The sequence below is a fragment of the Bacillus testis genome, from assembly GCF_001243895.1.
GTDB lineage: Bacteria > Bacillota > Bacilli > Bacillales > DSM-1321 > Bacillus_AD > Bacillus_AD testis.
Genome location: NZ_LN851186.1, coordinates 2,503,910 through 2,619,252, shown reverse-complemented (window position 1 = coordinate 2,619,252; position 115,343 = coordinate 2,503,910). Strand labels below are relative to the sequence as shown.

103 protein-coding genes and 4 pseudogenes (2 of these 107 running past the window's edge) are annotated in these 115,343 nt (G+C 42.7%); 84 read left to right on the top strand and 23 right to left on the bottom strand.

The features are described from left to right. From BN1765_RS13175 to BN1765_RS13160, 4 genes and pseudogenes are all read left to right on the top strand, one after another. Positions 1 to 219 carry the final stretch of an S-layer homology domain-containing protein gene (locus tag BN1765_RS13175; RefSeq protein ID WP_050615563.1) on the top strand. 393 nt of this gene lie to the left of the window's left edge, so 219 of the gene's 612 nt are visible here — the last part of the coding sequence; the start codon falls outside the window, past its left edge; the stop codon is at positions 217 to 219. Positions 220 to 1,347: 1,128 nt separating this feature from the next. Then, positions 1,348 to 1,695, top strand: a pseudogene (locus tag BN1765_RS19595) (hypothetical protein). Positions 1,696 to 2,059: 364 nt separating this feature from the next. Further along, a complete protein-coding gene (locus tag BN1765_RS13170) occupies positions 2,060 to 2,692 on the top strand; it encodes a type 1 glutamine amidotransferase family protein (protein WP_050615562.1) in 633 nt (210 codons plus the stop codon). Between the two features lie 505 nt (positions 2,693 to 3,197). Further along, positions 3,198 to 4,321 (top strand): IS3 family transposase gene (locus BN1765_RS13160; protein WP_147554195.1). Its coding sequence is split into 2 segments (ribosomal slippage): positions 3,198 to 3,444 and positions 3,444 to 4,321, totalling 1,125 coding nucleotides; the frame shifts between segments, so codons are not numbered across the junction. Here BN1765_RS13160 and BN1765_RS20795 read toward each other — a convergent pair. Beyond that, on the bottom strand, positions 4,318 to 4,521 hold the full coding sequence (locus BN1765_RS20795; RefSeq protein ID WP_050615560.1) for a DUF3951 domain-containing protein: 204 nt from the start codon (positions 4,519 to 4,521) through the stop codon (positions 4,318 to 4,320). The two genes, BN1765_RS13160 and BN1765_RS20795, sit on opposite strands and share 4 nt — an antisense overlap. Positions 4,522 to 4,600: 79 nt before the next feature. Here BN1765_RS20795 and BN1765_RS13150 point away from each other — a divergent pair, with 79 nt between their 5' ends. From BN1765_RS13150 to BN1765_RS20485, 8 genes and pseudogenes are all read left to right on the top strand, one after another. Then, entirely contained in the window at positions 4,601 to 5,173 is a 573-nt protein-coding gene (locus tag BN1765_RS13150) for a GNAT family N-acetyltransferase (protein WP_082195473.1), read from the top strand. A gap of 323 nt (positions 5,174 to 5,496) precedes the next feature. Next, positions 5,497 to 9,096 carry an AAA family ATPase gene (locus BN1765_RS13145; RefSeq protein WP_050615559.1) on the top strand — a complete coding sequence of 1,200 codons (3,600 nt, stop codon included), beginning with the start codon at positions 5,497 to 5,499 and terminating at the stop codon, positions 9,094 to 9,096. After that, positions 9,093 to 9,530, top strand: a complete 438-nt coding sequence (locus BN1765_RS13140; RefSeq protein ID WP_050615558.1) for a hypothetical protein — start codon at positions 9,093 to 9,095, stop codon at positions 9,528 to 9,530. The genes BN1765_RS13145 and BN1765_RS13140 overlap by 4 nt, the downstream gene beginning before the upstream one ends. 9 nt (positions 9,531 to 9,539) lie before the next feature. After that, positions 9,540 to 10,139 (top strand): hypothetical protein, encoded by a 600-nt coding sequence (locus BN1765_RS13135; RefSeq protein WP_075050808.1) that lies wholly within the window; start codon positions 9,540 to 9,542, stop codon positions 10,137 to 10,139. A 337-nt stretch (positions 10,140 to 10,476) separates the two neighbouring features. Beyond that, on the top strand, positions 10,477 to 11,043 hold the full coding sequence (locus BN1765_RS13130) for a dihydrofolate reductase family protein (RefSeq protein WP_050615556.1): 567 nt from the start codon (positions 10,477 to 10,479) through the stop codon (positions 11,041 to 11,043). A gap of 209 nt (positions 11,044 to 11,252) precedes the next feature. Next, positions 11,253 to 11,961: pseudogene (locus tag BN1765_RS13125) on the top strand (class I SAM-dependent DNA methyltransferase). Positions 11,962 to 12,122: 161 nt separating this feature from the next. Further along, positions 12,123 to 12,599, top strand: coding sequence for a DinB family protein (locus BN1765_RS13120; RefSeq protein ID WP_050615555.1), 477 nt, complete (start codon positions 12,123 to 12,125; stop codon positions 12,597 to 12,599). A 34-nt stretch (positions 12,600 to 12,633) separates the two neighbouring features. Further along, entirely contained in the window at positions 12,634 to 12,978 is a 345-nt protein-coding gene (locus tag BN1765_RS20485; RefSeq protein ID WP_222705399.1) for a hypothetical protein, read from the top strand. Positions 12,979 to 13,067: 89 nt separating this feature from the next. On the opposite strand, the gene BN1765_RS13110 is transcribed toward BN1765_RS20485, so the two are convergent. Then, positions 13,068 to 13,607: a TetR/AcrR family transcriptional regulator gene (locus BN1765_RS13110; protein WP_050615554.1), complete on the bottom strand. Its 540-nt coding sequence runs from the start codon at positions 13,605 to 13,607 to the stop codon at positions 13,068 to 13,070. 152 nt (positions 13,608 to 13,759) lie between these two features. Between BN1765_RS13110 and BN1765_RS13105 the strand changes: the two genes are divergently transcribed. From BN1765_RS13105 to BN1765_RS13095, 3 genes are all read left to right on the top strand, one after another. Further along, complete coding sequence (locus BN1765_RS13105; RefSeq protein WP_050615553.1) at positions 13,760 to 15,523, top strand: ABC transporter ATP-binding protein; 1,764 nt, start codon at positions 13,760 to 13,762, stop codon at positions 15,521 to 15,523. Positions 15,524 to 15,539: 16 nt separating this feature from the next. Continuing rightward, positions 15,540 to 17,339, top strand: coding sequence for an ABC transporter ATP-binding protein (locus tag BN1765_RS13100; protein WP_230199587.1), 1,800 nt, complete (start codon positions 15,540 to 15,542; stop codon positions 17,337 to 17,339). Positions 17,340 to 17,775: 436 nt separating this feature from the next. Beyond that, positions 17,776 to 18,624: a MerR family transcriptional regulator gene (locus BN1765_RS13095; protein ID WP_069203031.1), complete on the top strand. Its 849-nt coding sequence runs from the start codon at positions 17,776 to 17,778 to the stop codon at positions 18,622 to 18,624. On the opposite strand, the gene BN1765_RS13090 is transcribed toward BN1765_RS13095, so the two are convergent. Further along, positions 18,577 to 19,700, bottom strand: a protein-coding gene (locus tag BN1765_RS13090) for an IS3 family transposase (protein ID WP_147554130.1) whose coding sequence is annotated in 2 segments (ribosomal slippage) — positions 18,577 to 19,454 and positions 19,454 to 19,700 — 1,125 coding nt in all. Because the reading frame shifts where the segments join, the coding sequence is not laid out codon by codon here. The genes BN1765_RS13095 and BN1765_RS13090 overlap by 48 nt on opposite strands. Positions 19,701 to 20,103: 403 nt before the next feature. On the opposite strand from BN1765_RS13090, the gene norA reads away from it, so the two are divergent. Beyond that, on the top strand, positions 20,104 to 21,306 hold the full coding sequence (gene norA, locus BN1765_RS13080) for a multidrug efflux MFS transporter NorA (protein ID WP_050615551.1): 1,203 nt from the start codon (positions 20,104 to 20,106) through the stop codon (positions 21,304 to 21,306). A 36-nt stretch (positions 21,307 to 21,342) separates the two neighbouring features. Here norA and BN1765_RS13075 read toward each other — a convergent pair whose 3' ends face one another. Continuing rightward, positions 21,343 to 21,861 carry a hypothetical protein gene (locus BN1765_RS13075; protein WP_050615550.1) on the bottom strand — a complete coding sequence of 173 codons (519 nt, stop codon included), beginning with the start codon at positions 21,859 to 21,861 and terminating at the stop codon, positions 21,343 to 21,345. Positions 21,862 to 21,871: 10 nt separating this feature from the next. Continuing rightward, positions 21,872 to 23,341, bottom strand: a complete 1,470-nt coding sequence (locus tag BN1765_RS13070; RefSeq protein WP_050615549.1) for an FAD-binding oxidoreductase — start codon at positions 23,339 to 23,341, stop codon at positions 21,872 to 21,874. 281 nt (positions 23,342 to 23,622) lie between these two features. On the opposite strand from BN1765_RS13070, the gene BN1765_RS13065 reads away from it, so the two are divergent. From BN1765_RS13065 to BN1765_RS13040, 7 genes are all read left to right on the top strand, one after another. Beyond that, on the top strand, positions 23,623 to 24,348 hold the full coding sequence (locus tag BN1765_RS13065) for an ABC transporter ATP-binding protein (protein WP_050615548.1): 726 nt from the start codon (positions 23,623 to 23,625) through the stop codon (positions 24,346 to 24,348). Then, on the top strand, positions 24,348 to 25,412 hold the full coding sequence (locus BN1765_RS13060) for an ABC transporter permease (RefSeq protein ID WP_050615547.1): 1,065 nt from the start codon (positions 24,348 to 24,350) through the stop codon (positions 25,410 to 25,412). The genes BN1765_RS13065 and BN1765_RS13060 overlap by 1 nt, the downstream gene beginning before the upstream one ends. 65 nt (positions 25,413 to 25,477) lie before the next feature. After that, positions 25,478 to 25,645 carry a TetR family transcriptional regulator gene (locus BN1765_RS20785; RefSeq protein ID WP_082195472.1) on the top strand — a complete coding sequence of 56 codons (168 nt, stop codon included), beginning with the start codon at positions 25,478 to 25,480 and terminating at the stop codon, positions 25,643 to 25,645. 238 nt (positions 25,646 to 25,883) lie between these two features. After that, entirely contained in the window at positions 25,884 to 26,213 is a 330-nt protein-coding gene (locus BN1765_RS13055; RefSeq protein WP_050615546.1) for a hypothetical protein, read from the top strand. Between the two features lie 246 nt (positions 26,214 to 26,459). After that, positions 26,460 to 27,287: an alpha/beta fold hydrolase gene (locus BN1765_RS13050; RefSeq protein WP_050615545.1), complete on the top strand. Its 828-nt coding sequence runs from the start codon at positions 26,460 to 26,462 to the stop codon at positions 27,285 to 27,287. A gap of 157 nt (positions 27,288 to 27,444) precedes the next feature. Beyond that, a complete protein-coding gene (locus BN1765_RS13045) occupies positions 27,445 to 27,825 on the top strand; it encodes a nuclear transport factor 2 family protein (RefSeq protein ID WP_050616771.1) in 381 nt (126 codons plus the stop codon). A gap of 106 nt (positions 27,826 to 27,931) precedes the next feature. Further along, on the top strand, positions 27,932 to 28,666 hold the full coding sequence (locus tag BN1765_RS13040) for a polysaccharide deacetylase family protein (RefSeq protein WP_050615544.1): 735 nt from the start codon (positions 27,932 to 27,934) through the stop codon (positions 28,664 to 28,666). 48 nt (positions 28,667 to 28,714) lie between these two features. Here BN1765_RS13040 and BN1765_RS13035 read toward each other — a convergent pair whose 3' ends face one another. Both BN1765_RS13035 and BN1765_RS13030 read right to left on the bottom strand, forming a co-directional pair. Next, positions 28,715 to 29,038, bottom strand: a complete 324-nt coding sequence (locus BN1765_RS13035; RefSeq protein ID WP_050616770.1) for a PepSY domain-containing protein — start codon at positions 29,036 to 29,038, stop codon at positions 28,715 to 28,717. A 31-nt stretch (positions 29,039 to 29,069) separates the two neighbouring features. After that, positions 29,070 to 29,537, bottom strand: coding sequence for a putative periplasmic lipoprotein (locus BN1765_RS13030; RefSeq protein WP_050615543.1), 468 nt, complete (start codon positions 29,535 to 29,537; stop codon positions 29,070 to 29,072). A gap of 153 nt (positions 29,538 to 29,690) precedes the next feature. Between BN1765_RS13030 and BN1765_RS13025 the strand changes: the two genes are divergently transcribed. From BN1765_RS13025 to BN1765_RS13005, 5 genes are all read left to right on the top strand, one after another. Then, entirely contained in the window at positions 29,691 to 30,365 is a 675-nt protein-coding gene (locus tag BN1765_RS13025) for a response regulator transcription factor (RefSeq protein ID WP_050615542.1), read from the top strand. Beyond that, entirely contained in the window at positions 30,362 to 31,717 is a 1,356-nt protein-coding gene (locus BN1765_RS13020; protein WP_050615541.1) for a sensor histidine kinase, read from the top strand. The genes BN1765_RS13025 and BN1765_RS13020 overlap by 4 nt, the downstream gene beginning before the upstream one ends. 723 nt (positions 31,718 to 32,440) lie before the next feature. Continuing rightward, a complete protein-coding gene (locus BN1765_RS13010) occupies positions 32,441 to 32,908 on the top strand; it encodes a hypothetical protein (protein WP_050615539.1) in 468 nt (155 codons plus the stop codon). After that, positions 32,893 to 33,174 (top strand): hypothetical protein, encoded by a 282-nt coding sequence (locus BN1765_RS20105; protein ID WP_154666091.1) that lies wholly within the window; start codon positions 32,893 to 32,895, stop codon positions 33,172 to 33,174. Before BN1765_RS13010 ends, BN1765_RS20105 begins: the two co-directional genes overlap by 16 nt. Before the next feature lie 209 nt (positions 33,175 to 33,383). After that, a complete protein-coding gene (locus tag BN1765_RS13005; protein WP_050615538.1) occupies positions 33,384 to 33,860 on the top strand; it encodes a hypothetical protein in 477 nt (158 codons plus the stop codon). A 179-nt stretch (positions 33,861 to 34,039) separates the two neighbouring features. Here the strand turns inward: BN1765_RS13005 and BN1765_RS13000 are convergent, their stop codons facing one another. Continuing rightward, entirely contained in the window at positions 34,040 to 34,711 is a 672-nt protein-coding gene (locus tag BN1765_RS13000; RefSeq protein ID WP_050615537.1) for a hypothetical protein, read from the bottom strand. A 141-nt stretch (positions 34,712 to 34,852) separates the two neighbouring features. Here BN1765_RS13000 and BN1765_RS12995 point away from each other — a divergent pair, with 141 nt between their 5' ends. The 16 genes from BN1765_RS12995 (at position 34,853) to BN1765_RS12920 (ending at position 58,222) form a co-directional block, all read left to right on the top strand. Next, entirely contained in the window at positions 34,853 to 37,336 is a 2,484-nt protein-coding gene (locus tag BN1765_RS12995; RefSeq protein WP_050615536.1) for an AAA family ATPase, read from the top strand. Continuing rightward, positions 37,333 to 38,610 (top strand): McrC family protein, encoded by a 1,278-nt coding sequence (locus BN1765_RS12990; protein WP_050615535.1) that lies wholly within the window; start codon positions 37,333 to 37,335, stop codon positions 38,608 to 38,610. Before BN1765_RS12995 ends, BN1765_RS12990 begins: the two co-directional genes overlap by 4 nt. Before the next feature lie 334 nt (positions 38,611 to 38,944). Further along, positions 38,945 to 40,882 (top strand): hypothetical protein, encoded by a 1,938-nt coding sequence (locus BN1765_RS12985; protein WP_069203030.1) that lies wholly within the window; start codon positions 38,945 to 38,947, stop codon positions 40,880 to 40,882. Further along, on the top strand, positions 40,869 to 41,714 hold the full coding sequence (locus BN1765_RS12980; protein ID WP_050615534.1) for a hypothetical protein: 846 nt from the start codon (positions 40,869 to 40,871) through the stop codon (positions 41,712 to 41,714). Before BN1765_RS12985 ends, BN1765_RS12980 begins: the two co-directional genes overlap by 14 nt. 2 nt (positions 41,715 to 41,716) lie before the next feature. Then, positions 41,717 to 42,490, top strand: a complete 774-nt coding sequence (locus BN1765_RS20475) for a DUF6339 family protein (protein WP_230199529.1) — start codon at positions 41,717 to 41,719, stop codon at positions 42,488 to 42,490. A 66-nt stretch (positions 42,491 to 42,556) separates the two neighbouring features. Continuing rightward, positions 42,557 to 44,377: a GmrSD restriction endonuclease domain-containing protein gene (locus BN1765_RS12970; RefSeq protein WP_050615533.1), complete on the top strand. Its 1,821-nt coding sequence runs from the start codon at positions 42,557 to 42,559 to the stop codon at positions 44,375 to 44,377. Positions 44,378 to 44,605: 228 nt separating this feature from the next. Beyond that, complete coding sequence (locus BN1765_RS20470; protein WP_050615532.1) at positions 44,606 to 44,851, top strand: hypothetical protein; 246 nt, start codon at positions 44,606 to 44,608, stop codon at positions 44,849 to 44,851. A gap of 661 nt (positions 44,852 to 45,512) precedes the next feature. Next, a complete protein-coding gene (locus tag BN1765_RS12960; RefSeq protein ID WP_050615531.1) occupies positions 45,513 to 47,588 on the top strand; it encodes an McrB family protein in 2,076 nt (691 codons plus the stop codon). Beyond that, positions 47,560 to 50,010, top strand: a complete 2,451-nt coding sequence (locus BN1765_RS12955; RefSeq protein ID WP_050615530.1) for a restriction endonuclease-like protein — start codon at positions 47,560 to 47,562, stop codon at positions 50,008 to 50,010. The genes BN1765_RS12960 and BN1765_RS12955 overlap by 29 nt, the downstream gene beginning before the upstream one ends. Positions 50,011 to 50,297: 287 nt before the next feature. Continuing rightward, the gene (locus BN1765_RS12950; RefSeq protein WP_050615529.1) at positions 50,298 to 50,690 is read left to right on the top strand and encodes a hypothetical protein; all 393 of its coding nucleotides are present in this window, start codon (positions 50,298 to 50,300) and stop codon (positions 50,688 to 50,690) included. A gap of 199 nt (positions 50,691 to 50,889) precedes the next feature. After that, positions 50,890 to 52,206, top strand: a complete 1,317-nt coding sequence (locus tag BN1765_RS12945) for a DUF2399 domain-containing protein (RefSeq protein ID WP_050615528.1) — start codon at positions 50,890 to 50,892, stop codon at positions 52,204 to 52,206. Further along, on the top strand, positions 52,182 to 53,600 hold the full coding sequence (locus BN1765_RS12940) for a hypothetical protein (protein ID WP_050615527.1): 1,419 nt from the start codon (positions 52,182 to 52,184) through the stop codon (positions 53,598 to 53,600). The genes BN1765_RS12945 and BN1765_RS12940 overlap by 25 nt, the downstream gene beginning before the upstream one ends. After that, the gene (locus BN1765_RS12935) at positions 53,560 to 54,255 is read left to right on the top strand and encodes a hypothetical protein (RefSeq protein ID WP_050615526.1); all 696 of its coding nucleotides are present in this window, start codon (positions 53,560 to 53,562) and stop codon (positions 54,253 to 54,255) included. Before BN1765_RS12940 ends, BN1765_RS12935 begins: the two co-directional genes overlap by 41 nt. Further along, positions 54,236 to 57,430, top strand: coding sequence for an AAA family ATPase (locus BN1765_RS12930; RefSeq protein WP_050615525.1), 3,195 nt, complete (start codon positions 54,236 to 54,238; stop codon positions 57,428 to 57,430). Before BN1765_RS12935 ends, BN1765_RS12930 begins: the two co-directional genes overlap by 20 nt. Before the next feature lie 153 nt (positions 57,431 to 57,583). After that, the gene (locus BN1765_RS12925; protein WP_050615524.1) at positions 57,584 to 57,910 is read left to right on the top strand and encodes a hypothetical protein; all 327 of its coding nucleotides are present in this window, start codon (positions 57,584 to 57,586) and stop codon (positions 57,908 to 57,910) included. A gap of 123 nt (positions 57,911 to 58,033) precedes the next feature. Next, complete coding sequence (locus BN1765_RS12920; protein ID WP_050615523.1) at positions 58,034 to 58,222, top strand: hypothetical protein; 189 nt, start codon at positions 58,034 to 58,036, stop codon at positions 58,220 to 58,222. A 177-nt stretch (positions 58,223 to 58,399) separates the two neighbouring features. Here the strand turns inward: BN1765_RS12920 and BN1765_RS20285 are convergent, their stop codons facing one another. Both BN1765_RS20285 and BN1765_RS12910 read right to left on the bottom strand, forming a co-directional pair. Then, positions 58,400 to 59,623: an anthrax toxin lethal factor-related metalloendopeptidase gene (locus BN1765_RS20285; RefSeq protein WP_069203029.1), complete on the bottom strand. Its 1,224-nt coding sequence runs from the start codon at positions 59,621 to 59,623 to the stop codon at positions 58,400 to 58,402. 410 nt (positions 59,624 to 60,033) lie between these two features. After that, entirely contained in the window at positions 60,034 to 60,795 is a 762-nt protein-coding gene (locus BN1765_RS12910) for a glucose 1-dehydrogenase (protein ID WP_050615522.1), read from the bottom strand. 469 nt (positions 60,796 to 61,264) lie between these two features. On the opposite strand from BN1765_RS12910, the gene BN1765_RS20780 reads away from it, so the two are divergent. Then, positions 61,265 to 61,504 (top strand): maltose acetyltransferase domain-containing protein, encoded by a 240-nt coding sequence (locus tag BN1765_RS20780; RefSeq protein WP_050615521.1) that lies wholly within the window; start codon positions 61,265 to 61,267, stop codon positions 61,502 to 61,504. On the opposite strand, the gene BN1765_RS12900 is transcribed toward BN1765_RS20780, so the two are convergent. Beyond that, entirely contained in the window at positions 61,501 to 63,195 is a 1,695-nt protein-coding gene (locus BN1765_RS12900) for a sigma-54 interaction domain-containing protein (protein WP_050615520.1), read from the bottom strand. The genes BN1765_RS20780 and BN1765_RS12900 overlap by 4 nt on opposite strands. A 201-nt stretch (positions 63,196 to 63,396) precedes the next feature. Between BN1765_RS12900 and BN1765_RS12895 the strand changes: the two genes are divergently transcribed. The 6 genes and pseudogenes from BN1765_RS12895 to BN1765_RS12875 all read left to right on the top strand — a co-directional run bounded on the left by BN1765_RS12895 (position 63,397) and on the right by BN1765_RS12875 (position 68,843). Beyond that, the gene (locus tag BN1765_RS12895; RefSeq protein ID WP_050615519.1) at positions 63,397 to 64,461 is read left to right on the top strand and encodes a M24 family metallopeptidase; all 1,065 of its coding nucleotides are present in this window, start codon (positions 63,397 to 63,399) and stop codon (positions 64,459 to 64,461) included. A 68-nt stretch (positions 64,462 to 64,529) separates the two neighbouring features. Continuing rightward, a complete protein-coding gene (gene opp3b / locus BN1765_RS12890; RefSeq protein ID WP_050615518.1) occupies positions 64,530 to 65,456 on the top strand; it encodes an oligopeptide ABC transporter permease in 927 nt (308 codons plus the stop codon). Further along, positions 65,453 to 66,472, top strand: coding sequence for an oligopeptide ABC transporter permease (gene opp3C, locus BN1765_RS12885; RefSeq protein ID WP_050615517.1), 1,020 nt, complete (start codon positions 65,453 to 65,455; stop codon positions 66,470 to 66,472). The genes opp3b and opp3C overlap by 4 nt, the downstream gene beginning before the upstream one ends. A 19-nt stretch (positions 66,473 to 66,491) precedes the next feature. Next, positions 66,492 to 67,433, top strand: a pseudogene (locus BN1765_RS20775) (ABC transporter ATP-binding protein); the annotation flags it as partial. A 12-nt stretch (positions 67,434 to 67,445) separates the two neighbouring features. After that, a pseudogene (locus tag BN1765_RS20770) lies at positions 67,446 to 68,337 on the top strand (ABC transporter ATP-binding protein); the annotation flags it as partial. A 134-nt stretch (positions 68,338 to 68,471) separates the two neighbouring features. After that, positions 68,472 to 68,843: a DUF3899 domain-containing protein gene (locus BN1765_RS12875; protein WP_050615515.1), complete on the top strand. Its 372-nt coding sequence runs from the start codon at positions 68,472 to 68,474 to the stop codon at positions 68,841 to 68,843. A 128-nt stretch (positions 68,844 to 68,971) separates the two neighbouring features. Here the strand turns inward: BN1765_RS12875 and BN1765_RS12870 are convergent, their stop codons facing one another. Both BN1765_RS12870 and BN1765_RS12865 read right to left on the bottom strand, forming a co-directional pair. Continuing rightward, complete coding sequence (locus tag BN1765_RS12870; protein ID WP_315969832.1) at positions 68,972 to 70,627, bottom strand: peptide ABC transporter substrate-binding protein; 1,656 nt, start codon at positions 70,625 to 70,627, stop codon at positions 68,972 to 68,974. A gap of 721 nt (positions 70,628 to 71,348) precedes the next feature. After that, positions 71,349 to 73,004 (bottom strand): peptide ABC transporter substrate-binding protein, encoded by a 1,656-nt coding sequence (locus BN1765_RS12865; protein ID WP_050615514.1) that lies wholly within the window; start codon positions 73,002 to 73,004, stop codon positions 71,349 to 71,351. Positions 73,005 to 73,432: 428 nt separating this feature from the next. Between BN1765_RS12865 and BN1765_RS12860 the strand changes: the two genes are divergently transcribed. Then, a complete protein-coding gene (locus BN1765_RS12860; protein ID WP_082195471.1) occupies positions 73,433 to 73,666 on the top strand; it encodes a hypothetical protein in 234 nt (77 codons plus the stop codon). 248 nt (positions 73,667 to 73,914) lie between these two features. Here BN1765_RS12860 and BN1765_RS12855 read toward each other — a convergent pair whose 3' ends face one another. The 3 genes from BN1765_RS12855 to BN1765_RS12845 form a co-directional block, all read right to left on the bottom strand. Further along, a complete protein-coding gene (locus BN1765_RS12855; protein ID WP_050615513.1) occupies positions 73,915 to 75,177 on the bottom strand; it encodes a PTS ascorbate transporter subunit IIC in 1,263 nt (420 codons plus the stop codon). 116 nt (positions 75,178 to 75,293) lie between these two features. After that, positions 75,294 to 75,563 (bottom strand): PTS sugar transporter subunit IIB, encoded by a 270-nt coding sequence (locus BN1765_RS12850; protein ID WP_050615512.1) that lies wholly within the window; start codon positions 75,561 to 75,563, stop codon positions 75,294 to 75,296. 3 nt (positions 75,564 to 75,566) lie between these two features. Beyond that, positions 75,567 to 77,681 (bottom strand): BglG family transcription antiterminator, encoded by a 2,115-nt coding sequence (locus BN1765_RS12845; protein WP_050615511.1) that lies wholly within the window; start codon positions 77,679 to 77,681, stop codon positions 75,567 to 75,569. 338 nt (positions 77,682 to 78,019) lie between these two features. Between BN1765_RS12845 and BN1765_RS12840 the strand changes: the two genes are divergently transcribed. Continuing rightward, a complete protein-coding gene (locus tag BN1765_RS12840) occupies positions 78,020 to 79,336 on the top strand; it encodes a short-chain fatty acid transporter (protein ID WP_050615510.1) in 1,317 nt (438 codons plus the stop codon). A 134-nt stretch (positions 79,337 to 79,470) separates the two neighbouring features. Here the strand turns inward: BN1765_RS12840 and BN1765_RS20095 are convergent, their stop codons facing one another. Next, the gene (locus tag BN1765_RS20095) at positions 79,471 to 79,644 is read right to left on the bottom strand and encodes a hypothetical protein (protein WP_154666090.1); all 174 of its coding nucleotides are present in this window, start codon (positions 79,642 to 79,644) and stop codon (positions 79,471 to 79,473) included. A gap of 221 nt (positions 79,645 to 79,865) precedes the next feature. On the opposite strand from BN1765_RS20095, the gene BN1765_RS12835 reads away from it, so the two are divergent. From BN1765_RS12835 to BN1765_RS12810, 6 genes are read left to right on the top strand one after another with little or no spacing between them, the layout of a single operon-like run. Beyond that, positions 79,866 to 81,443, top strand: coding sequence for an ABC transporter substrate-binding protein (locus BN1765_RS12835; protein WP_050615509.1), 1,578 nt, complete (start codon positions 79,866 to 79,868; stop codon positions 81,441 to 81,443). Next, positions 81,443 to 82,429: an ABC transporter permease gene (locus BN1765_RS12830; protein ID WP_050615508.1), complete on the top strand. Its 987-nt coding sequence runs from the start codon at positions 81,443 to 81,445 to the stop codon at positions 82,427 to 82,429. Before BN1765_RS12835 ends, BN1765_RS12830 begins: the two co-directional genes overlap by 1 nt. Then, positions 82,413 to 83,912: an ATP-binding cassette domain-containing protein gene (locus tag BN1765_RS12825; protein ID WP_050615507.1), complete on the top strand. Its 1,500-nt coding sequence runs from the start codon at positions 82,413 to 82,415 to the stop codon at positions 83,910 to 83,912. The genes BN1765_RS12830 and BN1765_RS12825 overlap by 17 nt, the downstream gene beginning before the upstream one ends. Then, the gene (locus BN1765_RS12820; protein WP_050615506.1) at positions 83,905 to 84,636 is read left to right on the top strand and encodes an ATP-binding cassette domain-containing protein; all 732 of its coding nucleotides are present in this window, start codon (positions 83,905 to 83,907) and stop codon (positions 84,634 to 84,636) included. The genes BN1765_RS12825 and BN1765_RS12820 overlap by 8 nt, the downstream gene beginning before the upstream one ends. 34 nt (positions 84,637 to 84,670) lie before the next feature. After that, the gene (locus BN1765_RS12815) at positions 84,671 to 85,306 is read left to right on the top strand and encodes a hypothetical protein (RefSeq protein WP_050615505.1); all 636 of its coding nucleotides are present in this window, start codon (positions 84,671 to 84,673) and stop codon (positions 85,304 to 85,306) included. Then, positions 85,303 to 85,908: a hypothetical protein gene (locus BN1765_RS12810; RefSeq protein ID WP_050615504.1), complete on the top strand. Its 606-nt coding sequence runs from the start codon at positions 85,303 to 85,305 to the stop codon at positions 85,906 to 85,908. The genes BN1765_RS12815 and BN1765_RS12810 overlap by 4 nt, the downstream gene beginning before the upstream one ends. A gap of 249 nt (positions 85,909 to 86,157) precedes the next feature. Here the strand turns inward: BN1765_RS12810 and BN1765_RS12805 are convergent, their stop codons facing one another. Continuing rightward, positions 86,158 to 87,018: a pentapeptide repeat-containing protein gene (locus BN1765_RS12805; protein ID WP_230199527.1), complete on the bottom strand. Its 861-nt coding sequence runs from the start codon at positions 87,016 to 87,018 to the stop codon at positions 86,158 to 86,160. Positions 87,019 to 87,415: 397 nt separating this feature from the next. On the opposite strand from BN1765_RS12805, the gene BN1765_RS12800 reads away from it, so the two are divergent. From BN1765_RS12800 to BN1765_RS12770, 7 genes are all read left to right on the top strand, one after another. Continuing rightward, positions 87,416 to 87,799, top strand: coding sequence for a VOC family protein (locus tag BN1765_RS12800; protein ID WP_050615503.1), 384 nt, complete (start codon positions 87,416 to 87,418; stop codon positions 87,797 to 87,799). A 199-nt stretch (positions 87,800 to 87,998) separates the two neighbouring features. Further along, positions 87,999 to 88,409 carry a GNAT family N-acetyltransferase gene (locus BN1765_RS12795; protein WP_050615502.1) on the top strand — a complete coding sequence of 137 codons (411 nt, stop codon included), beginning with the start codon at positions 87,999 to 88,001 and terminating at the stop codon, positions 88,407 to 88,409. A gap of 171 nt (positions 88,410 to 88,580) precedes the next feature. After that, positions 88,581 to 89,030 carry a GNAT family N-acetyltransferase gene (locus BN1765_RS12790; RefSeq protein ID WP_050615501.1) on the top strand — a complete coding sequence of 150 codons (450 nt, stop codon included), beginning with the start codon at positions 88,581 to 88,583 and terminating at the stop codon, positions 89,028 to 89,030. A gap of 212 nt (positions 89,031 to 89,242) precedes the next feature. Further along, complete coding sequence (locus tag BN1765_RS12785; RefSeq protein WP_230199585.1) at positions 89,243 to 89,599, top strand: DUF4181 domain-containing protein; 357 nt, start codon at positions 89,243 to 89,245, stop codon at positions 89,597 to 89,599. A 132-nt stretch (positions 89,600 to 89,731) separates the two neighbouring features. Continuing rightward, entirely contained in the window at positions 89,732 to 90,397 is a 666-nt protein-coding gene (locus tag BN1765_RS12780) for an HAD family hydrolase (RefSeq protein ID WP_050616766.1), read from the top strand. 175 nt (positions 90,398 to 90,572) lie between these two features. Continuing rightward, entirely contained in the window at positions 90,573 to 91,004 is a 432-nt protein-coding gene (locus BN1765_RS12775; protein WP_222705398.1) for an NUDIX hydrolase, read from the top strand. A 107-nt stretch (positions 91,005 to 91,111) separates the two neighbouring features. Continuing rightward, entirely contained in the window at positions 91,112 to 91,684 is a 573-nt protein-coding gene (locus BN1765_RS12770) for a histidine phosphatase family protein (RefSeq protein ID WP_050615498.1), read from the top strand. A 169-nt stretch (positions 91,685 to 91,853) separates the two neighbouring features. On the opposite strand, the gene BN1765_RS20090 is transcribed toward BN1765_RS12770, so the two are convergent. Both BN1765_RS20090 and BN1765_RS12765 read right to left on the bottom strand, forming a co-directional pair. After that, the gene (locus BN1765_RS20090) at positions 91,854 to 92,018 is read right to left on the bottom strand and encodes a hypothetical protein (RefSeq protein WP_154666089.1); all 165 of its coding nucleotides are present in this window, start codon (positions 92,016 to 92,018) and stop codon (positions 91,854 to 91,856) included. 26 nt (positions 92,019 to 92,044) lie between these two features. Beyond that, on the bottom strand, positions 92,045 to 92,635 hold the full coding sequence (locus BN1765_RS12765) for a hypothetical protein (protein WP_050615497.1): 591 nt from the start codon (positions 92,633 to 92,635) through the stop codon (positions 92,045 to 92,047). Between the two features lie 388 nt (positions 92,636 to 93,023). On the opposite strand from BN1765_RS12765, the gene BN1765_RS12760 reads away from it, so the two are divergent. The 11 genes from BN1765_RS12760 to BN1765_RS12710 all read left to right on the top strand — a co-directional run bounded on the left by BN1765_RS12760 (position 93,024) and on the right by BN1765_RS12710 (position 105,223). Then, the gene (locus BN1765_RS12760; protein ID WP_050615496.1) at positions 93,024 to 93,722 is read left to right on the top strand and encodes a tyrosine-type recombinase/integrase; all 699 of its coding nucleotides are present in this window, start codon (positions 93,024 to 93,026) and stop codon (positions 93,720 to 93,722) included. Between the two features lie 320 nt (positions 93,723 to 94,042). Beyond that, a complete protein-coding gene (locus BN1765_RS12755; protein ID WP_050615495.1) occupies positions 94,043 to 95,446 on the top strand; it encodes a carbon starvation CstA family protein in 1,404 nt (467 codons plus the stop codon). Positions 95,447 to 95,787: 341 nt separating this feature from the next. Next, the gene (locus BN1765_RS12750; RefSeq protein WP_050615494.1) at positions 95,788 to 97,242 is read left to right on the top strand and encodes a protein adenylyltransferase SelO; all 1,455 of its coding nucleotides are present in this window, start codon (positions 95,788 to 95,790) and stop codon (positions 97,240 to 97,242) included. 296 nt (positions 97,243 to 97,538) lie between these two features. After that, positions 97,539 to 98,816: an ammonium transporter gene (locus tag BN1765_RS12745; RefSeq protein ID WP_050615493.1), complete on the top strand. Its 1,278-nt coding sequence runs from the start codon at positions 97,539 to 97,541 to the stop codon at positions 98,814 to 98,816. Between the two features lie 84 nt (positions 98,817 to 98,900). Then, complete coding sequence (locus tag BN1765_RS12740) at positions 98,901 to 99,884, top strand: DUF294 nucleotidyltransferase-like domain-containing protein (protein ID WP_050615492.1); 984 nt, start codon at positions 98,901 to 98,903, stop codon at positions 99,882 to 99,884. Then, entirely contained in the window at positions 99,874 to 100,593 is a 720-nt protein-coding gene (locus BN1765_RS12735; protein ID WP_050615491.1) for an exonuclease domain-containing protein, read from the top strand. Before BN1765_RS12740 ends, BN1765_RS12735 begins: the two co-directional genes overlap by 11 nt. Positions 100,594 to 101,035: 442 nt before the next feature. Beyond that, positions 101,036 to 101,611, top strand: coding sequence for a DsbA family oxidoreductase (locus BN1765_RS12730; RefSeq protein WP_050615490.1), 576 nt, complete (start codon positions 101,036 to 101,038; stop codon positions 101,609 to 101,611). Between the two features lie 70 nt (positions 101,612 to 101,681). Further along, positions 101,682 to 102,515: a transporter substrate-binding domain-containing protein gene (locus BN1765_RS12725; protein WP_069203028.1), complete on the top strand. Its 834-nt coding sequence runs from the start codon at positions 101,682 to 101,684 to the stop codon at positions 102,513 to 102,515. 78 nt (positions 102,516 to 102,593) lie between these two features. Continuing rightward, entirely contained in the window at positions 102,594 to 103,274 is a 681-nt protein-coding gene (locus tag BN1765_RS12720; RefSeq protein ID WP_050615489.1) for an amino acid ABC transporter permease, read from the top strand. 11 nt (positions 103,275 to 103,285) lie between these two features. After that, a complete protein-coding gene (locus BN1765_RS12715; protein ID WP_050615488.1) occupies positions 103,286 to 104,026 on the top strand; it encodes an amino acid ABC transporter ATP-binding protein in 741 nt (246 codons plus the stop codon). Positions 104,027 to 104,074: 48 nt separating this feature from the next. Then, positions 104,075 to 105,223 (top strand): amidohydrolase, encoded by a 1,149-nt coding sequence (locus BN1765_RS12710; RefSeq protein WP_050616764.1) that lies wholly within the window; start codon positions 104,075 to 104,077, stop codon positions 105,221 to 105,223. 75 nt (positions 105,224 to 105,298) lie between these two features. On the opposite strand, the gene BN1765_RS12705 is transcribed toward BN1765_RS12710, so the two are convergent. Beyond that, positions 105,299 to 106,201, bottom strand: a complete 903-nt coding sequence (locus BN1765_RS12705) for a 3-hydroxyacyl-CoA dehydrogenase (protein WP_050615487.1) — start codon at positions 106,199 to 106,201, stop codon at positions 105,299 to 105,301. Positions 106,202 to 106,609: 408 nt separating this feature from the next. Between BN1765_RS12705 and BN1765_RS12700 the strand changes: the two genes are divergently transcribed. The 5 genes from BN1765_RS12700 (at position 106,610) to BN1765_RS12680 (ending at position 111,795) form a co-directional block, all read left to right on the top strand. Continuing rightward, positions 106,610 to 107,698, top strand: a complete 1,089-nt coding sequence (locus BN1765_RS12700; RefSeq protein WP_050615486.1) for an ABC transporter ATP-binding protein — start codon at positions 106,610 to 106,612, stop codon at positions 107,696 to 107,698. Next, positions 107,695 to 108,600, top strand: coding sequence for a carbohydrate ABC transporter permease (locus BN1765_RS12695; RefSeq protein WP_050615485.1), 906 nt, complete (start codon positions 107,695 to 107,697; stop codon positions 108,598 to 108,600). Before BN1765_RS12700 ends, BN1765_RS12695 begins: the two co-directional genes overlap by 4 nt. Then, a complete protein-coding gene (locus BN1765_RS12690) occupies positions 108,597 to 109,409 on the top strand; it encodes a carbohydrate ABC transporter permease (protein WP_050615484.1) in 813 nt (270 codons plus the stop codon). Before BN1765_RS12695 ends, BN1765_RS12690 begins: the two co-directional genes overlap by 4 nt. 386 nt (positions 109,410 to 109,795) lie before the next feature. Beyond that, entirely contained in the window at positions 109,796 to 111,088 is a 1,293-nt protein-coding gene (locus BN1765_RS12685; protein ID WP_390621200.1) for an ABC transporter substrate-binding protein, read from the top strand. Further along, positions 111,088 to 111,795, top strand: a complete 708-nt coding sequence (locus BN1765_RS12680; protein ID WP_050615482.1) for a glycerophosphodiester phosphodiesterase family protein — start codon at positions 111,088 to 111,090, stop codon at positions 111,793 to 111,795. The genes BN1765_RS12685 and BN1765_RS12680 overlap by 1 nt, the downstream gene beginning before the upstream one ends. Positions 111,796 to 112,170: 375 nt before the next feature. Here BN1765_RS12680 and BN1765_RS12675 read toward each other — a convergent pair whose 3' ends face one another. Beyond that, complete coding sequence (locus tag BN1765_RS12675) at positions 112,171 to 112,365, bottom strand: YbdD/YjiX family protein (RefSeq protein ID WP_050615481.1); 195 nt, start codon at positions 112,363 to 112,365, stop codon at positions 112,171 to 112,173. A 4-nt stretch (positions 112,366 to 112,369) separates the two neighbouring features. Next, positions 112,370 to 114,445: a carbon starvation CstA family protein gene (locus BN1765_RS12670; protein ID WP_050615480.1), complete on the bottom strand. Its 2,076-nt coding sequence runs from the start codon at positions 114,443 to 114,445 to the stop codon at positions 112,370 to 112,372. Between the two features lie 246 nt (positions 114,446 to 114,691). Between BN1765_RS12670 and BN1765_RS12665 the strand changes: the two genes are divergently transcribed. Both BN1765_RS12665 and BN1765_RS12660 read left to right on the top strand, forming a co-directional pair. Further along, a complete protein-coding gene (locus BN1765_RS12665) occupies positions 114,692 to 115,222 on the top strand; it encodes a PH domain-containing protein (RefSeq protein WP_050615479.1) in 531 nt (176 codons plus the stop codon). Beyond that, on the top strand, positions 115,203 to 115,343 hold the beginning of the coding sequence (locus tag BN1765_RS12660) for a PH domain-containing protein (protein WP_050615478.1). Its footprint extends 1,299 nt past the window's final position; only the first 141 of its 1,440 coding nucleotides appear in the window; it begins with the start codon at positions 115,203 to 115,205; its stop codon lies beyond the right edge, outside the window. The genes BN1765_RS12665 and BN1765_RS12660 overlap by 20 nt, the downstream gene beginning before the upstream one ends.

Below are 115,343 nucleotides of genomic sequence, written 5' to 3'. Positions count from 1 at the left end.
GCAGTATGGATCCAAAAAGGATTTGAACTAACTGGCCAAAACGATCTTGCATTTACAGATGTAGCAAGCCGTTATAAAGACGCGGTATCCGCATTAGTAAGCAATAAGATCACAAGCGGTGTTTCCGCAACACAATTCGGTACAAACAATCCGGCCAAACGTGGAGATTATGCGATTTTCCTGCATAGAGCTAGTCAATTGACTCCTGAACAAAAATAAACGAAACGTTACTTTATAAGTCGAGAATAGGCGAAATAAGTGGAGAATCTTCAAGAAGAAATCTCTAACTGTTGTCTTAGAATTGTTAGGCGCAATTCCTAACCTTGTTGAATAGTCGAGAAAAACAAGTGCCTAATCCTCCTGCATCCAGTGATGTTCTAACAGACAGAAGGGATGAAGTCAGGTGAAGACGTAGGATGTTACATCCGCGGGGCTCCTTAAAAGATTGCTATGGCCAGGCGACGAATCCATGCCGGAAGCAGAATGGGCTAGTAGATACTATGAAATGCTAGGAGTTTAGTATTTATCCTTGCATCTTACATGATGCAATGGAGATCAGCATAATTGACTATTAAACTGATCTTTCCCATATCTGAATAGTGGAGGCCTAAGGCAGTCAAAAGAAGGGATCTGGACAACGGAACGTTTGAAGTCTTACTGGAAGAGGCGTGTTAGCGCCATAGAAGCCAGATAAGATGGCGGCGGGTTCGTAGTAGTGGTGACCATCTGCCGTTTGCATTCCTATGGCAACATAGGAAGAGGATAAAACAGATGCGAGCGAAGGAACCCAGTCAGTAGGAATAATCTAATAGACAATCTATTTTTCCCCAAAAAATAGTCGTGTTATTTCAATCATTACATACATAAACTTTCAATTTCATAATCCCATTAACCAACTGATCCATCGGCTCCACCTTTCATTTATAACTGTGGCGCGTGGGTATATTCGTGTTTCTTCTTATTATAATGCTTCTGTTCACCGATTTTTTTAAACGAAAGCCCCTATCCATATTTCATTTTTTCTTTGTGCTTCCGTCATTACTTCTATTTATAGGCGTGATTTCATCTGTAAACGCATCTACTATAAAAGCAGGCCGTTTATCATACCACATGCGAAATCGTGTGAATTTCCGTTTGTTTTGTCCCTCTGCTTGCAGCCAATAAACCTTTACGCTTTCTATTTTTATAGGTTCTGCATATGATCCTATTGTTCGCTGGAAGGGGCTCAAATCCAAAAAACTTGTCTTTAATGATGTTCTTTCTTATGTATAGATTTCGCTAAGTTTATTGAGGGAGGTAGTGAAAGAAGGATATTAGCATAATATACCGAATAATTAATATTATATAATGACAGACATTCGATATCTGAAAGGTTGTGTATATTTGAAACCTGAAACAACTACATCAAAAAAATATAATATGGTTAGTTATATTTCTCTTATTATAGGGATTATTTGCTTTTTCATTGTCTTTGTTACACCGACAAGAATAGCAAATGTTGGATATGCAGTTGGAGACTAAATAACAGCGTTTCTGACTGTTTCAGGTATCATATTATCTATAAAGGGTATGGTGAAGAACACGGAGAAAAAAGGAATCTTAGTTATATCTTTAATCCTATCCTCATCTTTCTTTATATTCTGGATCATAATGTTGATTTTATTGTTTGCAGGTCAAATCGAATTTGCTCCTTAATGTCAATTTTTTCTTTCTGACAAACAGAGATTATAGCATAAGCGGGGCTGTCGTTTAGACGGTTTTTTCTTATTGTGTGCTAAAGTGGCAACATTCCTGTAACGAATGAACTGATTAATTATGCTAATATCAACCCAGTTTGTGAACGGATGTACTTAAACAAACTGGACTTTAATGAATGAAGGAACTGTGATCGCAGTTCCTTTTCTTATGCTGCTAAGTGGCAGTTTAGTTGAATAAGAAATAGACTTTTGGTTAAATATGGTATATAATTATTTTTAAGGGAACGTATGTTCTTTCGGGCGGGATTGCTTTTGGTGTGTAAAAAAATAAACTATAAAATTTATGATTGGAGTGTTATTGGATGCAAACAAAAAAAGTTTTTCTATATGTATTTAATACAATGTCGGACTGGGAATATGGATATTTAATTGCTGAACTAAACTCAGGAAGATATTTCAAAAAAGATTTAGTACCTTTAAAAGTAATTACAGTAGGAGCTAATAAAGAAATGATTACTACTATGGGAGGACTGAGCATAAAACCAGATATTTCCCTTGATGAATGTACTCTTGAGAGTAAAGATCTTTTAATTTTACCAGGAGGGACTACTTGGAATGAAGAAATTCATCAACCTATCTTGGAAAGAATTGGCCAAGCTTTAAAGCTCGGCACTATTGTTGCTGCAATTTGTGGTGCAATTGAGGCCCTTGCGAATATGGGATACTTAGATACTAGAAAGCATACAAGTAATAATTTAGAATACACTAAAATGGTATGTCCTAACTATAAAGGAGAAAAGTTCTATGAGGTGGAATCTGCGGTATCTGATGCGAATTTAGTTACTGCATCAGGAATAGCTCCTCTGGAATTTGCGATGGAAGTACTGAAAAAATTAGATGTATTTGCATCAGATACATTACATTCTTGGTATAACCTAAATAAGACTCATAAACCTGAATACTTCTTCCAGTTAATGAGCTCAATGAATAAATGAGTTAAAATATCAAATGGCATTTTATGAGAAATAATCTCCATACTTTGCATGATGTCAAAGTATCATTTTTACACATAATCAAAGTTTTTAGATAAGTTAACAGAGGTTGTTGATCATTGTAAACTAAAGTCAGGCTAGCGCCATAAGAAGAATCACGAAGTAGAAAAAATGTGGGGTAATTAGAAATGAAAAAAGACATTACCCCTCGGTCTTGTCATTGTTTTCTTTCTCTTCATATTGGATAGGCAACACTTAACTGGACAAAAAAATTAAGGTGTGGCGGACAAAATCCTCATTTTGAGTATAGCTTCCCTATAAGATGGAAAAAGCTGTACTAGTCACTTTATATGGAGGTTCTGGCATGGTAGCCTGACGTGGCTTGCCAGTTTGATAAACTGGCAGTCTGGCTTTTCAGCCATGCCAGTAGAGGCTCCATGTCAAGTGACGGGGTGAACACTCTATTTAACAAGTCTGCCATTACCTATTTAGTTAAGGAGCATTGTATATGACCAGATCGAGACGAACATTTACCGAAGATTTCAAGAAACAAATTGTATTACTATATGAGAATGGAAAACCACGAAAAGAGATTATCACTGAATATGAGCTAACCCCGTCTGCCCTAGATAAGTGGGTGAAGCAAAGCAGAACGGCTGGTTCCTTTAAGGAAGCAGACAATCGTACACCTGAACAAACTGAATTAATGAAGATACGCAAAGAACTGAAACAGCTACAAATGGAAAATGACATTTTAAAGCAAGCCGCGCTGATCATGGGACGAAAGTAAAAGTGATTCGAAATAACCGTCACAAATACTCGGTATCAGCAATGTGCATCGTCCTACACATTTCCCGTTCTTCTTATTACTACGAAGCCAAAATACAGGATAATCAGCAGGAAGAGCGTATTCGGTCACTGATCATTGAAATCTTTCAGAAAAGCCGCCAGAACTATGGAGCGCGCAAGATTAAGATCGAATTAAAAAAGCAAGGCCATTGTGTGTCCCGCCGCCGAATCGGACGGATTATGAAGGAAGAAGGATTGATATCGTCTTATACATTAGCCCAGTTTAAACCCCATAAAGCAAGCTGTAATGAGGAAAAAGTGAGCAACGAGTTAGACAGGTCCTTTCATCAAAAAGAAGAACTGGCTGTCGTTGTCAGTGACCTGACGTATGTACGTGTCAAGGATTCCTGGAACTATATCTGCTTATTGATTGATTTATATAACCGTGAGTTGATTGGACACAGTGTAGGACCGAAAAAAGATGCCAAACTGGTGAGTAAAGCACTGTCTACTGTGCAACATGATCTGCGATTGATCACCTTATTTCATACAGACCGAGGCAGCGAATTCAAAAATAAGCATTTGGATGAAACGCTTGAAACTTTTGAAATTAAGCGGTCATTAAGTATGAAAGGATGTCCCTATGATAACGCAGTGGCAGAAGCGACTTACAAAATCTTAAAAACAGAGTTTGTGAGAGGACGAACATTTGAAACACTCGAACAGTTACGTTCTGAACTATATGATTATGTCCATTGGTTTAACCATTTCAGAATTCACGAAACATTGGGATATTTAAGTCCCGTTCAGTTTAAAGAAACACACCTTAAAAAAAGTGTCTAGTTTAGTGTTACCATTCCATATTGAATTTGATGCTTGGTATCCTGTATTTGATTATCTTGTTGTCTAACACCACTTTTAGTCCCCATTGTGGTTTCATCATAAGGTGTGTATCTATTTGAAGGCATTGATTTCTTTTTAATCATACGATAACAAATATAGCCTATCACAGAAATGACGAACAAAGTATAAACATAAGCCATTTTTATCACCCTTAAATAGTATACTTACTACTTTATTCTATTGAAGTCCATCATATTCCTCTATCCATGGAGGGATTTAATGAGGATTAATGAAAAGGAATTTTATGTTCGTAATTTGCGTTATATTATAAGGTTAGCAAACGAGAATGATGCGAAAAACTTGTCTGAAGTAAGGGTGCAAATAGATGGGGAAACAGAAAATATGGATAGAGAAAAAGGTGAAGCATACATAGATGAATTAGGTTTTAAACAACTAATCAAAGAAGATACAGAAACATCCAATAATCTTTTTTGGGTTTGTGAAACAAATGGAAAAATTGTTGGTTTTTCAAGGTGTCAGGGAAATGTATTGAAAAGAATGGCTCATAAAGTTGAGTATGGCATTTGTGTACTAATAGATTTCTGGGGATATAGCATAGGGACAAATTTGTTAAAAGAAACAATAAGATGGTCTGATACAAACCAAATTAAGAAAAAGAAACAGGAAAATCGGTTAAATCAATCAAAGCAAAATGGCAAAAGGATTTGCAGGAGTTCAAAAAACTGCGACAATTGTATTTGTTGTATAAATAAGTGTAAGAGCCGCCAAAAGTATGGTCAGCTATACTTTTGGCGGCTTTTTCGTACGGAATTTGCAATTGAAGGAACATGAAAGCCATTCTCGCGAAGGGAGCTCTTCCTGATGCAAATAATTGGGCAAAAGAGGTTCTGAACTATATGGACTCTGAAGAAAGCAGTCCCACTAAAAAACACTATGGAAGGAGTGTACTGATGTTCGTTGCCTTTTAGTGGCTAGGTCTGTTGTAGAGGAAGCAGTACCCTGTTTTTATTATGTCTTATTCAGAGTGAACCAAATAAGAGCGAAGTATTGCTGATTTGAAAACTCAAATAAGTGTAGTATATTATGATAAAATAGTAAATTAGTACTTATGTTTTTTTAACTTTTCCGAATAGAAGATGAGACAGGGTGATGATATGAGCTTTCAAAAGTGGCTACGGATTATTTTTCCCGAAGTCCAGTTATATGATTTTGTAAAAGCACAGGGTTTTAAAGGGAATCAATCAAAGCAAACAGCAACATTGCAGACAAAACATCCGAAAGGAGCTGTTTCTTCTGCGGCCGGGCCTCAGATCCCCGGTTCCGGACACCAGCATCTTCCGCAAACATCCGGTGCTATGCAGGAAGTGTTTCAAGATGCGAAAAAAGGCATTAAAAGTGTGGGGCTCCACCAAACGAATGAAGAGTTGGATGCTATTTTTGACTCTATTAAGATTGAACTGAATGAAAATGTTTTCTCCCAGCAAAGATATATCGATGATTTGCTCGTCAGTTTCAAGACAGCTTTTTTAGCGAGGGAAAAAGGTACGGTGCAGAATACCATTCTCTTGGCAGGACCTGCCGGCACAGGAAAAACAAGAAGCCTTACCATTTTGATCGGTACATTATATAAGAAGAAATTGATTCCTTATAAACGGGCCTCCATGATCGATTTAGCCCATTACGGTGAAAAAGATGTCCATACGAATTTCATCACTGATTGTTCAGCAGCCTTCAGTTATGGAATCGGTGCGGTTTGTTTCACGGGATTTGAACATGCACAATCCGAGATTTTACACTATGTTAAAAAACTCTTTAAAGATGGATATTTCAGGACGCCGCAAGGTATTGTCGTGAGTGCTTCAGATTATTTTTTACTGCTGTATAGCGATTGTGATACGCAAGAAATGAATTCGGACCGGAAAATTCCATTATCCATCGCTGAATCAATCCCGCCGGATTTGCTGAGGGGAATCCGGTCTTTTGCGATCACGGATGCACTGGATGCTGATACGCTGAGCAATATTCTTCAAACAAAGCTTTCTCAGGCTGCCGATAGACTGTCTGCCCAGGCTCAAATGACGATTCATTTCGAACCACAGGTGTTCATGGAACTGGCAAATCGGATCTTGCCAACAAAGCGATACGGTGAAGCCATCGAAGAACTGGTGGAGAAAGAATTTTTTACCGTGTTGTTGGATGCGCGTGCTAGGGGAAGGCTTTCAAGCGGTGATATCGTAGAGATTGGGATGGAACAGAATGATTTGCTGGCACATAGCGAGAAAGGGACCATTCTATTAAAATCAATTCCTCTTGTTCAAGAAGAAACATTGGAAGATGTTATGGAAGAATTGAATGGTTTAATAGGATTGGACTCTGTTAAAGAATTCATTCAAGAGTTGCTGAAGACTGTTCGGCTCCAGGAGAAACGCAAAGCTAAAGGGGATAAAACAACTCCTATGACACTGCATATGGTGTTTACGGGGAACCCTGGAACAGGGAAAACAACAGTTGCACGGATTATTTCCCGTGTTTTGAAAGCGATGGGCCTGCTTTCTCAGGGACAATTGGTTGAAGTGGCAAGACAGGATCTTGTCGGGGAATACGTGGGTTCCACTGCACCTAAGACGAATGAGAAAATCCAGCAAGGGGTGGGCGGTGTCCTGTTTATTGATGAGGCATATACACTTTCGCGCAACAAGCACGATAGTTTCGGCCAGGAAGCAATCGATACGTTGGTTAAGGGGATGGAAGACCACCGTGAGGATACAGTGGTCATTTTGGCCGGATATACCGATGAAATGGAAACATTCCTTAAGTCTAATCCCGGATTGCGTTCCAGATTCCCTGTGATTGTGGAATTTCCGGACTATTCACCGAAAGATATGCTGAAGATGGTGGTACTGCAAGCAAAGCAGCGTGATTATGAAATTGATGAAGCGGCATATGATGGATTGCTTGAACTTTTTGAAACAAAACAAATTCCAGGAAGAAATGACAGCGGAAATGGACGGCTTGTCCGGAACCTGCTCGAAGAAGCAATCCGAAAACAATCAGCGCGTATTGCAGAATCGGATTCGCCTGATATGAACAAATTGATTGCAAGCGATTTTGGAATCGGCAGCAAAGTGGCATTCAATTTAGAGGAAGCATTCTCTGGCATGATCGGATTGGATGATGTAAAGAACTTTGTGCTTACATTACAAAAACAATTACTGGCCAATCAGCGACGGAAAGAAGCCGGCATTCAAACAAAAGACGGGCAAACCTTAAACATGGTCTTTTCAGGAAATCCAGGGACCGGAAAAACGACAGTCGCCCGTTTACTCGCAGGTATGCTGAAATCCATGGGCATTTTGAAAAAAGGGCATCTCGTAGAGGTTGACCGGACACATCTGGTCGCAGAATACGCCGGACAAACTGCCGCCAAGACAACAGAGGTCGTAGAAAGCGCATTGGGAGGCGTGTTGTTTATTGATGAAGCCTACACATTAGTAGAAGAAGGCCAGGGCGGCTTCGGAAAAGAAGCAATTGACACATTAGTCCGCCTGATTGAAAATCACCGGGAGAACCTGGTTGTCATCGTAGCCGGTTATACAGATGAAATGAAACAGTTCATGAAAGCAAATCCCGGATTGTCTTCCCGCTTTCCATTGACGATTGAATTTCCGGATTATACAGCGGAACAACTGGCGAAAATAACAGAATTACAAGCCCAATCAAAAGGTTTCAGGCTGGATGATTCTGTATTGGCAGCCTTAAAGCCGTATTATGAGGAAAAACAAATCCCAGGTAAAAACGACAGCGGCAATGGCCGTTTAGTGCGCAATACAGTAGAAGAAGCAATCCGCAACCAATCGATTCGCATTGTGGAACATCCCGATTTGCCGGTTGAAAATCTGACCTTGTTAACACCGGAAGACTTCCGCTTAGAGCCTGTTGAAGAGGAAACAAATGCGCTTAATGAATTAGATACAGTAATCGGCCTGGATGAGGTTAAGAAGTTCGTCCGGACTTTATCAGCCCAAGTTGAAATTGAAAACATGCGCAAGCAGTTATCATTGCCGAGCCTCGGATCTCAATCGCTGCATATGATTTTCAAAGGGAATCCTGGAACTGGGAAGACGATGGTTGCCCGGATAATAGCGAAAAGATTGAAAGAATTAGGTGTAAGTAAGCTTGACCATGTCGTAGAAACCGACCGATCCGGTTTGGTGGCAGGCTATGTAGGACAGACGGCCTTAAAAACGAGAGAAGTGCTCGAAAATGCTCTCGGTGGTGTCCTGTTCATTGATGAAGCATATGCATTAGCCGGAAGCGGAAGCGATTTTGGACAAGAAGCCATTGATACGATTGTAAAATTCATGGATGATCATCGGGATAATATAATCGTTATTTTAGCAGGCTACAATGAGGATATGGAGAGATTCCTGGAAACAAATGCCGGTCTCCGTTCCCGTTTTCCGAACATTATCGAATTCCCTGATTACAGTGCAAAAGAACTCGTACAAATCAGTAACCAATTCTTAAAGAATAAAGGGTTTCATTTATCGAAAGATGTTGAAGATGCATTGAATGCCATATTCGAGTCCGCCATGAAAGTAGATCATGCGGGGAATGGGCGTCTGGCACGCAACGTCTGTGAAGCAGCAATCCGTGCCCATGCTTTGAGGGTCAGCCAAATAGATAAACCGGATGTAGAACAACTCACAACCATCCTTCCTGAAGATTTCGAGAAAGCAGGGAATCGACTATGAAAAAGTTATTTGCAATTGCAGGGACGATCATTTATTACCTAATCTATCCATTGGTACTGATTATGGTTATTATGGGTCCGATTATGGAGTTTGATGTATTGCGTGACGTATATAAGTATAACGCACCGAGATCCGCATTGGGATTGTGGTTGACTTGTTTCATTGGCTTTATGCTGTTTCTATCATTCAAGTATCCACGGCTCACATGGCTATACCGAAAATTTCCCGTACTCATCCCATTTTTACAAATGTGTTTGGTTATGTTAGCGGGGATCGAATTGGCTCTATTCTGTGCGAACCTATGGGCCGACAACCAAACCTTCAGTAAAGGTATCGCCATCACACTATCTGTTATTAGTATTGCAGGGGCGAGAGCTTATTTATCGTATTGGTATTACAAATATCCTATCAGCTATAAAGTACACAAATTGTAAAGGTGATGAATGATGGCAGAGAGAGAATTGAATAAAAAGAAGCAGACAGGCCCAATGAAACGTCTGGAAGCGGATGAACCGGAAGAAGAAACGGTAATCGTGCCGCACCAATCGAAGCTGAAAGCTTCCATCAAGTGGATATCCATTTTCTGCTTGGCGGCTGGAATTGTGACTGGTTTCATGGTAACTGATTCCGCAGAGGATGGAAAAGCTGAAGAAGTCGTTGCCAATCGGATCAGTACCTCTACAGGTGCTGGGGAGCAGTTATTTGAGGATGAATCATATGCGAACATTGAAGCAAGGGATTTTGAAGTCGCTAAGGCAGGACCAGACGGAGGAGAGGCGAGGATGCTTATCTGGGACTTTAATGCCGAAGATTTGGATGAAGTGTCCGTGTTAGTGGACGGCGTGCCTGTAAAAGAGAAAATCATCCTTACAAACAACGCTGCATCTATCAGCATCCCAGTCCCAAGTACCGTCACCATCACCGGTGTCAAGGATCATGGCGGCGGAATCTCCTATGCAGCCAAATTCCCCGGCAATAAGATGACCTTTTATAATATAGTGGGGATTGGCCAATCAAACACATATACGGTTTTGCCTAATTAAAAAACAGAATGGCAATCAGATGGATTAGTTGAATAGGAAGGTTCATGCACCAGATGTTACAAACAGGGCAAGGGTATGGCTACAGCTTATTAAGGTTGGGCCATGCCTGTTTTGTTTACCCATGGAATAAGACAATATTCTTACTGATTTAATTTTAGAGACGCTGAAAACCTTAATAAATTAACCTTATTTAAACGTATTTACATCAATAGAATCCGTCTGACTAAAGGGGCAAATTAGTTGAAAAGAAAAATTTAGGAATAATTCAAAATGTGAAAAGCTGAACTTTATTACTACAAAATTTTGAAAGTATTTATTGAATAAAGGAGGAGAAAGTATGTCGAATAGCATAAGACCAAGAAGAATAATTTTAGATTTAGCTGTTACTTTAGATGGCTTTATTGAAGGGAAAAACGGAGAAGTTGATTGGTGCATAATGGACTCTGAGATGGGGTTTATTAATTTTCTAAATCAAATTGACACTATTTTGTATGGAAGAAAAAGCTATGATCAATGGGGACAATACACTCCAAAAATTGAAGATACTGATACTGAAAAAGAAATGTGGGAATTAGTTCATAGTAAAGAGAAATATGTGTTTTCCAGAACGCAAAAAAGGACTGATCATAAAGCAATATTCATAAATGAAAATATTCCTGAAGAAGTAAATAAATTAAAGAATAAGCCTGGTAAAGACATCTGGTTATACGGTGGAGCAAGTCTTATTACAAATTTTATTAATTTAGGGCTTGTTGATGAATTTAGATTATCTGTTCACCCTGTTATTTTGGGCGAAGGAAAACCATTGTTTATTGATATAAAACAGAGGTTGAATTTGAAATTGATTAATACAAGAACTTTCTCCTCCGGCGTTGTTCAACTAATCTACCATTTGAACAAATAGATGCAGAAAGAAAAAATATGACCAAATAATAGATGGAGCATTGTTTTAGTCTTAGTTTGTGAAAAAATACTTAAAGTAACTGGGGCTAGAGCTGAAAATCAAGGCTGCTAATAAGCAGTCTTATTTTTGTTATGGCGCTAACAGACAAGATCTTGAAATAAATGTAAAATAAGTACATATATTAGGTGCGATTACATAAGGAGAAAATGATGGCTTTAGATAATTTCGAGGAATATGCTGACCCTATTTTATACGATAAAGAGAATGAATCATTTATATCAGAGATGCCATTTTTAATAAAATGGGCATCAAAAAAGCAAGGTACAATCATTGATCTTGCTTGTGGTACGGGTAGAGTAACTATTCCATTAGCGAAAAATGGATATAAACTTATAGGAGTAGATTTACATAAAGGAATGTTAAATGAAGCCCGAAAAAAGTCATTCAATCTTGATTTGCAAATAGATTGGATAGAGCAAGACTGTACTATGCTAGATTTAAACGTAAAGAGTAATATGATCTATTCTGTTGGAAATTCATTTCAGTACTTTCTTACAAACGAAGCTCAGGATCGATTACTATCTTCTGTAAACAAACATTTAGATATTGATGGGGTTTTTATTTTTGGTACTAGATTTCCGAGTGTTGAGGAATTACTACAACCACAAACAGAAGAATATTGGAGAACTTATACTGATCGTGATACTCAAGAAAAAGTTGATCTATATACTATTAGTGCTTATGACTCTTTAAAGCAAATTCAACATTATACGACGATTAGGAAATATAAAAACATAGATGACGTATTTCCAAAAGAAATGGAAAGAATTTTGCTCGTTAATGGTTTTGAAATCCTTCATCTTTACAGGGATTGGAGATAGTTATGAAATGATATATGTTTGTAAAAAAATTAGATAGCACTTAGAACAACTATAAAATACGAAAAGGGGGCGTTGATCTAAGAAGGATTAACGCTTTTTCTAAAGTCTTTATTGAAGAAATGGGCAGTTAGCGGAAGAAGGAAATAATTTACCCTAAGACGAAATATATTGTATTAAGCTAAATTTGGAGTGTTCAAAATGATTAAATTTCTTGAATATAACTGGCAAGTAAGGGATGAATGGTTTGACTGGTGTAATCAATTAACAATTAAAGAGTTGTTAAAAGACCGTAATGGTGGAGTAGGAAATATTTTATATACACTTTTCCATATAATTGACGTGGAATATAGTTGGATTCGTGGTATTCAAGGGAAAGAGGATGTAGTATTTCAGATTGATGATTATAATACACTTGAAAAGGTTAAATCTCTTTCAGATAAATTGCGGAATGAAATAGTTGAATTCTTTAAAGGAAATATAGATGACCTGAAGGAACAGAGTGTCAGTGTTCCTTGGGATGAAACAAAATACACTGTGAATGACATACTTCACCATATTATTGCACACGAAATTCATCATATCGGTCAACTTTCAGTTTGGTCGAGAGAATTGGAAATACAACCTATCTCTTCTAATTTTGTTGGAAGGGAGTTAAAATCTTTCCATTCTTATTGAACTATTTGGGACATATGTAATGGAGACAGTTGGAATGTACAAAGAACCCGTTTACCAATTTATAGGAATTAGTCTGGACGCAAAAAAGCCAATCCCTGAAGATACTGATACAAAAATATCCTTAGTAGCAGATACTGGCTATCTTGTCTCAGATAAAACGGATAATAAGTGTTTGGGCATGCATCAGTTTAAAATGAAAAAGAACGGCATGAAAATAAAGTTAGGTATTCTCTTCCCGGAAAATGCACCAAAAGAAATGGTTGACGGGCATAAGCATCATTTAGCTGTCGAGTTTTTGAATGTCATTACGTATGCCGGCCAAGAAAGAAATCTTAAAAGTAAATTGATTAATTTTGTTTTAAAACATAAAAAAATGTAAAAATAGTTCATCGAAACAACTTTTAAGAGCTTTATTACATAAATCTCTCCTATTAAAAACCATGTTCAATCGGCCGAACATGGTTTTTTTCATTCAGTCGGTGCAGGCACCGGCACAGGTAAGTGAAACAAGTCGCTGACGATTGCCGCCATTTCCTCAGGGCTTTCGTTGGCGCCACCCTTGATCCATTCAAACAGGATATTATGCATAGCTCCCAAAAAGAAACAACCTTCATATTTTTTCTTGGGGGTAGTAGTGAAGAGGGATATGGAAGTATTAAGATGTTCCAGCCAAACATAAGCAAGCTTTGCTTCATGAAGCCCAAGTAAAAAATCTCGATGCTTATGCCAATAACGGAAGCATGCCAGCACGCAGGCATACGTATCCTTCATCGGGTCGAGATGCTTATTCTCTTGTTTAAAACGATAGCCCAATTCATCCAAATAATGCATGATGACCTCTTCCTTCGAATTAAAGTTTCTATAATAGGTCACCCGTGATACTCCGGCCGTATTGGCGATATCGGTGATGGTGATATCCTCGTACTTTTTTTCCTTCATTAGTTTGAACAAAGCGATGGCGATACAGTCCTTTGCAAACACATTCACGGCATTTCTGGTCTTTTTCATGTAACAAAACCTCCTTATTTGTTACAGTTGACACTAAAACTATTGAGTTAAAAAATTATATCAATATAATGGATATGATTCAGTGTAACAAGTAATGGCTGAAGGAATCAACTGACAAAGTTAAACAAATAAGAAAAGGAGCTTCACCATAAATGGTCAAAATCTTTAAGTATATGAAGCCGTTCGAATGGCTGCTTATTTTCACCAGTTTACTATTCATCGTAGCCCAGGTATGGCTCGACTTGAAATTGCCGGATTATATGTCGGAAATCACGGGCTATGTACAGACGAAAGGAAGCTCGATGAGCCAAATTTGGGAATCCGGGGCCTTCATGCTCCTCTGCGCATTGGGAAGCTTGGCGGCATCGATCGTAGTCGGCTTCTTTGCGGCGCGCATCGCAGCTTCGTTTACGGCACGCTTGCGGTCGATGCTGTTCAATAAGGTAGAGTCGTTCTCCATGAAGGAAATCAACAAGTTTTCAACAGCGAGCTTAATCACTCGTTCAACTAACGATATCACGCAAATCCAAATGATTGTCACCATCGGGCTGCAAGTATTGATTAAAGCGCCGATTCTGGCAGTGTGGGCCATCGTTAAAATTTCGGGGAAAAGCTGGCAGTGGACGGCGACAACAGCCGGAGCCGTCGGCTTGCTGTTGCTGTTCATCCTGATTGTCGGATTGTTGGCATTGCCTAAATTCCGAGTCATCCAATCATTGACGGATAATCTGAACCGCGTGTCGCGCGAAAACTTGACAGGCCTGCGTGTCGTCCGGGCATACAATGCGGAAGACTACCAAAAGGCGAAGTTCGAGGAAGCAAATGATAATCTGACCAAAACATATTTATTCACGACCCGCGTCATGGCAAGTATGATGCCGTTCATGATGTTGATCATGAGCGGACTCAGCCTGGCGGTTTACTGGATCGGGGCTTACTTGATTGACCAAGCCAATATGATGGATCGCATCGGCCTGTTCAGTGATATGGTCGTCTTCTCTTCTTATGCGATGCAAATTGTGATGGCTTTCCTGATGATGACAGCGGTATTCATCATGATGCCGCGTGCCGCTGTGGCCGCTAACCGTATCAATGAAGTATTGGATACAGAGCTTTCCATTACCGATGGTTGTTCCCAAGACGAAGCGACAAAAGAAACAGGGACAGTCGAATTCCGTAATGTCAGCTTCAAATATCCGGATTCTTCCGAGTATGTGCTGCAGAATATCAGCTTTAAGGCCTCACAGGGCGAAACGGTCGCCTTCATTGGTGCGACCGGAAGCGGCAAGACGACACTCATCAACCTGATTCCGCGCTTTTATGACGCGACGGAAGGAGAGGTGCTCGTCGATGGCATCAATGTCAAACAGTATGCGCAAAAAAACCTGCACAATAAGCTCGGCTATGTGCCACAGCGTAATGTCCTGTTCAGCGGCAGCATCAAATCGAATGTGGCCTACGGCAGCAGCAAGACTGGACAAAACGATTCAGCGGCCGTGGAAAAAGCGGTGGCCATCGCCCAAGGATCAGAATTCGTTAGGAAGATGGACGGGGAATATGAAGCCCATGTCGCCCAAGGCGGATCGAACTTTTCGGGCGGGCAAAAACAGCGCCTGTCCATTGCACGGGCTATTTACCGCAAGCCGGAAATCTATCTTTTTGACGATTCATTCTCGGCGCTTGATTATAAAACAGACCGCGTGCTCCGTGCTGCGTTGAAGAAAGAGACAAGCACCGCGACCAATCTGATTGTCGCACAGCGCATCGGTACCATCATGGATGCCGATAAAATCATCGTATTAGATGAAGGAAAAATCGCCGGCTGCGGCACACATGAAGAATTATTGAAGACATGCCAAGTGTATCAGGAGATTGCTTATTCACAACTATCAAAGGAGGAGCTGAAAAATGCCTAAGAAGAACCACCACCAAATGCATGGCTCTTCCGCAAGCAAGGAGCAAAAAGGAAGTTTCGGGGAAACATGGGGCAAATTGATTGCCTACTGCAAACCGTATTTGCCTGTCATCATCCTCGCGTTCGCGCTCGCCATCACCGGCACGGTCTTCACGATCATCGGACCAGATAAGCTGAGCGAACTGACTGACCATGTCACAGCCGGCCTAGCCGGCTCCATCGACCTGGATGCCGTGTCGAAGATCGGTTTCCTGCTGGTGGCCTTATACGGATTCAGCGCTCTGTTTTCGTATCTTCAAGGTTTCATCATGGCGACTGTCACGCAAAAGGTCACCAAGAAACTCCGTACGGATATTTCAGAGAAAATTAACAAACTACCGCTGAAATATTTTGATACCCATAATTTCGGGGATGTACTTAGCCGTATCACGAACGACGTCGATATGATCGGCCAGACGATGAATCAAAGCATAGGGATGCTTGTCAGTTCGTCTGCGCTGTTTTTAGGATCCCTTGTCATGATGTTCAAGACGAATGTCATCATGACGTTGACGGCGATTGTATCCACCTTGATCGGATTCGGCTTAATGGGCCTCATCATCAAAAGATCGCAGAAGTACTTCCTGAGCCAACAACAGGAACTCGGGGCGATGAACGGCCATATCGAAGAAATCTATGCCGGCCACATGGTCGTGAAGGCTTACAATGGGGAAGAAGAAGCGAAGGAAACATTCAATGAAATCAATGAGCGGCTCCAAGAGAACGTCTGGAAAGCGCAGTTCCTTTCCGGGATGATGATGCCGATCATGACATTCATCGGCAACTTCGGCTATGTAGCGGTGTGCGTCGTCGGTGCGGCGTTGGCACTGAACGGACATATCTCATTCGGGGTCATCGTTGCCTTCATGATGTATATTCGCCTGTTCACACAACCGCTTGCGCAAATGGCGCAGGCAGCGAACTCGCTCCAATCGACAGGAGCGGCAAGCAAGCGTGTATTCGAATTCCTGGAAGAACAGGAACTTGAGGACGAAAGCCATAAGACAGCATTGCTTCAAAACGTCAAAGGCGACGTTGAATTCAAGCATGTGAGATTCGGCTATAACGAGGACAAGACCATCATCCATGATTTCTCCGTCCATGCCAAAGCCGGACAAAAAGTGGCCATCGTCGGTCCTACAGGCGCCGGAAAATCGACCATGGTCAACCTGCTCATGCGCTTTTATGAAGTGAACGGCGGGGAAATCAAAATCGATGGCGTGTCGATCCACTCATTGACACGCGAAAACGTCCATGACTTATTCTGCATGGTCTTACAGGACACCTGGCTGTTCGAGGGAACCATCAAAGAAAACATCATCTACAACAAGCAAGGCGTAACGGATGAAGAAGTCATACAGGCATGTAAAGCTGTCGGCATCGACCACTATATCCATACCTTGCCGCTGGGCTATGACACCGTATTGAATGACCAAATCAGCCTGTCCGCCGGCCAAAAACAATTGATCACCATTGCCCGAGCCATGGTGGAAAACGCACCGCTATTAATCCTGGATGAAGCGACAAGCTCCGTCGACACCCGTACGGAAAAACTGATCCAGGAAGCGATGGACAAACTGACCGTCGGACGCACCTCTTTTGTCATCGCCCACAGGCTGTCGACCATCAAAAATGCCGACCTCATCCTCGTGATGAAAGACGGCGACATCATCGAGAGCGGCAACCACGATACATTGCTGGCTAAGCAAGGGTTTTATGCCGATTTGTATAATAGCCAGTTCAACGAGCCGATGGTGGAAGAAGAAACGAGTGTGTAGGGGAATGGGTTATCTCCATTTATAGCCAAATGATAACAATCTATATGATAAGTTCAAGTGAATTGCGTATGGACTAATAGAGACAAAGGAAATGCGAATATAATAACTCTTATCAGTTAAACTAATAAAGAAGGGGCTGCCTTACAAAGTCATTGGTCATGATTTTGGAGGGGGCCCCTTTATCTATAAGATGATTAGAACCATTAATAAAATGCATCGATAATGATTATAATGGAATCAAGGCTATGCTGTTTATGGATTAAATTGGATTGGCGATAAGTCCGTATTGCCTATACTGGCAGAAAGGCTGGCTATAGAAGATGCTGAAGTTTAAAGATCAATACGAGTGAAGACAAAGAAATGGAAGCAGGAGATCAAGCGCCAGTAAGAAAAAAATGTCTAATGTAGTGTTGCCGTTATAAATGGGGGACCGAAAATGGTAGAAAAACATGAAAAACTGTTAACAATCGGTGAAATTTCAAAAATGACGAATTTACCAATCCGCACCTTTCATTATTACGATGAAATAGGTGTTTTTAAGCCTGTTTATATTGATAAAAAAACGAAGTATCGGTATTACAGTGAGTCGCAACTTTATAGTTTGGATTTGATTAAATCCTTGAAGTTTATCGGAACGTCGTTAGAGGATATTAAGTATGCGCAGTCGTTAACACCGGAGCAGCTAGTCGATTTTTTAGCAAAGCAGGAGCAGCTTGTTAAGCGAAAGGTGAAGCAAATCCAAGAGGTACACTATACGCTATTAAAGACAAAGAAACATTTAGAGGAACAAATTAGTATACCGGTATATGAAGAAGTATATGAAATGGATATGGCTACACAGCGTATTTTAGCGATCAAAACGACTGATGCGACTATTTTATATACACCGGAAAAGTACTTTAGGCCTTTAGCTGAAACATTGGAGCGTGAAGGCAGTGTGATGAATAGCCACTATGGAGGTATTTATCCATTAAAGCAGTATGATACCATTAATGACTTTTATTACAATTATCTGTTTACGCCATTGTTAACCGAGCGTTATTTAGAAAAGCTAGCACCGGATGTAGAGGTGCTAAAAATACCAGCGGGCCGATATGCTTGTATAGCGTTTGTTTTTAGTGAGGATCTGTATATAGCAGCGTACAAGAAGCTTTATGCCTATGTAAATCATTTAAATCTAGGTGCGAATGCGAACGTATTTGAAGTTTATATGCCAACATGGAATGGTAACACTAAACTAGACACTTTTTTTAAGGTGTGTTTCTTTAAATTGAACGGGACTTAAATATCCCAATGTTTCGTGAATTCTGAAATGGTTAAACCAATGGACATAATCATATAGTTCAGAACGTAACTGTTCGAGTGTTTCAAATGTTCGTCCTCTCACAAACTCTGTTTTTAAGATTTTGTAAGTCGCTTCTGCCACTGCGTTATCATAGGGACATCCTTTCATACTTAATGACCGCTTAATTTCAAAAGTTTCAAGCGTTTCATCCAAATGCTTATTTTTAAATTCGCTGCCTCGGTCTGTATGAAATAAGGTGATCAATCGCAGATCATGTTGCACAGTAGACAGTGCTTTACTCACCAGTTTGGCATCTTTTTTCGGTCCTACACTGTGTCCAATCAACTCACGGTTATATAAATCAATCAATAAGCAGATATAGTTCCAGGAATCCTTGACACGTACATACGTCAGGTCACTGACAACGACAGCCAGCTCTTCTTGTTGGTGAAAGCTCCGATCTAACTCGTTACCCACTTTTTCTTCGTTACATTGGGCTTTATGGGGTTTGAACTGGGCTAATGTATAAGACGATATCAATCCTTCTTCCTTCATAATCCGTCCGATTCGGCGGCGGGACACACGATGGTCTTGCTTTTTCAATTCAATCTTAATCTTGCGCGCTCCATAGTTCTGGCGGCTTTTCTGAAAGATTTCAATGATCAGTGACCGAATACGCTCTTCCTGCTGATTATCCTGTATTTTCGCTTCATAATAATAAGAAGAACGGGAAATGTTGAGGACGATGCACATTGCTGATACCGAGTATTTGTGACGGTTATTTCGAATCACTTTTACTTTCGTCCCATGATCAGCGCGGCTTGCTTTAAAATGTCATTTTCCATTTGTAGCTGTTTCAGTTCTTTGCGTATCTTCATTAATTCAGTTTGTTCAGGTGTACGATTGTCTGCTTCCTTAAAGGAACCAGCCGTTCTGCTTTGCTTCACCCACTTATCTAGGGCAGACGGGGTCAGCTCATATTCAGCGATAATCTCTTTTCGTGGTTTTCCATTCTCATATAGTAATACAATTTGTTTCTTGAAATCTTCGGTAAATGTTCGTCTCGATCTGGTCATATACAACGCTCCTTAACTGAATAGGTAATGGCAGACTTGTTAAATAGAGTGTTCACACCGTCACTTGACATGGAGCCTCTACTGGCATGGCTGAAAAGCCAGACTGCCAGTTTATCAAACTGGCAAGCCACGTCAGGCTACCATGCCAGAACCTCCATATAAAGTGACTAGTACAGCTTTTTCCATCTTATAAGGAAGCTATACTCAAAATGAGGATTTTGTCCGCCACACCTTAATTTTTTTGTCCAGTTAAGTGTTGCCTATCCAACAAGCTATTTACCAACCCAACATTCCGAGTTCATAGTGGAGCTAAAAATTCGTATAAAATAAACAATCCTATTGACCCTACAGTTACTGTAGGGTTTATATTTTTTATAGCAATTCAAAATAGGAGGATTTAGTAATGGGTAAGAATCAAAAAATTTCGCTCAGCATTTTACTAATGAACTTGTTTATCGCATTCTTAGGAATTGGCCTAGTAATCCCAGTATTGCCAACCTTAATGAATGAATTAAAGATCAGTGGTTCGACAGTGGGTTTTTTAACAGCTGCCTTTGCGTTAACACAATTGATTGTTTCGCCGTTTGCAGGCAAGGCTGCAGATCATTTTGGCCGTAAAATTATGATTGTCCTTGGCTTATTTATATTTGGTTTTTCTGAGTTTTTATTTGGTATTGGCAAAACGATTGAAGTATTGTTTGTATCCCGCATTTTAGGCGGGATAAGTGGAGCCTTTATTATGCCGGCTGTTACGGCGTTTATTGCGGATATTACGGACATGAAAACACGTCCGAAAGCACTTGGTTATATGTCGGCTGCTATTAGTACAGGTTTTATTGTAGGCCCTGGTATTGGCGGTTTCTTAGCGGAAATCGGAATTAGAGTGCCGTTTTATACGGCAGGTGTACTTGGCGTGGTAGCAGCTATTTTATCAATTGTCCTATTATCGGAGCCTAACCGTCAGGAAATGCCAATGACTGAAACCACAGCCGGGAAACAAAGCAGCCTGAAAAAAATAATGATGCCTATGTTTTTAATTGCATTCATTGTTATTTTCGTTTCATCGTTTGGCTTAGCGGCGTTTGAGTCGTTCTTTTCACTTTTTGTAGATCATAAGTTTGGCTTCACGCCGAAAGATATCGCGATTTCCATTACTGGTGGTGCGGTTTTAGGCGCCCTTTTCCAAGTGGTGCTTTTTGATAAGCTTACAAAATGGATAGGGGAAATCTCTTTAATTCGCTGGAGTTTAGTACTGTCGGGTATTTTATTGTTTGCTATAACGCATGTGAATTCATATTGGTCGATTATGGCAGTGGTATTCACTGTGTTTATTGGCTTTGATTTGATTCGTCCGGCAGTTACAACATACTTATCGCGTATCGCCGGTGATGATCAAGGCTTTGTTGGAGGCATGAACTCGTTCTTTACATCGCTTGCCAACGTTTTGGGACCGATTATCGGAGGCCAACTGTTTGATGTGGACATTAACTATCCATTCTATTTTGGAGCTATGGTAGTGGTTGTAGGGTTTGCGATTACGATCTTCTGGAAAAATCCGTCTGATAAAAAGCTGTCCCTGAAAGAAACGTCAAAATACAGTGGATAATGTGAAGTTATCTTTTATTAGGAGGCCGTATGAAAATCACTTTTCAAACGGCCTTTTTCTACGAATCTGATAAACTCCACAAATGCATAGGATCATTCCAAATAAAGTGAGAAAAAATACCGGAGTCACGACTTTTATAAACGATAACCCAATCATAATCATACCTACGAGTAAATAATGGCTTGTTACATGTAAGTGATAGGTTTCTTGTTTGGCATGCCAGCCGCGAAAATATCCTTGAAGAAAGCCGAGAATCAGTTGCAGCACTAGAGCTACATAAGGTAATAATTCAATCGTGAATGGCATATTGCCTACTGTTGTGTAGACCAGTCCCATTCCTATGTAGATGAAGGGGATCATGAATCGGTTTGCGCTTTTTGTAGTTTGAAAAACCCGATAACCCCATGCCGCTGAAAAGGAGAAGGCCGCAAACATCCAAGCGAATAATAGATAGCTTAGCGAAGCGTCTTTCAACCATAGGATATAGTAAGGGAAAATAACGACTTGCCCTACCGTGACAACAAGAGGGATATATTGAGCTGTTTTGTTTTTCATGTTAGCTCCTTTACTTGATGTAATGGCCATAAAATTGATTTACAAAAACGTCATTCGGATCCCGCTTTTGTTTTTCAGTACGGAACTGCTCCCAATTTGGATAGGCGTTGGTGAATTGTTGTTTAGTTTGGTACGGATAATAAGGCAAGTAATAGGTACCGCCATGTTGTAATGTTAGGTCTGTCCATTTTTGTATAAGTGATTGGGCGTTGGCGATATCATCTTCCTGTAAGCCGTGTTGGATGAGGACAACAAGTCCCAGCATATCTTCTTTCGCATAAGAAAGACTAGTTTGTGTATCTTTTGAGGCATAGCGCACAGTGATGTTGTGAACCTTAAAGTCAGTATGTCGATCATCATGCGGCAATAGCTTTCTTAAATCGTGCAAGTATTCCTCATATTGATTAACAGGGATGAAGAACTCCTGTAACACTTCCACTCTACCTGGCCGAGTGAATTCCATAAAGGTTGATTCTGAACGCATGACGTTATTTCGGGTTATTTTGTGATCGTTAAGAGAGCGTATATATAATCTTTGCGTTTCCCAGAAGAAATCCTCAAACATTCCGCCTTTTCTCCCGATATCAAGTGCTAATTTACTTGCGCGCATGCCTGTCTCACCTTTTAGATTTGTAGTGGCATCTGTCTTATTCGTTTTCTTATAATCAATTACGTACATTTCTTCCAGAAAGCTGCTTGGTGCGACACTGATCCGCGCGTAATGCATGGCGATATCCGGCTGATTGAGCATTTGATGAAAATAAGCTTCGTATTGTTCGGTACGAAGTTTATTCGTATGTATGGTGTAAACCTCGTTATCTGTTAAATCTAATGTTACGTCAATAATGATACCGAATAAGCCATACCCGCCAAGCATATATGTCATCCACTCTTCTTGATGATCACGTGTAATATGCTTGATGTCCCCGGTAGGAGTTAGTATCGTCATCTCGCGAACCGTATTTGACATCGGCCCAAAGCGGATGTCACGGCCATGTGCATTCACGGAAAGAGAACCGCCGATTGTAAAAATCGATTGTGATTGAGTAACTTGTAAGGCTAAACCATAGGGATTAATCGCTTCTTGTATATCTTCCCATGTAGCACCGCTTTCTGCATGGACGGTTTTCTCTTTTGGATTAACCTCCAATATTCGATTAAATCCACGCATATCAAGGACAATCCCATCTTTGTAATAGGTATGGCCGCCTTGGGAATGTTGGAGGCCTGCAATGGAAATATGTTGCTTTTTTTCATTTGCTTCTTTGACAATTCGTTGCAGCTCATATCGATTCTGTACATTGACGATTCTTTTGATTTTTTCAGGAAGAAGCCCCGTATAGTCGGTTGTTAATGCACTTGTTGACAGACCGTATTTTCGTTTTTCTATCGGGATATTCCAAATGACAAAGCTTGTAAACAGAAATACAAGGATACCAAGAAACAAAGGATTTTTAGAGGTATTTGTAATGGTTTTCATGTATTTATTCTCGTTTCTGAAATCTATTTATTTTACTTTACCATAATTGGGCAATTATTCCTTTGGTCTTTTTATAAATATTAGAGGCTTTAATGAATGAAGGAACAGTGAGCACTGTTCTTTTTGCCGTGCTGCTAGCGGGGGAAGTTTGTGCAATAAGAAGTTTAAATAGGTACGAGTTTTTCACCCAAAGCAATTAATTTTTCACAGAAAAGATACCCGTTTAGATTTATACTTGATATAAGTGATTAAACACTTACTCTTGAGAGGAGGATTTTAAAATGATTGACGATCATACAATCCAACTTAAAGAAATAACGAAACGTTTCGGCAAGAAAGTTGTACTAAAGGATATCAACTTTGATATTAAACAAGGCCGTATTTATGGTTTTATCGGACCTTCCGGAGCTGGCAAAACGACTCTAGTAAAGATGATGGTGGGGATGGATATCCCAGATGAAGGTTCTGTCTATTTATTAGGAGAAAAAATGCCTAATTTAGAGATCTTACAGCAAATTGGCTATATGGCCCAATCAGATGCTTTATATACAGCTCTTACAGGCAAAGAAAACCTTATGTTTTTCGCATCGCTTTTCAAATTGGATAAAACAGAAAAACAAAAACGAATTGCCTATGCAGCAAAACTAGTTAACTTAACCGATGACCTTAATAAAAAAGTGTCCGCCTACTCAGGGGGGATGAAACGTCGTTTATCTCTTGCCATTGCGATGATCCAAAATCCTCAGGTTCTCATATTGGACGAACCTACAGTTGGAATTGACCCCGAATTAAGAATAAGCATTTGGAATGAGCTATTCAGATTGAAAAATGAAGGCAAAACCATTATTGTAACCACCCATGTAATGGATGAAGCAGAAAAATGCGATTACATCGCAATGGTTAGAGAGGGTTCATTTATAGCAACAGGTACGCCGCGTCAATTGAAAGAACAATATGGAGTTCATAGTTTAGATGATGTTTTCTTAGTTGCGGGGAGGGAAGGGTAATGAGAACAGTAGCGCTTATTAAGAGAATATTAGTGCAAATATTTAGGGATAAACGTACACTGGCTCTACTCTTTGTGGCCCCGTTATTAGTATTGACACTAATGAAACTGGTCTTTGACGGAAATGCCGTTAACCCTGTTTTGGGAGTTGCCAATGGGAATCAGCAAATCATCGAAAAATTAGAACAGGCAGATATTGTCGTAAAAGAATATGACAGAGTGTCTAATGTGAAGGAAACCATATTAGATAAAAAGTTGGATGGCTTTTTACAGGTTGAAAACGATAAAGCAACTATAACGTTACTTAATAGTGATCCAACAATAGCGAGAAGCTTAGAGATGAAAGTGAAGCAAATTTACAGTAAAGAAAAACAACTACAACTAATGGGAACAAACGGAATGCAGAGCGAACGTTCATTACAGGATTCCGTGAAAACAAATTATGTGTATGGCAGCAGTGAAACAGAGCTTTTTGATACCTTTAGTCCTATTTTAATAGGTTTCTTTGTTTTCTTTTTTGTTTTCTTGATCGCTGGGATAGGTTTGTTAAATGAAAGAACAACCGGGACGCTAGAACGGTTATTGGCAACACCTATTAAAAGAGGAGAAATCGTCGCTGGCTACCTTATTGGCTACGGATTATTAGCATTGATACAGACCGTTATCATTGTGTTGTTCTCGATCCATGTGCTGGATATCGTCTTAGTGGGCTCGATTTGGAATGTTATTTTAACCAATGTCATCGTAGCACTTGTAGCTTTGTCGCTTGGAATATTATTATCTTCTTTCGCAAGTTCAGAGTTTCAGATGATTCAGTTCATCCCGCTGGTAATCGTGCCGCAAATCTTTTTCTCAGGCATTTTCTCCATTGAGGGAATGGCGGAGTGGCTTCAAGCGTTTGCAAATTTTATGCCGCTGTATTATGCCGCAAATGCATTAAAAGGAGTCATGTACGAGGGATTGAGTTTATCTGAAATCAGTAGTAATTTATATATTTTGTTCGCGTTTGCAGCCGTTTTTATCGTCTTGAATTTGTTTGCACTGAAAAAGTACCGTAAGTTATAGAAATATTTAACAGTTTTAAGCAAAGATAAAATAGGAGAAACCCAATAAACAAACGGCTAATTATTATGGAGGTTGCTATTGCTGAAAAAGGTTATTCAAATATATCGACGGCGCAAATAGCCAAAAAAGCAGGTGAGGCAGAAGGCACGATTTTCAACCTGCTTTTTATTTTGGATTTTTTTCGTGAAAATAGTGGTCGAAATTGTTTTTTATCCCATTTTAAATGGCGCTAAAACTTCACTTCAACACGGGAGGGAAGACAAAGAGATGTAAGTGGGAGATCAAGCGCCAGTAAGAATCCTATTGGTTCAACTCACAATCGATCGGTGATGAATACATTTCGGCCTATCAAAGTTTCACTTTTTCCATATCTGTTTATGGTTTTAGTAAGGGAATTTTATTTGTGGAATTAGTCAGAAAGTATAGTATAATAGGGAGGCGAATTTTACCAAGAAGAAAGGAGGAGAGAAGATGAAGGCAAGATTAACCAATGATGCAGGTGTAACAAAGGAAGTCAAAATTGGATTTAGTTGGACTACTTTCTTTTTTGGATTTTTCCCTGCCCTTTTCAGAGGCGATTTAAAATGGGCAGCCATCATGTTTATAACAGGCATTCTCGCAGGAGTTTTCACACTAGGATTTGGGGCATGGATTCCAGGTATCATTTTTTCTTTTGTATATAATAAAATTAATATCAAAGAATTGCTTGAAAAAGGGTACAGACCTGCTGATGATCAAACAAAAGCAGAGTTGCAATCGAGAGGAATCATTTCTCCATCAGCTGCACAAATAATTGCATGATTTAGCTATCATTCTATTTATTTTATATGTCAAACAGGGATTATTCATGATTCCTGTTTTTTTTCGGTCTTTTTCCATAAAATCAATCATTCTATTTGGGTGATGGTAAGGGTTATGCAGCAATTTTAGGATAAGTTGAAGCTCTTTTAATTTTACAAATTCACCAATAAGACGGCGATTGCATTAGAGGATTTCGGCAATATGTGCAGAATAAAAGACAGGAAACGGTTAAAGGGGGAATGGGGCATGTGGGAACGGTTAATGGTTGAAACATCTCGAGGAATCTTCGAAGTGTTCAAGAAAGGGGAAGGAAAACCGCTTTGTGTCACGCATCTGTACAGTGAATACAATGAAAAAGGAAATTTGTTCGCAGGGATGTTCACTGAGTATTATACCGTTTATCTGGCCAATTTGCGGGGAGCGGGCCAGTCTACGGATGACACATTGGTATACAGTTACAGCATGCACGACAGTGTGGAAGATCTAGAAGCGATCCGAGCCGCCCTGCATAAACAACAATGGGCTTTCGCAGGGCATTCAACAGGCGGGATGCTTGCTTTGAAATATGCCGTCATGCACCCTGAAAGCCTGGAGCATATCGTTGCCGGAGGATTGTGCGCTTCCTCTGCCTATATGAAACATGCCGGCAGCATCTATTGCCGCGACAATCCGAACAACAAGAGAATAAGAGACATATTGGCGATTCTAGGCGATCCGGATTCGACGCTTGAGGAAAGAAGGGCAGCCAATAAAGAATGGACGATGATGTCCCTCTACAATAAACAGGCCTATGAAGAAATGAGAAGCAGGCCGGACAGCGGAAAAACAGTAGCCAAAAGGCTTGATTATTTTTCCTATGAAGAATTAAAAACATTTGATTTGCGCCCTGAACTGGCCCGAACAGAGACGAGAGCATACATCTACTGCGGGAAACATGATGCGCAATGCCCGCATGAATTTTCCGTGGAAGCGGCACAATTAATGCCTAAGGCAACGATGCATAGCTTCGAATACAGCAATCATTTTCCATTCATTGAAGAGGAAGACGCCTTTAAAGCATTTATTCCTTCCTAACTTGAACTGCCACGCCATCTCGGGAGCAAAATTCTTTGTATAATTGATTAATGCCAATCATTTACTAAGCATGTTTTTTTATACGCTCGAGCTGATCTTGAGGAGGATAAAGGAAGATTGTAGTACCCATATTATTCACATGAAAAGGAATGTAAAAATGAAAAACAAACCTTCTTTAAAAGAACTGTTGCTGGAGTTAGAAGAAAAATTGTTGAAACCAGAGATCAGAGCATCAAAAGAAGAACTTACAAACATACTTTCCAAAGATTTTTTTGAATTCGGAAGTTCAGGAAAGGTTTTGTACAAAAATGAGAATATAAGCGATGTGGGTCTTGGTGTTGTACATATGACACTGAGTGATTTCGAAATTCATCCCTTGTCTGAAGAAATCATCTTAACAACTTATAGAATCTATAACGAAGCAAATAAACAACACTCATTACGTAGTTCGATATGGAAACGAATGGATGGAATATGGAAAATGCATTTTCATCAAGGTACACCAACGACCTCTTCACACGAATCCTCCAGGCGCTAACGAGGGCTTTTCTTCCATATCAAAAGCTGTCCTGGAACAAAAGGGGCGGATTGATAATATCTCATCAAAGGAGGCATACTATCAAGAAAAAAGTGGGGTCTGTTAGATGAAATTGAAAGCAATCCTTTTGATCTGCCTGCTGGCAATGTGCCTCCCGGCGAATGCTTCTGCCGAGCGGAAAATCCCGATCCTGATTTACCATTCCATTGCCGAGTTCAAAGGACACGGCGCAAAAGAGTTGTACGTGGCGCCGGATGAGTTCGAAAAGCAAATGCTGTATTTGCGCGAGCATGGCTTTACCCCGCTGACATTCGAGCAATGGCAGGAGGCGGACCAAGTCGCCAAACCAATCTTCCTTACCTTCGATGACGGCTACAAAAACAATTTGACCGCCTTTGCTATTTTTCAGAAGCTGAAAACGGAAGGCTTCACGCCGAAAGGAACCTTCTTCGTGATATCCGACTTTATCGGCCGCTCGAACCGTTTGTCGGAAGCCGACCTGAAAAAGCTGGCCGCATCCGGCATCATCTCGGTCCAATCCCATACAGCGACCCATCCGGATTTGACTAAGGTGGATAACTTGGAGTATGAGTTGAAATCATCGAAGGAAGCAATAGAGCGCATAACCGGAAAGCCGGTCATCGCCCTTTCCTATCCATATGGAACGTTCAATAAAAAAGTCATCGCCGAAACGAAGAAATTCTATGAGTTCGGCATTGCAACGACACCCGAGTATTATGTAAAAAGCGGCGCCAAAGATGAAAGGTATACTTTGCCGCGGCTATATATCACCTATACCACAACGCTTGCCGAGTTTGCGAAGATTGTGGAAGGAAAGTAAGCCACGCAAAGAAGGCGCCATTATATGCTGGGCGCCTTCTTTGTACTGTTACTCATCATCATCCACGTCAACCGTACCTGTCCGGCTGCTGACATCCACGGTTTTCAATCGATTGTCGGCTGTTTTGATTTCCACTTCGTATTCGAACTCAGAATGTGACAGACGGTCGTCTTCCAATTCGAACTTCTTTTGCACGCTGATGACTTCACCGGCTACTTGCTCAGTGGCAATCTCGCGGATTTGTTTTTCGGTATAGTGATCATTCTGCTTCGCGTAATGATAGCCCATTCCTAGATAGCCGCCGCCGATGGCGATACTTAAGACCGCAACTCCGACAACGGTTCCGATGATTTTCTTCTTATATTTCATGATTTTCTCTTTCATTTTGTTTCTCTCCTTTTGTTTAGTCTTTAAGATTAAATGTCAGCTCTAAGGCATCTTCTGCTTGGTCCAATTGGTCTGCAAGCACATCCAGTTTTTGTTCTTCTGCCTGATATTGTTCAATCGTCACGGTGCCGGCGTTATAGTTCGCTTCAAGCTTGTCCTCGTAAGCGTCCATTTGGTCCTCCAGCTGCTCGATTTCATTGTGTAAAGTGAAGAATGTGTTTCTTCTTTCTTCTTGTGTTCCCTTTGGAGCGGTGCTGTCCGCTTTCTTCACCAGTTCCGCCACGGCATCGGTGAAATCATCCGCCTGTTGGGTGCCGGCTGTTTGCTTTGTAGAGACTTTTGGTGCCACTGTTTTTTCTTCTAATGGAGCGTTTTCCGTCACCGGTGTTGCACTTTGCGCTTTGGGATCCTTTTCCGCTGTCTGCTGGGAACATCCCGTAAGCAATAAACCTGCCGCCAGCCCGATTGCCATGAACTTTTTCATTTGTATCCCTCCTTGATTCTCTTGATCTTGTCTTTATCTTACAAAGCGAACATTAAAGGAAAATGAATGGGCGGCATTGGATTCTTTCATCTTTTTTTAATGTTGATGAATTATAGTAATATATAAGTAATAAAGAAAAAAAGGAGAACGAACATGCGAATTCTCATAGTCGAAGATGAACAGGACCTGCAGAATATTTTAGCGAAACGGCTGAAAGCGGAGCATTACAGCGTGGATGCTTGCGGCAATGGGCGGGATGCGCTCGATTATATCGCGATGGCTTCGTATGATCTCATCTTGCTCGATATTATGATCCCCGGCATAGACGGCCTTGAAGTGCTGCGGCGCATGCGCTACGAGCGGAACACAACGCCTGTGCTCCTGCTGACAGCCAAGGATGCGATTGAAGACCGTGTGAAAGGGCTTGACCTGGGAGCGGATGATTATGTAGTGAAGCCGTTCGCATTCGATGAATTGCTGGCGCGAATCCGCGTATTGATGCGGCGGCAGACGGGAAGCACTTCTAATGTGTTCGAAGTGGCCGATTTAACCGTGGACTGCAATACCCATAGAGTGACGCGGGGAGATCGGGCAATCGAGCTTTCGAGCAAAGAGTTTGCCATGTTGGAATATATGATCCGCAATAAGGAAATCGTGCTGACACGTGACCGGATCCAACAGCATATATGGAATTATGAGTATGAAGGCGGCTCCAATATCGTCGACGTCTATATCCGCTACCTGCGTAAAAAGATCGACAGCGGCTTCGATGTGAAGCTGATCCATACCATCAGAGGCGCCGGCTATGTGTTGAGGGCTGACTCATGAAGAAGCTATCCATCAAGATGAAAGTGACCCTTTGGTACACCGGCCTCATCGTCATCATCATGGCCGTTGTCCTGGGCGTGATTCTTTCTTCATCCGATAAAGTGCTGCTGTTGAATGTACAGAAAAACATCGAGAACATCGTAAAAGAAAGCGTCGAGGATTTGGAATATAAACACGGCAGATTCGAAACAGATGAGGATTTCGAGTATTATGACGATGGCGTCAATCTGTTGATTTATACGAGCGGCGGGGAATTGCTCGGTGGCCGCATTCCGGCAGGATTTGATCAGAACACCCCGTTCAAAGCAGACGAACTGCAGACGATTAAAAAAGATACGCAAGAATGGCTGGTGTTCGATTATCCATACCGGGAAAGCGGGGAAGAGGTCTGGATCCGCGGCGTGTATCCGCTGAATTCACTGTCATCGGCGATGAATGCGATCCTTATTGCGACGCTGATTGCCTTTCCGTTCCTAATTATCATCGCCGCTGCCGGAGGCTATTATATTACCCGCAGAGCGTTCCGTCCGGTGCAGAAAATGATCGATTCGGTGAGCGAAATCAGTGATGGCAAAGACTTGTCGAAACGCATCAACCTTGAAGGATCACATGATGAAATCCATGCGCTCGCAGATACATTCGACGATATGTTCGACCGCCTGCAAGCATCCTTTCAAAGCGAGAAGCAATTCACATCCGATGCCTCCCATGAACTGCGGACACCGACCGCAGTCATCATCTCGCAGTGTGAATATGCGCTCTCGCAAAGCGATCGGCCGGAAGAAATGAAAGAGTCGCTGGAAGTCATATTGAAGCAATCGCGGAAAATGTCATCGCTCATTTCACAGCTCCTCCTGCTGGCCCGTGCAGATCAGGAGAAGATGGAGCACTTCCTCATTGAGCGCATCAACATAAGCGAGCTGGCGGAAATCGTCGCCGAGGAACTGGAGTGGATGGCACAAGAGGCCGGCATCGAAATCCGCACCTCCCTGGAGGACAATCTGTTCATCCAAGCGGATCAGACATTGATGACAAGAGTGCTGATGAACTTGATCACAAACGCCATCGCCTACGGCAAGCCGGGCGGCCATGTGGACATCACCTTGTACCGCGACGGCAGCCAGGCAGTAGGGAAGGTCTCCGATGACGGCATCGGCATCAGTGCGGAGCATATCGATAAAATCTGGGACCGCTTCTACCGCGTCGATCCAACCCGTACCGCAACCGCAAGCGCCAACACCGGCCTTGGCCTGGCAATGGTGAAATCGATCATCGACATGCACGGGGGAAAAATCGAAGTGGCCAGCGAAGTGGACAAAGGCAGCACCTTCACTTTCCGACTGCCGATGTAGAGAAGAGTTTGATTTCTTTCATGAAAAGTTATCATTGAATAAATTCAGGAATAAGTCTTCTTCCATCATTAGAGGAATAATTAAAACAGCCAGTTTCCGGTGCAACACCGCCGACTGGCTGTTTGTATGTGTTCACACAGATTTTGGAATGGAAGCAGCAATGCAAAGAAGGCGTCAGCTATATGCTTGGCGCCTTGCTAGTTTGTTTATTTACTCATAATAAGAGTAGTCTCGGATAGTTTTGATTACTTTTTCGTTATGTTTTTCTTGCTGTTTATAAACCCAATCAGCTAATTCTCTTTCTTGTGCTAGTTTTTCTCTATGCAGTTGTTCCGCATGTCTTCTTTGATCATAAATAACTGCTTCTTCATATGTATGTGCATAACCAATTTCAACTCAAGTAATTATACGTGTTAATGTTGATACCATAAAGTCCACATTCTCTTTAGATAATGAGACTCCTTTTTCTTTCCATTTTTTCTCTACTGAACTTATTTTATTTTGGACTTCGTCACATTCGGATTGCAGTCTGTCTAATTCTTCTTTTGTCTTTGACTCTTCTATTTCTTCTCTCCATTTTTCTTTATTGGTACTCTTATCTATAAGAACAAAAAAACAGTCCAATATAAATTACTGGTAAATTATAACAAAACATTTACTGCTTGAAGTGAATATTTGATACATTTGAAAGTGTGTAACTATTTATATCTTCGGAGGGGTTTTATGGCATTTTTATTGTTTTATTTGTTAGTAATTCCTTTATCAACACTTTTACATGAAATAGGTCATGCGATTGGTTTCGTAATATCTACTAAAGATGGGATTGCAAAAGTGTACTTGGGAACCAAAGACAGCTCTAATAAGGAGAATTTTCGAATAGGAAGAATATATTTTCATATAAGGTGGCACTATGTGGGTTATTGTGTTTATACATATGAAGAAATATGCAAATATCAAAGAATAACCATTCTGATCTTTGGGCCATTATTTTCTTTGTTAATTTGTTTCACACTATATATTTTGGTATTAATGTTTAATATAACTTTAAATTATTTCTTATTAGGAATATTTTTGTATAATTTACTCCAATTCATTGTCACTATTATTCCTATTAAGTATCCTTCTTGGTGGTGGGGGTATGGCGGAATGTCATCTGATGGTTATAAGATCTTGAAATGTTTGAAAAGTTAGTGAAAATGGACACAAACCGTAAGGGAACGCCTAATCCAGATAATACAGTAAGCCAACCATTAATCGTCCAGTCATCTTTTGCGTTGACGACTTTGCCATCAGGATACATACAGTTGGTGGATGCTATGTCATATCCTTTTTCTACAAAGATTACTTTCCCGCTTGTTGCTACAGCTGAAGGTTTTCTGAACAACCAGTTGATTTTGTCTGTATCATGGATACGCTCACCTTATACGGTCACTATACAAGAGACTCATTTGTTATAAACATTTTGATAAAGGATAGCTGATTGAATCAGAGTGGCTTTTGAAGGTGGCTTGTGGCGATTAGTAATTGAATAATTAACATTCAAATCTATATGATTTTGCCCCGGTACCACAGATGCCGATGTGACTGTAGTATAATATTCTTAAACAGGTTCTGTACTAGCAAGTAACATTTAAACCAATAAAAAACACACCTAAGGAAGTGTATTATGCTTAAAGAAGAATTAATTGAATATATCGAAGAATACGGTTTGACCCGCAATGATACAAATGACTTTATCGCCGATGCTATTTACAATAATGGCCCAGAAGAACTGTTAGAGTTCCTCAGCGGAAAAGATTTTATGAACGATTTACCCAAAGCATTAGCCATATATTGCTTCAGAAATGGCCCTATTGAAGATATGCACGCCGGTTACAGTGTTGAAACAGCACCAGAGGGTACAAAACCAGAAGATATCAGTCAATTGTCTCAAGAAGATATGAAAATACTGAACAAGTATATAGTAGACAAGCTAGGTTTTATGTTGCATCTACTGATGGAAGGTCGTTACACCGATATGGCAACACTTTTGGAATGGCCCCAGTTATGCAGTAGTGATTGGGACGATCCTGATATCGAAAAAGAAGAAACGAAATGGCAGAATTTTTTAGCGGAAATCCAAAAAACGCATATAAAGCTTTAAACAAACAAAACGTAGTTCTAATTTCGCTGCCGTTAATTCGTCTAAGGCTTCTTTTCTTCTTCGAAGTCATAAATGAGCAGAACATTTTATTGGGCCGTCCAACAAAATGTTCTGCCTTTTGTGTCTTACCGACAACTCCCATAGGGAACGACTAATCCGGATATTGATTTTATCCTGAATCAAAGTGCTTTTGCCTTTTTTAATAGCTCAGCGACCGGATAGTATTCGACATGTGGTTTATTGCGGTTGAAATTATCATCGGTGAAAGAAATGCCAATCAAGGCGATAATCGGCGTGTCGCCTGTTTTGGAAGTGGTGATGTTGGTGATGGCATCTCCTTTGAAGAGAGGAAGCGGCTTTGTGCTTTTTAGCTTAGTGTCATATACATATAGTTTGCCGGAGATGACAGTGCCGTACTTCGAGCCTTGCACAAGCAGGATATAGCGGTCATCCAGCCAAACTGCGCCTCTTGGCGTAACGGAAGATTTTGATTTCTTGGAATCGACAATTGTTTCGACTCCTTTTGCAGGGGAGAAAATGCGGACCGCCCCGTCTTCTTCCCATTCATATTGGGTAAATACGACTTTCTCGCCGGATGGAGAATAATCATAGCTGGGGAAATCCGAATATTGGTTGAGGGGATAGCTTGTTTTTTTACCATTCGGGTTCTTTACTTGCAACGCATTATTGATAAAATTGTGGGATAATTCATATGCTTTTTTTGGTACAGAACTAGTGGAAGCAACTGCTGTTTGTTTTCTATCATTAGTCATGCCATAAGAAAAAACGATACACAAAAATAGTACGAATAAAATTCCTCCAGTAATTCCCTTCTTCAATCCTTTTCTCATTTTGTTAACCTCCTGTTTTTGGTAGTTTTGTTATTATACCCATATTTTTGCTTTATCTATGTATATTTCCGGGTATTAGAAATGATTCGGTTTTTCTGGGGAGGTATAATTAAGAAAGCAAAAAGCTGAAAGGGGATTACCTTGGACTATTTACGCGATAAAATATTACGTTACTACACAGAAAAAATAGTGGAAGATTTGCAAGCAGCACAAGCACTGCACAGAGAATTTTTGGAGAGCTTTTCCTTGGATAAACTATCGGAAATGCCTGTAGAAAAATATGCCTTGGGAAAAACAAAGAGAGGCTCGTTTGGCTGGTGGTTGGAGTATCATACCATTCCTTTGGGCAGTATTAAGGGCGGAAGTGCCGCCAAGCATATCATTTATTACCGGAAGAAAGATCAGCGGTGGGAATTCCCGGCTCAGTTCGGAGATGTGGAGAAGGCTTGGGAACAGCTTAGAGCTGATATATTAGAGCTTATTCATAATTTCGATGGAGAAACGTATACAAATATCGAAGAAAATAATCTATTATTTCGTGCCAATATGTTAAGAGGAAAGATTCTATATTTATATCACCCGGACAAATTCGTCACAGTCTATAACGAAAATCATCTAAAACTGTTTTTGAAGAAATTAGGTGTGGCAGAAGGAAATCTCAAAGGGAAAAACTCTATTGAATTAAATATGATGCTAAAACAAGAAATATCAAAGAATAAAGCTTTTGCAGATATTGATCCGCTTGTGGTTGTCTGGTTTCTATATCATGAGTTTATGCGTAAAGAGGAGTATTGGAAAATCGCTCCTGGCAGGGATGCGGCCTATTGGGGAGATTGTCTGGCTGGCGGTTATATTTCATTAGGCTGGGATGAAGTCGGCGATTTAACCGAATTCAATGATTATGATGAGTTCAAGGAAGCTTTCCAAAAAATCAGTATTCAAAAAACAACACAGGAAAATACCGAGAAAGCAAATGAATTATGGGAATTCTATCAATTGAAGACTGGTGATAAAATCATCGCCAATAAAGGGAAATCTCAAATCCTGGCTATTGGCACCGTAAAAGATAAAGGGTATGAATTCCGTGAGGATCTTGCCGGACATAAGCACGTGGTTTATGTGGATTGGGACACTGTCTACGAGCCGGCTCTTATTATTCCTAAACAAGAGCGATGGGGTTTTAAAATGGTTGATAAGGTCGGAAAAAAACAGGTGCTGGAATGGACAGAGATTAATCAAGGCACTATTTCGTATCCTATTGCACAATACTCAGCCGAGGAAGAACAGTTTTTCGAAATGGTAGAAAAAGCATTAGAGCGTAAAGGGCAACTCATTTTATACGGACCGCCGGGAACTGGGAAGACGTATATGGCCCGAAAGTTCATTGCGTGGAAAAACCAAAAAGATGAGCTGTTTAAGAGAGAGGATCAGAATCCTTTAAAAACATGGTTAATGATCGCCTCCGAAAAAGCGGAAACCTTTCGGTGGGAGCAATTATGGGATGGTTCCATACAGAAATGGCAAGCTAAAACGGTGGCCAAGAACTTCAAAAATGCGAAAAAAGGCGAGAAAATTCTTTGTTATCGTGGCGGAAGTTCTGCAAGAGCGCTAGTTGGTATTGCTGAAGTGGAAAAAGAATACGATGGAGAAGGCATAGTTGTTAAAGGTATCAGGGGATTTGAAAAGGAAATACCTTATGAAGCATATAAAGATTTGCAATGCTATACCACCACACAAGCAGGAAGAATGGGCAATCGAGGTACAATGTTTGAGATAAATGAGGAGTTTACCCATTGGGTAAAGGATACCTTGCTTGAAGAAGGAGATGTTGAGAGTGCTGGAATTTTGGATCAGTATGTGAATCAGAATAATTCCGAATTCTGCACTTTCCATCCATCCTTCCAATATGAAGATTTTATAGAAGGCTTCAAACCTGTCCAATCTGATCAGGGCATGATCAGCTTCCAATTAGAGAAGGGCATATTCCGCCGTTTTGCTGAAAAAGCGCATGAAATGGAAGATAGCAGCTTCTATTTTATAATTGATGAATTGAACCGGGGGAACGTTCCAAAGATTTTCGGTGAAATGATTACGTTATTAGAAAAAGATAAACGCGGCATGGAAGTCCGGTTGCCGCAAAGTAAAGATGCCTTCAGCATTCCATCTAACTTGTTTTTGATTGGCACGATGAATACGTCCGACCGAAGTATTAAAATGATGGATGCCGCCTTAAAGCGAAGATTCGCATTTATTGAGTGTATGCCGGATTACAGTCTTATTTCAAAGCCTTTGGATTTACTGAGCATCACACCGGCGGATATCTTGCGTTCAATTAATGAGAAATTGCTGTATTTACAAGGGAGAGACAAGCAAATTGGGCATGCTTATTTCATGTATGAAGGTGAAGAAGTGACCTCCATCACTGAATTGAAAGAGATTTTTAAATTGGAAATTATTCCGCTCATCCAGGAATATTGCTTCGATGATTATAGTCAGCTGGCTGAAATCATTGGAGATGATTTTGTTGATGTTGATCGGATGGATATTAATGTGGAACTCCTTAACGGTACAGACGATGCCTTCATCCAAGCCATCGAAAAACAATTTAAGGGCTTAACCTCATGAAAACACAATATATCCTAAGTGAGTATAGTGATGATATTATACTGCCTGATTATGAATTGACGGTGGAAGAGAGAGAATATTTGACCGAGATCTCTATTGTCAATGAATCAAGGCCATGGGAGAAACGATTTTATTTCGATGAGCTGAGGAATGGATTACGCATACGAACACAAAGTTGGGTAGGGGTAATTGAACTCGATCAGGCGCGGATCATCATTCAACCAAAATTCAATAAAGGGTTCACATCATTAACAGAGATGATGGCTTTTGCAGAAGAATGGCCACTTTATAGGAAACAATATACATCAGGAGAATTGGAAAGCACGAATCTGCTTGAAATCCTTGTGCGTCTTTTTCTTCAAGAAGTGGACCTTATTATTGGGAGAGGGTTCTTTAAAGAATATGTAACAGAAAGAAATAATCTTCGCCAAATAAGAGGAAAAGTAGATTTTCGTCGTAATATGAAACATAATTTTAACCTCCCTGTAAGAGTTTATTGTGAATATGATGAGTTCGTAACCAATATCGTTGAAAACCAAGTCCTATTAACGGTCTTATCGACAGTCAGCCGATTGCCTCTGCAAAAGGATACAAAGCAGCAACTGAATATCCTGCGCTCCCAACTGGAACAGATTTGTCAGGAATACAAGGGCACTAATTGGCCCAGTTTTCACTACCACCGTTTGAACGCGCATTATGAACAAGCGCATAAGTTAGGAGAGTATTTGTGGAAAAGACTATCGGCATCCACTTTTTTTGAGCGGCATACTTTCTATTATTCATTTTTGATTGATATGAATGAGCTATTCGAAAAATTCATCGTACAACTATTACGTAAATACTTGCCTCGAACATACAAAGTACACCATGGCAAACGTGTAACGAAAGCAATCTTATGCAATGGAGATAGCTACCGCTATATCATCCCAGATATCGTGGTTGAAAATAAGCAGATTCGCCAGATGGTAGTGTTGGATGTGAAGTATAAACAATATGGCAAGCGGAAAGTGGAGAACAGTGATATATACCAACTTGCCTTTTATGCCCAATACTATTCTAATGGCCATAATGAAGACTATGGAGCTTCTATTATATATCCGAAATATAAAGAAGATCTTATTCAAGAGAACAGCCTACTATTGAATGGGGGGACAAGCTATCAAGGTATTCTCCACATCAAGGCCGTTTCAATTGAAGAGGTTTTATACGCTGTTGCAAAGAGGGATTTGAAGTGGTTAGGGAGCGTTGCTTTGAATATAGTAGGTAGGAAATAGTCGGTTGAAAAAAAGCTAATATACTAGCTTTCAAAAGGAGGTCAACAATCCATGGATCAAAAAAACTATTATCGCTTTCTTAAACTTCTAAAGATAATTTAAGGAGATATTACTCTTAGCGAATCGAAGAATTATTGAAACATAGTGAACCGAAAGAGGCAATTGAGGATAATATCATATCCTCAATTGCCTCTTTTAGTATATAAAATTGATTATTCCTTTTTAAGAAAAGAGTTTAATAGTAAAATAGTTTCAAAAGATAGTTATCTACAGTAAGTCTATAGTTCAATCCACAAATTTGAAAACCCATACATAGAAAAGCTAGGTGAGACATATGCCATATTGGAATTTCCCGGCCGTGATAGGCGGGAATATCAATTCAATCAACAATGCGGGACTGGAGACATTCCGCGATAATGCATTAGATTCCCTTACAAGGGAAATCTGTCAAAATTCCCTCGATGCCGTGAAGGATGTCAGTAAGCCTGTAACGGTCGAATTTAATCAGTTCACAGCTGAAACGACTCTTTTCCCAGGGAAAGGGGAAATGGTCGAGGTATTCCGTGCCTGCGAGGAAACGTGGAAAAACAAGAACAAAAAAAGCGAGGAATTCATCGATCAAGCGTTAGAGCTGCTTGGCAAAAAGAATTTAAATTTCCTTAGAGTAAGTGATTTCAACACAATCGGCCTCAAAGGAGCGAAAGAAGCGGAACTTGGTTCACCGTGGAGTTCGCTTGTGAAGGAGGCTGGTTCATCAAATAAAGGGGATGAATCCGGCGGCAGCTTCGGAATCGGTAAGGCTGCACCGTTTCTGAATTCACAATTGCGGACGCTCTTCTATTCCAGCTTGGACGAGGACGGATATGCTTCCCATATCGGTGTGGCGAATATCATGTCTTTCATAAAAAAGAACCAGGAAATAACGGTTGGTAATGGATATTTCACCGACCATAAGGATTCGCGCGCCATCGAAGGGCTGATCCATATCGACCATTCATTCGAACGTGCCGAATCGGGAACGGATATCTTCATTGCGGCGTTCGAGCCGGGAAGCGGTTGGGAACAAGAAATCATTCGTTCCATCCTTCATAATTTCTTCATTACCGTCTTCCGTAAAAAACTTGTTGTGAAGGTCAATGATTTCACTATTAGCCATGAAAACCTTGATGAATTGATCGGGGGATTGGAAGACAATGAAGAGAACCGCATCCTAAAGAATTATTACCGGCTACTGTCTTCAGAAGACACAATAAAGGTGCCTTATCCTGCCCGGTCCTATAAACGAGGGATTGCGTTCGAGGAAGGGGAAGCTGAATTGTTACTCATGGAAGGAGAGGATTTGAACCGTCGTGTTCTTATGACAAGGAAGACAGGGATGAGGCTCTTTGAACAGAAGAACATCAACGGAAGCATCTCCTTCACTGGTCTATTTATGATTACCGGAAGCCATATGAACAGCCTGTTCAAGCAATTGGAGAATCCTGCGCATAATGGCTGGATGCCGAACCGATACGAAAAGGACCCCAAATTGGCCAACAAAATCTATGCTGACCTGAGGAAATTCATCAGGGAGCAGGTGAAGGAACTGTTCAATCGAAACACGGCGGACGTCATGGACGCCGTGGGACTAAGTGATTTCCTACCTAATAGGGTGTCGGTTTCCGAACAAGGGAAAAACAAAACGGAATCAATCAATTCGACCATCAAGTCAATTACCTACAAGAAAAAAGAGCAGCAGCCTAAGAAGAAACAACGGAAGAAAGGGACCGAACCTTCCGATATCGATGAACAGCTACTTGGTGAATTCGGCATCGGGCCGGGCGAGTCGGGAGGAAATGGATTCTCCGAGGGCGGCCAGGGAGGCGATGCCGGCGGCGGGACTTCCGAAACAGAAGGAAAGCATGATGTCGATGAGGGAGCAGAAGGAAATTTAAGTAACGAAAAAAAGAAATCACCAAAAACGACCCCTGTTGCCAGCAAACAGAAATACATATGCAACGATAAGGCCAATGGTGCCTATCAATTCATGATTTCCCCCGACAAGGCTCTCCAGAAGGGGGAATTGAAATTTACCGTCATGGGGGAACAAAGCGACTTCGACCTGCCTGTTAGGATAGCTCATTTCATGGATAGTGATATCCATGTAGAGAGGATAGCAGGGAATACGGTTCATTTTACATGCGATACGAAAAAGAAAAACCTGAATATCCGAATTGAGGTCGACTATAGCGAGTACTGTGCAATGGAGGTGGAAGTCTATGAAGTTAAGTAATTCTTTCCCGTATCCCGTGCTAAGGACTGATAATGACGATTATATAAATTCCAGCTTCCATGTCGCCTACGATGTGGTCAATTCATTCGGAGAACTGAGAATAAAAGCTGAATTTGAGCTGGACAATGAGGGGATTGTCGGACTGATTACATCTGGAGTCGCCAAGTACATGCTCCATATAGAAGGACAGCAGACGAGCTTTCGCAAACTCTATAAGTCTCATAGTGGAAGAATGGAAGTGAGCATCCCGACCGACCAATTGCGAGGAAAGGTGGCCGTCCATTCATTCGTTGTCGCGGATCGTCCATTGCATAACTATACGAACAATAAGCTGAACGATTGGTATAAAGGTGTCGCTATCCATTTCGAAAAGGGCAATTTCCTGGCAATCGGCGAAGCCATTGAAATGAACCTATTCGAGGACCATACGGAATTCCTGGATCTCCCATCCATTGTGAACATTCAGAAAGCGGTGGAAGGTGAGTTCATGGAAGTGGACATCCATTCGAACCATATCGTCATTTCCCTTCCTGCGTTTGAATATGGGCAATACGCTGTCAACGCGAATTCGAGGCTCAAACAGACCATCCTTACAATGGTTATCGTACCGGCATTGACGGAGGTTTTCTCCAAAATCAAGGAGAACGGTGACGACCTGGAGGAATACACCTGGTACCAAGTGATGGGGAAAATTTTTGAAGAGAACGGATATCGGCTTGAGGATGTAGGCACTGAAAGGCTGTCCTCATTGAAAGCGGCACAGCTTGTATTAAGGAAACCACTGAAGCTGAGCTTTGAGGAAATAGACAAAATGAACAAGGTAGAGGATTGAATATGAAATTACAGATCATATCGGAGGATACCCTCCAAGACTTGAGGGTGAATTACAAAGCATACAGCCCCTATTACCATAACATCGACGATGAGTGGTTCAACTCTTATTTCGCAGAGGAAGGCAGAATCATCGAAACGAAAATCGATGTTGAATTGCCTGAAATGAACATGGATGATTCCTATGCCATCAGCGATAAAGATAACGTGAAAAAGGTATACACGGCCCTTAAGCATCTGACCATCGTACAGGCGACACAGGAACGGCTCTGGTCGGGACTTGCCCATCTGCAGATGAGGGATTACAGCTTTTACCGCCTAAGGGAAGAACTTAAGAAAGGCAACGATAATCGGATCAATACCGGACTCTTTTTCAAAAATGGAAACAAGCGTTCCTTATTTGTCCATGTCCTTGCGCGCCTTTGGTGGGTCGGTTATATGACTTATGATGAAAACAATCATGAGAACCCTTATTGGCTGACGGACTTTTTTTGCGAGAGTGATTTCTCGGCACGCTCCGTTCTCTTTTTTTCCAGCAACTTCACAGCGAACCGACCTATCACCGTTGGCATCTTGAAGGCGCTCATTCGCTTGAAGGAAAGCGGTGTAAGCATCAAGCGGGACCACTTCGTGCAAGCAACTAAATACTTGAATGTCGTTGGGGGGGCCATGGTGCTGGATGTGTTGGATGCGGATGAGGTTGAGGAGATGGTGTTTGGGTATTTGATGAAATATTATCATCTTGAACAGTGTATTATGGTAGATTCTCAAGTTTGATGGAATGAAGATATATCCATTTGTTTAGGCATTGAGAGGAACGACAACATAATTGGAGGCTAGAAAATGGCTAGTACTTTTAAGTCAAATGATACACCGGTATCTGATATTTTACGTAATATTGAAGAAGGACTCATACAGTTACCTGATTTTCAACGTGGATGGGTTTGGGATGACAATCGGATCAAGTCTTTGGTCGCTAGTATAACCAATTCCTTCCCCGTGGGGGCTTTGATGTTCTTGGAATATAGTAAAGAAGGGAAAATTCATTTTAAATATCGACCGTTTACTGGTGCAACAGCATCATCAAGCCCTGAAATATTGGTTCTTGATGGTCAGCAAAGAATGACCTCTATATTCAATGCATTATATTCGCAAAATGCCGTTCCTACTAAAACGGAAAAGAATAAACCGATTAAACGGTTCTATTATTTAGATATCAAAAGATGCTTAGATCGTTCAATAGATCGAATTGATGCTATCGTTTCCGTTCCTGAAGATAAAATAATCCGGTCTAATTTTGGTAGGGATATAGAGTTGGACATTAGTAATCGAGATAAAGAGTTTGAAAATCATATGTTTCCTCTAAATATCGTGTTTGATTCAATTGCATGTACCATGTGGATGAATGATTATCAAAAATTTTATAATTATGACTCGATAATCTTAACTATGTATGCAAAATTTATTGCTGAAATCTTGGTTCCGATTCAAAGTTATAAGGTTCCCGTTATTACTTTGAGTAAGGATACACCTAAAGAAGCGGTTTGCCAAGTTTTTGAAAATGTTAATACGGGTGGGGTCTCATTAACTGTTTTTGAATTAATGACGGCTACTTTTGCTGCTGACAATTTCGAACTACGCAAGGATTGGGAAAAACGGTTCGATACGTTTATACAAAAATCAGCTTTATCTTTTTCTAATCAGAATGAAGCCATTCTTTCTGTAGTTTCCTCAACAGATTTTTTGACTGCCATTACTTTATTAGATCGTTATTACGTTAAATTAAATGGAGGAGAAGCAATCAGTTGCAAGAAAAGGGATGTTTTAAAGTTAACACTTACAAAATATCAACAATATGCAGATGATGTAATGGAAGGCTTTATCCAAGCAGCAAGTTTCCTAAAAGAACAGAGAATATTCACCTCTAGAGATTTACCTTATAGCACTCAACTTATACCGCTTGCGGTTATATTGGCCATTTTAAAGTCCAAAGCACAAGACAGTACTATCAAAGATAAAATTTCTTCTTGGTATTGGTGTGGAGTCTTGGGAGAAATGTATGGGGGAGCTAATGAAACAAGATATGCAAATGATGTTGGGGGAATGATTGACTGGATTAATGGTGGCGGTGAACCTGATACCATTAAAAGAGCTTATTTTCAGCCAATGAGGTTATTATCATTACAGTCCAGATTAAGTGCAGCATATAAAGGAATTATGGCATTAATATTAAAAGACGGTTGTTTAGATTTTATTAATGGAAGGTCTATGGATTTTACAGTATTTTTAGATGAAAATACAGATATTCATCATGTATTTCCAAGAGCCTATTGTGAATCTCAAAAAATTGATAAAACCAAATGGAATTCAATAGTTAATAAAACGCCGCTATTTGCTCGGACAAATAGAATTATAGGAGGGAATCCACCGAGCGAATATCTAAATAAAATTGAAGCTAATAATCATGTGGATAGAACAAAGCTTGATTACTTTATTAGTACACATAATATAGATGTAAACGATCTGCGTAATGATAACTTTGATGATTATTTTATCAAAAGATCCAAGTCACTAATAGATTTAATTGGTAAAGCAATGGGTAAACCGATTTCACATTTAGATGGAGAAGACGTAATCACTGCGTTTGGTGCTCCGTTGAATTAATTTTTTGTTATTGTAAATAGTTGGGAAAATTAAAGAAGAGCATCCTGAATGGACTGATAGAGAAATTCAACGTCAAGTTCAAGAAATGTCAGAAGTTGACGTTGAAAAGGAAACTAAAAAAGAGGAATGCTTAAATACCAAGATGAAACGCATATCCCACGTGTAGTTGAAGAATTTCTGAGTAACTGAGAATCACAATTATAAGGTATAGAATAATTTAATGCTATTTTGACAGTTGCCTATAAAAATCGTGTAATTGCTTATTATGATATATTTAAGAAACAACTGACAGAACGGGGAGGAAAATTGAATGTGGTGATGACGTTTCGTTTCGGTAATGAAGATGATCCTACGCCACTAGATCCTGAAATTGTCAAAGGTATGTTTAAGGACTATACTGCATTTACTGGCATTGAGTTTGTTGCTGGTGAAAAAAAACACGGCGAGGATACTTATTTTGAAGATATTGTGTAGCGTGCCACCCGAGATGGTAACGGACGAAACTCTAAGAATATAGACCTTGTGATTGTGGCAAACCAACTGCTGACAGGTTATGATTCAAGAGTTGAGTAATATGGGAGAATACGAGCAAGCGCAGTTACTGAAGGAATTTGTACATAATGAGCTTCTGCCTGGTAAATATTGAGCGATTTGGATTTTGATCAGGCGTTTAAAAATTGGAAAGAAAGTAAGCTGCAGAATATGTTTACTGATTCTCTTTGGAATGGGGGTTAGACAGTGAATTACTTGGAAAATCATTAAATTTATATTCTACTCTCAGCCGGATGTAGTTCCTTACATTAACGAATTCATTAGTAGTGTTGACTATAATAAGGCAACTAATCACACGGCAGGCAATAAGGCATAATATGACGCTAACTAATAAATTACCAGAGTGGATTGCGGAGACCAAGCAAAAATATAGTTAACAAAACTTGTGTTTTTACTTTTTGAACTCCACGCTAGCATAAGCTGTGGAGTTCTTTACTTTGCATAAAACTAAGTTCTACCGTCGATATTTTGATACTTCGAAGTGCTTTTTGGCTTAATGTTAATCTTTGCTCCCTTAATTTATCCTAGTTTTCTATTAAGACCCTTTATAATTAGAATATAAATAAAAATCGTAGGTGATCAAATGCTAAAACAAGTCAGAAGCTGGTCAAAACCAGAAGGCCAGAAGAACATAATAGCAAGAAAAAAGATTGATTATTCAATGTTTATGAATGGTAGTCATATCCCGCAAGAATTTCATGAAGATTTTGCCGAAGCAAACAGCGAAGATGTAACACCTGGTGATAAGAAGCCGGTTAAGCTTTTAATTAACGGTGAATCGTATGAGGCTTCATTAACAAATATAACCAGAAAAAATGAACAATACAAGCCTGCATTACAGCTTAGATATGATCAAAACACAGAATTAAAAGAAAAAATGAGAAAATGGTATAAAGTTTCATACGATTACATAATGGAGCATAAACAATCCGATTCCAAAGCGCCCGTTATCACACCACCAGAAATAGAAGAATTCATGGAATTCTACAAAACCGATAAACCCTATGTATACGAAGTTAATATTCTAAACAAGAAAATCAATAAACCTATTCAATTTTGGTGGGTAAACCAAGGGAAAACGCATCAACAAGAAAAAGAAGGTGGTTACCTCTGGGCGCCACAACAATCGAAACAAGGGCGGCCACTTTCTCATCATATAGATTTGAAGAAGGCAAATGTAGGTGATGTCGTTTTTTGTTATTCTGACTCAGCGATTCGAGCGATTGGTATTGTGAAAAAGAAGGCAATTGAGTCTGCTAAGCCATCGGAGATTGCGAATCATGATTGGCAGGAGCAAGGGTATTTAGTGGAGCTGGAGTATCATGTACTAGATCCAATACTTCAGAAGAATGACATACCTATTGAATGGCGAATCGAAGAAACAGGGCCGTTTGATGTGAACGGAAATGTGAAGCAAGGGTACTTTTTTACTGTATCGGAATCCTTTGTGAATTTATTATTTCCTCGGTTTCAAGAGCGTTTTCCAGAAAAGATTCGGCATTTGCTTCTTTCTTACTTGAAGGAATGGACTGCAGATTATGTGAAAGAGGTGCCTTCAATGAATGATAACGAGCTAGTGAAGCATATTCATTCCTATATAACTGGAAAGGGCTTCCTATACAGCCAAGAGGAAGTAACGAATTTATTTTTATCCTTAAAATCCAAGCCTTTCGTCATCTTGTCCGGTATTTCCGGAACAGGTAAAACGAAAATGGTCCAATGGTTTGCGGAAAGCCTAGGTGCTAATGAGCAAAATGGCCAATTCGCTTTGATTCCTGTTCGGCCGGATTGGAATGATGGCTCTGATTTACTTGGTTATGTCGATATTAAAGGAGATTTTAAGGAAGGGCCTTTAACGAAAGTAATCCGGAAAGCGGCTGCTGATCCTGAGAATCCTTATTTCGTGTTGCTGGATGAGATGAATCTGGCTCGTGTGGAGCATTATTTCAGCGACATTCTTAGTGTGATGGAAAGCAGGAAATGGGAAGATGGACAGCTTGTTACGTCTGTTTTACTTTCCAAGGAAATTACAGGCGATGAAGATGTACGTTTGCCGGCGAATGTGTATGTGATTGGGACGGTGAATATGGATGAAACGACCCATCCGTTCAGTAAAAAGGTACTCGATCGAGCAAATACGATTGAGTTTAATAGAGTGGAATTATCTAATCTATCATTCTTGAATGAGCTGGGGGAAGTGAGCGCCTCTCCTATTAAGAATGACCAGCTTGTATCAAAATACCTTCATTTAAAAGATGTGTATGGAACCTATCCTGAGCTGGTGAGCGATGCGACGGGCCTTTTGGAACAAATCAATGAGGTATTGCGGATTGCCAATGCGCATGTAGGCTATCGTGTTCGCGATGAGATTTGTTTTTATTTGGCTTACAATCAAGCAGGAAAATTGCTTGATCAAGAGGTAGCGCTGGATCATTGTATTCTGCAGAAAATCTTGCCGCGTATTTCGGGCAGTGATTCTCGTACGAAGATGGTGTTGGAAGGATTGTATCGCTTGTTTACGAATCGTGAATGGATGGATAATCTGGACCAGCCTGACGAGGATGTTCAATCGGCTCGTTTTCCGCTGAGTGCGGGCAAGGTTGTGGAAATGTTGAGGAGGTTTTTGGACGATGGCTTTACCTCTTTCTGGATTGCCTGATGAAGTCGAGCTAGTGAAGATTGAGCATCCGGATTGCTCGCTTGTTATAAAAGGAAAGCCGTATCACTATCTGTATGAAGGGTTGAAGCAGTATCGGGAGATGGATGTCCATGATGTCATGCAGTTTGCTGTTCGCGGGTCTGATGAGTATGAGGTATTTGATGTGGAGAAGATGGAACTGTCAACTTCTTCGCAGCTTCGGCCAATCTTTTTCGAAAATGGGTCTTACCAGTTAATAGTGGTGCCTAAACAGGATCGTCCGTTGTCTTTTTATCATGAATCGTCCGTTCTGCGCCGGGCAGTTTCGGAAGTGAAGGTCGGCAATCAGCATATCCTCATGGGAAATTTACAATTTCAAAATGAAGTAGGATTAACCACATTTGAAATCCGCTCTGGAGAGGACACCTTGTTAGATGTAACGCTTGAAATCTTTCCGACAAAGCTGGATTATAAGAAAGATTACCAACAGCTGCTAGAGGAAGTAAATGAAGAAATCTATAATCTAGCCTTTCATTTTATCAAAAAGACCTATTTAGGAGCTCGTATAAAAGTGGATGGAAGACCGTCTCAATCGGAGTTCTTCCGTTTGTTTACAAAGCACTTCCAACAGTTTGTTCAGGCAATTAGACGAATTGAAAACCAGCCTCATCACAAGCTGGAGACGACCTACCAAAAAGTCCGGGGAGACCAGCTCGGCAAAATGGACGCAAGAAGCCGCAACTATTTGCGTAAGCGATCTCATTTATTTGTGGAAACAAATAGAGGAATGGAGCTAGCGGGTCGTTCCTTAATGCCGCGGGAAGGCATAACGGCTAAAAAGGAATTGACGTATGATACGTTTGAGAATCGCTATGTGAAATGGATGGTGTCTAGATTAATAGAGAAGGTAGAAGATTTAATCGATTCCATCTGTAATCGACATTACCGTGACCAGGAAAAGCTGGATACGGCATTGATCGAACAACTACAGAATATGAAAGATGTATTAGAAAAACGGTTAAAGAATGCTTTTTGGAGAAGGATCGGCCGTCTCGACCGCTCGGCGATGAGCCTTGTGCTGCAGATGGCACCTGGTTACCGCGATGCGTACCAAACGTTTTTGACTGTTTCGAAAGGTTTAATGCTTCAAGGGAAAATGTACCGGATGTCGGTAAAAGACGTGGCGACTCTTTATGAATATTGGACTTTCTTAAAGCTGGGGCAAATTCTCTCTCGAAAGTATGAGCAAGTAAGCCAGGATATTGTGAAGGTGAATCGGAATGGGTTATTTGTGAACCTAGAATCAAATAAGACGGCGCGAAGAGTGTTTAAGCAGCCGATTACGCAGGAAAAAATTGAACTCGTGTATCAAAAGTATGAAGGAAGATTGCCTACTGTCACACAAAAGCCGGACACGATGTTGAGCATCCAGAAGAAAGGGAAGCAGTATGCATATAACTATGTTTTTGATGCCAAGTATCGAGTCGATTATGCGCAGGAAGGCGGCTATTATCGGAGAAACTATCAAACGCCCGGTCCGATGGAGGATGATATCAACACGATGCACCGCTATCGCGATTCGATCGTAGCGGCCAATGACGGACCTTATGAACGAACTGCCTTTGGGGCTTATGTTCTTTTTCCTTGGCATGATGAAACCGAGTATAAACAGCATCATTTTTATCAAAGCGTTGATACTGTCAATATTGGCGCATTTCCTTTTTTGCCGAACACAACAGATCTTGTGGAACAATTCGTGGAGCGGTTGATTGAGAAAAGCTCGGAAGAGTTACAAAGAGAAGGCATCCTGCCACGCGGAGCACAGGCTGAGTGGCAATCGAGCCTTGTGGATCATGTGCTCGTTGGCTTAGTGGCCAGTCGTGATGACTATGTGCGCTCTCTACAAACCTTGCAATATACGCTTCCAGTTGCTTCACTGCGTAATGGCTGGCAGGAAGCGAAGTATGTGGCGCTTTATGTGAAAAAGGGCATTCATGCGTGGAATGGCATTAAGGAATACGGAAAAATTGTGTCTGTTGATATTCATGACGACAAGGTTGTATTCACGCTGGATGTGTGGAAGAATCTGAAACAAGTGATTGCGCCTGTTCATTATGGCATTTCTACGTATATGATGACTACATTAACACAGTTAAAGGAAGCGAAAGAGCTACCAGAGCTGTATATGAAATCTAAGGAAGAGACGCAGCTGTGGAAGATGCTGAGACGTGTGAGTGATCGAGTTCATATCCAATTGGATGATACAACGATAGACAGTGCTTCAGGGATTGAAGAGTTTGTATTTAAGAATAGTAGGATAAAAGTTGACCGAGACAAGCGAATGATCGAAATACAAACTGAAGAAGCAGGGAAAATGTTTCCGTTAGATATACTTTTAACGAATCCTTCTAAAGTGTTTAAAGAAATACTCGCTGTCTTATGACACCATCCTCCAAGATGGTGTTTTTCCTTTTAATGAATTGTATTATTTCATAACCACACTGATAATATGCCTAAGGTATAATCGAAAGTATAGACAGCTAGGACAGGGGTGGGCCATACACTTGAGACCAGGATTATTGTACTTATTTTGAAGCCTATTCTTAAGCGCCAATGAAGAGATTAATAAATATTAGTTATCGACAGTATGATAAGGATTGGTGCTTAGTGCTTAGAAGAAGACGGAGAAACAACATCTCACTCTGAACATGTATAAGGAGTTACGACAACATGAAGAAATTAATTCAAGACCGAATATATAAGCGATTGTCATATATAGAAAGCGAACGAAAGCGTTTGGATGAAGAATACGATCTTCTTTTAGACATTCTCAAGTATATAGAGAATGATCAGCAAGTGAGTTATGAAGATAGACGCCATCATGGGAAAGAAAAAGTAAAATTAGAGTTGGCTGCTGCCGTGGTGGTGGCTTTGTTCAAACAATTTAGTAACCAGTCTTTTACATTGAATGAGATAGCTCAATACGTGAACGAGGAAGAATATGGAGTAGTGTACGATGAATCTGAGTTATTGGAGATTATGAGCATCTCCATGAAGAAGAATCCGGACATCAAAGAAATCAAACCTAAAACTTTTCGCTGTAGTCATATTTCTCTTGTATAACGACGGAAGGATAAACTAGTTAAACGATAATCATAACTGTAAGCAAAAAGGCAATTTAAAGGAAATACGAAACATACTACGGCACCATCCTCCAAGATGGTGTTTTTTTCATATAATGAAAAACAGTATTCCATGATAATCCCCTTACCCTTCATGTATAATCGGAAGTATAGACAGCTTGGACGGGAGTGGGCCATATATGTTGGACCAGGATTATAGAAACTATATTGAAGCGAATTTCTTAAGGGCCAATGAAGAGATTGATGAATATCAATTATCGGAATGGCGGGAAGGCCTTTGGGAAGTGCCGATCGTGAAGAGGACGGCGAAACGGAGAAAAAGGACACGCTTGTTGTTGGTTCAGACCATGAGTACGGGAGAAAGTGAAGCGTGCCGACAGTTGAGCAAGGTATTTACAGGACCGGGTGTCAAGAAGCACTTGCCTTCCGAGCAGGGAGACTTTTATCTTCAACAGGGATTGGTCATGAAGCTGCTTGATTTTGAAAGCGATGAAAAAAGCATCAAATCCCAAACGTATGTGATGGGATTGCCGCTTTTTAGATATATACAGCAGCAAAAGAATGAACAAAAAGCCGGCCGGGATGCTGAAATCCTGGGAATCGAGCAGCGGTATAGCGAGTTGGGCAGCATCCCTTATACAAGAACGATACCTGGCCGCTCCGAGTATATCACGATGCTTGATGAGCTATTTGAAGAGTTGCTGGCGTACTTGAAAGGGGATTCCGTAAAGAAGGAAGACAGCTTCTATCGATGGCGTTGGCATAAACAGATGCAGTTCCTTCATTTCATCGTGGCTTACTTGCACATGATGAAAACGCAGGAATTATTCGATTGGAAGGAGATCGGTGCCAGATATTACGGAATGATCGGCGGTTCTAAACAGTTCGATCCCTATAAGCATGATTTCCTGCAGGTTCTTGAAGAGCGCGGCTTTCCGCCCGTATCGGTGGCCGGCTTGCAAAGTTTTGGGAGCATCGCCCATATTTCCTTCAGCGGAAGCATTCAAGGGTCGATGAGTTCCTTCAGGCATGGTTGTACTCACTCGGTGACGGACCAAGAGGTGTTTGTCGATACATTCCGGACGGATGCAACCCATCTGTGGCTAGTGGAGAACAGAGGAATCCTGACCAGATTCACGTCGGAAAAGGATTTTCTGAAAGAAACGAATAGTCTCATGATCGCTGTGGATGGCCAGTTGCGGAGTGCTGTTAAACGATTGATCGGCGAGCTGGCCAAATGCTCTTCGATTCAAACCGTGCTGGTGTGGACCGATTACGATGAAGCCGGTATTCAAATCGCCAGAAGCATTTACGAGACGATCAAGCAGACAGAACACGCGCCAGTCTGGAAATGGATTGTCCCGGGCAAGGACCGGGTCGTAACGGATTTCGATACGTATAGAGAAACCGTGCAGGCATGCATCCGGCTGCGGCAGAGCGAACAAGAAGAAGAGTTGGGGGGAGCGGATGAATGGCGGAAGTGGATTCAACACTAATTTCGATCTTTAAAGAGAGCACGTCTTCGAGCGAGCTTCATGAAGCAATGCGCGATATTGTGAAGCTGGCGGGTGTCCTCAAGGATTTGAGCGACGAGGATTACTACCGTTCACCGATTAAGCTGTTGAAGGTGCTTCGGCTGCTCCATATCCTCCAAGAAGAAGCGCTGGGATTGTCGAAGGGCGAATTGGAGAATGAGAAGTCGCTGTATTACCGATACCGCAATGTATATGGGGAAGACGAGGATATGACGCTTGATGATGTCAAACGGCTTGTCTTCATTCTTGTGAAGTATAATTGGCTCATGAAGACGCCTTCGAATATCCGCATGCGCTCTCTCGGCAAGCGGCTCTTGGATTTGTTGATCCGTTTGGCGAACGATTCGCTCGCCTACCATCTCCATGATGATATTACCCGGTCGTTGTTCCAGGCGAGACGGGATGCAGAGTTGAGTGAAGCGTATGATGATAAAGGGATTTCCGGAGGCAATATGCTGGCGAGCATGATCCGTAATGTGGAGGAAGCGGTCGGGCTGTTGAAGGAAAGGGAGCTGGAGTTTCTCTCCAATCGCCATGCCTTGGAACAAGTGCAGCTGATTAATACATTGATGGAAGACCTGGAAGGGAAAATGAAAGAGCGGATCGAAGCTTTTGAAACGTTCGAAGACAGCCTGCTTTTGGCCAATGTGATCCAGCGGGGTGTCTTGACCATGTCCGAAGGCGTCAAGATCAGTCTAGGCACCATCAATAAAATCATCAAGTTCACCAATCTGCAGCAGACCGAACAAAGCAGAATGATCCGTCCCGAACTGGTGCGCAGTTATATTATCAAAAGCTATAACAATCACTATGACGATGATCCCGATGCCTTGCAGGTCCTGAGTTTCATGGAGCAGGACCAGTACGAGGATGAAGCGATGGACGGCCTCTGGATGCCTGTGAAGTTCGCGGCGCCATTGACATCTGCGGATATAGCGGAGGGAATCGATTATATCGAACATTATGAACCGGCAACGGCTGCCATCGAAGAAGTGGAGGATGTCGCATACGAGGAACCGGATGAATTAAGCGATGAAGAGATCGCGGCATTGATGGAAGAAAGCCATTGGCAATTAACGAAAGAACAGATTCCAACGGATCATATCGAGTCCTATCTGCATCAGGTGAACGATTCGCAGTTGGATGAGATGCTGTTCGAAATCGGGGACGGGCAGTGGGGAGACGTGATCCAATCACTGCTCGGTGTATCGGCCTTGGTTTCCAATGAAAGAGCCGAGTTCGGGGAAGAGAAAGAGCGAAAGGCAGCAACAGAGAAAAAAGACACAGACTGGGAATGGATGGAGGGTGATCGCCATGGAAGAAAATCAATACGATCAAGACAGCCAAAACGTTAATCCGCTCGCTTCTTTGGCATTATTGCCGAGTGTGTTAAGCAAACAAGAAGAACTGACATTTATGAATATCCTTTTTTCGTCTTCAGCCCGTGTCCGCCGCGATAATTTCGGCTTGCCGAGAAAAGAAGTGGAGAAGCAACTGGGCATCGAGCATGATGACAAGGCTTTTCTGTCTTTCCTTTTCCGCGTGAATCAAGCGATCAGCCGTTATTTTCAATGTATTTATGACGAGCAGAGAGACCAGGTGGTTGTGTTGATGAGGGTCAATGCAAGGCAAGCAAGAGGTGTCCTGTCGAAGGAAGCAATGGCCATTCTTATGTATATCTTCTACGAACAGGAAGTGATGCAGCATCCTTTCACATTGTTCGAAAAGCTGTTGGAAGCTTTCGGCCACGAAACATTCCAGGCCAACCGCAAAGTGCATAATCATCTGGATGTGCTGTTGAAGATCGGCGCCATCGAATTGTACGATGCGGCGTTGACGGAAGAAGCCTATCAATTGACGGCGATCGGCAAGCATATGTTTTCCGATTCCTTCCTGCGCCGATTCACTGAATTCAGCCAGTCCACGCAATTGAATATGGACGATGTCCTCAAATTCTATAAGCGTTATAACCTGGAGGGGAGATTAGACGATGATTCCATGGAGACTTAATATTGCCGGCATCCGCGATTTCCGTCCGACGTCGATCGACTTATCCGGCGAAGGTGAACATGTGGGCATCTTCGGCCCAAATGGCGTGGGGAAATCGACTCTTTCCTTTTGTATGGGAGCTGTCCTCTATTCCAGCAAGGTGAACTTGTCCGGCTTGCGTTCAGCCAATCTGGAAGACGACCAGGTCTGGAAAGCATCGATTTCTTTTCTCTTTAAAAACGCCGGCGAAATCAAGGTGGATGCTCCGGCCTATGTCCAGTTCGAACTTCATATGGAACAGGCGGCGCAGCAAATTATTGCCCGCGAATACCAGATCAAGGAAGGCGATGAACCCGACCGGTGGGATACGGTCACCACGTACAAATCAGGGGACAGAGCGAATAATTTTCCGGCCTATAAACGGCTCTTGCAGCAGAAATACCATATCGATCCGGATTATTATTACTTGATTTGGTATCAGAATGAAGTGAACCAGTTTTCCGAAATGGCTCCGGAAGAGCGTTTCCGGATTTTCAGTGAGATGCATGGAATCGACAAAATCCAGAAGAACTGGGAAGAAAGCAAGGAGCTGGTGCGGGAAGCGGAAGAAGCCCTTGAAGAAGCAAAGCTGCAACAGAGCCAGCGGAAAATGAAGTTATCGATTCAAAAGACTAAGCTTGACCGTTTCCTTGATCATCAAAAACGTTTGAAAGAAGGGTTTGTGCAGTATTACCATGCTCTATCCGTGCTGATCCAATTGGGGCAGGAAGAGATGGAACGGCTTACGGACCAACAAGAACGGATCGGGGAAAGGCACGACGAAGCGATGGAACAAATGGCATCGATCGAGGGCAGTAAAGAGAAGCTCCGTAGCCAGCTTGAAGGTTTAGACCAGAAGCGTACATTGCTGCAAGAGGAATTATACAACATTCAAAAGGATCTTGGCATTGCCAAAAAAGAATATACTGAAGTGAAAACAGCCTTTCAGGAACTTGAACAAGAGCTTGAGGCTGTACGCAAGGAAGTCAGCCAAATCCCCAATGAAGAAACGGTGGATCATGTGCTTAAGGAGCAAGAGGAAGAAACGGAAAGATTGCGCCCTGACATCATGAAACAAGAAGAGCTTATGGAAACAAACGAGTCTGCCATTCAAGAAGCGAAGGAAGAAAAAATGAAGCTTGAATATGAAGACAGCAAGGACAATGACAAAGAAAAGCATGTCAACCAATTATTGTCCCTTTACCAGAGCAGCTATCATGTTGATGCCCAAATTAAGCAGCTCGACCAATCCATATCGGATGAAAAAGACCTTTTAAAGGAATTGAAGAGCCAACTATCGGATCGGGAAGCCGAGCAAAAAGAGTTGCTGCAAAATGAAGTTTACAGTCCAAGGCAAAAAGAAGCGAAAGACTATTTCAAGAAAAAGGGAATGCGGGCGTTTGCTCTTCGCGAGTTGATCAAATTGGATCAACGGGCCAATTTGGCAGATGAGGAAGCATATAATAGCATGAAGTATACGATGTTCGTAGATGGCCGGGATTTTAATCCGCCCAATGATTTGTATTATGTCCCGCTTCCTTCCGTCATCCCGGAAGGATATAGGAGAAGGCTGCCTGAACAACGCCTCGCTGTCCGCGATGATTTGCCGGAAGAGATCGAGCCATTTGCCATCAAAGCGCTATGGTGGGTGCGTTCCTTTTTTATCGATCACCAGCTGGTTCGTCTGCAAAACAAGTATATAGTGGATGAAAAAGGAGTCCGGGGACCGCAGGAGCATAATCGTTATATCTTATCCGAGCAGGCGCTCAATAATCGTTTGGAAGAGCTGGAAGAAATCATCGGCAACCTACGGAAACAGAAGGAAGCTGTTGAACAATCTTTAGAGATGAATGAAAATCGAGTGCGCTCTCTTCGAAATATCACCAGTGATGTAAAGGAAGCGGAAGCATTTCGAGCGGAAGAAAAGCATCGGATTCTGCGAAGAAAGCGGCTGAAAGAACTAGGCCAACAGATCATTGAAAAGGTTGAATCCAAACAGAGTTTGAATGAGGAATTAAAGGAATTGGCTGCCAAGCTTTCTGCAGCAAAGGCAAAAATCGAACTTTACCAATCGTATAAGCAGGTATGGTTGAAATTTGCCAGTGTCAAAGAAAAGGTCAAACAATTGGAAGAACTACAAACGAAAATGGATTCCCTATCCCAGCTAATCAAAGAGCAAAAAAGGATAGAAGATGCCAGAACTTCTGAATACGATGCGACAAATGACAGCTATCATTCCGTGGAAAAACAAGTGAAAAGAATCAACTCAGACCTAGAAGACCTATTGCGTATCATTGAAGGGTTTAAGAAAGAACAGGAAAATCTCAAGAAAGAACAAGAAACGGAACAAAATTCCTACTTCCAGTATAACGAAGAACTCCTGGCACTCGAAAAAACGGCTCCTAACAAAGTAAAAGAAGAGCAGATGAAAGAGTGGGAGAAATGGTCTAAACCCGAGGCCATCCATAACCGGGAAATCGGTAAAACAACATTCATCAATGCCCTGCATGAAAAAGACATTGATCCCTATGCTCCGGAAAATTACGAGAAAATGAAAGAAGAGTATGACCTGACAAGTAAAGAGGTTAAGGAATCGGAAATTCTATTAAGCAGGCATAGTGAACGAATGGAGCATCTCCGCGATGACTTGGATACGAGCATCCAAGGAAAAGTCTTATTGATCAACAAACACTTTGTCACCTATATGGATCAATTCGGTTTCGATGGGGAGCTTGAATGGGACCTGCATGAAGGCAAGAGAGGGACCATGCACTATTATCTCTATTTGCGCGCGAAGAAATTCGGGCATAAGATGGCGATGGAAGATGTTAGCGTCAAAGCCAGGGGCGGCAAGCACGGTGTCGGTCTTTCCGGCGGCGAAAAGTCTCTGGTGTCCCTTCTCTATGCGCTTGCGCTTCTGCAGACCATCCAAACGAATCCAAGTTTTATCGTGTTGGATGAATTCGATAGTGCATTGGATGAAGGCAGGAAGGTGAAGGTCTTTGACCTCTATGTCCAAGAGCTAGGAAGAAAGATGATCGTACTGACGCCGAAATCGCATGATACAGATTATATGAACCGTTTCAGTAAAGCAATCATCATCTATCACCGGCCGGAAATCCCTGAGAGCGGAATTATGAAATTGAAGAGAAAATAAGATTAGCAAGCCCCGTCCAAGTAGACATTCAAAACCATCATGTGTGAAGAATGAAACTTGGAGGGGTTCTTTGTTGTTTTCAAAAAAAGGATTAGTTTCTAATGTAGAATGTAATAAAAAGGAAAAATCTTAATTATAAAAGGAGGCGACATCTTGAAACGAGTCCTATATTTAATTCCTTTTATGGGGATTATGTTTGTTTTGGTGGCAGGCTGTTTAAACTCAGTAGAAAATGAAGAACAATTTATAAAAGTTCAAAAGCTTATGGGCGATGAATACGAAGATTTCAAAAAGGTTACTGATAAGAAAAAAGTTCAAAAAGTGAAAGACATATTGTACGATAGCGAATGGGAACATACGAAAGTTGATATGGCACGCCCTGCTGATTACCGGTTTATCTTTCAAAGTCCTGGTATAGCAGCAAAAGCGGTTGTGTACGAACTTTGGATAAGCCCTAACAAAGAGCAAGTGAACTTGTAAGCGGGGGAAGTGAATATATTCACTTAGACAAGAAAAGGTCGGCGGAACTATTTGACATACTTACGGGCAGTAAGTGATCAGACTTAAATGAATGATTTGGCCTCGAATTAGGGGTCTTTTATTATGCCTAGTGAAGATGTAACTGTACCGGAGGAAACGGAAGAAGAGCCGGAACCGGAGGGAAATGAAGGAACAGAGGAAGCAGATGCTTTGAAAACGTTCGAGAATATCATGTATGGCAGATTGGGCGTGAGGATGGCTATACACGCTCATTTGTTTTCCCGGCCAAAGAACCTGCGAATATTTCTGTGACCGGGAAGCAGAGCGCCATAAAAAATCTTAATGCTTCTGATATTCAGGTCACGATGAACATAAACGGCTTGGCGGAAGGGGAGCATACCGCTCTTATGACCTCGAGACTGGCAGATGAAGCTAGACAACTAACAATCAGTGGAGGATGAAGAATCCCCCAATGATTAAAGTTTCCCTTTATTTTGAATGTTTTTTGTCTTTGTCGGTTGTCACGGTGATCTTATTGTCCCCGGGGGAGGCTCCTGATTCATTGACGGCTTTTACACTGTAAGTATAGGTTGTGTTCTGCTCCAGGCGGCTGTCTGTATAGCTGTTATGTTTGGCTGTCCCGATGACAGAGCCGTCACGGAGAATTTCATAATAATCGGCACCCTCTGATTGATCCCATGTTAGGGAAACGGTTGTTTTTGTCTCCTGCTTTACGGCAAGTCCCGTTGGGTCACCAGGTGTGGGCTCGGCAAGAGTAGAAACAAAGCGGGAAAACGTCGTATTCAACACCTTTCCGTTGGATCCTATTGCTTTAACCTGGTATGAATAATCCATGCCGGCTTTCACATGAGTGTCTGTATATTGCGGTTTATTCGTCTTTTTCAGTAATTGGCCGTCCCTGTATACTTCATATTTCGCCGCACCCGCTACAGGCACCCATGAAAAGGATGTGTAGGAAGGTTTTGTTTGATCCACGCTGATGATTCGTTGCGGCAATGTTTCGATGAATGCATACGTTTTAGGGGCCCTCTCCAATAGTTTCGCTTTTGTCTCGGCATTCAGGTGGTAAAGAGCCATTGCTTCAGCAAAATACTCTTCAGGATATGCGAAGTAGTAGAATACGGTATGATCATGGAATAATGGCTCGTATTCTTCCTCGTGAATGGCAAGGAACTCTTCCAATTCGGTGATCACCAATCCTGCTGCATAAAAATCTATGGCATGGCTGAATTCATGGAGTTCCAGATTGACGGTCGTATGGCCGCGCCCATAATCACTATAGCCGATCCGGGCCGCTGTCGGGTTTCCTCCGATTCCCGGCACATCATCCCATGTCTTACCGGTTCCTTCCCAGCCACGGGGGACAACGCCTTTTAAGTGGCTCCACTCCGGCAAATCTGTAAGCGGGAAGTCTGTCAAAATAAGGCGGATACCGGCTTTTTGGGTTTCCGAGAGCAGTTTCTCATTTATTTTGGAAACCCGGTCAATCATTTTCTGGGCTTCCGCTACATCGTATTGGTTGTCGTCATCCAGCACTTCGACCAATTTTTTTACTGTTTCGTTCTGAAAAGTGTGATTGTCGGAATAGTCTACAGCGGCTGCAAAGGCAGCAGGGCTGAACATCAGCGAGAATGCAAGGGCGAGGGTGAGCATAAGCGGCAAGTACGCCGCTTTGATCGGCATTCTTTTCATTAACTTCATCTCCTATTTGGTTGAATGGTTTGTTTCCTGCAGAATCCGGCAAGTCACCTCCTGATAAGAGTCTTGTCCTATATAAAGCAAGGTTTGTACCAAAATCTATGAATCTGGTAAAAATGGGGTGAAACTCACAGAAGAGAGAAGCACATGGCAGTCGTGAATAGGAAAATAGAAGGATAAGACAAACAGAAAAATGCTTTTAGGAAGGTTATAGATTTTTGGACAATCAGAACCACAGGTGTATAGTTCTTGCGACATTCACCGCTCTGATTTTAAGCCTGTTCATCTGGGGCAGCTAGGGAGAGATATACACTTTTCCTGGGATCCGGAATAAAATGAAAAACCCTTTATCCGGAGTGGATAAAGGGTTGAACGTGATTCTGATGGAAGGATGTAATTATTTTTTAATAAGCGCTCCATCCGCCATCGGCTACAAGAACAGTACCATTCATAAGGCTTGATTGCTCAGAAGCCAGGAAGAGAGCGATATTTGCAATATCAGATGGTTTTCCTGATTTAGTCATGTAGCTGACTCCCCGTAACGCCTGTTTCATGCCGAATTGGTCTATGTTTGTCATTTTGGCGGAGAATCCTGTTTCCACATTGCCTGGAGCAATGGCATTTGCACGAATATTCATCTCTCCATAGTGGGAAGCAACGTTTTTTGTCATACCGACAACAGCGTGTTTTGCAGCTGTATAGGTAAAGCCCCCGCGTCCCCCTGCAACACCCGATAAGGAAGCCATATTTACGATTATGCCGCCGCCGATTTGTTCAAAGTGGGGCAACGCTTGACGGATACAGCGCATGACCCCGGTAACATTGATGTCCATCACGCGGTTCCATGTCTCGTCTTGGACGTTGGCCGCTGCCTGCATATTATCTCCTATGCCTGCATTGTTCACCAATATGTCCACTTGCCCGAAGACTGATATCGCCTCGGCAAACATGTTTTTAACGTCTTCTTCATTCACTACATTGACTTTCACGCCATGTGCAGTGTAACCTGCTTCTCTGAATTCACCGACAGTTACCTGAAGGGCCTCTTCATTGAAATCGGCGATCACCACTTTAGCCCCTTCTTTTGCATAAGTGAGGGCCACTTCTTTCCCGATGCCGGAGCCGCTGCCTGTAATGATTGCTACTTTGTTCTCTAATAGACCCATTTTTATTTCCTCCTTGGTTTTCTTGAAGAAGTTTTTGAAAGCGCTTGAAAAATTTGGTTCATCTATAGAGAGGATTCTTTTTATTTGCCGATCCTCTTATATTTACATTATATACTGCCCGCATGAAAAAGAATAAGGATATGCTGCTTTTGCCCTGTATTTTCTCGTAATTTCGTAGTTACAAAGACTTTCTTCCTCCAAAATGATTCATGCTAATAGAGTATTACAGATGATGTCGAGCGGTTGCTTAACGCTGAATGTATAAAAGTTAAGACAATTGAAATGGTGATGTCTAAAAAAATAGACAAAATACTTCCTGTACATCGTCTATAAATGCTAGCGAAGAAATAGCTTTGAATGCGGCCCGCTAAAGACGGGGTACAGAAATAGCCAGACGAGGTATCGTTATGGATGGAAGAAAAAGAACCCAGGAAAGGAGGTGTCAAAAGGGTAGACTGAAAAAGAAAAAATGTTGAACGGTGAACTCGATCAAGCAGACGACCCGGAGTTGTTGAAAGATAGAATGAATGCCAGAAAGATCACTAGATATATAATGAGTCATCTGAAACGGATGCAGTTAAAAGAGGAGTTAAAAAACAGAAAGGGCAGCTTTTCTGCCGCCCTTTCTGTTTTTTATTCTGTTTTTAGTCATAGGCGCCTTTCCTCTGGCGGAACGGAACCCTACCGGCCGGGAAAGCTTGGAGACTAGATTCCCAGGCGTTTCATTTTATAATAAAGAGTCGCTCTGGAAATGCCGAGCTCTTTTGCAAGTGAGTTTTTGTTTCCTTTGGCTTGTTTCAGTTGATGCAACAGCAGGTTTTTTTCATATTCGTCCAGCCTGTCCTGAAAAGGAGTGGATGAATCGCTTTTTTTGTAAGGTTGTTCGTTTCCATATCGTTCCTTGATTGGATTAGGGAGATGCTCGATCTTCAACTGGCCATCCGTTGAGAAAATGATCAAACGTTCCACTGTATTTCTGAGTTCCCGGACGTTGCCCGGCCAATCATAATGCAACAGGGCCTGAAAGACATCATGCGGGAAATGCTGTACCGGTTTTTTGTAGGAAATCGAAAATTCCTGTATAAAAGCTTCCACTAAATCATAGACATCTTCTTTCCGTTTCCGGAGCGGCGGAATCTCAAGGTTCAGGATGTTAAGACGATAATAAAGATCTTCCCTGAATTTTCCTTCTGTGATCATTTTTTCTAAATTCCTGTTTGTGGCTGTTATGATTCTGCAACTGGCGGACAAGGTCTTGCTTCCCCCTACCCGATAGAAGGATTTCTCCTGTAGGACCCTCAGCAATTTGACTTGCATATCTAAAGGCATTTCCCCGATTTCATCAAGAAATAATGTCCCCCCGGCAGCAAGCTCAAATTTTCCTTTGCTCCCTTTAGGATTTGCGCCTGAAAAAGCGCCGCTCTCATAGCCGAACAATTCACTTTCGAAAAGTGCGGAAGGAATGGCCCCGCAGTTGATGGCGATAAATGGGCCTTGGCGTTCTTTGCTGTTGTCATGGATGGCTTTTGCAAACAATTCCTTTCCGACTCCGCTTTCTCCCGTAATCAGTACGGTCACATTGGTGGAACTTATTTTTTTGACTAAGTCGATGCAGTGCTCCATTTCGGGACTGCTTCCGATTATTTTGTTAAAAGGATTTTCAGAGGGGCTGAGGTCTGCGACTTTGTTTTGTAAATGATAGACTTCGTTCGATAAATGGATAATTTCCTGGTGAAGGCGAATCTGCGATGTTATGTCTGTTTCTGCAGCAACGGCGCCGATGATTTTATCGTTAAGGATGACCGGATTGGAATTGATCAGGACGAATTTATCTTCCCTGGGTTGATGCTGCCGTCTTCTCACAACTTCCCCTGTCCTGAGTGTTTTTAAGGATTGAAGCATTTCTGGCGAGAAGAAGTCGGTGGCAGGCTTTCCGATGATCTCTTCCTTTGAGATGGAAAAGATCGTTTCGGCCGCTTCTGTCCAAATAACCATTTTTTCTTCGTCATTGATCAGGGACATAGCATCGTCGGTCGTAAGGAGGACGGCGCTGAAGTATGCCTGTAAGTACTGATAGGATTGGAAAACGGCCGTCAGGGAATCGGTTCTGTTTAAATAACCGATGATTATGTCATTGTCCTCTATGAATAGTATTTCTTGTACCTCAAATAAATGAATCAGTTCGGGCCATGACACACTGCTTCTGACAAGGCAGGCTTCTGCCCATTTCCCTTGATCCGTCCCGTCCCTTTCTTTATGCGCATAAAGGAAATCGCTTTCCATTTTCTTTACAATTATACTGCTCTGCGCTGTAGAGTCTTGCTTTTGCTCTTGGCTATCAGTCATTATATGGAAATCTTTCTTAAGCATAGTCATTATATTCGGCAGTAAATGTTTCATATTTGATCCTCACCTCGCAGACAATGTTTAAAAAATTGTAATAATTAAATAAATTATACGTTTTTTTGTCAGGTTGTGTAAATATTTTAAGACAATATTTTCAAAAGGTATAACAGTAACATTGGCATGATTATTGCATGATATAGGTTGAAGAAATGGTTGACGCCAGTATCTTTGATTATAAAACGCGGGGGGACCAGGATGAATAAATTGGAAAAAGTAAGAGAGGCAATGAATGAATCGGGGGTGGACGGAATATTGATCACCAATCCGACAAACCGCAGATACATGAGCGGATTTACTGGCTCCGAGGGAGTATTGCTGATATCGCAAAATGAAGCAAAAATTATTGTCGATTTCAGGTACTTTTCACAGGTAAAAGATGAGGTGTCCGATTTTGAGATTGTTGAGTCTTCTAGACAACTGTTGAAGCAAACAACGGTTGAAGCAAACAATATGAAAATCAAGAAGCTGGGCTATGAAGAAGATGATCTTACTTGCAGTCTATATAAAAAATATAAAGAGAGTCTCGGAATGATAGAGTTATGCCCGGTCTCAGGACTGATTGAAAAGGTGCGGATGGTCAAGACTGCGGAAGAATGCCAATCATTAAGGGAAGCAGCCGCAATCGCCGATGATGCATTCAATCATATACTGGGCTATATCCATGAAGGAATCACTGAAAAGGAAATCGCAACAGAGATGGAGTTCTATATGCGTAAAAAAGGAGCGGAATCCTCCAGCTTTGACATGATTGTTGTTTCGGGGACCCGCACAGCGCTGCCTCATGGCAAACCAACCGATAAAAAGGTGGAAAAAGGGGATATGATCACGCTGGATTTCGGCGCATTATACCAGGGCTACCGGTCTGATATCACAAGAACAATCGCTGTTGGGGAGCCATCTGACCAATTGAAAGAAGCGTATCAAATTGTCCTGGATGCCCAGCTGTCCTGTATAGCTTCCATCAGGCCAGGGATGAAATGCGGCGAAGTGGATAAGGGGGCACGAGATCCCATTGAACGAAGTGGATACGGGGATTACTTCGGCCACGGCACCGGGCATGGCATTGGGCTTGACATCCATGAAGGGCCATCTGTATCCGGGAATTCGGAAGAAGTACTTCAGCCTGGAATGGTTATTACCATTGAACCGGGCATCTATATCCCTGATGTCGGGGGAGTGCGTATAGAGGATGATGTCCTGATTACGGATGAAGGCTATGAAATCCTTACTAAATCATCGAAAGAGTTGATCATTCTCTAGGTTTAAGGCTAAGCGGGGCTATGCTTGGTTCGTTAACAAGCAATCTTTTAAGAAACAGGAGGAACAAAATGGGAAGATATATTTTTCAGCGAGTCGGTTATGCACTGGTCACCTTTTTTCTTGTTGCGACCTTCTCCTTCTATCTCATGCAGACGCTGCCGGGATCTCCCTTTAATGATGATAAACTGAGCGCTGCACAAAAAGAGAGGCTATATGAAAAGTATGGTTTGGATGAACCTATTTCAACACAATACATCAAGTATATGACGAATATTTTCAAAGGCGATTTGGGCGTGTCATTCCAATTTGACGGCCGTCCGGTCACCACCATCATCTCGGAAAGGATCGGGCCTTCTGCCCAGTTGGGCATACAGGCATTGATAGTGGGGACAATCATCGGAATCATTGTTGGAATTATTGCGGCTATGCGGCATAACACCATTTTTGACTACGGGGCCATGCTCCTGTCCGTATTAGGGATAGCTGTCCCTTCATTCGTATTCGCAGGCTTTCTTCAGTTTTGGATCGGTGCTAAGCTTCAATGGCTTCCTGTCGCTATGTGGAATGGGTTCGAATACACAATTATGCCGACCATCACTCTGGCGGTTTCGATTGTTGCCGTCATTGCTCGTTATATGAGAACGGAAATGCTTGAAGTTCTAAATCAGGATTATATGATGACCGCCGAAGCAAAAGGGCTTTCGAGCTGGGCGATCGTTGTAAGACACAGCATCCGCAATGCAATCATCCCGGTCATTACGATATTGGGTCCGCTGGTTGTCAGCCTGATCACAGGTTCATTGATCATCGAAAATATCTTCGGCATTCCTGGCCTGGGGGAACAGTTTGTCCAGTCGATTCTCACCAATGATTATCCTATCATCATGGGGACAACGTTGCTTTACAGCGGTTTGTTCATTGTCGTCACTTTGCTTGTAGATGTTATGTATGGAATTATTGATCCAAGAATCAGGTTGATGGGGGAGGGTAAATGATGGAACAAACTTCTAAGATCCCTAAAGAGTTGTTTGAGCCTGCAAAAGAAAGAGAATCATTGGCGGAAGGGCTCACGGGAGAATCTGCTACCTATTGGAGCGGAGTCCGGAAGCGCTTTGCTAAGAATAAAGGGGCATTGGCGGGCCTTTATCTGTTGCTTCTGCTGTTGCTTTTTGCCATTATCGGCCCATTTTTCAACAGCCACGGCTATGACGAACAGGATTTAATGCGGGCTAATTTGCCGCCGAAGATACCGGTGCTTGAGAATATATCCTGGCTTCCTTTTGACGGAATGGATATACGCGGAGTGGACCAGTATGAAGCAAAGGGAATCGATGGCCGTTTTTGGTTCGGGACAGATGAATTGGGGCGCGATATTTGGACGAGGGTATGGGAAGGAACCAGGGTTTCTTTATATATTGCTATACTTGCCACATTGCTTGATCTTGTCATCGGCGTTACATACGGCAGCATTTCTGCTTACTATGGGGGACGTGTTGATAATATCATGCAGCGCTTTATCGAAGTACTGGTCGGAATACCTCAGCTTATCATCATTATTTTGCTGATCCTGATCATGAAACCGGGAATCCTGACGATTACGATAGCGATGGGATTTGCCGGTTGGGTCGGCATGGCAAGGATTGTCCGGGGTAATATCCTGAAATTGAAAGAACAGGAATTTGTATTGGCATCAAGGACGCTTGGATCCAAGGATAAACGCTTGATTTTCAGGCATTTGCTGCCGAATACGCTCGGTCCGATCATCATCACGGTTACGTTTTCGATTCCGGGAGCTGTGTTTACAGAAGCTTTTTTGAGCTTCATAGGTTTAGGCCTGCAGCCGCCGATTGCATCCTTGGGGACGCTTGTTAATGACGGATTCAAATATATGAGAATTTATCCGCACCAGATGGTCATCTCTTCTGTAGTCATCAGCTTCATCATGATCAGCTTCAACCTGATAGGCGACGGAATGCGGGACGCTTTGGATCCTAAGATGCGCTCTAAATAAAAGAGATGGGGGAAATTAAATGGAAAAGATACTGACAGTCAATGATTTGCACGTTTCCTTCAATACAGATTACGGGAAAACCCATGCGGTCCGCGGAGTATCCTTTCATCTTAATAAAGGGGAAACATTGGCGATTGTTGGGGAATCAGGTTCAGGCAAATCAGTGACAGCGAAATCAATCATGAAATTAATACAGGAACCTGCAGGGGTCATTGAAAAGGGCGAGATATGGTATGAAGGAAAAGACCTTCTTCAATTGTCCAAAAAACAAATAAAAAAAGTACGAGGCTCACATATATCGATGGTGTTCCAGGATCCGATGTCATCCTTGAACCCGACCATGACAATCGGGAAACAAATCGGGGAAGGACTAAAAGCCCATCAGCAATACAGCAAATCGGCAACGAAAAAAAGAGTGATCGAATTGTTGGATTTAGTGGGAATTCCGGAACCGCATATCCGCTACAAGCATTATCCGCATCAATTTTCCGGGGGAATGAGGCAACGGGTGGCCATTGCGATGGCACTTGCCTGCAATCCAAAAATCCTGCTTGCGGATGAACCGACTACTGCCCTTGACGTGACTGTCCAGGCGCAAATCCTGGATTTGCTGAAGGATATACAAAAAAAGATGGGGACATCGATCATTTTCATCACACATGATTTTGGAATTGTTGCGAATATGGCTGACCGGGTGATGGTGATGTATGCGGGGAAAGTGATTGAAACCGGAACGGTGGACGAAATATTTTATCAGCCTAAGCATCCGTATACGTGCGGCTTGTTGGCTTCGATGCCGAGCATGGAGGAAGACGAGGGAAAATTGTTCTCGATTCCCGGATCCCCCCCGGACATGACAGCCCTTCCACAAGGTGATCCATTTGCGCCAAGGAATAAATACGCAATGGAAATCGATTATGTGCAAGAACCTCCAATATTCCAAGTGTCCGACACACATTCAGCTTCCACTTGGATGCTGCATCAGGACGCACCGGACATCAATATAATGGAAGAATTGCAGAATAGTAAACAGAAAGCAGGGAATAAGACGATAAGTGAAAAAACGGAAAAAATTCTGGAAGTCCGGGATCTTACGAAGAAGTTCAAGCTGGGCAGAGGAAAAGTGCTTCATGCGGTGAATGGGGTATCACTTGATATTTACAAAGGGGAAACATTCGGTATTGTCGGTGAATCGGGCAGCGGAAAATCAACACTTGGCCGTACGCTTATCGGCTTATATGAAGGAAATGGCGGCACCATTCATTTTGAAGGGAAAAATATTCAAAATCTCAAGTCGGATTCCGATTGGCAGTCCACAAAACGAAAAATGCAGATGATCTTTCAGGATCCCCATTCTTCCTTGAATCCGCGCCTTACGGTAGGGGATATTATCGGGGAAGGAATTGATATCCATGGCCTGGCCAAATCCAGGCAAGAAAGACAAGCGCTGATCAATGAGCTTCTGGAAACCGTGGGACTCAATAAAAAACATGCCAGCCGTTATCCGAATGAATTCAGCGGAGGACAAAGGCAGCGGATCGGAATAGCACGTGCACTGGCCGTCAATCCAAGCCTGATTATCGCAGATGAACCGATATCGGCTCTCGATGTCTCTATCCAGGCGCAGGTTGTAAACTTATTGAAACGTATCCAGGAAGAAAGGGGGCTGACCTTTGTCTTCATTGCCCATGATTTATCAATGGTCAAGTACATCAGTGACAGAATAGGGGTTATGTATAAGGGCCAGATTGTGGAGCTGGCGGAAAGCTCGGAACTGTACAGAAATCCTATCCATCCGTATACGAAATCATTGTTGTCAGCCAATCCGATACCTGATCCATCTGTGGAGAGGGACCGGAAACGAATCGGATTTTCTGCGGAAGAGTATAATCCGGAAAAAGAGCGGGCACTTCGTGAAATTGAAAAGAACCATTGGATTCTCTGTTCTGATGAGGAATATGAATCCTACAAAAAAAGCCTGCTTGTGGAGGTCTGAGGCATGCTGAAAAAGGCTCGGCCGGTTGGCTTGCTGATCCTTGGCTCCTTGTTTCTTTCCTTATTGCTCTCCCTTTTCCGCGAGGAGCCGTTCACCCTGGCATTTCTGAATAGTCTGTTTTTGGTTTCGTTAGGGATATTTTGTTTGGGCCTCATCTTCAGCCTGCTGCAGGTTGGGGCCTGGACCAGAAGCATATCAGCCTTCAAACTATTTTTCAGGCATTCCGGAAGATTGGGAAGCTATATATTGGCTCAGGAAGACCAGGATACAGGGGATAAACGCAAGGAGAAGAAATCGAAGGGAAGCCGGACTTTGCTGATTGCGGGCGCTTTGCTTGTGCTGGTGGCCAGCACAGCTTCCCTGTACTATAAGTAACACAAAAAAAGGTGTTCCGGATAGGGAACACCTTTTTTATTGGCTATGAAATTATGGGGGTTTCCATCGGCAGATTCAAAGCTGAACGTAATGCTTGCGCTTTTGTTCTGGCGTTTTATTATTTTCACTTATTCGATGTATGCCCATTTATACGATGCACCTGTGCCATATGGGTGGCGTGCTATGCCTTTTACATATGGTTTTTGGAGTAGGGCTGCTCCGTTTTGGAACATAGGGGAGACCCCTGCCAGATCTTCAAGGATTATTTTTTCGGCTTCCTGCAGATTGTTCCAGCGTTTTTTAGTATCAGCTTCTGAATAAGATGAATCAATCAGGGCGTCCACTTTAGGATTAGAGAAATTCATCCAATTGTATGGATTTGCAGAATGGAAAATTTCTACGAATGAAATGGCATCCTGGTAATCAGGGGCCCATCCGCTGTATGTCAAGTCGTATGCTTGTTTGGTCTCCAAATCCAGCTTTTGTTTGCTCGGCTGTTGGTTAATTTTGATTGTTAAACCAGGAAGATTTTTCTCCAGCTGGTTTTTCACGTATTGCGCGATGGTTTTTGTAGTTTCTGCGTCGTAGCTTAAGAACTCAAGCGTCATTTTGTCGACATCAAGCTCTTTAAGGCCTTTATTCCAGTATTTAACGGCTTGATCGACATCCGTTTGGTTAAAGCCTTCATATTTTGAACGGAAGTCATTTCCTTCTTCATCGAAGGCAAATTCTTTCGGGACAACATAACCGGCAGGAACCGATCCGTTATTCAATATTTTTTTCAGACCCTGTTTATCCCATCCGAAATCAATGGCTTTGCGGATATTCACATTTGCCAGGTTTTTATTTTTCTGGTTCATGCGAATGAAATAAATAGTGGAATCTAGAAATGTCGAGAACTCATCGCTGGATTTGTATTGATCCACGAATTCGGCAGTGAGTCCGACGGTATCCAGTTGGCCTGCCTCGTACATATTTACCGCTGTGGAAGTTTCTTTAAGCACAGTTGCATTGATAGTTTTCAATTTTACGTTTTTCGCATCCCAATAATCATTGTTTTTCTTATAGGTCCAGCTTGCCCCCTGTTTCCAGTTATCCAAAATGAAAGGCCCGTTGTAAATCATTTTATCAGTGTCTAGAGCATATTGGTCGCCCTGTGCTTCAACAAACTCCTTGTTTTGCGGATAATAAACCGGTATGGTAACCAGGCTCAAGAAGTAAGGCGTCGGATTGTCAAGCTCTACTTCCAGCGTGTAATCATCGGTTGCTTTTACCCCTAACTCGTCCGGTTTGTTGTAAAGCGGATCATTCGCAGTCTGGATGGCAGAGGCGTTTTTGATCGGGCCCATTAAATATGAAAATGGGCTTAACGTTTTGGCGCCAACTGCCTTTTTCCAGGCATACTCAAAATCATGGGCAGTTACCGGTGTCCCATTGCTCCATTTTGCATCCTTGCGCAGATGGAATGTGTATTTTTTTTGGTCATCCGACACATCATGGGATTCGGCAATCCCTTCGATAGGTTTGCTTTCTTCGTCAAGTCTGTAAAGACCTTCAAAGATATTGCTCATTACTACAGCGGAACCGGCTTCATAGCTTCCCAAAGAATTCAGCGTTGCAATATCGTTTGCCGCTAAATTGAGGACTTGTTCTTTCTTGCTTCCTCCGTTCTCTTTTCCATTTTTTGAATTACCGCCGCTGCTGGAGCTACTGCAAGCAGCTAGGACAATCATAAACGCCATTAATAAGACCAAAAGTGACCAAGCTTTCTTTCGTAACATCATGCATTTCCCCCTTTAAATAGTATGGCTAACACATTAGCAGCATTTTTTTCGTTCTGATGAATTATTGAAATGCTGATATCGAAATATTATGCAAGTATTGTGCCAAACAGTCTGGGCAGGTAGGGCATGATTGAATTCTTGAATACAGGAAGAGAGATCGGCTGGTTCGGTATTCTTGTTTAATGTTTTAAACATGTATGGACAGATTTTATTTAAAAATTAAGACATTCTATCTGTTTGGCTAAAAAGTCTGGTATATACATAAATGGATTTTTGAAAACAGAAGGTGAATTAAGTAGGATTACCTATTAAAAAAGGACTGCTTATTGGTTAAGAAATCATGGGTTGTTCCAATAAGGATAACTGATGAAGTTTTGCATCGGCAGCTTCACCGCTGAATGTAACGCTTGCGCTTGTGCTCTGCGTTTTATCCCGCAAAAACTTGGCAGTAAGACCCGCATTTCAAGAATTCGAGAAGACAAGAATTGTAAGACGGAGATGAACAGACAGTGAAAGCCTGATTGGTTCAACACTAAAAAGCGGAATCGGCCTGGTTAGCCTAGGGAGAGCATAAGACAGCTCTCAATAGGGAATACGGTTTTGATTTACGGATAGTGATGGCTTATGACCTAAGAGACGCTGGCCGATGAAGCTAGACAACTAACAATCAGTGGGGGATGAAGAAAATCCCCGCTGATTGAAGTTTCACTTTATTGTTTTCTTATTCGATGTATGCCCATTTATACGATACACCTGTGCCGTAAGTGTGGCGCGCTATGCCTTTTACATATGGCTTTTGGAGTATGGCTGTCCCGTTTTGGAACATAGGGGAGACCCCTGCCAGATCTTCAAGGATTATTTTTTCGGCTTCCTGCAGGTTATTCCAGCGTTTTTTAGTATCAGCTTCTGAATATGATGAATCAATCAGGGCGTCCACTTTAGGATTGGAGAAATTCATCCAATTGTATGCATTTTCAGAATGGAAAATTTCTAGCAATGTAATGGCGTCCTGGTAAATAGGGACCCATCCGCTGTATGTCAGTTCGTATTCTTGTTTGGTTTCCAACTCCAGCTTTTGTTTGTTCGGCTGTTGGTTAATGTTGATTGTTAAACCAGGAAGATTTTTCTCCCACTGGTTTTTCACGTATTGCGCGACGGTTTTTGTAGATTCTGCGTCGTAGCTTAAGAATTCAAGCGTCATTTTGTCGACACCGAGCTCTTCAAGGCCTTTATTCCAGTATTCAACGGCTTGATCGATATCCGTTTTGTTAAAGCTTTCATACTTTGAACGGAAATCATTTCCTTCTTCGTCGAAGACAAATTCTTTCGGGACAACATAACCGGCAGGAACCGATCCGTCATTCAATATTTTTTCCAGACCCTGTTTATCCCATCCGATATAAAGGGCTTTGCGGATATTCACATTTGCCAGGTTTTTGTTTTGCTGGTTCATGCGAATGAAATAAATAGTGGAATCCAGATGTGTCGAGAACTCATCGCTGGACTTGTATTGATCCACGAATTCGGCGGTGACTCCTACGGCGTCTAGTTGGCCTGCCTCGTACATATTTACCGCTGTGGAAGTTTCTTTAAGCACAGTTGCATTGATGGTTTCCAATTTTACGTTTTTCGCATCCCAATAATCAGGGTTTTTCTTATAGGTCCAGCTTGTACCCTGCTTCCAGTTATTCAAAATGAAAGGACCGTTGTAAATTATTTTATCAGTGCCTAATGCATACTGGTCGCCCTGTGCTTCGACAAACTCCTTGTTTTGCGGATAATACACCGGTATGGTAACCAGGCTCAAGAAGTAAGGTGTCGGATTGTCAAGCTCTACTTCCAGCGTGTAATCATCGGTTGCTTTTACCCCTAACTTGTCCGGCTTGTTGTAAAGTGGATCACTCGGAGTCTGGATGGCAGAGGCATTTTTGATCTGGGCCATTAAAAATGAAAATGGGCTTAACGTTTCGGCGCCAACTGCCTTTTTCCAGGCATATTCAAAATCATGGGCAGTTACTGGTGTCCCATTGCTCCACTTTGCATTCTTGCGAAGATGGAATGTGTATTTTTTTTGATCATCCGACACATCATGGGATTCGGCAATCCCTTCGACAGGTTTGCTTTCTTCGTCAAGTCTGTAAAGACCTTCAAAGATATTGCTCATTACTACAGTGGAACCGGCTTCATAGCTTCCCAGTGAATTCAATGTTGCAATATCGTTTGCCGTTAAATTAAGGACTTGTTCTTTTTTGCTTCCGCCAGTCTCTTTTCCGTTTTTTCCATTTCCGTTGCTGCTGTAGCTACTGCAAGCAGCCATGGTAACCATAAGAGCCATCAATACGACAATAAGAGACCAAGGTTTCTTTTGTAACATCATGCATTTCCCCCTTTAAATGTTATGGCAACACTTTAGCAGCATTTTTTTCGTTCTGATGAATTACTGAAATGCTGATGTAAGAATATTCTGCAAATTATGTGCCAAACAGTCTGGGCAGGAAGGGCTCGATTGAATTCTTGTGTGCAGGAGGAGGGATCTGTCGGTTGATTGTTCTTTGTTTGATGTTTTAAACATGTACGGGCAGAATTTATTTTAAAATTAAGACATTCCAAAAACCTAATTATAAAAGGAGGGACATCTTGAAACGAGTACTATATTTTATTGCTTTTATTGGTGTTTCGCTTGTTCTGATGGCAGGCTGCTCATACTCAGTAGAAAACAAAGAGCAATATATAGATGTTTAAAAGCGTAGGGGCGATGAATACGAAGATTTCAAAGAGGCCACAGATAAGGGAAAAGTTCAAAAAGTGAAAGACATATTACACGATAGCGAATGGAAACATACGAAAGTTGATATGGCACGGCCTGCTGATTATCAGTTTATCGTTCATCATGGTATAGTAGCAAAAGCGGTAGTACATAAACTTTGGATTAGCCCAAACGAAGCTCAAGTGGAACTTGTAAGAGGCGGGAGAGAATATATTCAACTGGACAAGAAAAGGTCGGCGGAACTGCTTGTAATACTTACGGGTGGTAAATGATCAGACTTAAATGAATGATTTGGCCTCGAATTAGGGAAAAAGAAATCTTTCGTATCTCACCTTCACGTCCTTGCCTTTCTGCAAACCATCTAAACAAACCCAGATTTTATCGTATTATATGAGTTCGCTAGCACATTGGATAAAGACTGGAAGGTGGCTGCAAAAAAAGAAACTAAGAAACCTGTTTTCCCAAATTAGGTTTCTTAGCATTCTATTTTCACTAGCTTTTTATATCATATTATATCTTATCAACTAAACAATTTAATCAAATTACTTAGTAGAATACCGATTACACCGAAGTCGGAATCTCCGAACGTTGTTCCTTTGAAACCGAGTGAGCCAAGTAAAGGCAGAAGCATAGCCGGCAGGAAGGAAATAAGCAAGCCGTTTGCGAATGCACCGATCATGGCGCCGCGCCGTCCGCCTGTTGCGTTACCGAATACACCAGCTGCAGCTCCGGTGAAGAAGTGAGGGATCAGTCCAGGCACAATGACTTTCAATCCGACTAATGGCAGGATGATCATGGATAGAAGACCAGCCAGGAAGCTGAATAGGAATCCAATAATTACGCCATTAGGCGCGAAAGGAAAGACAGCTGGACAGTCAAGAGCTGGTTTGGCGTCTTTGACAACTTTGTCGGCAATCCCTTTGAAGGCAGGAACGATTTCTGCAATCAGCATCCGTACACCGGCAAGGACTACATAAACTCCAGCGGCGAATGTGATAGCTTGCAATAAGGAGAACACAAGGAAGTTTTGTCCGTCGCTCAAATTTGTTTCAACAAATTCTTTACCTGCGATAGGAGCAATAACCAGGAACAGGACGGCCATCGTCAATGACATGGCGACGGATGTATCGCGCAGGAAGCCGATTGATTTAGGCACTTTGATGTCTTCCGTGGATTTTGATTTATCACCAAGGAATTTACCGAGTGTTGCTGAAACAAGGTAACCGAATGATCCGAAGTGACCGACTGCGATTGAGTCGTTCCCGGTGATCTGACGTACGAATGGCTGTAGCATTGCAGGCATGAATACCATCAGTAATCCTAAAATAATGGATCCGATGATGATAAGCGGAAGGCCTGTTACACCGCCTGTAGCGAATACCGCTGAAATGAGGCAAGCCATAAATAAGGTATGATGGCCGGTTAAGAAAATGTACTTGAATGGCGTGAACTTAGCGATGACAATATTCATCACCATACCGAACAGCATGATCATTGCTGTTTCTTTTCCAAGTGCCTGTTGGGCTATGGCTACGATTGCTTCGTTGTTCGGTATGATTCCTTCTATTTTGAAGGCTTTCTCGAACATCTGCCCGAATATATCGAGTGAAGCAATCAATATGGAAGCGCCGCCATTTAGAATCAAAAAGCCCATGATGGTCTTCAAAGTTCCTGATACGACGTCCTGTATTTCTTTCTTCTGAAGAATCAGGCCGAGCATGGCGAATAATCCAACCAGTATGGCTGGCGTGCCTAATATATCTTTCATGATAAAATCGAACATGTTGTTTCCCCCCTGTTACTTGTTCTTTGTTGTAAAGAGTCACGATTTAAAATGGAAGGCAGGGGACTCCGGGAAGAAAATCTCTTCGCCAGATCGCCCGCAATCATTTTTCAGCTTTATTGGAAGTGTTTTTCAAGTACACTGCGCAATTCATTTTGGTCTAGAATGTTCGTTAGACCTTCAACTGTTTTTGTTCCATCTTCTAGATTGCCGACTAAGTCTTTGGATCCGATGTATAAGTCGGCAGGCTCAGACTTGGCTGTTGTCAAATCAGTGTGGGAAACTTCCGCTTCTGCCCCCATGTCCTTCAGGATATTTTTCACGTTCATTTCTACGATAAAGCTGCTTCCTAAACCATTCCCGCATACTACAAGTACTTTTTTCATTTTTTATTCCTCCTCAGATTTTGAATGATTATTAATGACATTGAGTACTTCATTAACTGTTTCTGCTTGTGATAAAAGATTGAGATTATGTGAGTCTGAAAGCAGGGTGGATAATTGAGACAATGCTTTCAGATGGGCTTCGTTATCTACCGCTGCCAGAACAAATAGGAGATTGACTTGATGTTCTGGTTTTTCTGAGAATGGGCATGGTTTCTTCAATTTAAGAAAGCTCATTCCCACTTTGTTGACGCCTGCCTCAGGGCGTGCGTGCGGCAAAGCGATGCCTGGTGCGATGACAATATAAGGTCCAAGCTGGTTCACGCTGTCTATCATCGCATCTACATAAGACTGGCGGATTGCTCCCGTTTCAAGTAAGGGCTTGGAAGCCAGTTGCAATGCCTCTTGCCAATTGGCTGTTTCTTCTGAAATTTGTATAGTGTCTGTGGTCAATAATTCATGTAGCATGGGTTTGTAATAAGCCTCCCTTACCGGTTCTTTCATTCTTGCCTGATATGCTAGCAGGTCTTGATATAATGCTTGTTCGTCCTCGATTGTACTGTGTTTTTTAATGATGGCGATTAGACGGTCTATTTCCTGAGGCTCACGGGCATTTCCGTCTGTTTCAACTAGTTTCAGCAGTCGTGCTTTCTCTGACGCTTTTAAGATGGGACTCACGACATAGACGGGAACTGTACGTTCAAGCAGAGGCACAGTAGAGAAAATATAGTCGATATTGTTGAGCCTCTTTTTCTCGTATTCCCGGACCGAGTACAGTTCTGTAACGTCCACGGAAGGCAGCAAGTCTTCTAACTGTTTCTGCAGAATTCTCGATGTCCCGATGCCGCTTGCACAAACGATAACCGCTTTCTTCCGCCGTTCCACCCGTATGCCTTCTTTATCCAGCCATCCGCCGAAATGGATGGCGATATAGGCGATTTCATCATCTGAGACTGGCTGGCCGAGAAAATATTCAAAATGATGGACAACCTTTTGTGTCAATATGAACAAATCCTTATAGGTGCTCTTCACTGTTTCCGACAATGGGTTACTCCAATCGATGCCGTATTTGATACGAAAATAGGCGGGTTTCAAATGGAGAAGCAGATTTTGCTCCAATTCATGCCGGTTCGTGAAAAAGACACACGCGAACTTTTGGAAGTCGTCTACCATATAAGAAATGATCTGCTTCAGTGTAGAAGCGGTCTGCGCATCTTCTGTATTGGGTAGGGTGTTGCTTCTTTTTGCACTTAAGAAAAAGGTAGTCAAATAGAAAACTTCATCTTCTGGCACATTCAATCGGTAAGCGGTTTCAATTCTTTCTGCTATTTTCGTAGCGGCATCAAATTCCTTAGTCGATCGCAATACCTCTTTCTCCACTGGATCGATGGAAATGAATTTACCTCTGTTAAACCGCTTGATCAGCATCGTTATATGAATATTTAAGGAGTGGATGAAATCTTCCGTGTAATGTACGCCCATATAATCCTCGAGGTCTTGAAGCACTCCGGATAATGTATGTCCGCTGGAAGAGACAACGCCTCCCATGTCACTTGATTTATAAGAGCCTGGAATCCCTATTAGGTCTCGCCAATCCAATAATTCGGATATTTGAGATAGATACGTAAGGAGCACAGTACGCTTGTTTTGTTCTGATCCCTTAAGGAAATATCCTGTCTCATGACTGTACTGTAAGTGGAGATGGAAAGCCTTCAATTCGGCCTTTGCCTGTTTAATGTCGGCAAGCATTGTGCTGCGGCTGACATGTAATTTGTCGAGCAAGGTCTGCAAGGTGACAATGCTTTCTCTTGTCAAAACCACGATTGCAATAATGGCGATTCTTTCTCTTGGAGAATACACATAGTCCTCTGCTACTGACAATGAAGCAAGCTTTTGCCGGATTGCTTGTTTTCCTGGTTCGCTTACGGTATATCCGATATTCCGCTTATGGGTTAATGGTTCTAATTTGTTTTCCTGAAGCCAATCATTGATCTTTTCAACATCGTAGTACAGTGTCCGTTTGGATATGGACAACTGTTCCATCAATTCAGAATGAGATACATAGGAATATCCTTGGATTACTTTTTGTAAGATTGCAATGCCACGCTGGCTAAGACTCATAGGAAGCTTCCTCCTTGATACAAGAAATTATGATTGTGCAACCAATCGGACTTATTTCAACCATTTCCTGTATCTATATGTTTATTATAGCAAGGATATCAGATATTAGAAGTCCAATTGCTGTTTGAGAAAGATTGCAAAAGTTGGACTGTTATAGATTGGGAACTGCAGAAATGCAGAGCGGGGGCGTGTGAAACATTCTTTTGTGCTTCTGAATTTTCATATGAATGCGCAAGATTTGTAAACGGCTACTAGGGTGATTGCTTCTAATTAGGCCCGTCATAAAAACTCAGGTTGTCTCATATGTCTTCATTAGAAAACATAAAGGAGGGAGCACAATGTTCAATGAGTGGTCGAACGGGCTGGCCAAGTGGATTGGCCGCTATCTGCCGGATGCTTTTGTGATTGCTGTGTTGTTGACATTATTGGTTTTTATTCTAGGTTTTTTCAGCAGTCCGAAAGATCCGTTAGACTTGATTCAATCGTATGGGGATGGCTTTTGGACGTATTTGACGTTCACGATGCAAATGGTTTTATTGCTGATGACAGGGATGGCGCTTGCTTCCGTGCCGTTCATCAAACGTGGATTGGAGGCCTTGTCGGCAAAGGCGGATACGGCTAAAAAAGCCTATATCTTCACGTTCCTGATCAGTGCCGCAGCCTATTATATCAACTGGGGATTAGCTGTGGTCGTCGGGGCGATTGTTGCCCGGGAGGTCGGTAAACGGAACCGCGATGCCCATTTCCCGTTGCTTGTGGCGTGTGCCTATGCCCCGACAGCGTTATATTCCGCCGGTTTGTCCAGCTCGATCGGGCTGACCATCGCGACAAAAGGGCATTTCCTGGAAAAAGTGATGGGTGTGGTGCCTACTTCGGAAACGATTTTCCATCCCGGAACCCTCATCATATTCCTGGCCTTGTTGCTCACGATGCCGATTGTCATCCTATTGATGGCCCCTAAAAAAGATATCATCACTTATCATCCCGGCAAGAAGGAAAAAGACTCAGGTTCAGGTCAGGCAACGGAAAAGGAAACGGCGGCGGGATTCTTGGAAAAGACCCCTGTACTAGGCATTCTTGCCGGTGCAATCGGCTTGGTATATACAGCCATGCAATTCATCGACAGCATGGATTTGAATCTGAATATCATCAATATGTGCTTTCTTTCGCTGGGGCTGGTTTTGCATGGATCGCTGAGGGCGTATGGGGAAGCATTTAAAGAAGCGGCCCAATCCATTTCCCCGATTATCCTCCAATTTCCGTTCTACGCCGGAATCATCGCGGTGTTGGGGAGTTCCGGGCTGGCGGAGCATATCATTCAAGCCATGGAGTCGATGTCATCTAAAGAAAACTTTGTGATTTTCACTTATTGGGCTTCGGGCTTGGTCAATATACTGGCGCCATCCGGGGGAGGGCAATGGGCCTTGCAGGGGCCGCTCCAAATACCGGCAGGCATGGAACTTGGCGTAGATCCCGCACTCATTGCCATGTCGGTGGGCTGGGGGGATGCCTGGACGAACCTCATCCAGCCTTTTTGGGCAATCCCTTTGCTCGGCATAGTCGGGTTGCATATCCGCCATATCATGGGCTACTGCTTCATCCTATGTGTATGGGTTGGTATCGTGACGTCGGTGTTGATGTATTTTGTTTATTGATGCAAGAATAGGAGATTGAGCGAAGAGATGGGGACAAATAGGATCTCTTTTAATTGAAAAAGCGGGATTCTATCATGGTTAAAACTCGATAACTTAGCTAAAAGTCTATTTCTTGATAATGGAAATGGACTTTTTTATTTATCGATTAAATAAAGGCATTTATATATTTTTCTTTGTAGTCCGTTTTGCTCATTTTTTATTCTTTTGCTGGATTTATCTTTTCTAGCTTCAAAAATTTGATTTGACTTTTCGTTTAAAGACTGTGCTAGCATTCTGGCAATAGTAGACAGTAATTTATCAATAATCATTAATTTTTCTCCTTTTTATAAACATTTTTGTTAAAAATAGCAAAATAATGATGGGTTTTATGCCCAAAATAAGTTTGGCTGCCGGCAGGAATCAAATAGTTTTTTTGTCCTATCTTTAGAAGAATGGCATTATTGACTACTCCACAAATGACATTGATAATCATTCTCAATATGGTTATATTTGAACTATCAAGAACAATAGGCGAGAGAGGGAAGACAGGATGAAGAAATTACTAGGGATTTTATGCTTGCTTTTTGCAATAGTACTGGCTGGTTGTTCCAACGGCAGCGGATCAACGAAAGAGACCAGCGTTTCTAAAGACGGGAAGAAGATTGTTAAGATTGCTTGGCAGGACAGCGGTTTTATTTCACCGTTCACATTTACAACGAGCGGGCCAGGAGGTTATTTACGAAATTCATTCCTGTTCGATACATTGACCTGGAAGGATGAAAAAGGTGTGATTCCTTGGTTGGCTACCGATTGGACGGTTTCGGATGATCAGCTTACATACACATTTAAATTGGAAGATGATGTGAAATTCCATGATGGCAAACCGCTGACAGCGGACGATGTTGTCTTTTCATATACGTATTTCAAGAAGCATGTTTTTCCTTGGAATGCTGACATGACAAAAATCAAATCTGCCGAAAAAGTAAGTGACACAGAAGTGAAGATTCACTTGAATGAACCATTTTCACCATTCATAACAGAAATTGCGGGAATCTTGCCAATTATACCGAAGCATATTTGGGAAGACGTGAAGAACCCGGTTGACTATCAAGAAGATAAGGCCTTGGTCGGTTCAGGTCCATTTGTCTTGAAGGATTATGACAAAGCAGCCGGCAATTATCGATTTGTAAAAAACGACAAATACTTCAAGGGCAAAGTGAATGTGGACGAAGTGCATTACTTGGCCGTTGAAAATAATATTCTCTCCTTACAAAACAATGAAATCTCTGCTGGCATGACGTTCAACTATAAAGAAGTGGAACAAATGAAGCGGCAAGGCTTTGACGTGATAAAAGCGGATCCTACGGGGAGTGCTGTCCGTGTTCTGTTCAACTTGGACCATCCCCAATTGAATGATAAACGACTTCGCCAAGCCATCGCTTATGCTTTAAACCGTGCCCAAATGTCAGAGAAACTAACGGGGTCCGATCAACCGATGGTAGGGAATGCAGGGGTAGTTCCGTTGGATTCGCCATGGTACAACAAAGATGTCAAACAGTACGATTACTCAAAAGAGAAAGCGAACGCGCTGCTGGATGAGCTTGGCTACAGCAAAAATAAAAAAGGGATCCGCGATGGATTGAAGCTGCGTGTACTGGTTTCCTCCACGTCCCAGGAAGCTGAGCTAATGAAAGTGATGCTTGCGAAAGTAGGCATTGACCTTACGATACAGACAGTTGATGCGGCAGCCTTCTCGACGGCCATGTCTGAAGGCAAATACGATATGGCGATTACGGGGCATATTGGCTTAAGCGGCGACCCTGACTTCTTGCGCCTATGGTTTTCCGGACAAGCCAGCAATGCCTATGCCGGAAAAAGTGTATTTAACAATAAGGAATTCAAAAAATTGGCTGACTTGCAGCTGACACAGACAGACGAGGCAGACCGTAAAGAGACAATCGGCCAAATGCAGGATATTTTAGCGGAAGAATTGCCGACATTGGTCCTTTACCATCGTCCATTCTATTTCATTTATAAAGCGTCTGACTTTGATGGCTGGTTCAATACGTATGGCGGCATTTCCGACGGTATTCCTTTATGGGATAACAAGGCGGCGTTTATAGACTGATGAAACGACTATTTTCTTTGTACGGCACTGTCTTTGTCATCCTACTGCTGCTGAATTTCTTTCTCCCTCGGCTCATGCCGGGGGGGCCTATCCAATTCATTGAAGGCCAGGATAGCGGACCGATGCTGACGGAAGCGCAAAAAGAATCCATGATCGCCTATTATGGGCTTGATCAATCTTTATGGGAGCAGTTCGTGCATTATGTGAAAGGGATTGTGACATTCGATTTCGGCACATCGTTTTCACATAAGACGGATGTTGCCGATCTGATTCTTGAGCACTTCTCCTACACGATTTCGATTGTTGGATTGGCGGTGCTGCTTTCATTTATCATCGGCATCACCATCGGGTTGGTGTCGGCTTGGTTTCATGGAAAGCGTGGAGATCGTTATTTGATGACGGCGATGCTGGCGATTGGTTCGATACCGGAATTTCTGTTGGGCATTGTTTTATTGCTTGTATTTGCCGTTAATGCCGCTATCTTCCCGTTAAGCGGCGCATCCACGCCGTTCATGGCGGATGCCGGCGTATTGGCGGGGCTGAAAGATCAAGTTTGGCATGGCTTTTTGCCGGTGCTGGCTCTGACAATCGTGAACATATCGAGTGTCTATTTGCTGGTGCGGAATGAATCGATTCGGGTTTTGGCGTCCCCGTACATGGAATTTGCCAAAATGAAAGGGCTCAACCGAAGACGCTTGCTGTACCGGCATACGGCTAAAAATGCCTTGTTGTCCGTTTTTACCTTGTTGATGATCCGTATTGGCCTGCTGTTCACGGGTGCCATTTTCATAGAGACGCTGTTCTCTTATCCCGGTATCGGCAAACTCTTGCAGGAAGCGATTCTATCGCGTGATTATCCATTAATGCACGGCTTATTTTTCATATTTTCGAGTATCATCCTATTCGTCAATATGCTGGCCGATTATGTATACCCGAAGCTGGATCCGCGCATAAAAGGGGGAAACATCAATGAAAAGCATGTATAGATGGCCGTTAGTGGCACTATCGGTGATTGTCGGGATGGCGTTGCTGTCTCCCATCCTATCGATGCATGATCCGCATGCCTTCGAAAGCGGCTCTTATCTTCCGCCTTCCGCTGAATATTGGCTGGGGACGAATAAGCTTGGGCAAGATGTTTGGTCTCAGTTATTGGCGGGAACACGCACCAGTTTATGGATTGGTTTGCTGGTTGCTTTTTTCAGTACGGCATTGAGCGCCGTGTTGGGATTGTTGGCAGGTTATATCCCTTGGCTGGATCGCCTGATTAACGGGGGTGCCAATGTGTTGCTCGTTCTGCCTAGCTTGCTGTTGATTCTATTATTCATTTCCTTTACGGGCGGCGGTATGATTCAGCTGGTCGTTGTGCTGAGCCTGTTGTCTTGGCCCGGTTATATGAGGCTGATCCGTTCCTCCGTACTTTCCTTAAAGGAACGCGAATTTGTGAAAGCAGCTTCGATGTTTGGCGGAAGCCCTTTTTATGTCTTGCGGAAGCATCTTCTGCCACATATCAAACCCTTGATGAAGGCCAAGTTCATCCTTTCGTTTCGTAATGCTATTTTGACCGAGTCGGGTCTAGCCTTTTTAGGGCTTGGCGATCCGAACTTTGTGTCTTGGGGAAGCATGTTGAACGCCGCCTTTTCAGAGCCATCCATCTACTTAAGCAATGCTTGGGCATGGATTGTTCTCCCTCCAGTACTCATGCTGATCATTACGACCGTTAGTTTAGCATTCTTAATGGAGGAAAGACCGCTTAAGCGAAAAACAGCCAAACGAATAAAAGTGGTGAAGCACGAAAGCGAACCGTCGGATGGGGTATGTTGCGAGGATGTCACCGTCACATTTGGCCAGCAGGAAGTGGTGAAAAACGTTACTTTTCATGTGCAACCTGGTGAAATTGTCAGCATCATCGGTCCTTCGGGTTCCGGGAAAACCACACTGGCACGGGCCATGTATGGTCTATTGCCGGCGTATCAATGGACTGGCGATGTTTTTTATAACGGTGCATCGGTCCGGAAAAGGGATTTTAGCAAAAAGCATTATTGGCAGACATGTTCGTTCATCTACCAAGACGCACGTGCAGCCTTCAACCCTTTATTGACGCTGAAGGAGCAATTCACGGAATTGGGCGTCACTGAAGAACAGGCAAGGCAAGCGGTTGAACAAGTATCGTTGCCGGGACATGTATTGGAGAAGTATCCGTTTGAATGCTCCGGAGGCATGCTGAGCCGGGCGATGATTGCCCTTGCTTTCTTGACCGAACCGGATGTTGTGATTGCAGATGAATGCACGAGCACATTAGATCCTATCTTGAAAAAAGAAATCGTGCAGTTATTGGAGGAAAAAGTGCGCATGTCTCGAGTCAGCCTGATTTTTATCACGCATGATTTGGATATTGCCTATGCCATTTCCGACCGAACGCTGCGAATTGACGATCATCAGTTGAAGGAGGAAGTTGCAGCTTATGCTTGAATTACGGAATGTTTCGAAACAGTTTGGAACCCATCAAGTGTTGGACCAGATCGATTTTTCAATTGAAAGCAATGAGATTGTCGGCCTAATCGGCGAGTCCGGGTCAGGAAAGTCAACCATCGCAGAGCTCATCATCGGCCTGCAACAACTGACAGAAGGGGAGGTCATCTGGGAAGAAGGGTGCAACTGTCAATATATCTATCAAAATCCTGAACGTTCTTTCAACCCTTACTTGACGATGCAGGAAAGCTTATTGGAACCATTGTTGCTCAGCAAAACCCCTAAGAAAGAAGCGATGGGGCGGATCCATATGCTGATGGAACAAGCTGGATTGCCAAAGGAATTGTTAAGTAGAAAACCTCAAGAATGTTCCGGAGGGCAAAAACAACGGGCTGCCATTATCCGGGCGTTAGCATGCAAGCCGCGTTTGCTCATAGCCGATGAAATCACTTCTGCGTTGGACCCTGAGTCAGAGTCGATTATGATTGGCCTATTGCGGGATTTCCAGCGCGATATGCAGCTATCCATTTTGTACATTACACATCGTATTACGGCGACGGAACAGTTTGCCGATCGGTTGCTGGTTTTGGAAAAAGGAAGAATTGTGGAGGATCGCCTGACAAAGGATGTTCTTTATAACCCTAAGCATATGTATACGAAACAGTTAATGGAGGCCTGCGCTTACTTCGAACGGCGCTGGAAGTTAGTTGTGAAGCAAGCTTAATGCAAGTAAGAGAGAAAACGGAGGGAATGGAAGTATGAGTGAGACACCGAGAATGTTAGAACTTAGCCCCGGCCATGCCTTTGGCCAAGGGCAACAAATGGCAGGAGATAATTATATAGACAGAACGCTGGTTGATCAGTATGAGCTGTCCGATATGGACTTGCAGGAGTACGATGTTCTGCTCTTGACAGATTTCATCGATCAAGAATATTTGTATAAGAATAAACAGAAAATCGAATCCTTTTTGGATGCAGGGAATATCGTCATTTTTTGCGGTCACTTGTTCCGCCAATGGCTTCCGGGATGCGGTCCCTTCATGCCGAAGAGAATTCATTCGCATAGGGACTACTATGTAAGAGTGACAGCGCCTAATAGCATCTTTGCCGGAGTGGAAATAAAGGACATGGTCTACAACAAAGGAGTTGCCGGTTTTTTTGCCCGCGGCTATCACCCGGCTCCTAAAGGGGCACAAGTGCTCCTGGCCTTTGAAGACGGCAAACCCATTACATATATTGACCGCAACAGCACAAAAGGAACCATTTTGGTGCATGCAGGCCGCAATCTGTTCCAATATAATGGGCAGAATAAGACGACCGATCGAATCGGGCCGCAAATATGGCAGTGGGCCGTTTCTGAATTCAACCAGCTGAAAGGGGAAAAGGCCCAATGAGAAAAATAGCTGTTATCTATAGCGGAAATGCGGCCCATTATCGCACCTTCCATGAGGCGAAGTATGCACAGTATATTGAAGCACTCCTTTATTTGCCTGATTTTCAAGAAGCGGATTTAGACCGCTTTGATGTCTTGATCGTTCCCTCACAATTAAATAACCGTTTGCTCCTGCAGGCAAAGGGAAAAATCGATGCATTCGCTGAAGAAGGTGGGATTGTTGTAGCATTCGGGCCACAGCCCTGGGAGTGGCTTCCAAACCAAAATTGGGAGGAGCGCCCAACGAATTTTTGGTGGTGGCTTGAGGAAAATGCGCAAAGCGGGCTCTTCCTTGCCAATCCTAGCTATCCATTATTCCAGTACATCAGTCTGGAGGATGCAACCTGGCACCAGCACGGCGTATTTTGGCCGCCGGAGCAAGCGGACAAACTGATTACCACGGAAGATGGGGGTGCCGTCCTCTATGTCGACAAAGTGAGTACAAATGGGACATGGATTATTACCACCCTGGATCCCGATTATCATTTTGGCTCTTATTTCATGCCTGCGACAGAGCGGTTTTTGGACGGCTTTTTCCCTTGGATCGCTGTTGGGGAGGTATGAATAAAGGTACTGGAATATGTAGCTTTTGGTGGATGGGCTGCAGGGTATAGCGTCTATGAAACATTACAGCAGTCTGTGCTCAAGGGAGCATAAAGCAATCCATCACGGATGGGCAGTTGAAGGATTTAGCTGAAGCTTTTGGCGTCGTACCCAAAGAAGGATATATCTTGCTTCAAAATTAGATAAAAGAGTGGCTGCCTGTCTACATTGGACAGAAAGCCACCCTTTTTCATTATCCGCGTTCTTATCTTAAATGATCTCACTTATCAGCCAATGTTCAGGAATACGAAGTGAAGGCGGCAGTTTAGTATGACGATTTCCTTTTGCCGAGTTGACTTGTACTTGAGTAAGAAAGATACTTCCCAATAGATTAGCACCTCTTAGATCAGCGTCTCTCAAGTCAGCGCCAATCAGGTCTGCTTCTCTTAAGTCAGCTTTTCGAAGGTCGGAAGCAATCAGTAGAGCTCCTCTTAAATCGGCCCCTCTGAGGTTTGCGCCTCTCAAGTTTGCGCCGATCATGTCACGGCCTTTAGTCATTTTTCTTTTCCTCGCACTTCTATGATGGCTATTCTTTGCTTTGGAGCGGACCAGTTCACTGGTTTTCTTCAACAGATCATTCACCTTGTCCCGATGGCTTGGTATATATAAGGATAAGATGGCTTCCGGGCTTAAATAAGTGAGATGCTCGGTTTCTTGCGCTGCTTGCTCTAAATCCTTATAGATTGGTTGAGCGGCTTCTATACTCAGGGCCTCATATAAGTAATAAAGCATTTCGTGAAGATGCTGCATAATTGGGAACACAGCAAACATCTCCTGCGCTATCGCTGCATTATTACGCCAATCAATTCCTCCGTATGTCCCTTGGTAAACCTTTTGGCCTGCGCCAAAGTACTCATATACCGTGCATCCCCGAAAGCCATTCAGTCTCAGGTTTTTATGAATACCGCAACGATAGTCTGTCTGCAAGTTCCTGCAAGGAGTTCCTTCTCCTTTGTCAAAAGCAAAATCGGCAGAGGCGGCAAAGGATAAAGCGACACAACATAGCCCAAAACAATTTTTACAGTCAGCACTTACTTTTGCTTTCCTATTATTTATTAAGTCATGAGGCAATATGTACACATCCTTTTGTTCCAGTCTTCAAACCATAAAAAGTGTCAAAGTTAGGAGGTGTTTCTGATTCTTCGCATTTCTTTCTTTTTTCACTGATTCTTACTATTCTAGAGTTGAGGGAAGAAGTCCTTCTTCAAGGGTCTTTGTATAGAAATCATTAATAACCGTCCTATTAATACCGTTGAAGAATAGAAATGGTAAATTCGGTCATCGAAAATGATTTATCTATCATAAAAATTGACCGATCAAGGGTGGCGCATTTAATGAGGCACCTTTTTATCTGTGAGTGTTTCATATAATCTATCGACTACAGCAATTATTTTTCCAAAACATCAAAGGAATTCCCGCTTTATCATCGAATTTGTAACAATGAAAATAGTGAAAAGGTGGACTGTCTGTGAAATCGATCTCCTCTCCTATCGCCTGTAAGGTAAACAATGTGTTTATCCATGTCAGTAACCTAGAAAAATCTGTAGAGTGGTACAGTGATTTACTTGGAATCTCATTTAATAAAGAGAATGTTAGATCACCCGTATATAACATCCCCGTCACTTCTGAGACTGGGCTTACTTTGGACGATCATACGTTTGATCCGGGTTTTCAACTAAGCCCCTCAGATCATGTATTATTCAATTTCTTCGCCAAGGAGATCGATGAGGCGTATGAATTTGTTAGAAACAAAGGCATTACGATTGTTCGGGAAATAGAGCGTATTGAAGATTTCGCCTATTTTAATTTTAAAGACCCGGATGGAAATGTACTGATGATCTGTAATCGTTGAAGTAGTAAGCTGTGGTTATGTAACAACCATGGCTTTTTTGTAGTTACACAATTTTAACGGACAGGTAAAGAGGATAAAGATGAATAATGTCGAACTATTCATGTAAACAACGGACGGAAATAATGGAAAGGAGGCATAAGACAGTGGATAAATTGCGAATTAACTCTTCAAAATAATATATTTTGAGGAGGAAAAAGGAATGGCAATCCATTTCAATACTAGTAAAAATGTAAACAGAGAACAATTAGAACGATTATATAATGACGTACAATGGCATGCCTATACACAAGATGTAATAGTTCTTCAACAAGCTTTAGAACAGTCACTAGACGTTATATCCGCTTGGAATGGGGAAGAATTAGTTGGGCTCATTCGTATTGTTGGTGATGGAATAACGATTATCTATATTCAAGATATACTTGTGTTACATGCTTATCAAAACAAAGGGATTGCTACTCAGCTGATGCAACAAGCCCTGAAAAAGTATAAAAATGTCCGGCAAAAAGTCCTATTAACTGAAGAAGCGCCTGATGTAAGGCATTTTTACGAAAAGAATGGATTCCAATCTTGCGATCAGGGTTCCTTAGTAGCATTTGCTAAGTTGAGTTAGAGAGATTCATTCCATAGTTTGATTTTAAAGATAGCAAATAAAAGAGTTGCACCAATTAATTAGGTGCAACCTTTTTTCTGGGGAGAGAAAGAGCTTATTCATTAAGCAATCATCTGGCCGTTAAGGAACTATAATCGCAGTTCCTTTTTTAGAAAACTGGAGGTATTTGTAGTGAATCAACCTAAGTTTATAATTATTCAGTATCATCCTTTCTACGCTGAACAGACAGTGGACATGTGGCGGAATAGCAAGGAACGGGCTATTGGCCTGAAAGAAAATCATAGCTTTGAAAATCACGTCAATTTTTTGAATGATATATTATCTAAACAGTATCAAGTAGATTTAACGTTAATCAATGACAAGGTAGTTGGAATGATTGCTTATAATGAAAGGGAGATCAGCCAACTTTATATTCATATTGATTATCAAGGAATGGGTATGGGCCGCACTTTACTTGATCAGGTGAAAGAACAATCAAGTGGAAGATTAACTTTATATACATTTGAAGTAAATAAACGCGCACAACGATTTTATGAAAAGAATGGGTTTACGATCATTGCTAGAGGACACGAAAATGAAGAAAATTTACCCGATATTCTATATGAAAGGAAATCAAAATAAAATAAGGTAGCCAATTTTTATTGATGAACCAATTAATCTGCCTATGCCGTTTAATGGAAAATTTGATAAGAAATAGACTTAAATTTTCGGAAACTAGAACTGAAAATCAAGGCTGCTACTGAGTAGCCTTTTGTTATGCATCGATCTGGGCAGCTTAAGCAACAAGAAAAGTTGAAGAATGCTATACTAGATGTAATATATTGGAATTGGAGGTGAGGTTGTTGATTTTAATTCTTGGTTTAATCCTCTTTTTGTATGTATTAGAAAGAATAATAACTACATTATTCGGTATAAAAAAGAAAGGGAAGATATCAGAAACCACCGGTAAGAAGGTAGACCGGTGGGGGAGAGTCATTATTTTAGTTTTTTATCTAGGCGCACTGCCATTTGTTGTTACAAAGGATGTGAATGTAATTAAGTGGTATTTTGCTCTTTATTTGTTATTTGCTATGGGTTTTCAATCTATTATGGAGTGGAAGTATCTGAAGAACTCCAAACAATATATCACTACACTTATTTTGCTCATGCTAAGTGAAGCTATTTTGATTAATATAGAGTATTTTCTTTAATTTATTGGCAGCAATTCGAGGAATTGTGTTCCAAGTTTTTACTCTTAAAGCAGTATTATTTTATCGTTTAGATTTACATATAAATTTTAATAAAATGAAAGGCGGTGAAGTTATTTGCAAGGTTATGAAGCAATGCTATTTGATTTAGATGATACCTTACTTAATAGGGATCACGCTGTAGATAAACTATTTTTAATGATTTTAGAAAAGTGTTATAGAGATGTTAATGATTTAACAAAAAATGAAATGCTGCAAACATTCAAAGGATATGATAAAAGAGATTATGGCAATAGTGATAAAACAAAAGTCTTAGAGTCATTTTTTGATGAATTTCCTCCAACATATCGATTACTTCGCAATGATATTCAAGATTTTTGGAATCTCCATTTTCCCCAGTGCTTTTCCATAAACCAACATACTGTAAAGATCATCAATGCGATAAAGGCGCAGATGAAGGTTGCGATCATAACAAACGGCTCCACACAGAGACAAAAAGCTAAAATAATTAAAACGGATTTACATAATTGTTTTGATACAATCGTTATTTCTGAAGAAGTCGGGTTTAGTAAACCTGACAAACGCATATTTGAATTAGCCTTACATAAGATGAATGTGCCACCGGAAGCGGCATTATTCGTTGGAGATGACATAGAAAGAGATATTGGTGGTTGTCAACGTGCGCATATAAAAGGCATATGGTTCAATCCTCATATGAATAAGAATGATACCGAAATAAAACCATATGATGAAATCGATTCTTTTGATCGTTTATTAAGTTATAGGAATCATTCAATCTAAAAACTTGGAATGATTGGTGGGGTATTGTTCGAATGGGTTCCTCTGGGTGGAGGAATTTTGATTGCGGTTTATTGTGATTGGAAAGGATTTGTTTGCTTTATTAATAAGGCATAGAGCGAATTCTTATCATGGAATATAAGGTCTTTTAAATTTGCTGGAAATTGGGTGAAGTATTGTGCAACTTGATTTTTATAAAATAGGCACAATAAATGAAGAAGAACTTAGATTTGCTGTCATTAGTGCTATTTATCAGAATAAGTGGGTATATGTGAGGCAGAAGGATCGAACGACTTGGGAAACCCCCGGAGGTCATAGAGATTTAGGTGAAGCTATTATAAGAACTGCGAAAAGAGAGTTGTTTGAAGAAACTGGTGCTGTAAGGATAGAAATCGTCCCTATATGTGACTATTCTTTAAATGATTCTTCTGGAAAGAGATTTGGAAGGCTCTTTTTTTCAACTATTATAGAGTTAGATCAGTTGCCAGACTCGGAAATCAATGAAGTGAATTTTTTTGAAATGCTTCCGAGGAATCTTACATATGCGGAAATTCAACCTCGTCTTTTTGAAAAAACAATAGAATTCTTGAACGCCAAAGAAGGTAGTTAAAAAAACAAACAGGACATTGATCTAAGGATTAATGCCCTTTTATGTTGACCTTTTTTACAGTAGTAAAAGAGAAGTAAAATAAGAGAACATATTGGGGGGAAATGGTTATGAATACATTTGTTTATATGGTGAGGCATGGTGATTCGCCAAAAGAAGGAAATGAAAGAACAAGAGGATTAACCGAAAAAGGATATTTAGATGCTCAAAGGGTAACTGATATATTGAAAGATGAAGATATTGATGTGGTTGTTTCGAGTCCATATGTACGCTCCATTTTAACTGTTGAAAAGCTAGCTCAACAAATAGGGCAAAACGTTTTGGTGTTTGAAGATTTAAAAGAGAGGATCTTTTCTTCTGGTGACAATCGTGTATCTGATGAGGAATTGATTCCCCTTTTGGAGAAGTCATTTTATGAACCAGATTTCTCTTTAGAGGGAGGAGAATCAAATGCTGACTGTCAAATAAGAGCGATAAAAGTCTTAAAGAAATTATTAGATACTTATAGAGGTAAAAAAGTAGCAATAGGTACTCACGGGGCAGTTATGACTTTGATGATGGGATATTTCGATCACACGTATGATTTGGATTTTTTGCATAGCACTTCAAAACCTGATATTTATAAAATGGAATTCAACGAACAGGAATTGATACATGTTCAAAGACTATGGGGTGAAAATTGAACTGTGGATCTCAGTTTCATTTGTTATGCGGATACGGGGCGGTTTAGGGAAGGATAGGAATGTCAAAATTTAAGAGTGCGAGAAAATAATGAGTCCCCTTTCATCGCTCCCAGTACATGTTGTAAAAATGACTGCCATTAATTTCATAATAATGGCAGTCATTAATATTTTACTTAACAGAACCAGTGAATGGATTTATAGAGTTTGTCAAATCTCTTCCTGCTTTTTTCTCTTCTTTTGAAATGATTTTACCTAAAGAAGCGTAGTACCATACAGAACATCCAATTGCTATCAACCCACCGATTAATGGAACTAATATAATAGCACTTTGCATAATAGTATCACCTCCTTTAAATATACTTAGTTTTTAAGCGATAGATTATTATAAAACTTTATACTTCCATCTTTATAAATTGAATAGGTAGTTTGCATAGGAATATATCCACTACCATTCATGCCGTTAGCTTCCATTATTTGAAAATTATATCTCAATACACCTGGGTTTCCAGTTGCTCGGCTTTTCGTTGCTCCAATTGTGTTTTGAGTATATAACGTATCAGTGCCTATAGTGACAGTTGAACCATTAGATGTAATATTTATAACTCCACGCGTTGTACCAATAAGTCTGTAGCCATGATAAAGAGCTTGCTTAATAGTATATGCACTTTCATAAATCGCAGCGCGAGCCTTCGGTGTAGTTGTTTGGACTTGGTATCCAGATATAAAAATATTTCCCTGTTCATCTTTTTCTACTGTAACATTAAATCCTTCAGAAATAAAATCTGAATATTGTTGCAACTGATCTGGTGTTAATGAACTAAGATTGACTTCATTATTATTTTGAGTTAGTGACAGTTGGTTATCTAGACTGTCAGCCTTGGCAATTGATGTAATTCCTGCGGGCATTAATACTGCTAATGAACATGCTGTTGCTAATAATTGTTTTTTCACTATTATTACCTCTTTCTGAATTTTAATACATTTACAATTATTCAATATTAATCAATAAAAGTAAATACTTTCCTTTAAAAAATTAAAAAAATTTCTAAAATAGTGAAAATTAATCCATGACCTTTGTATCACTAGTATTTGGCAAAGCGCCTTTGCAGAAAATGTTATTTCGTTGACTTTAAAAATTTTTAAAATGTTACTAATATCTAATTAATTTCCATAAGAGAATTATACTTTCAAAATTTCATAAATTTTATCCAGATAATTTTTAGAGATGAATCTGAAATTGATTTATAAAATTGGTTAAAACATAGTAACTAAAGAAGAGCTTTTTCCTCTCTTTGTAGAGCCAAAATAGACTCGAATTTTTATAAGGAGTCGAAAATCAATGTCTAAAAAACGAAACTTAATTTATAATGCAGCAATCTATGAAAAAGTTCATAAAGAAAACAAAGAAGTTCTGTCTGACTACATTTTGGAGCTAAAATCTAAAGGTCGATCAGTAAAGACTATCTATCAATATAGGGCAGATATTAAAATGTTCTATTGTGGGGCCTATGCTGAGACTGATAATAAATCCGTTTTGAGAATGAAAAAACGTGATTTCCGAAGATTCTTTTTAGAGCTACAAGATAACGGAGCATCGCCAGCTCGTGTCAACCGTGTTCAATGCTCAATCAGAAATTTGCTTGAGTTTTGTACCGAAGATGAAGATGAATATGATTATGATATTAATGCTATGAAGTCCATCAAAGGTTTTCAAAAAGAAGAAGTGCGAGAGATTGTATTCCTTACTGACGAGGAAATTGATATAATCATCAACTATCTATTAGAAAAGAAACAGTATCAAAAAGCTTTGTATGTTTCATTGAGCTATGATTCTGCAGCCAGACGAAATGAAGCCTTTCAAGTCATGAAAAAAGGATTTCTTGAAAATAACCGTACAAATACAGTCCAGGGCAAACGCGGCAAAAAGTTTCAGTTGTTATATTTTAGCCGAACCAAAGAGATTGCAAAATTGTATTTTGACCAACGTGGCGAAGATGATATCGAAAGTCTCTGGATTGTTGGTAAAGAGTGCTGTTAAATTGTAACATGCTAGTAAGCTTGAGCTAAAAGAGTTCAGGCTTTTTTGTTGTGACCGTTTTGGGGAATCACTAGGGTGAAAGTCTGGTTGATTACGAATTTACGATAGATGAAGAAAAGTGAAATGTTTAAACCAGCTCGTCCTCCTATCGTTATGCCTGAATTGAGAAAATTATCTTAATGGTTAAACAATAAAGAATCCTGTTTACAGTTGTATTAATACACACTATAATTTTTCTTGTGTTGTATTAAGACACGTTTGTGTGGAAGATTGTACAACACTACATCATCAAGATTGGAACTGAAGGAGGAAAAGACGATTTGATTACATTTCTATCGTCCATTGTATTATTGATCGCCGGTTATTTCATTTATGGAAAACTGGTGGAGAGAGTGTTCGGCGTTAAAAGTGAAAGGCCCACCCCGGCCCGCAGCAAGGCGGACGGAGTGGATTATGTGGAAATGGGGACATGGAGAAATTCCCTTATTCAATTATTGAATATCGCGGGTGTCGGTCCCATCTTCGGGCCGATTGCGGGTGCTTTATTCGGTCCGGTCGCATTCCTGTGGATTGTGCTCGGAGCCATCTTTGCAGGTGCGGTGCACGACTATCTGACAGGCATGATTTCGATTAGGAACGATGGGGCGCATCTGCCTGAATTGGCCCGGAAATATTTAGGTAAGCATGTCAGCCATATCATGAATGGCTTTTCTGTCTTGCTTTTATTATTGGTAGGTACGGTATTTGTCACGTCTCCTGCGGGACTGCTTCATGATCTATTGAATGGATGGATGCCTCTTGCCGTCATACTGGCAATCATTTTTATCTATTATATCTTATCGACAATCTTGCCAATCAATCAGATCATCGGAAGGTTGTATCCGTTATTCGGTGCATTGCTCATCTTGAGTTCAGTGGGAATCGGGGTATGGGTGATCCTATCTGGGGCGCCAATTCCGGAACTGACATTGGAAAATTTGCATCCAAGCGAACTTCCGCTATTCCCGATGCTGTTCTTGACAATCACATGCGGGGCACTTTCAGGATTCCATGCTACACAGTCCCCTATCATTTCTCGTTCATTGGATAATGAACAAAATGGGCGCAAGGTTTTTTATGGGATGATGATCGCAGAAGCTGTCATCGCTATGATTTGGGCGGCAGCGGCCATGAGCGTATATGACCAGGCGGCGCTGGCTGCGATGGCACCAGCTCAAGTAGTCAAAGAGGTGTCCATCATGGCACTTGGTGCATTCGGAGGAACTTTGGCCATCTTGGGTGTCATCATTCTTCCAATCACATCAGGGGATACTGCTTTCAGAAGCGCAAGGATGATCATCGCAGATTATCTGAAGATCGGCCAAGGCAAAATAAGCAACCGCTTCTTAGTAGCTTTGCCTTTGTTTGTGGTTTCGGTTATCCTTACACAAGTTGATTTTGATATTTTATGGAGATACTTCTCATGGGCGAACCAGACAACCTCAGCGATCGCTCTTTGGATCGGAGCCGTATACTTGGCCATGAAGAAGTCGTTTCACTGGATTGCAACCATCCCTGCAACCTTCATGACCTCAGTGGTTATCACATATATTCTGAATGCCAAAATAGGCTTCAACCTCCCTATGGGAATTTCTTTCGTAGCCTCTATCCTGCTTACCGGCCTGATTGTCGTTTTGTTCTTCAAGAAGGTCAATAAGCATGCTGTCGGAGAGTTGCAGGCATAAACGCAATTTAGTGAAATTTGCTTATTGTGCATAAATACATATTCAATCTAACAAAGGAGATACCCGCGCCAGGTATCTCCTTTTAATCTTTTGACCTATTCTTTTTAGCTTGTTCGTGAACGAAAGCTTTTTTTACGTTATGTTTCCGTTTTGGGGGATTCCATCCTCATCCTTTGTCGGCTATACCATACGGTTGAACCTATAGATTTCATTTGGTCTCTATGGGTTGTTCCGTCCTCCAAGTCTTCAACAAACATATAAAACTTAATTTCAGTCTATAATAGGGATACTGGTAAAACAATCCTGAATGTTTGGCTGAAGGAAAAGAGAAAGGGGATTCTATGGACAATAAAGGATGGAATTTCGACAATAGTTATGTCCGGCTGCCGGACTTTTTTTATAGCGATGTAAAGCCGGATTCTGTAAAGGAACCAGAATTGATCATTTTCAATGAGCCGTTGGCGGTTTCGCTCGGTTTGGATGCTGCTCGGCTTGAAAGTGATGAAGGTGCCGCCGTGTTTGCCGGAAACGAGGTGCCTGAAGGAGCGGAGCCGATTGCCCAAGCCTATGCCGGGCATCAGTTCGGCCATTTTACGATGCTCGGGGATGGACGGGCTATCCTGCTCGGTGAACAGATTACTCCCGGCGGCAAGCGCTTTGATATTGTATTGAAGGGAGCGGGGCGGACGCCATACTCCCGTGGCGGCGATGGACGGGCGGCTCTAGGGCCGATGTTGCGAGAATGCATCATCAGTGAGGCGATGTATGCCCTCGGTATTCCGACAACCCGCAGTTTGGCTGTTGCGGCAACCGGCGAAGCGGTGGCGCGGGAAACGTATCTTGAGGGGGCGGTCTTGACGAGGGTGGCGGACAGCCATTTGCGTGTCGGGACATTTGAATATGCCGCCCGGTTCGGAACGGTTGAAGAGCTTCGTGCATTGGCGGATTATGCGATTGAAAGACATTATCCAGCGTGTGCAGAGGAAGAGAATCGCTACCTGGCTTTTCTGCAGGGAGTGATCGGGCGCCAGGCGGATTTGATTGCGAAGTGGCAGTTGGTCGGTTTTATCCATGGCGTCATGAACACCGACAATATGACCATCAGCGGGGAAACGATCGATTATGGCCCGTGTGCGTTCATGGATGTGTATGACCCGGCGACCGTGTTCAGCTCGATCGACCAGCAGGGACGGTATGCATATGGAAACCAACCATATATGGCCCTCTGGAACCTCACCCGTTTCGCCGAGGCGCTGTTGCCGTTGCTTTCCGGGGAACAGGAGGAAGCGGTCAAGCTGGCGGAGGATGCCTTGGCCCAATTCGCGAAGCAGTTCCAATCGAAATGGCTAGACGGCATGCGTGCAAAGCTCGGCATATTCGGGGAAAAGGATGGGGATGAAGGTCTGATCCAAGACCTCCTTAAACTGATGGAAAAAGATCAGGCTGACTACACGAATACATTCCGTGCACTCGCTCTTGGCGAATGGGAGCAAACAGGCCTGAATGGTCAAGAAGACGGGGCGTTGTGGCATCGCCGCTGGGAAGAACGGTTGGAAGGGCAAATGGAATCGAAGGAAGACTCTTTGGCGTTGATGAAAAAGAGTAGCCCAGCCGTCATCCCGCGCAATCACCGTGTGGAGGCTGCCCTTGATTCCGCCATCGAAGGGGACCACAGTGTTTTGGAAAAATTACTTGCTGTTTTGGAGGAGCCTTATGCGTACTCCGCGGAACAGGAAGAATACAGTACACTGCCAGAACCGCCCGATGAGCCTTATCGGACATTCTGCGGAACATGATCGGAAGAAGAGAGACCTTATAAACGGCGTGGGGTGCACCGGCTGTTTATAAGGTCTTTTTTTTATGGAGTTAATCTAGATCCAAATGCACTTTTATTTATGTATCGCTAATGAAAAAAGCAAATGGGCGAAAAAAGTTGAAAACATTGATTTACAGCTGTTGTAAACCTTTTCTTTGTATATTTTTATCTAATTCATGTTACTTTTCCTAACATAAATGTATTGACATTCATAAGATATCTGATAAATTAGAATATTATGTAAGGTTTTCTAACATATAAAAGGAGTGAAGGGGAATGGATGAGATGTTTTTGATGAATAGTCTATGGACGATGCTTTCTGCTATTTTAGTTATTTTTATGATTGCCGGTTTTATTCTGCTGGAGGCAGGTTCGACGCGGATGAAAAACGCAGGGCATATCGCCGGGAAGACGGTTTTTACATTTGGGCTTGCCATGCTGGTGTTTTGGGCGGCAGGATATGGATTCATTTTCGGCGGCAATGCCAATTTCTTTGTCGGGCTTTCGGACTTTTTTTATTCAGGGTCGCTAGCGGATAGCGACGGGCTTGCGAAAACCGTCTTTTTCGTTTTCCAGTCGGCGTTTGCCGGCATTGCGATTACGATTGCTCTTGGCGGGTTCGCTGAACGTGCGAAATTTCCGGCTTACGTGATTTTCACGATTTTATTCGGCTTGCTTGTTTATCCGGTTATTGCCCACTGGATCTGGGGAGGGGGCTGGCTGAGCGAGCATGGCAAGCAGGATTTTGCCGGTTCGACCGTTGTCCATCTGACTGGTGCAATGGGCGCATTGGCGGCGACCATTCTGTTAAAACCGCGCATTGGGAAATACAATAAAGACGGTTCGGTCAATAATATCGCCGGCCATAACCAGGTATACACAGCTTTGGCAGTCTTGATCCTTTGGGTAGGCTGGTTCGGTTTTAATGCCGGAAGCACTGTATCAGTGGATGGCGCGTTCTTTGGCTTTGTAGCCTTGAATACGAATCTTGCTGCAGCAGCTGGAGCAGTGTCTGCGACCTTTATTTCCTGGCTCGCGCTTGGCAAGTCGGATATCCCAACGATATTGAATGGCGCTCTTGCAGGATTGGTGGCCATCACGGCATCCTGTGCATTTGTGAATCCATGGGAGGCTGTTGTCATTGGCTTCATTGCCGGCATCCTCGTTTTCTATAGCGTGAAAATGTTCGACCGCTTAAAAGTCGATGATCCGATTTATGCTTTATCCGTTCATGGTGCTGCCGGGGTGTGGGGCACGCTGTCGACCGGATTCTTTGCCACAAAGGAATTAGCCGACCAGGTCGGAGGCCGTCCCGGATTGTTCTATGGAGGAGGCTTTGAACAATTAGGGGTGCAATTCATGGGTGTCGTTGCTTCGGGCGCTTATGCATTCGCAGTTTGCTTTATCATTCTATATGTGACAAAGCTGGTGCTGCGGGGATTGCGTGTTTCCGAGGAAGAGGAAATCATGGGGCTGGATATGAGTGAGCACGGCAGCTATGGATATCCGGAACAAATGAAACAAGCAAATGGAGAAGATACTAAAATTTCTTAATATTCTTTATAATAGGTGTGAGTGAAGCGGGTGGAGAGGCGGATGCTTTCTCCGTCTGATTTTGTCCAGTAAAGGAAGTGCGTTATGGACGCTTTGGGTGTATATGAAGAGATTAAGCGCTGGAAAACGGAACAGCTGGAAAGGCATCGTTTCAATCTTATTGGATTGAACCGTATCCATGACGAGGTGATGATACGCGTATTCCAGACTGTTGTATCGTCGCTTGGGTTGGGGAATCCGCCTAGCTCTTTCTGTTGGTTGATCACCGGGAGCGGGGGCAGGCTTGAGCAAGGCGTGATCAGCGACCAGGACCATGGAATGGTGTTCATGGATGCTAATGGGGAGTCCGAAGCCTATTTTCTCACGTTGGGGAAGACGTTGTCAGATGCATTGAATGAAGTCGGCTATCCGTATTGCAAAGGTAAGATTATGAGCTCCAATCCTGTCTGGTGTATGCCTCTGCGCAAATGGAAGGAACAGCTTCATGATTGGATGGAAGAAGGAAGCTGGGAAGGGATTCGCTATTTGCAGATTTTTCTTGATAGCCGTTGCCTGCTTGGAGAAGAGAAGCTTTGCCGGGAGTTGAAGGATTATTTGTTTCAATACAGTAGCCGCCATCCGGAGCTTTTGGGACGTTTTGCCGAGAATGTGAGACATATCAAAAAAGCGGTCAGTCCTTTAGGCCAGCTTTTGCCTAGTGAAGCGCACGGCCGTACGCAGTCGTTCGACTTGAAATACAGTGCCTTCCTCCCTTATGTGAACGCGGTCCGGCTTGCCTCCTTGAAGGAAAGAATCTATGAAACATCGACACTCGGGCGGATGGATCGGCTTTTGGCAATCAATGCTTATAAGGGAATCGTGGAGGATGCAAAAACAGATTTCCAAAGGCTTCTGGAATTCCGGCTGACACATGCTGGTGACAGTGATTATATGGATTCCCATTATGTGAAGCTCAGTTCGCTTAGCCCGGAGGAAAAGAAGGAAATTAAACGAATCGTAAAGGGTGGCTATAAACTGCATGATTTTGTCGTCCGTTCGATCAAGAAGGTTGATGGATATGGCATTTGAACCGTTATCGCAGCTGATGAGGGGACTTACCGGACGATTCTCGCGCGACGGACAGAATCTCGAAAACGCCCAGCATATGGCCTTTCTAAGGCAAATGAAGAAAGAACAGAAGCAGCAGGAGGAACTGATGATTCCGCTCGATCAATTGCGCTTTGTCGTGGTCGATATGGAAACGACCGGCTTTCATCCGGAGAAAGGGGATGAAATGATATCGCTCGGGGCGGTCGCCATCGAGGGAGGCCAGATCCAAAGCGGGGATCCCTTCTATTCATTGGTGAAGGCTGGCCGGGAAGTGCCGCAAGAAATTGTTGAGTTAACTTCTATTTCGGATGAGGATTTGAACGAGGCTAGAGAACCTTCCATCGTATTGGGCGAGTTTTTCCACTTTGCCGGCAAATCCGTCCTTGTCGCCCATCATGCCAATCATGAGAGGGCCTTCTTCGAGCAGTATTGCCGGAGCTGTTTCAAGACCCCTTTTTCCCACCGGCTATTGGATACGTCTTTCTTCTATAAACTAGTGGACCCTCAGTTTCAGCAAATTCCATTGGATGAGCTGTGCCGGCGGCTTGGAATTGCCAACCGCCAGCGGCATCATGCTTTTTATGACGCCAAGGCGACAGCGGAAATCTGCTGCTACTATCTAGAAAAAGTAAAGGCGGCAGGATGTGTTACGTTGAACGATCTGTATGGAAAATTGGCACAGCTATGAACCGGGGCTTAGTTTTTTTAAAGGATCTCTGACGAGGGCTTATAGAGTGATCTGTGGTCTTACTGCTGGTTTGCTGAATCTTGGTTTCCGTCGAAAAAACACCTTTTCATTGATTATTTGGGCTGGATACCTATTTTTCAATGAAAGGTGTTTTTATTTCGCTTTTATCCTCTTCTAACTGGCGCTAAAACTTTTACTACAATTAAAAGATTCATAAATAAGGGTTTTCTGAGAAATGGTCAAAAATCCCTTGTCTATATGAAAAATCATATTCTAATAAAGAATTAACTTACATTATTAGGATGAGTTTTAGGTACAAGAAACATTGTTTGTTAGAACAAGTGCCAATTTTACTTTATTGGTTTTTTTTAGGCAATTTTCTTTTCAAAAAAGACTGATTATTCTAGAATAAGAATAATCATAGGAAAGGAGGCCGAAAAAGATGGCCAACCGGTTAGTTGTTTTTTTCGATTACAATTGCCCTTTTTGTTATTTAGAATCATTACGGCTTCAAGAGCTTGAAAACAGAGGCATTACGTTGGAGTGGCGCTCTTACCAGAAACCTGAGAATGCCTCTCCGCCTGCAAAACCAAGCGATTATGGGGAGCAGGTGAAAAGGTATCTGAAGCAAGTAAGGGAGGAGAAAGGCTTGGCGATTTTTCCGCCTTCCAAGAAGGGTTCCACAGTGCTCGCGCATACCGGCGGAAAATATGCTGCAGCGGAAGGCAAATATAGCACGTATCAACAACTCGTTTTTGAAGCGATTTGGCGATTGGGGGAGACGGTGGAAAAAGCTGATCAACTTGCGGATATCGCCTTCCAAGCAGGCATGAATCGGGGAGAGTTCAAGGCAGCGTTGGATAATCCGTTATATAGGGAAGCAGCTCAGGCAGATTTTGATGAAGCGGAAAGAAAAAGGATTTGGACGATTCCTTATTATATCGGTGATAAAGGATACTTGGACATTTATCACTTCAATGAGATTCCTTCTTTGAGCACGATTGCAGGACTTTTCTGAATAGTATATTGACTGTATTATGGTGGGATGTTATATTTATTCCGATTAAAGTAATAGGAAAAGAGGGAGAATGGTGAGAAGACGAAGTTTAGGTATCGTAGTTTCGGTTGTCATGCTAATCGCTGTATTGACTGCATGCGGGCAAAAAGATGACAAGAGCCAAGATAGTTGGGAAAAGGTTAAGGAAAAAGGGAAAATTGTGATCGGCACATCCGGGACTTATTATCCAATGGATTATAAAGATGCAAAGAGTAACGAGCTTACTGGGTTCGAAGTTGAAATCGCGAAGGAATTCAGTAAAAGATTGGGTGTGAAAGCGGAGTTTAAGACCATGGAATTTGATGGCATTCTCCCTGCGCTGCGAAACGGTCAGATTGATCTGGCTGCCAATAATTTCACAGTGAATGAAGAACGGAAAAAGAAATTTGATTTTACGATTCCTTATAAATATTCATACGGGACAATCGTTGTACGTTCAAGCGATTCTTCCGGAATAAAATCAGTGGATGATTTTAAAAATAAAAAATTTGGCGGTTCGCCAACAAGCAATTTTGCTGATTTCTCAAGAGCGCACGGTGCAGAAGTGGTTTCTTATACAGAAGGAACTGACACTATTCTGCGGGACATTGCTGTTGGAAGAATTGATGGATTCCTCAATGATCATTTGATGATCGAACTCGCTCTGAAACAGCTGAATGATGATCGCCTGAAGATGCTTGGTGACATTAAATTCCAGCCGAACGTCGGCGTCATGGTGATGAAAAAGGACAATGATGAACTGAAGAAGAAGGTGGACGGTGCCATTAAGGATATGCTTGAAGATGGAACCATCAAGAAGCTTTCGGAAAAATTCCTCGGATCGGATGTCACTAAAAAAGTGGATGAAAAAGATATCGTCGAATAAAGACGGATTGAGGGAGAACAAGAAAAATCCCATTCCGGCGGTATTCTTCGATTGTATGTCCATTCAGGGGGAAAGAAGATGGAAAATTTCAAATGGGAGTATGTGTTTAACTGGGATCTTGTAGTTGACTCATTTCCTTTTGTCATTCAAGGTTTGGGTTACACGCTATTGCTTTCACTTGCCAGTATGGCGATTGGCCTGCTGTTGGGATTGTTGATCGCGACAGGCAGAATGTCGGCCAATAAGCTTCTTCACTGGATTGCCCGGTTCTACATTTCATTTATGAGAGGGACTCCGCTGTTGGTATGGCTTTTTATTCTGTATTTTGGCTTGCCGATGGTAGGCATTGAATTTACGCCGATTGCTGCGGCTATTATCGGGATATCGACGCATTTCGCCGGTTATATCGCCGAGGTAATCCGATCGGCCATCATGTCTATTCCTAAAGGGCAATGGGAAGCCGCCGCTACTTTACAGATGGGTTACTGGCAAACAATGCGCAAAATTATCTTGCCACAGGCTGCCAGAGTGGCTTTGCCCCCATTATCGAGCCTCTTCATAGACATCATTAAAGGTACTTCCTTGACTGCGGTTATTACGGTCCCTGAAGTGCTTTATAATGCTAAAGTGGTTGCTGGGCGTACATATGAGACGATGACCATGTATATTTTGGTGGCGCTGATTTACTGGGCCATTTGTTCACTCGGATCGGTTCTGCAAAATTATTTGGAGAAAAAATATAGCCGCCATATGAAATGAGGTGTTGAAGATTGATCGAAATTAAGGATTTAGATAAAAGCTTTGGCGAGCAGACGGTCCTAAGAAATATATCTATTTCAGTCAACCAAGGAGAAGTGCTCTGCTTAATCGGTCCTTCGGGATCAGGCAAGACTACCCTACTCCGTTGTTTGAATCTATTAGAGACACCGGAAAAGGGCAGCATTTCCATTGGCGATAAAACGATCACGTTTCAAGGAAAACAGCCAACAAAAAAACAAGTTTCCGAGATTCGCCGATATTCCGGAATGGTATTTCAGGGTTTCCATTTATTTCCTCATTTGACCGTAATTCAAAATGTGGCTGAAGCACCAATCCTCGTTCAAAAAAGAAATAAACAAGAAGTCATGGAAGAAGCAAGAGAATTATTAAAAAAGGTGGGCTTATCGGAGCACTGCGATAAATATCCTGAACAGCTTTCTGGGGGGCAAATGCAAAGAGCCGCTATTGCCCGCGCTTTAGCCATGAAACCGGAGGTGCTTCTGTTTGATGAGCCTACATCCGCATTGGATCCCGAGCTTGTGGGAGAAGTGCTGGCTGTCATGAAGAACCTGGCAAAGGAAGGCCAAACAATGGTCATTGTCACGCACGAAATGAATTTTGCCAAAGAGGTGGCAGACAGGGTTGTGTTCATGGCTGACGGTAAAGTGGTTGAAACGAATAGACCAGAATTATTGTTTGAGAATCCGCAAAAGGATAGAACGAAGCAATTTCTTCGTAATCTGGCCCATTAGCTGGATGCGGGGATAAGCGCAAAAGTTAAGCAGGAAGAAGGGAAAATGATGGACGGACACCAGGAATGTTCCTTATTAGAGAGATTAATTGAATATCGGCGCGAACTGCATGAACATCCGGAACTATCCTTTAAAGAGTATGAGACTGCTGAGAGAATCCGAGCTTGGCTAAAGGAAGCGGGCATACCGGTTGTCGATTCCGAGATCGAGACAGCAGTGATCGCTGAAATCACCGGGAACCAGGAGGGACCGACAATCGCTTTGCGGGCAGATATCGACGCCCTTCCAATCAATGAAGAAACAGGGCTTCCTTTTGCATCAAAAAGAGAAGGAGTCATGCATGCTTGCGGCCATGACTTTCACACGGCGGCGATGATCGGGGCTGCAATCCTTCTGCATGCGAAAAAAGATAAATTGAAAGGAAAGGTCCTAATCCTGTTCCAGCCAGCCGAGGAAATCGCGCAAGGGGCAGTCGCACTAGAAAAAGCAGGAGTCCTTCAAGATGTGGAGGCCATTTTTGGCATGCACAATAAGCCTGATTTACCCGTCGGTACGATTGGGGTTCGAGAAGGCTCCCTTATGGCAAGTGTTGACCGTTTTGAGCTTGATGTATACGGGATTGGGGGCCATGCGGGCATACCGGATAATACGATTGACCCGATTGTTGTGGCTGGTCAGATTATTGTAGCGCTTCAGTCAATCGTTTCCCGTAATATTTCATCTTTCCATAATGCCGTTATCAGCATTACGCAAATTCATGGCGGAAATACATGGAATGTTATCCCCGGCAAAGTGACGATGGAAGGGACTGTCCGTACTTTCCAGAATGAAGCAAGAGAATTGATTCCGCAACTAATGAAGCGTACGGCTGAAGGCATCGCCGCAGGATTCGCCGCCAGGGCTGATTTTAGATGGCATCCGTATTTGCCGGTGGTCAACAACGACGCCCGATTTACGGAAGTGATAAAAGAAGCCGCGCAAAATCTGGATTATACGTTTGTGGAAGCAGAACAAAGCCCTGCAGGAGAGGATTTTGCCTTTTATCAGACAAAGATTCCTGGATTTTTTGTTTGGATAGGGGTAGGCGGTGAGTTTGACTGGCATCATCCGCGATATGATTTGAATGAAGAAGCGCTTGAAGTAGCGGCGAATTATTTCGCAGAGCTGGCAATGGTTTATTTGGAAAATCATGAATAAAGCAATCTCATTCATGTTAAAGCAATTCAAAAAGGATGGCTACTGTCATAGACAAAGCCATCCTTTTTTTTACTATTAAGGCTGTAAAAAGTCTTTTTCTAGATAAGCTGGGTTCGGATAGGTATAGAAACCTTCGCCTGTGCCCATCCCCATTTTTCCTTTATCGAGAAATTGGGTTTTGACCATGTCGGCAATGGCTTTGTAGCCTTTGTTTTCCGGATGTTGCGCTGCTTTGGTGCTGACGATGTTATAGACGGTCTGCAAGCCGACGACGTCGATGATGCCGAATGGGCCCATCGGTGCGCCAGTGGCGATCATCCATGTTTTGTCGATTGTTTGCGGATCAGCGACGCCATTGCCCCATAATCCCTGAGCCGCATCGAGTAACGGAACGAGCAGGCTGTTCAGGATATAGCCGGGCTGTTCTTTTTTAATATGCAGTGGGACCATGCCAATTGCTGCTGCAAAATCAAGCACTTCTTGGACGACCTTTGGATCGGTTCCCGCATGCTCCATGACTTCCCCGGTGTTGTTCTGCCACACATGGTTCGCAAAGTGCAATGCCAGGAATTTTTCCGGGCGGCCAGTATATTCGGCGAACTGGCTTGGCAGCATGGTGGATGAGTTGGTGGCGAAGATCGTATCAGCCGGTGCTGCTTTTCCTAATTGTTTATAGAAATCTTGTTTGATTTTTTCGACTTCAGGAATCGCTTCGATGACGAGGTCGGCATCTTTCACGGCTTCCGCAAGGTCGGTCGCATAACGGATACGTGATTGAGCCGACTTAGCTGCATCTTGTTCATTCTTGAAATATTCGGTATAGACGCCTTCCAAACTGGCGATGCGCTCTTTTGCTTTCTTGATGGCATCATCGTTAATATCATAGATCGTTACATCAAAACCTTTGAATGCGGTTTGGAAAGCGATTTGACTTCCCAGGACACCGCTGCCGGCTACTGTTATATGTTTGAATTGCATGCTTTATCTCTCCCTTATGCTCTTTCTGGTTTTGTGTGTAAAGGTGCATTTCTATAGATGGCATATGCAACCATAGTCCCATTCCCGCTCGGGCCATTGAATAAACCAAATTTCACGACTTCACCATTATGTACATGATTTGAATGCTGAAGGATGGGGCTTCGGAATCAGCCTATTGGCCACGGTTAATTGAAGCGTGTCGGCATCCTTTTCTCTGGGCAACCCTTTGGTTGTAAATTTATTCTAATTTAACAGCACCTTCATAAACTATTACAGAACTATTGGAATTTTTCAATAAATAACCTTTAGAATCGAAGATAAAACCGTATCAATATGCTGGCGGCAATGTGACGTGCACAACTTAGAATCATACATAGCATGCAGGCGGGATGAAAGGGTGTGTTGGGCATGAAATCATTGAGATTGGAGAACATTCGCAAAAAGTATGACGGCGGGGAAGTGATCAAAGGAATCGACGCTACTGTTGAAGCGGGGGAGTTCTTTGTCCTTGTAGGCCCGTCCGGATGCGGGAAAAGTACGATTCTCCGGATGATCGCCGGCCTGGAGGATATCACTGAAGGCTCTCTGTGGATTGATGGCGTATATGCCAACGGGCTGCCTGCCAATAAAAGACAGTTGTCGATGGTTTTCCAGAACTATGCATTGTTCCCCCATTTGACGGTGGAACAGAATATTACGTTCGGCCTGTACACCAAGAAGATATCGAAGGAAGAGCAAAGGAGCCGTTGCTTGGAGACGGCCGAGATGCTCGGCCTCACCGAATTGCTGAAGCGCAAGCCACGCCAGCTGTCGGGTGGGCAACGCCAGCGGGTGGCATTGGCGCGGGCAATCGTGACGCAGTCGCCGATTTGCCTGATGGATGAGCCGTTGTCGAACCTGGATGCCAAGCTGCGGGCGAAGATGCGCTCGGAAATCAGGCAAATTCAGAGGCGTCTTGGCCTGACGATGATTTATGTCACCCATGACCAGGTGGAGGCGATGACGATGGCGGACCGGATGATGATCCTTGATAAGGGGGTGGTCCAGCAGGTAGGGCGGCCCTTGGATATCTATAACAGCCCCGGAAACACATTTGTCGCTTCTTTCATCGGATCCCCGCCGATGAACCTTGCCGAGGCAGACTACGAAGACGGCAGGTGGCGGATTCCAGCGGGGCCTGCAATCAATAGTGCGCATTCATTGCCGGGAAAAAAGGGGACAATCGGTGTCCGTCCGGAACATATCAGCCGTGCGGAGGAAAAAGTTACTTTCTTTGCGGAGCTTCTCAATGTAGAAGTGCTTGGAACAGAGACACTCCTCGGTTTTGCGGTGGGGAACCATCAGTGGAGTGCAAGGTGGCCGGGGCAATGGCAGCTGTGTGTCGGACAAAGGGTGCCTTGCTATGTGGCGCCCGAGCATGTGATGCTGTTCGACAAGGAAGGCCAGGCCGCAGCAGGCAGCTTCATTTCTGGTCCTGATAAGGGTGAGGCCTTATGAACATCAAGGTTCCTCCTGCCAGATGGACGTCCAATCTGGCTTCGGCCGGCACCGGGCTGCTGTACCTGTCGCCATCTATCATCCTATTTGGGGTATTCCTTGTCTATCCGTTGATTCGGACCTTTTATCTCAGTGTATTCCGGAGTGACACGCAGGGGAATCCGATTTCCTATACGGGCCTCGATAATTACACCCGGTTGTTCGAGGATCCAGGCTTTTGGCAAAGCGTGCAGTCGACAATCGGATTTGTCCTGTACACCGTTCCGCTGACCGTAATTCTTGCACTGGGGCTGGCGCTGCTAGCGAACGAGAAGCTGAGAGGGATCGGTATCTTCAGGACCTTCTTTTCTTCGACGATGGGCATGAGCGTTGCCGCTTCCTCGATTATTTGGATGTTCATGTACAATCCGGCGATCGGCGTGTTTAACCGGATCATCGAACTGTTCGGCTGGAGCGGCATCCAATGGTTGCTCGATCCGAAATATGCCTTGTTTTCGGTATCGCTTGCTACCGTGTGGATGAATCTCGGCTTCACCTTTCTTGTTTTGTTGGGAGGGCTGCAAAATATCGACCGCACTTTGTATGAAAGTGCGCGGATCGCTGGGCCGGGTTATTGGTACCAATTGCGGAAAATAACGTTGCCGATGCTGTCACCGACACTCTTCTTTGTCATCATCGTCACATTGATCAACGCATTTCAGACATTCGGGCAAATTGATATTTTGACGAAAGGCGGTCCGACCGATGTCACCAATGTGATTGTCTACAGCATCTATAAAGACGCCTTCATCAATTACAATGTTGGCAGCGCGAGTGCGCAAGCTGTGCTGTTGTTCCTATGCGTGTTGGTGCTGACATGGCTGCAATTCAAGATTGGGGAAAGGAGGGTGCATTACCAATGACCGCTCTCCGAAAGACCGTTATCTATTTATTGCTGATCATCTGCGCCATCTTTGTCATGTTTCCTGTGTTCTACGCCCTATCGATTTCGTTCATGAACAGCGGGGAGGTACTCCAAGGGAAGCTGCTCCCAGGCTCTCTTTCGCTCGAAAACTATAGCAAAGCATTTGAGAAGGTGCCCCTGCTCCGATATTTGATCAACAGCTTAATCGTGTCGTTAATCGTCATGGCCGGGCAGGTGGCGCTTTCGAGTTTGGCGGCGTTCGCCTTCGTCTTCATCCCGTTCAGAGGACGGAACGCCATTTTCTTTCTGTTTGTTGCCACTATGATGGTCCCGTGGGAATCGACGATGGTCCCCAATTTCCAGACCATCCAGGCCCTTGGCTGGACCAATTCGTACTTGGGGCTCACGCTGCCATTCTTCACGCTAGCATTCGGTACATTCCTATTGCGTCAGAATTTCAAGACCATTCCCCATGAGCTCTATGAAGCGAGCCAGGTAGCAGGTATCGGCCGTTTCCGCTTCTTTTGGAATGTCGTCCTCCCGGTATCGAAAACAAGCATTGCCACACTTGGCGTTTATGGCTTTCTGACAACATGGAATATGTACCTCTGGCCGCTCCTCGTTACCAACACCGAACAGGCGCGGACCGTCCAAATTGGCATCAAGCAAATGCAGTCAAACGAAATCGCCTCCGACTGGGGAGTCGTCATGGCCGCCGTCATCCTCATCGTCCTGCCGACCCTAATTCTCCTATTCGCAGGACAAAAACAACTACAAGAAGGCCTAACCCAAGGAGCGATAAAATAAAAAGAAAAGCGGAAAGCACCCGTTTAGCTCCGTATGAACTGGAGTGTTTCTTTCGAGATAAAGGAAACACGGTGAGGCACGAACCGATGTTGACTTATCGTAAGAAAGAAATGCGAAGTTCACTAGGAGCTGGGTGCTTGGAGCTGGACATTAAGAAAAGCGGAAGTGACCGTTTAGGGACGTACAAACTGGAGTGCCTTTCTTTCGAGATAAAGGAAACAAGTCAAGGCCACGAACCCATATTGTTTCAGCTGGTTAATAACGATAAGGCCTAGCAATTCATTATGATTTTTTAAAACTATTTAAATAAAAAATCCCAAGGGGGAAGGTAAATGAAAATCCATTGGAAGCGCAGCTTGCTTGCCGGGTTGTTGGGTTCAGCATTAATGCTTGCCGGTTGTACAGGCGGTGATAAAGAAACGCAGGCAGAGCCTGCCAAGACCAGGGACGGGAAGGTGGAAGTAACGTTCTGGCATGCGATGAGCGGCGATGCTGAAACGGCCCTAAAAGATCAAGTGGAGGATTTCAATGCTTCGCAGGACAAATACGAAGTGAAGCCGATTTTCCAGGGGACCTATGAAGAAGCGCTGACAAAGTTCAATACGGTAGCGGGCACGAAGGATGCGCCGGCCATCATGCAGACGTTTGAGGTCGGCACCAAGTATATGATTGACAGCGAAAAGATCACGCCGGTGCAGGAATTCATCGATAAAGAGGACTATGATACATCACAATGGGAGAAGAACATCTCCAACTATTATCAGGTAGACGGCAAGCAGTATTCCATGCCTTTCAATTCTTCCACGCCAATCCTGGTCTATAATAAGGATGCCTTTAAGAAAGCGGGGCTTGATCCGGAAAAGCCTCCGCGCACCTACGATGAACTAAAGAAAGCGGCCAAGGCACTGACGATCAAAGACCAAAAAGCGACGAAGCAATATGGCTTTTCCATTCTGAATTACGGATGGTTCTTCGAGGAATTAGTGGCGGCGCAGGGAGGCCTATATGTCGATCATGACAACGGACGCGGCGGCAATGCTAAGAAAGCCGTCTTTGACGGAGAGGAAGGGAAAAACGCCTTCAAGCTGATCAAGGATATGTATGATGACGGCACCTTTATGAATGTCGGCCAGAACTGGGACGATATGCGGGCCGCCTTCCAATCGGGAAAAATAGCGATGTTCCTCGATTCTTCGGCTGGAATCCGAACGCTTGCGGACAACTCGCCTTTTGAAGTCGGTGCTTCCTATTTGCCCGTACCGGATGAGGGCAAGCGTGAAGGAGTGATCATCGGTGGTGCCTCACTATGGATGGGATCCGGTATTTCCGCTGACACAAAGCAAGGCGCCTGGGAATTCATGAAGTATGTGGCAACTTCCAAGGCGCAGGCCAAGTGGCATGTGGCGACTGGATATTTCGCCATCAACCCGGAGGCATATGACGAGCAAGTCGTGAAAGATATGTGGGCGAAATATCCGCAATTGAAGGTAACGGTCGATCAGTTGCATGATACGAAACCGTCTCCTGCGACCCAAGGTGCATTGATTTCTTCCTTCCCGCAATCGCGCCAAAGTGTTGTTTCGGCGATGGAAAGCCTGTATCAGGGAACAAAAGTAAAGGATGCCCTCGAACGTGCGGCCGATGAGACGACCAAAGCGCTGGGGGAGGGCGGCAAGTGATGGAGTTATATGGGCACAGGGGGTACAGCGCCAAGTATCCCGAGAACACGATGGCGGCCTTCAAGGCGGTACTTCCATATGCCCAAGGAATCGAGTTCGATGTCCAGCTTTCGAGGGATGACGAGATTGTCATCATCCATGACGAGACGCTGGACCGGACGACTAGCGGCAAGGGGCTGGTGAAGGACGAAGATTACAACAGCATCAATTCACTTTCGATCAGGGGCGGGGACAAAGATCAATATGTCCCACGGCTTGTCGATGTCCTCGAATGGGCAAGGGGCTTGGAGGATTTCACCTTGAATATCGAGCTCAAGACGGATTTCATCCCTTACGAAGGCATAGCCGAGAAAACCTATCGCTTGGTGGAAGCTTATGGGCTCGTCAATCAGACGGTCTTCTCTTCCTTCAATCTCCAAACCCTGGAGGAACTGCGGGAGGCAGCACCAGATGCCCGGATTGGCATCCTGATCCATCACTCGATTCCACGCCTGAAGCAGTGGGTAAAGGAGTTGGACGCCGAAGCAATCCATTGCCCTCCTGATTTTCCATTTACTGAAGAAGCACAAATGCTCCGCCTTCACGGCACGAAGCTCCGTGTCTATACCGTCGATGATACGGAAACAATGAAGGAGCTGGATGGGAAAGTGGACGTGATTATGACAGATGATGTGGAAACATTGCGTCATGCCATTGAACGGGAGTGATACATGGCCTTAAACATTGCCTGTCCCGTTAATAGTAAAAATAAGATACCCAAAGAGGATACACGGTCTTTGGGTATTTTTTCATGGAAGTTTATAATTAAGGGGAAGTTTGATTGTTTGGGTTTTGTTCACTGTGGAAGCATGTTGGTCGATCGGAGTGGTAAGCAGTGTTCAAGTCAACGCGATTGATCTCGTAAAAAGCGGGGGAATAAATCATAATTAACAAGGCAGTCTTTATGCATCACTAACGGAGTTGCGTTTATTTAATGAATAGAAATAAAGGTTTATTCTTAGACGAAAAAAATACCCCTTAAAAGTGGTGGAGATATCTAATTTTTAAGGGGTATTTTAACATTTTCATTAGTGCTATTCAGTTCAGCAGCATCTATTCACTTTCCCGCTCTCATACCGTTCCTTCAGCGCAAACATATAGTATTCCTTTTCGCTCAGGATCGGCCGGCCGGGATGCTTGCGCCGGCAATGCTCAACATACCGGTGGTAGTTGGGCATGCCGAAGATGGTCTTGATCGCGCAATTGATGGACCTTATTTTCATTCGCCAAGCGGCCATATTCTCAACCTCCTATATTCGTGTTTTTCCACTGTGATTGAATGAAAGGCGTTTCATGAAGCTGCGTTTGTTTCTTCTTGACCAGAATGTTGTACCAGATCCTCATGGAAGCCACCACCATGAGGATGACGATGGCGATGAAGACCATGGTCAGGATGGCGTCGAGCCAGTCATTGAAGACGATCTGTTTCATGACATCCATATCGGTGGCCGGTGCGACGACCTTGCCGGCATCAATTCCTTTCTGGTAGATGTCCGCATGGGCGAAGAAGCCAATGGCCGGGACGCTGGAGAACAGCTTCATGAATGCCGCCGTCAAGGTGGTGACGGTCAGGAACAGGAACGGGACGAAGGTTACCCACGCATGCCGGGCCTTGCCCATCTTGATTAGGATCGTGGTAGCAACAGCGAGCGCAATGGCTGCAAGCATCTGGTTGGAAATGCCGAACAGCGCCCAAAGCGAGTTGATGCCGCCGAATGGATCGACTGCTCCCTGATAGGTAATATAGGCCCATCCGAGTGTGATGAGTGCGGAAGCGATGATGTTGGCGAACAGATTATTTGTCTTGGCGAACGGCTTATAGAAATTGCCGACGAGATCCTGCAGCATGAAGCGGCCGATCCGTGTGCCGGCATCGATGGTGGTCAGGATGAACAGTGCTTCGAACAGGATGGCGAAGTGATACCAGAAGGCCTTCGCGCCGGCCAGAAAGCTGGTGAATATCTCGGCCATGCCGACAGCGAGCGTCGGCGCTCCGCCGGTTCGAGACATGATGGTCGTTTCGCCGATTTCTTTGGCTGCGTTGGTAATCTCAGCGGGTGTAACGGTGAAGCCCCAATTGGAGATGACGGATGCGGCCTGGGCCGCTTCGGTGCCGATGGCGGAGGCCGGTGCGTTCATGGCGAAATACAGCCCTGGATGGAGGGAACAAGCGGCAATCAGTGCCATGATAGCTACGCCAGATTCCATGACCATTCCTCCGAAGCCGATGAAGCGGGCATGGCTTTCTTTCTCGATCATTTTTGGCGTGGTGCCAGATGAGACGAGTGAGTGGAATCCGGAGACCGCTCCGCAAGCGATGGTGATGAATAGGAAAGGAAAGAGGTTTCCAGAGAATACCGGCCCTGTTCCGTCGATGAACTTAGAGATTTTCGGCATTTGCAAATCCGGCAGGACAATCAGGATGCCAGCCGCCAGCAAGAAGATGACACCGACCTTCAGGAAAGAACTCAAATAATCGCGCGGTGCCAACAACAGCCATACAGGCAGGATGGATGCCACAAAACCATAAATGCCGATCATGATAGAGAGCTGGGCTCCTGTGAATGTGAACATCTTGGCCAACTCAGGCGTTTCCGATACATACTGTCCTCCCCAAAGCGCCAGCATCAAAAGGAAGAAGCCGATTATGGAACCTTCAAGAATCCTTCCGGGACGAATGAAACGCATATAGACGCCCATCAGCAAGGCAATCGGAATCGTCGCCGCAATCGTGAACACGCCCCACGGCGAACCAGCAAGCGCTTTCACAACTACGAGCGCTAAAACTGCCAGCAGGATCATCATGATGGCCAGTATCCCGATGGAGGCAACAATCCCTCCAAATGTGCCGACTTCTTCTTTGGCCATCTGGCCGAGCGATTTGCCGTTTCGGCGCATTGATGCCATCAAGATGACGGAATCCTGGACGGCACCTGCCAGGACGACACCGATAATGATCCATAGGGCGCCCGGAAGATAACCCATCTGGGCGGCGAGAATCGGCCCGACAAGCGGTCCTGCCCCGGCAATGGCCGCGAAATGGTGGCCGAATAGCACCCATTTATTCGTCGGGACGAAATCTTTTCCGTCATCGTTTATTTCCGCAGGGGTCGCGCGTTGGTCGTTCAATTTGAAAATCTTATAAGCTATGAATTTACTATAAAAGCGGTAGGCGACAGCATAGGTGCAGACAGCTGCAATCAGCAGCCAGGCGGCGGAAATCGTTTCCCCATTTGCTAAAGCGAGCAATGCGAAGGCGGCCCCTCCTGCGATGGATATGATGGTCCAAATCAAAATAGACAGCAATTTCTTGTTCATTCATTGACATCTCCTTCCTTGGTCACATAGATAATCTTTCTTCTAACACAGTCCTCCTTTCTGAAGTTTTTGAATATTTAAAATTCAATCACATAATAACTGAGAATAAATGTTTTATCAAGATGATTTTACGGTTGGCAGGAATAAATCCCGCTATGTTGACAAAAAGTTTGAATAACAGAATAAGTAGGTATTATTTTGAAAAATGCGTTATCATAAAACATATAACAGAAGAGGTGACAAAATATGTATTTGCAAGTGAAACAACCCGAGAGACGGATCTCAAGGAAAGCCGTCACTGTCTGGCGTCTGGCGGGAACGATCTCTTTCATTGTGTGGATGCTGGTCATTGTGGCCTTGCTGTTTCTTGATCATATATTTGATTGGTATAATTGGATCGGCATTGTTATTGATATAGCTATGGGCCTCAATATTTTGGCTGGCTTTTATACAATTATTCTTAAACCCTATTATGTTCAGAAGACATGGCGATATGAAATTGATGAAGAGTATATTCAATTGAAGCATGGCCATCTGGTTGAAGAAAATACGCTAATCCCGATGACGAAGGTAGAATATGTATCTACTTCACAAGGCCCGTTCCTGAGGAAGTACCGATTGTACGATGTAAATGTCGGGACGACTGCTTCCAGACATACGATTCCGGCGCTTGGCGAGGAAGAAGCAATCGCACTTACCCATCAGATTGCCCGTTTTGCGAAGGTGAAGGACGAATTCGAAGAGGGGAGCGCTGTTGATGACGAACCAAAAGCATAGATTCCATCCGGTGTGGATCTTGTTTGAAGCGGGCGTATATGTCAAACAGACCTCCTTCATTATTTTATTTGTATTCGTCCTCCGCTTTAATATAAACACAGGATGGGTTCTTTGGGCAAAG

Coding starts and splice junctions, on each gene's coding strand:
- BN1765_RS12675 (WP_050615481.1), bottom strand. CDS start 112,365: ATGGCCGCTTGGCGAATGAAAATAAGGTCCATCAATTGCGCGATCAAG.
- BN1765_RS13000 (WP_050615537.1), bottom strand. CDS start 34,711: ATGAGAAAAGGATTGAAGAAGGGAATTACTGGAGGAATTTTATTCGTA.
- BN1765_RS13025 (WP_050615542.1), top strand. CDS start 29,691: ATGCGAATTCTCATAGTCGAAGATGAACAGGACCTGCAGAATATTTTA.
- BN1765_RS13075 (WP_050615550.1), bottom strand. CDS start 21,861: ATGAAAAACAAAACAGCTCAATATATCCCTCTTGTTGTCACGGTAGGG.
- BN1765_RS12780 (WP_050616766.1), top strand. CDS start 89,732: ATGCTATTTGATTTAGATGATACCTTACTTAATAGGGATCACGCTGTA.
- norA (WP_050615551.1), top strand. CDS start 20,104: ATGGGTAAGAATCAAAAAATTTCGCTCAGCATTTTACTAATGAACTTG.
- BN1765_RS20090 (WP_154666089.1), bottom strand. CDS start 92,018: ATGCAAAGTGCTATTATATTAGTTCCATTAATCGGTGGGTTGATAGCA.
- BN1765_RS12695 (WP_050615485.1), top strand. CDS start 107,695: ATGAACATCAAGGTTCCTCCTGCCAGATGGACGTCCAATCTGGCTTCG.
- BN1765_RS13145 (WP_050615559.1), top strand. CDS start 5,497: ATGAGCTTTCAAAAGTGGCTACGGATTATTTTTCCCGAAGTCCAGTTA.
- BN1765_RS12700 (WP_050615486.1), top strand. CDS start 106,610: ATGAAATCATTGAGATTGGAGAACATTCGCAAAAAGTATGACGGCGGG.
- BN1765_RS13105 (WP_050615553.1), top strand. CDS start 13,760: ATGGTCAAAATCTTTAAGTATATGAAGCCGTTCGAATGGCTGCTTATT.
- BN1765_RS13005 (WP_050615538.1), top strand. CDS start 33,384: ATGCTTAAAGAAGAATTAATTGAATATATCGAAGAATACGGTTTGACC.
- BN1765_RS12720 (WP_050615489.1), top strand. CDS start 102,594: ATGGAAAATTTCAAATGGGAGTATGTGTTTAACTGGGATCTTGTAGTT.
- BN1765_RS12895 (WP_050615519.1), top strand. CDS start 63,397: ATGAATAAATTGGAAAAAGTAAGAGAGGCAATGAATGAATCGGGGGTG.
- BN1765_RS12840 (WP_050615510.1), top strand. CDS start 78,020: ATGTTCAATGAGTGGTCGAACGGGCTGGCCAAGTGGATTGGCCGCTAT.
- BN1765_RS12750 (WP_050615494.1), top strand. CDS start 95,788: ATGGACAATAAAGGATGGAATTTCGACAATAGTTATGTCCGGCTGCCG.
- BN1765_RS12930 (WP_050615525.1), top strand. CDS start 54,236: ATGATTCCATGGAGACTTAATATTGCCGGCATCCGCGATTTCCGTCCG.
- BN1765_RS20475 (WP_230199529.1), top strand. CDS start 41,717: ATGAAATTACAGATCATATCGGAGGATACCCTCCAAGACTTGAGGGTG.
- BN1765_RS12685 (WP_390621200.1), top strand. CDS start 109,796: ATGCTTGCCGGTTGTACAGGCGGTGATAAAGAAACGCAGGCAGAGCCT.
- BN1765_RS12795 (WP_050615502.1), top strand. CDS start 87,999: ATGGCAATCCATTTCAATACTAGTAAAAATGTAAACAGAGAACAATTA.
- BN1765_RS20485 (WP_222705399.1), top strand. CDS start 12,634: ATGTACAAAGAACCCGTTTACCAATTTATAGGAATTAGTCTGGACGCA.
- BN1765_RS13070 (WP_050615549.1), bottom strand. CDS start 23,341: ATGAAAACCATTACAAATACCTCTAAAAATCCTTTGTTTCTTGGTATC.
- BN1765_RS12815 (WP_050615505.1), top strand. CDS start 84,671: ATGAGTGAGACACCGAGAATGTTAGAACTTAGCCCCGGCCATGCCTTT.
- BN1765_RS20780 (WP_050615521.1), top strand. CDS start 61,265: ATGTTGAACGGTGAACTCGATCAAGCAGACGACCCGGAGTTGTTGAAA.
- BN1765_RS12725 (WP_069203028.1), top strand. CDS start 101,682: ATGGTGAGAAGACGAAGTTTAGGTATCGTAGTTTCGGTTGTCATGCTA.
- BN1765_RS20785 (WP_082195472.1), top strand. CDS start 25,478: ATGGAGGTTGCTATTGCTGAAAAAGGTTATTCAAATATATCGACGGCG.
- BN1765_RS13050 (WP_050615545.1), top strand. CDS start 26,460: ATGTGGGAACGGTTAATGGTTGAAACATCTCGAGGAATCTTCGAAGTG.
- BN1765_RS12740 (WP_050615492.1), top strand. CDS start 98,901: ATGGACGCTTTGGGTGTATATGAAGAGATTAAGCGCTGGAAAACGGAA.
- BN1765_RS12900 (WP_050615520.1), bottom strand. CDS start 63,195: ATGAAACATTTACTGCCGAATATAATGACTATGCTTAAGAAAGATTTC.
- BN1765_RS12870 (WP_315969832.1), bottom strand. CDS start 70,627: ATGATGTTACGAAAGAAAGCTTGGTCACTTTTGGTCTTATTAATGGCG.
- BN1765_RS13030 (WP_050615543.1), bottom strand. CDS start 29,537: ATGAAAAAGTTCATGGCAATCGGGCTGGCGGCAGGTTTATTGCTTACG.
- BN1765_RS20795 (WP_050615560.1), bottom strand. CDS start 4,521: ATGGCTTATGTTTATACTTTGTTCGTCATTTCTGTGATAGGCTATATT.
- BN1765_RS12855 (WP_050615513.1), bottom strand. CDS start 75,177: ATGTTCGATTTTATCATGAAAGATATATTAGGCACGCCAGCCATACTG.
- BN1765_RS20285 (WP_069203029.1), bottom strand. CDS start 59,623: ATGAAAAGAATGCCGATCAAAGCGGCGTACTTGCCGCTTATGCTCACC.
- BN1765_RS12955 (WP_050615530.1), top strand. CDS start 47,560: ATGGCTTTACCTCTTTCTGGATTGCCTGATGAAGTCGAGCTAGTGAAG.
- BN1765_RS13110 (WP_050615554.1), bottom strand. CDS start 13,607: ATGAAAAAGACCAGAAATGCCGTGAATGTGTTTGCAAAGGACTGTATC.
- BN1765_RS13135 (WP_075050808.1), top strand. CDS start 9,540: ATGATGGCAGAGAGAGAATTGAATAAAAAGAAGCAGACAGGCCCAATG.
- BN1765_RS12820 (WP_050615506.1), top strand. CDS start 83,905: ATGCTTGAATTACGGAATGTTTCGAAACAGTTTGGAACCCATCAAGTG.
- BN1765_RS12985 (WP_069203030.1), top strand. CDS start 38,945: ATGCCATATTGGAATTTCCCGGCCGTGATAGGCGGGAATATCAATTCA.
- BN1765_RS12940 (WP_050615527.1), top strand. CDS start 52,182: ATGGCGGAAGTGGATTCAACACTAATTTCGATCTTTAAAGAGAGCACG.
- BN1765_RS12935 (WP_050615526.1), top strand. CDS start 53,560: ATGGAAGAAAATCAATACGATCAAGACAGCCAAAACGTTAATCCGCTC.
- BN1765_RS20105 (WP_154666091.1), top strand. CDS start 32,893: ATGTTTGAAAAGTTAGTGAAAATGGACACAAACCGTAAGGGAACGCCT.
- BN1765_RS12990 (WP_050615535.1), top strand. CDS start 37,333: ATGAAAACACAATATATCCTAAGTGAGTATAGTGATGATATTATACTG.
- opp3b (WP_050615518.1), top strand. CDS start 64,530: ATGGGAAGATATATTTTTCAGCGAGTCGGTTATGCACTGGTCACCTTT.
- BN1765_RS12670 (WP_050615480.1), bottom strand. CDS start 114,445: ATGAACAAGAAATTGCTGTCTATTTTGATTTGGACCATCATATCCATC.
- BN1765_RS13130 (WP_050615556.1), top strand. CDS start 10,477: ATGTCGAATAGCATAAGACCAAGAAGAATAATTTTAGATTTAGCTGTT.
- BN1765_RS12735 (WP_050615491.1), top strand. CDS start 99,874: ATGGCATTTGAACCGTTATCGCAGCTGATGAGGGGACTTACCGGACGA.
- BN1765_RS12810 (WP_050615504.1), top strand. CDS start 85,303: ATGAGAAAAATAGCTGTTATCTATAGCGGAAATGCGGCCCATTATCGC.
- BN1765_RS13010 (WP_050615539.1), top strand. CDS start 32,441: ATGGCATTTTTATTGTTTTATTTGTTAGTAATTCCTTTATCAACACTT.
- BN1765_RS12845 (WP_050615511.1), bottom strand. CDS start 77,681: ATGAGTCTTAGCCAGCGTGGCATTGCAATCTTACAAAAAGTAATCCAA.
- BN1765_RS12850 (WP_050615512.1), bottom strand. CDS start 75,563: ATGAAAAAAGTACTTGTAGTATGCGGGAATGGTTTAGGAAGCAGCTTT.
- BN1765_RS13020 (WP_050615541.1), top strand. CDS start 30,362: ATGAAGAAGCTATCCATCAAGATGAAAGTGACCCTTTGGTACACCGGC.
- BN1765_RS12665 (WP_050615479.1), top strand. CDS start 114,692: ATGTATTTGCAAGTGAAACAACCCGAGAGACGGATCTCAAGGAAAGCC.
- BN1765_RS12950 (WP_050615529.1), top strand. CDS start 50,298: ATGAAGAAATTAATTCAAGACCGAATATATAAGCGATTGTCATATATA.
- BN1765_RS13065 (WP_050615548.1), top strand. CDS start 23,623: ATGATTGACGATCATACAATCCAACTTAAAGAAATAACGAAACGTTTC.
- BN1765_RS12960 (WP_050615531.1), top strand. CDS start 45,513: ATGCTAAAACAAGTCAGAAGCTGGTCAAAACCAGAAGGCCAGAAGAAC.
- BN1765_RS12945 (WP_050615528.1), top strand. CDS start 50,890: ATGTTGGACCAGGATTATAGAAACTATATTGAAGCGAATTTCTTAAGG.
- BN1765_RS13100 (WP_230199587.1), top strand. CDS start 15,540: ATGCATGGCTCTTCCGCAAGCAAGGAGCAAAAAGGAAGTTTCGGGGAA.
- BN1765_RS12745 (WP_050615493.1), top strand. CDS start 97,539: ATGGATGAGATGTTTTTGATGAATAGTCTATGGACGATGCTTTCTGCT.
- BN1765_RS12680 (WP_050615482.1), top strand. CDS start 111,088: ATGGAGTTATATGGGCACAGGGGGTACAGCGCCAAGTATCCCGAGAAC.
- BN1765_RS12980 (WP_050615534.1), top strand. CDS start 40,869: ATGAAGTTAAGTAATTCTTTCCCGTATCCCGTGCTAAGGACTGATAAT.
- BN1765_RS12760 (WP_050615496.1), top strand. CDS start 93,024: ATGTCTAAAAAACGAAACTTAATTTATAATGCAGCAATCTATGAAAAA.
- BN1765_RS20095 (WP_154666090.1), bottom strand. CDS start 79,644: ATGATTATTGATAAATTACTGTCTACTATTGCCAGAATGCTAGCACAG.
- BN1765_RS12875 (WP_050615515.1), top strand. CDS start 68,472: ATGCTGAAAAAGGCTCGGCCGGTTGGCTTGCTGATCCTTGGCTCCTTG.
- opp3C (WP_050615517.1), top strand. CDS start 65,453: ATGATGGAACAAACTTCTAAGATCCCTAAAGAGTTGTTTGAGCCTGCA.
- BN1765_RS12825 (WP_050615507.1), top strand. CDS start 82,413: ATGAAAAGCATGTATAGATGGCCGTTAGTGGCACTATCGGTGATTGTC.
- BN1765_RS12835 (WP_050615509.1), top strand. CDS start 79,866: ATGAAGAAATTACTAGGGATTTTATGCTTGCTTTTTGCAATAGTACTG.
- BN1765_RS12830 (WP_050615508.1), top strand. CDS start 81,443: ATGAAACGACTATTTTCTTTGTACGGCACTGTCTTTGTCATCCTACTG.
- BN1765_RS13055 (WP_050615546.1), top strand. CDS start 25,884: ATGAAGGCAAGATTAACCAATGATGCAGGTGTAACAAAGGAAGTCAAA.
- BN1765_RS12710 (WP_050616764.1), top strand. CDS start 104,075: ATGGACGGACACCAGGAATGTTCCTTATTAGAGAGATTAATTGAATAT.
- BN1765_RS12865 (WP_050615514.1), bottom strand. CDS start 73,004: ATGATGTTACAAAAGAAACCTTGGTCTCTTATTGTCGTATTGATGGCT.
- BN1765_RS13060 (WP_050615547.1), top strand. CDS start 24,348: ATGAGAACAGTAGCGCTTATTAAGAGAATATTAGTGCAAATATTTAGG.
- BN1765_RS13095 (WP_069203031.1), top strand. CDS start 17,776: ATGGTAGAAAAACATGAAAAACTGTTAACAATCGGTGAAATTTCAAAA.
- BN1765_RS12705 (WP_050615487.1), bottom strand. CDS start 106,201: ATGCAATTCAAACATATAACAGTAGCCGGCAGCGGTGTCCTGGGAAGT.
- BN1765_RS13120 (WP_050615555.1), top strand. CDS start 12,123: ATGATTAAATTTCTTGAATATAACTGGCAAGTAAGGGATGAATGGTTT.
- BN1765_RS13040 (WP_050615544.1), top strand. CDS start 27,932: ATGAAATTGAAAGCAATCCTTTTGATCTGCCTGCTGGCAATGTGCCTC.
- BN1765_RS13140 (WP_050615558.1), top strand. CDS start 9,093: ATGAAAAAGTTATTTGCAATTGCAGGGACGATCATTTATTACCTAATC.
- BN1765_RS12970 (WP_050615533.1), top strand. CDS start 42,557: ATGGCTAGTACTTTTAAGTCAAATGATACACCGGTATCTGATATTTTA.
- BN1765_RS13150 (WP_082195473.1), top strand. CDS start 4,601: ATGAGGATTAATGAAAAGGAATTTTATGTTCGTAATTTGCGTTATATT.
- BN1765_RS12770 (WP_050615498.1), top strand. CDS start 91,112: ATGAATACATTTGTTTATATGGTGAGGCATGGTGATTCGCCAAAAGAA.
- BN1765_RS13170 (WP_050615562.1), top strand. CDS start 2,060: ATGCAAACAAAAAAAGTTTTTCTATATGTATTTAATACAATGTCGGAC.
- BN1765_RS13045 (WP_050616771.1), top strand. CDS start 27,445: ATGAAAAACAAACCTTCTTTAAAAGAACTGTTGCTGGAGTTAGAAGAA.
- BN1765_RS12730 (WP_050615490.1), top strand. CDS start 101,036: ATGGCCAACCGGTTAGTTGTTTTTTTCGATTACAATTGCCCTTTTTGT.
- BN1765_RS12690 (WP_050615484.1), top strand. CDS start 108,597: ATGACCGCTCTCCGAAAGACCGTTATCTATTTATTGCTGATCATCTGC.
- BN1765_RS12920 (WP_050615523.1), top strand. CDS start 58,034: ATGCCTAGTGAAGATGTAACTGTACCGGAGGAAACGGAAGAAGAGCCG.
- BN1765_RS12910 (WP_050615522.1), bottom strand. CDS start 60,795: ATGGGTCTATTAGAGAACAAAGTAGCAATCATTACAGGCAGCGGCTCC.